Annotated in this window: 98 protein-coding genes and 3 pseudogenes (2 of these 101 only partly in view); 62 read left to right on the top strand and 39 right to left on the bottom strand. The window is 61.8% G+C overall.

Going from position 1 to position 114,287, the window contains the following annotated elements:
• A protein-coding gene (locus AC1DYQ_RS07375; protein WP_477686234.1) for a glycoside hydrolase family 19 protein crosses the window boundary here: on the top strand, window positions 1–1,630 show its 3' portion. Its footprint begins 527 nt before the window's first position; only the last 1,630 of its 2,157 coding nucleotides appear in the window; its start codon lies beyond the left edge, outside the window; its stop codon occupies window positions 1,628–1,630.
• A 50-nt stretch (window positions 1,631–1,680) separates the two neighbouring features.
• Here AC1DYQ_RS07375 and AC1DYQ_RS07370 read toward each other — a convergent pair whose 3' ends face one another.
• The gene (locus tag AC1DYQ_RS07370; protein WP_477686233.1) at window positions 1,681–1,845 is read right to left on the bottom strand and encodes a hypothetical protein; all 165 of its coding nucleotides are present in this window, start codon (window positions 1,843–1,845) and stop codon (window positions 1,681–1,683) included.
• Between the two features lie 645 nt (window positions 1,846–2,490).
• Between AC1DYQ_RS07370 and AC1DYQ_RS07365 the strand changes: the two genes are divergently transcribed.
• Entirely contained in the window at window positions 2,491–2,676 is a 186-nt protein-coding gene (locus AC1DYQ_RS07365; RefSeq protein WP_477686232.1) for a hypothetical protein, read from the top strand.
• Window positions 2,677–2,685: 9 nt separating this feature from the next.
• On the opposite strand, the gene AC1DYQ_RS07360 is transcribed toward AC1DYQ_RS07365, so the two are convergent.
• Together AC1DYQ_RS07360 and AC1DYQ_RS07355 are read right to left on the bottom strand one after the other, a co-directional pair.
• Window positions 2,686–3,630, bottom strand: coding sequence for a LysR substrate-binding domain-containing protein (locus AC1DYQ_RS07360; RefSeq protein ID WP_477686231.1), 945 nt, complete (start codon window positions 3,628–3,630; stop codon window positions 2,686–2,688).
• Window positions 3,631–3,704: 74 nt separating this feature from the next.
• Entirely contained in the window at window positions 3,705–4,946 is a 1,242-nt protein-coding gene (locus AC1DYQ_RS07355; RefSeq protein WP_477686230.1) for an MFS transporter, read from the bottom strand.
• Between the two features lie 55 nt (window positions 4,947–5,001).
• Between AC1DYQ_RS07355 and AC1DYQ_RS07350 the strand changes: the two are divergent.
• Window positions 5,002–5,251 (top strand): annotated as a pseudogene (locus tag AC1DYQ_RS07350) (hypothetical protein); the annotation flags it as partial.
• A gap of 25 nt (window positions 5,252–5,276) precedes the next feature.
• Here AC1DYQ_RS07350 and AC1DYQ_RS07345 read toward each other — a convergent pair.
• The 3 genes from AC1DYQ_RS07345 to AC1DYQ_RS07335 form a co-directional block, all read right to left on the bottom strand.
• A complete protein-coding gene (locus AC1DYQ_RS07345; protein WP_477686281.1) occupies window positions 5,277–6,371 on the bottom strand; it encodes an ABC transporter substrate-binding protein in 1,095 nt (364 codons plus the stop codon).
• Window positions 6,372–6,685: 314 nt separating this feature from the next.
• On the bottom strand, window positions 6,686–7,669 hold the full coding sequence (locus AC1DYQ_RS07340) for a Bug family tripartite tricarboxylate transporter substrate binding protein (protein ID WP_477686229.1): 984 nt from the start codon (window positions 7,667–7,669) through the stop codon (window positions 6,686–6,688).
• Between the two features lie 50 nt (window positions 7,670–7,719).
• On the bottom strand, window positions 7,720–8,607 hold the full coding sequence (locus AC1DYQ_RS07335) for an alpha/beta hydrolase (RefSeq protein WP_477686228.1): 888 nt from the start codon (window positions 8,605–8,607) through the stop codon (window positions 7,720–7,722).
• Between the two features lie 118 nt (window positions 8,608–8,725).
• On the opposite strand from AC1DYQ_RS07335, the gene AC1DYQ_RS07330 reads away from it, so the two are divergent.
• Window positions 8,726–9,649: a LysR family transcriptional regulator gene (locus AC1DYQ_RS07330; protein WP_477686227.1), complete on the top strand. Its 924-nt coding sequence runs from the start codon at window positions 8,726–8,728 to the stop codon at window positions 9,647–9,649.
• Window positions 9,650–9,704: 55 nt separating this feature from the next.
• On the opposite strand, the gene AC1DYQ_RS07325 is transcribed toward AC1DYQ_RS07330, so the two are convergent.
• The 3 genes from AC1DYQ_RS07325 to AC1DYQ_RS07315 form a co-directional block, all read right to left on the bottom strand.
• Window positions 9,705–10,250 carry a hypothetical protein gene (locus AC1DYQ_RS07325; RefSeq protein WP_477686226.1) on the bottom strand — a complete coding sequence of 182 codons (546 nt, stop codon included), beginning with the start codon at window positions 10,248–10,250 and terminating at the stop codon, window positions 9,705–9,707.
• A 34-nt stretch (window positions 10,251–10,284) separates the two neighbouring features.
• Window positions 10,285–11,955 (bottom strand): amidohydrolase, encoded by a 1,671-nt coding sequence (locus AC1DYQ_RS07320; RefSeq protein ID WP_477686225.1) that lies wholly within the window; start codon window positions 11,953–11,955, stop codon window positions 10,285–10,287.
• 99 nt (window positions 11,956–12,054) lie between these two features.
• Window positions 12,055–12,975 carry a LysR family transcriptional regulator gene (locus tag AC1DYQ_RS07315; RefSeq protein ID WP_477686224.1) on the bottom strand — a complete coding sequence of 307 codons (921 nt, stop codon included), beginning with the start codon at window positions 12,973–12,975 and terminating at the stop codon, window positions 12,055–12,057.
• 101 nt (window positions 12,976–13,076) lie between these two features.
• Here AC1DYQ_RS07315 and AC1DYQ_RS07310 point away from each other — a divergent pair, with 101 nt between their 5' ends.
• The 15 genes from AC1DYQ_RS07310 to AC1DYQ_RS07240 all read left to right on the top strand — a co-directional run bounded on the left by AC1DYQ_RS07310 (window position 13,077) and on the right by AC1DYQ_RS07240 (window position 28,346).
• Window positions 13,077–13,958, top strand: coding sequence for an intradiol ring-cleavage dioxygenase (locus AC1DYQ_RS07310; RefSeq protein WP_477686223.1), 882 nt, complete (start codon window positions 13,077–13,079; stop codon window positions 13,956–13,958).
• On the top strand, window positions 13,955–14,275 hold the full coding sequence (locus AC1DYQ_RS07305; RefSeq protein WP_477686222.1) for a Dabb family protein: 321 nt from the start codon (window positions 13,955–13,957) through the stop codon (window positions 14,273–14,275). The genes AC1DYQ_RS07310 and AC1DYQ_RS07305 overlap by 4 nt, the downstream gene beginning before the upstream one ends.
• Window positions 14,268–15,329 carry a maleylacetate reductase gene (locus AC1DYQ_RS07300; RefSeq protein ID WP_477686221.1) on the top strand — a complete coding sequence of 354 codons (1,062 nt, stop codon included), beginning with the start codon at window positions 14,268–14,270 and terminating at the stop codon, window positions 15,327–15,329. The genes AC1DYQ_RS07305 and AC1DYQ_RS07300 overlap by 8 nt, the downstream gene beginning before the upstream one ends.
• Window positions 15,330–15,387: 58 nt before the next feature.
• The gene (locus AC1DYQ_RS07295; protein WP_477686220.1) at window positions 15,388–16,557 is read left to right on the top strand and encodes an ABC transporter substrate-binding protein; all 1,170 of its coding nucleotides are present in this window, start codon (window positions 15,388–15,390) and stop codon (window positions 16,555–16,557) included.
• A 9-nt stretch (window positions 16,558–16,566) separates the two neighbouring features.
• A complete protein-coding gene (locus AC1DYQ_RS07290) occupies window positions 16,567–17,553 on the top strand; it encodes a branched-chain amino acid ABC transporter permease (protein WP_477686219.1) in 987 nt (328 codons plus the stop codon).
• A complete protein-coding gene (locus AC1DYQ_RS07285) occupies window positions 17,550–18,500 on the top strand; it encodes a branched-chain amino acid ABC transporter permease (RefSeq protein WP_477686218.1) in 951 nt (316 codons plus the stop codon). The genes AC1DYQ_RS07290 and AC1DYQ_RS07285 overlap by 4 nt, the downstream gene beginning before the upstream one ends.
• Window positions 18,493–19,248 (top strand): ABC transporter ATP-binding protein, encoded by a 756-nt coding sequence (locus tag AC1DYQ_RS07280; RefSeq protein ID WP_477686217.1) that lies wholly within the window; start codon window positions 18,493–18,495, stop codon window positions 19,246–19,248. Before AC1DYQ_RS07285 ends, AC1DYQ_RS07280 begins: the two co-directional genes overlap by 8 nt.
• Window positions 19,245–19,952: an ABC transporter ATP-binding protein gene (locus AC1DYQ_RS07275; RefSeq protein WP_477686216.1), complete on the top strand. Its 708-nt coding sequence runs from the start codon at window positions 19,245–19,247 to the stop codon at window positions 19,950–19,952. The genes AC1DYQ_RS07280 and AC1DYQ_RS07275 overlap by 4 nt, the downstream gene beginning before the upstream one ends.
• A gap of 30 nt (window positions 19,953–19,982) precedes the next feature.
• On the top strand, window positions 19,983–21,302 hold the full coding sequence (locus tag AC1DYQ_RS07270; RefSeq protein ID WP_477686215.1) for a Rieske 2Fe-2S domain-containing protein: 1,320 nt from the start codon (window positions 19,983–19,985) through the stop codon (window positions 21,300–21,302).
• Window positions 21,302–21,778, top strand: a complete 477-nt coding sequence (locus tag AC1DYQ_RS07265) for an aromatic-ring-hydroxylating dioxygenase subunit beta (protein ID WP_477686214.1) — start codon at window positions 21,302–21,304, stop codon at window positions 21,776–21,778. Before AC1DYQ_RS07270 ends, AC1DYQ_RS07265 begins: the two co-directional genes overlap by 1 nt.
• Window positions 21,779–21,797: 19 nt before the next feature.
• Window positions 21,798–23,051: an NAD(P)/FAD-dependent oxidoreductase gene (locus AC1DYQ_RS07260; RefSeq protein WP_477686213.1), complete on the top strand. Its 1,254-nt coding sequence runs from the start codon at window positions 21,798–21,800 to the stop codon at window positions 23,049–23,051.
• A gap of 10 nt (window positions 23,052–23,061) precedes the next feature.
• A complete protein-coding gene (locus AC1DYQ_RS07255; RefSeq protein ID WP_477686212.1) occupies window positions 23,062–23,406 on the top strand; it encodes a 2Fe-2S iron-sulfur cluster-binding protein in 345 nt (114 codons plus the stop codon).
• A gap of 643 nt (window positions 23,407–24,049) precedes the next feature.
• Window positions 24,050–25,729 carry a carboxylesterase/lipase family protein gene (locus AC1DYQ_RS07250; RefSeq protein WP_477686211.1) on the top strand — a complete coding sequence of 560 codons (1,680 nt, stop codon included), beginning with the start codon at window positions 24,050–24,052 and terminating at the stop codon, window positions 25,727–25,729.
• A gap of 27 nt (window positions 25,730–25,756) precedes the next feature.
• The gene (locus tag AC1DYQ_RS07245) at window positions 25,757–26,869 is read left to right on the top strand and encodes a porin (protein ID WP_477686210.1); all 1,113 of its coding nucleotides are present in this window, start codon (window positions 25,757–25,759) and stop codon (window positions 26,867–26,869) included.
• Window positions 26,870–27,194: 325 nt separating this feature from the next.
• Window positions 27,195–28,346, top strand: coding sequence for an ABC transporter substrate-binding protein (locus AC1DYQ_RS07240; protein WP_477686209.1), 1,152 nt, complete (start codon window positions 27,195–27,197; stop codon window positions 28,344–28,346).
• Window positions 28,347–28,753: 407 nt separating this feature from the next.
• Here the strand turns inward: AC1DYQ_RS07240 and AC1DYQ_RS07235 are convergent, their stop codons facing one another.
• Window positions 28,754–29,293 carry an RBBP9/YdeN family alpha/beta hydrolase gene (locus AC1DYQ_RS07235; protein ID WP_477686208.1) on the bottom strand — a complete coding sequence of 180 codons (540 nt, stop codon included), beginning with the start codon at window positions 29,291–29,293 and terminating at the stop codon, window positions 28,754–28,756.
• Between the two features lie 120 nt (window positions 29,294–29,413).
• Between AC1DYQ_RS07235 and AC1DYQ_RS07230 the strand changes: the two genes are divergently transcribed.
• Together AC1DYQ_RS07230 and AC1DYQ_RS07225 are read left to right on the top strand one after the other, a co-directional pair.
• Window positions 29,414–29,872 (top strand): Lrp/AsnC family transcriptional regulator, encoded by a 459-nt coding sequence (locus AC1DYQ_RS07230; protein ID WP_477655386.1) that lies wholly within the window; start codon window positions 29,414–29,416, stop codon window positions 29,870–29,872.
• A gap of 578 nt (window positions 29,873–30,450) precedes the next feature.
• Window positions 30,451–30,693: pseudogene (locus AC1DYQ_RS07225) on the top strand (IS21 family transposase); the annotation flags it as partial.
• A gap of 143 nt (window positions 30,694–30,836) precedes the next feature.
• On the opposite strand, the gene AC1DYQ_RS07220 reads toward AC1DYQ_RS07225, so the two are convergent.
• Window positions 30,837–31,499 carry a TetR/AcrR family transcriptional regulator gene (locus tag AC1DYQ_RS07220; protein WP_477686207.1) on the bottom strand — a complete coding sequence of 221 codons (663 nt, stop codon included), beginning with the start codon at window positions 31,497–31,499 and terminating at the stop codon, window positions 30,837–30,839.
• Between the two features lie 126 nt (window positions 31,500–31,625).
• Between AC1DYQ_RS07220 and AC1DYQ_RS07215 the strand changes: the two genes are divergently transcribed.
• Together AC1DYQ_RS07215 and AC1DYQ_RS07210 are read left to right on the top strand one after the other, a co-directional pair.
• Window positions 31,626–32,285 (top strand): O-methyltransferase, encoded by a 660-nt coding sequence (locus tag AC1DYQ_RS07215; RefSeq protein WP_477686206.1) that lies wholly within the window; start codon window positions 31,626–31,628, stop codon window positions 32,283–32,285.
• 136 nt (window positions 32,286–32,421) lie between these two features.
• Window positions 32,422–32,535, top strand: a pseudogene (locus tag AC1DYQ_RS07210) (XRE family transcriptional regulator); the annotation flags it as partial.
• 3 nt (window positions 32,536–32,538) lie between these two features.
• Here AC1DYQ_RS07210 and AC1DYQ_RS07205 read toward each other — a convergent pair.
• The 6 genes from AC1DYQ_RS07205 to AC1DYQ_RS07180 form a co-directional block, all read right to left on the bottom strand.
• Window positions 32,539–32,958, bottom strand: coding sequence for an ester cyclase (locus AC1DYQ_RS07205; RefSeq protein ID WP_477686205.1), 420 nt, complete (start codon window positions 32,956–32,958; stop codon window positions 32,539–32,541).
• A gap of 109 nt (window positions 32,959–33,067) precedes the next feature.
• The gene (fahA, locus tag AC1DYQ_RS07200; RefSeq protein ID WP_477686204.1) at window positions 33,068–34,390 is read right to left on the bottom strand and encodes a fumarylacetoacetase; all 1,323 of its coding nucleotides are present in this window, start codon (window positions 34,388–34,390) and stop codon (window positions 33,068–33,070) included.
• A 9-nt stretch (window positions 34,391–34,399) separates the two neighbouring features.
• Window positions 34,400–35,206: a cyclase family protein gene (locus tag AC1DYQ_RS07195; RefSeq protein WP_477686203.1), complete on the bottom strand. Its 807-nt coding sequence runs from the start codon at window positions 35,204–35,206 to the stop codon at window positions 34,400–34,402.
• A gap of 48 nt (window positions 35,207–35,254) precedes the next feature.
• Window positions 35,255–36,238 carry a tripartite tricarboxylate transporter substrate-binding protein gene (locus AC1DYQ_RS07190; protein WP_477686202.1) on the bottom strand — a complete coding sequence of 328 codons (984 nt, stop codon included), beginning with the start codon at window positions 36,236–36,238 and terminating at the stop codon, window positions 35,255–35,257.
• Between the two features lie 22 nt (window positions 36,239–36,260).
• Complete coding sequence (locus tag AC1DYQ_RS07185) at window positions 36,261–37,349, bottom strand: porin (RefSeq protein ID WP_477686201.1); 1,089 nt, start codon at window positions 37,347–37,349, stop codon at window positions 36,261–36,263.
• A gap of 188 nt (window positions 37,350–37,537) precedes the next feature.
• Window positions 37,538–38,233, bottom strand: coding sequence for a TetR/AcrR family transcriptional regulator (locus tag AC1DYQ_RS07180; protein WP_477686200.1), 696 nt, complete (start codon window positions 38,231–38,233; stop codon window positions 37,538–37,540).
• Between the two features lie 541 nt (window positions 38,234–38,774).
• Here AC1DYQ_RS07180 and AC1DYQ_RS07175 point away from each other — a divergent pair.
• Entirely contained in the window at window positions 38,775–39,485 is a 711-nt protein-coding gene (locus tag AC1DYQ_RS07175) for an enoyl-CoA hydratase/isomerase family protein (protein ID WP_477686199.1), read from the top strand.
• A 100-nt stretch (window positions 39,486–39,585) separates the two neighbouring features.
• On the opposite strand, the gene AC1DYQ_RS07170 is transcribed toward AC1DYQ_RS07175, so the two are convergent.
• Entirely contained in the window at window positions 39,586–41,292 is a 1,707-nt protein-coding gene (locus AC1DYQ_RS07170; protein WP_477686198.1) for an acyl-CoA dehydrogenase family protein, read from the bottom strand.
• Between the two features lie 272 nt (window positions 41,293–41,564).
• On the bottom strand, window positions 41,565–42,467 hold the full coding sequence (locus AC1DYQ_RS07165) for a LysR substrate-binding domain-containing protein (RefSeq protein WP_477670003.1): 903 nt from the start codon (window positions 42,465–42,467) through the stop codon (window positions 41,565–41,567).
• An 86-nt stretch (window positions 42,468–42,553) separates the two neighbouring features.
• Between AC1DYQ_RS07165 and AC1DYQ_RS07160 the strand changes: the two genes are divergently transcribed.
• Genes AC1DYQ_RS07160 through AC1DYQ_RS07140 form a run of 5 tightly spaced genes read left to right on the top strand, consistent with a single transcriptional unit; the run spans window position 42,554 to window position 47,873 of the window.
• The gene (locus AC1DYQ_RS07160; RefSeq protein WP_477686197.1) at window positions 42,554–43,549 is read left to right on the top strand and encodes a Bug family tripartite tricarboxylate transporter substrate binding protein; all 996 of its coding nucleotides are present in this window, start codon (window positions 42,554–42,556) and stop codon (window positions 43,547–43,549) included.
• Window positions 43,550–43,583: 34 nt separating this feature from the next.
• Window positions 43,584–44,432, top strand: a complete 849-nt coding sequence (locus AC1DYQ_RS07155) for an HTD2 family dehydratase (RefSeq protein WP_477686196.1) — start codon at window positions 43,584–43,586, stop codon at window positions 44,430–44,432.
• Between the two features lie 9 nt (window positions 44,433–44,441).
• On the top strand, window positions 44,442–45,623 hold the full coding sequence (locus AC1DYQ_RS07150; RefSeq protein WP_477686195.1) for a CaiB/BaiF CoA transferase family protein: 1,182 nt from the start codon (window positions 44,442–44,444) through the stop codon (window positions 45,621–45,623).
• Window positions 45,620–46,453, top strand: a complete 834-nt coding sequence (locus AC1DYQ_RS07145) for an HpcH/HpaI aldolase/citrate lyase family protein (protein WP_477686194.1) — start codon at window positions 45,620–45,622, stop codon at window positions 46,451–46,453. Before AC1DYQ_RS07150 ends, AC1DYQ_RS07145 begins: the two co-directional genes overlap by 4 nt.
• Before the next feature lie 43 nt (window positions 46,454–46,496).
• Window positions 46,497–47,873 carry a class-II fumarase/aspartase family protein gene (locus AC1DYQ_RS07140; protein ID WP_477686193.1) on the top strand — a complete coding sequence of 459 codons (1,377 nt, stop codon included), beginning with the start codon at window positions 46,497–46,499 and terminating at the stop codon, window positions 47,871–47,873.
• 59 nt (window positions 47,874–47,932) lie between these two features.
• Here AC1DYQ_RS07140 and AC1DYQ_RS07135 read toward each other — a convergent pair whose 3' ends face one another.
• Both AC1DYQ_RS07135 and AC1DYQ_RS07130 read right to left on the bottom strand, forming a co-directional pair.
• Complete coding sequence (locus AC1DYQ_RS07135; protein WP_477686192.1) at window positions 47,933–49,798, bottom strand: sensor histidine kinase; 1,866 nt, start codon at window positions 49,796–49,798, stop codon at window positions 47,933–47,935.
• Window positions 49,799–50,443, bottom strand: a complete 645-nt coding sequence (locus AC1DYQ_RS07130; protein ID WP_477686191.1) for a response regulator — start codon at window positions 50,441–50,443, stop codon at window positions 49,799–49,801.
• 145 nt (window positions 50,444–50,588) lie between these two features.
• Between AC1DYQ_RS07130 and AC1DYQ_RS07125 the strand changes: the two genes are divergently transcribed.
• A complete protein-coding gene (locus AC1DYQ_RS07125) occupies window positions 50,589–52,334 on the top strand; it encodes a ShlB/FhaC/HecB family hemolysin secretion/activation protein (RefSeq protein ID WP_477686190.1) in 1,746 nt (581 codons plus the stop codon).
• Between the two features lie 105 nt (window positions 52,335–52,439).
• Window positions 52,440–58,484, top strand: a complete 6,045-nt coding sequence (locus AC1DYQ_RS07120; protein ID WP_477686189.1) for a YDG domain-containing protein — start codon at window positions 52,440–52,442, stop codon at window positions 58,482–58,484.
• A gap of 220 nt (window positions 58,485–58,704) precedes the next feature.
• Here the strand turns inward: AC1DYQ_RS07120 and AC1DYQ_RS07115 are convergent, their stop codons facing one another.
• Entirely contained in the window at window positions 58,705–59,625 is a 921-nt protein-coding gene (locus AC1DYQ_RS07115) for a LysR family transcriptional regulator (protein ID WP_477686188.1), read from the bottom strand.
• A gap of 109 nt (window positions 59,626–59,734) precedes the next feature.
• Here AC1DYQ_RS07115 and AC1DYQ_RS07110 point away from each other — a divergent pair, with 109 nt between their 5' ends.
• Window positions 59,735–60,133: a tautomerase family protein gene (locus AC1DYQ_RS07110; protein ID WP_477686187.1), complete on the top strand. Its 399-nt coding sequence runs from the start codon at window positions 59,735–59,737 to the stop codon at window positions 60,131–60,133.
• An 11-nt stretch (window positions 60,134–60,144) separates the two neighbouring features.
• Window positions 60,145–60,597: a cupin domain-containing protein gene (locus AC1DYQ_RS07105; protein ID WP_477686186.1), complete on the top strand. Its 453-nt coding sequence runs from the start codon at window positions 60,145–60,147 to the stop codon at window positions 60,595–60,597.
• Window positions 60,598–60,743: 146 nt separating this feature from the next.
• Here AC1DYQ_RS07105 and AC1DYQ_RS07100 read toward each other — a convergent pair whose 3' ends face one another.
• Window positions 60,744–61,745 carry an AraC family transcriptional regulator gene (locus AC1DYQ_RS07100; RefSeq protein ID WP_477686185.1) on the bottom strand — a complete coding sequence of 334 codons (1,002 nt, stop codon included), beginning with the start codon at window positions 61,743–61,745 and terminating at the stop codon, window positions 60,744–60,746.
• Window positions 61,746–61,823: 78 nt separating this feature from the next.
• Between AC1DYQ_RS07100 and AC1DYQ_RS07095 the strand changes: the two genes are divergently transcribed.
• Both AC1DYQ_RS07095 and AC1DYQ_RS07090 read left to right on the top strand, forming a co-directional pair.
• Window positions 61,824–63,071 carry an MFS transporter gene (locus AC1DYQ_RS07095; RefSeq protein WP_477686184.1) on the top strand — a complete coding sequence of 416 codons (1,248 nt, stop codon included), beginning with the start codon at window positions 61,824–61,826 and terminating at the stop codon, window positions 63,069–63,071.
• Complete coding sequence (locus tag AC1DYQ_RS07090) at window positions 63,068–64,108, top strand: NADP-dependent oxidoreductase (protein ID WP_477686183.1); 1,041 nt, start codon at window positions 63,068–63,070, stop codon at window positions 64,106–64,108. Before AC1DYQ_RS07095 ends, AC1DYQ_RS07090 begins: the two co-directional genes overlap by 4 nt.
• Before the next feature lie 51 nt (window positions 64,109–64,159).
• On the opposite strand, the gene nirK is transcribed toward AC1DYQ_RS07090, so the two are convergent.
• The 3 genes from nirK to AC1DYQ_RS07075 all read right to left on the bottom strand — a co-directional run bounded on the left by nirK (window position 64,160) and on the right by AC1DYQ_RS07075 (window position 66,931).
• Window positions 64,160–65,632: a copper-containing nitrite reductase gene (gene nirK, locus AC1DYQ_RS07085; protein WP_477686182.1), complete on the bottom strand. Its 1,473-nt coding sequence runs from the start codon at window positions 65,630–65,632 to the stop codon at window positions 64,160–64,162.
• Window positions 65,633–65,847: 215 nt separating this feature from the next.
• A complete protein-coding gene (locus AC1DYQ_RS07080; protein WP_477686181.1) occupies window positions 65,848–66,663 on the bottom strand; it encodes a sugar phosphate isomerase/epimerase family protein in 816 nt (271 codons plus the stop codon).
• Between the two features lie 16 nt (window positions 66,664–66,679).
• Window positions 66,680–66,931, bottom strand: coding sequence for a hypothetical protein (locus AC1DYQ_RS07075; protein ID WP_477686180.1), 252 nt, complete (start codon window positions 66,929–66,931; stop codon window positions 66,680–66,682).
• 223 nt (window positions 66,932–67,154) lie between these two features.
• On the opposite strand from AC1DYQ_RS07075, the gene tssC reads away from it, so the two are divergent.
• From tssC to AC1DYQ_RS06970, 21 genes are all read left to right on the top strand, one after another.
• Window positions 67,155–70,148, top strand: coding sequence for a type VI secretion system contractile sheath large subunit (gene tssC, locus AC1DYQ_RS07070; protein WP_477686179.1), 2,994 nt, complete (start codon window positions 67,155–67,157; stop codon window positions 70,146–70,148).
• A gap of 43 nt (window positions 70,149–70,191) precedes the next feature.
• Complete coding sequence (locus AC1DYQ_RS07065; protein ID WP_348049164.1) at window positions 70,192–70,764, top strand: Hcp family type VI secretion system effector; 573 nt, start codon at window positions 70,192–70,194, stop codon at window positions 70,762–70,764.
• Window positions 70,765–70,853: 89 nt separating this feature from the next.
• The gene (locus AC1DYQ_RS07060) at window positions 70,854–71,237 is read left to right on the top strand and encodes a GPW/gp25 family protein (protein ID WP_477686178.1); all 384 of its coding nucleotides are present in this window, start codon (window positions 70,854–70,856) and stop codon (window positions 71,235–71,237) included.
• A gap of 13 nt (window positions 71,238–71,250) precedes the next feature.
• Complete coding sequence (gene tssF / locus AC1DYQ_RS07055; RefSeq protein WP_477686177.1) at window positions 71,251–73,062, top strand: type VI secretion system baseplate subunit TssF; 1,812 nt, start codon at window positions 71,251–71,253, stop codon at window positions 73,060–73,062.
• Window positions 73,026–74,222 (top strand): type VI secretion system baseplate subunit TssG, encoded by a 1,197-nt coding sequence (tssG, locus tag AC1DYQ_RS07050; RefSeq protein ID WP_477686176.1) that lies wholly within the window; start codon window positions 73,026–73,028, stop codon window positions 74,220–74,222. The genes tssF and tssG overlap by 37 nt, the downstream gene beginning before the upstream one ends.
• A complete protein-coding gene (locus AC1DYQ_RS07045) occupies window positions 74,219–76,861 on the top strand; it encodes a contractile injection system protein, VgrG/Pvc8 family (protein WP_477686175.1) in 2,643 nt (880 codons plus the stop codon). The genes tssG and AC1DYQ_RS07045 overlap by 4 nt, the downstream gene beginning before the upstream one ends.
• Before the next feature lie 6 nt (window positions 76,862–76,867).
• Entirely contained in the window at window positions 76,868–79,489 is a 2,622-nt protein-coding gene (locus AC1DYQ_RS07040; RefSeq protein WP_477686174.1) for a DUF2169 family type VI secretion system accessory protein, read from the top strand.
• Window positions 79,490–79,572: 83 nt separating this feature from the next.
• Window positions 79,573–80,580: a pentapeptide repeat-containing protein gene (locus AC1DYQ_RS07035; RefSeq protein ID WP_477686173.1), complete on the top strand. Its 1,008-nt coding sequence runs from the start codon at window positions 79,573–79,575 to the stop codon at window positions 80,578–80,580.
• Entirely contained in the window at window positions 80,577–81,155 is a 579-nt protein-coding gene (locus AC1DYQ_RS07030; protein ID WP_457282542.1) for a DUF3540 domain-containing protein, read from the top strand. The genes AC1DYQ_RS07035 and AC1DYQ_RS07030 overlap by 4 nt, the downstream gene beginning before the upstream one ends.
• Before the next feature lie 3 nt (window positions 81,156–81,158).
• On the top strand, window positions 81,159–81,557 hold the full coding sequence (locus tag AC1DYQ_RS07025) for a DUF4150 domain-containing protein (RefSeq protein WP_348049148.1): 399 nt from the start codon (window positions 81,159–81,161) through the stop codon (window positions 81,555–81,557).
• 2 nt (window positions 81,558–81,559) lie between these two features.
• Window positions 81,560–82,030 (top strand): hypothetical protein, encoded by a 471-nt coding sequence (locus tag AC1DYQ_RS07020; protein WP_477686172.1) that lies wholly within the window; start codon window positions 81,560–81,562, stop codon window positions 82,028–82,030.
• 11 nt (window positions 82,031–82,041) lie between these two features.
• Window positions 82,042–83,514, top strand: a complete 1,473-nt coding sequence (gene tssK, locus AC1DYQ_RS07015) for a type VI secretion system baseplate subunit TssK (protein WP_477686171.1) — start codon at window positions 82,042–82,044, stop codon at window positions 83,512–83,514.
• Window positions 83,515–83,525: 11 nt separating this feature from the next.
• On the top strand, window positions 83,526–84,278 hold the full coding sequence (locus tag AC1DYQ_RS07010) for a DotU family type IV/VI secretion system protein (RefSeq protein WP_477686170.1): 753 nt from the start codon (window positions 83,526–83,528) through the stop codon (window positions 84,276–84,278).
• A 10-nt stretch (window positions 84,279–84,288) separates the two neighbouring features.
• Window positions 84,289–88,257, top strand: a complete 3,969-nt coding sequence (locus AC1DYQ_RS07005; RefSeq protein ID WP_477686169.1) for a type VI secretion system protein — start codon at window positions 84,289–84,291, stop codon at window positions 88,255–88,257.
• Complete coding sequence (gene tssA, locus AC1DYQ_RS07000; protein WP_477686168.1) at window positions 88,254–89,384, top strand: type VI secretion system protein TssA; 1,131 nt, start codon at window positions 88,254–88,256, stop codon at window positions 89,382–89,384. The genes AC1DYQ_RS07005 and tssA overlap by 4 nt, the downstream gene beginning before the upstream one ends.
• Window positions 89,381–91,576 (top strand): GNAT family N-acetyltransferase, encoded by a 2,196-nt coding sequence (locus tag AC1DYQ_RS06995; protein WP_477686167.1) that lies wholly within the window; start codon window positions 89,381–89,383, stop codon window positions 91,574–91,576. Before tssA ends, AC1DYQ_RS06995 begins: the two co-directional genes overlap by 4 nt.
• A gap of 115 nt (window positions 91,577–91,691) precedes the next feature.
• Entirely contained in the window at window positions 91,692–92,498 is an 807-nt protein-coding gene (locus AC1DYQ_RS06990) for a hypothetical protein (protein WP_477686166.1), read from the top strand.
• Window positions 92,499–92,608: 110 nt separating this feature from the next.
• On the top strand, window positions 92,609–92,992 hold the full coding sequence (locus tag AC1DYQ_RS06985) for a hypothetical protein (protein WP_477686165.1): 384 nt from the start codon (window positions 92,609–92,611) through the stop codon (window positions 92,990–92,992).
• A 66-nt stretch (window positions 92,993–93,058) separates the two neighbouring features.
• Window positions 93,059–94,192 carry a hypothetical protein gene (locus tag AC1DYQ_RS06980; RefSeq protein ID WP_477686164.1) on the top strand — a complete coding sequence of 378 codons (1,134 nt, stop codon included), beginning with the start codon at window positions 93,059–93,061 and terminating at the stop codon, window positions 94,190–94,192.
• A gap of 80 nt (window positions 94,193–94,272) precedes the next feature.
• Window positions 94,273–95,106: a hypothetical protein gene (locus AC1DYQ_RS06975; RefSeq protein ID WP_477686163.1), complete on the top strand. Its 834-nt coding sequence runs from the start codon at window positions 94,273–94,275 to the stop codon at window positions 95,104–95,106.
• Window positions 95,107–95,166: 60 nt separating this feature from the next.
• Window positions 95,167–95,451 (top strand): 7(1) septoil knot domain-containing protein, encoded by a 285-nt coding sequence (locus tag AC1DYQ_RS06970; RefSeq protein WP_477686162.1) that lies wholly within the window; start codon window positions 95,167–95,169, stop codon window positions 95,449–95,451.
• Window positions 95,452–95,455: 4 nt separating this feature from the next.
• Here AC1DYQ_RS06970 and AC1DYQ_RS06965 read toward each other — a convergent pair whose 3' ends face one another.
• Entirely contained in the window at window positions 95,456–95,995 is a 540-nt protein-coding gene (locus AC1DYQ_RS06965) for an SPOR domain-containing protein (RefSeq protein ID WP_477686161.1), read from the bottom strand.
• Window positions 95,996–96,030: 35 nt separating this feature from the next.
• Window positions 96,031–97,032, bottom strand: coding sequence for a sigma 54-interacting transcriptional regulator (locus AC1DYQ_RS06960; protein WP_477686160.1), 1,002 nt, complete (start codon window positions 97,030–97,032; stop codon window positions 96,031–96,033).
• 651 nt (window positions 97,033–97,683) lie between these two features.
• Between AC1DYQ_RS06960 and AC1DYQ_RS06955 the strand changes: the two genes are divergently transcribed.
• On the top strand, window positions 97,684–98,079 hold the full coding sequence (locus tag AC1DYQ_RS06955) for a YkvA family protein (protein WP_477686280.1): 396 nt from the start codon (window positions 97,684–97,686) through the stop codon (window positions 98,077–98,079).
• 74 nt (window positions 98,080–98,153) lie between these two features.
• Here AC1DYQ_RS06955 and AC1DYQ_RS06950 read toward each other — a convergent pair whose 3' ends face one another.
• Window positions 98,154–98,600 carry a type II 3-dehydroquinate dehydratase gene (locus AC1DYQ_RS06950; protein ID WP_477686159.1) on the bottom strand — a complete coding sequence of 149 codons (447 nt, stop codon included), beginning with the start codon at window positions 98,598–98,600 and terminating at the stop codon, window positions 98,154–98,156.
• Window positions 98,601–98,615: 15 nt separating this feature from the next.
• On the bottom strand, window positions 98,616–99,626 hold the full coding sequence (locus AC1DYQ_RS06945) for a TRAP transporter substrate-binding protein (protein ID WP_477686158.1): 1,011 nt from the start codon (window positions 99,624–99,626) through the stop codon (window positions 98,616–98,618).
• Window positions 99,627–99,839: 213 nt separating this feature from the next.
• Between AC1DYQ_RS06945 and AC1DYQ_RS06940 the strand changes: the two genes are divergently transcribed.
• From AC1DYQ_RS06940 to AC1DYQ_RS06930, 3 genes are all read left to right on the top strand, one after another.
• The gene (locus AC1DYQ_RS06940; protein WP_477686157.1) at window positions 99,840–100,619 is read left to right on the top strand and encodes an IclR family transcriptional regulator; all 780 of its coding nucleotides are present in this window, start codon (window positions 99,840–99,842) and stop codon (window positions 100,617–100,619) included.
• 375 nt (window positions 100,620–100,994) lie between these two features.
• The gene (locus AC1DYQ_RS06935) at window positions 100,995–102,938 is read left to right on the top strand and encodes a hypothetical protein (RefSeq protein ID WP_477686156.1); all 1,944 of its coding nucleotides are present in this window, start codon (window positions 100,995–100,997) and stop codon (window positions 102,936–102,938) included.
• 59 nt (window positions 102,939–102,997) lie between these two features.
• The gene (locus tag AC1DYQ_RS06930; RefSeq protein ID WP_477686155.1) at window positions 102,998–104,233 is read left to right on the top strand and encodes an ABC transporter substrate-binding protein; all 1,236 of its coding nucleotides are present in this window, start codon (window positions 102,998–103,000) and stop codon (window positions 104,231–104,233) included.
• 219 nt (window positions 104,234–104,452) lie between these two features.
• Here AC1DYQ_RS06930 and AC1DYQ_RS06925 read toward each other — a convergent pair whose 3' ends face one another.
• Both AC1DYQ_RS06925 and AC1DYQ_RS06920 read right to left on the bottom strand, forming a co-directional pair.
• The gene (locus tag AC1DYQ_RS06925; RefSeq protein ID WP_477686154.1) at window positions 104,453–104,698 is read right to left on the bottom strand and encodes a hypothetical protein; all 246 of its coding nucleotides are present in this window, start codon (window positions 104,696–104,698) and stop codon (window positions 104,453–104,455) included.
• Between the two features lie 2 nt (window positions 104,699–104,700).
• Window positions 104,701–105,753, bottom strand: a complete 1,053-nt coding sequence (locus AC1DYQ_RS06920; protein WP_477686153.1) for a 1-aminocyclopropane-1-carboxylate deaminase — start codon at window positions 105,751–105,753, stop codon at window positions 104,701–104,703.
• 229 nt (window positions 105,754–105,982) lie between these two features.
• Between AC1DYQ_RS06920 and AC1DYQ_RS06915 the strand changes: the two genes are divergently transcribed.
• Window positions 105,983–106,447, top strand: coding sequence for an Lrp/AsnC family transcriptional regulator (locus tag AC1DYQ_RS06915; protein WP_477686152.1), 465 nt, complete (start codon window positions 105,983–105,985; stop codon window positions 106,445–106,447).
• A 33-nt stretch (window positions 106,448–106,480) separates the two neighbouring features.
• Here the strand turns inward: AC1DYQ_RS06915 and AC1DYQ_RS06910 are convergent, their stop codons facing one another.
• The 5 genes from AC1DYQ_RS06910 to paoA all read right to left on the bottom strand — a co-directional run bounded on the left by AC1DYQ_RS06910 (window position 106,481) and on the right by paoA (window position 111,788).
• Complete coding sequence (locus tag AC1DYQ_RS06910; RefSeq protein ID WP_477686151.1) at window positions 106,481–106,876, bottom strand: hypothetical protein; 396 nt, start codon at window positions 106,874–106,876, stop codon at window positions 106,481–106,483.
• Entirely contained in the window at window positions 106,876–107,706 is an 831-nt protein-coding gene (locus AC1DYQ_RS06905) for a hypothetical protein (RefSeq protein ID WP_477686150.1), read from the bottom strand. Before AC1DYQ_RS06905 ends, AC1DYQ_RS06910 begins: the two co-directional genes overlap by 1 nt.
• A gap of 271 nt (window positions 107,707–107,977) precedes the next feature.
• Window positions 107,978–110,188, bottom strand: coding sequence for an aldehyde oxidoreductase molybdenum-binding subunit PaoC (gene paoC / locus AC1DYQ_RS06900; protein WP_477686149.1), 2,211 nt, complete (start codon window positions 110,186–110,188; stop codon window positions 107,978–107,980).
• On the bottom strand, window positions 110,185–111,141 hold the full coding sequence (locus AC1DYQ_RS06895) for an FAD binding domain-containing protein (protein WP_477686148.1): 957 nt from the start codon (window positions 111,139–111,141) through the stop codon (window positions 110,185–110,187). The genes paoC and AC1DYQ_RS06895 overlap by 4 nt, the downstream gene beginning before the upstream one ends.
• Window positions 111,138–111,788, bottom strand: a complete 651-nt coding sequence (paoA, locus tag AC1DYQ_RS06890) for an aldehyde dehydrogenase iron-sulfur subunit PaoA (protein ID WP_477686147.1) — start codon at window positions 111,786–111,788, stop codon at window positions 111,138–111,140. Before paoA ends, AC1DYQ_RS06895 begins: the two co-directional genes overlap by 4 nt.
• A gap of 285 nt (window positions 111,789–112,073) precedes the next feature.
• Here paoA and AC1DYQ_RS06885 point away from each other — a divergent pair, with 285 nt between their 5' ends.
• Window positions 112,074–112,478, top strand: a complete 405-nt coding sequence (locus tag AC1DYQ_RS06885) for a DoxX family protein (RefSeq protein ID WP_457282574.1) — start codon at window positions 112,074–112,076, stop codon at window positions 112,476–112,478.
• A gap of 71 nt (window positions 112,479–112,549) precedes the next feature.
• On the opposite strand, the gene AC1DYQ_RS06880 is transcribed toward AC1DYQ_RS06885, so the two are convergent.
• Both AC1DYQ_RS06880 and AC1DYQ_RS06875 read right to left on the bottom strand, forming a co-directional pair.
• Window positions 112,550–114,010 carry an MFS transporter gene (locus AC1DYQ_RS06880; protein ID WP_477686146.1) on the bottom strand — a complete coding sequence of 487 codons (1,461 nt, stop codon included), beginning with the start codon at window positions 114,008–114,010 and terminating at the stop codon, window positions 112,550–112,552.
• Window positions 114,007–114,287, bottom strand: the 3' portion of a protein-coding gene (locus AC1DYQ_RS06875) for a sigma-70 family RNA polymerase sigma factor (protein ID WP_477686145.1). Its footprint extends 616 nt past the window's final position; the window shows 281 of its 897 coding nt (coding positions 617–897); its start codon lies off the right edge, out of view; the stop codon is at window positions 114,007–114,009. Before AC1DYQ_RS06875 ends, AC1DYQ_RS06880 begins: the two co-directional genes overlap by 4 nt.

The raw sequence follows: 114,287 nt of genomic DNA, 5'->3' as shown, positions 1-114,287 counted from the left end.
ATGCATTGACCCGGATGCTGTGTCCGAGATTACAGATGCAGAAACTACTGCCAATGCAAGCAATACGATTGGCACCACCACCTTGAATGTGAGCACCGAAACGTCATCAATCACAGAACCGACCGAGCTGGCCAACCATGAGGAAGACCTGATAGCAGAGGCATCGGCGCCGCTGCCCACCACAACGTTTGCAAGCTTTGCACTTGTCGAGCTGACTGGCAGCGTCAGCAATGTCATCGACATGCTGGGCAGCACCACGGCGACGGCCAGCCTTCTGGCAAGCCTGGCGCCCGTCGGCTACACCGGGACTGCAGCCGTGCGGCCGCTGGAACTGGAGTCGGTACTCTGGGTGGGGGTGATGAGCCCGGGCCGGTACAACTTTCTTCACCGCCATCAGTACACCTATCCGGCCAAACTCCAGCCCGTCGCGTGCGCTGATACACAAGTTGAATTCGCAAGTGTGCCTATGTCCACCTCGCCGACGTGGCACCTGTGCCGCGAAAAAAATGACCTCGACGAGCCGCAGAACGCGATGGGCACGACCTGGCTCGGCACACCCGTCGTCCTGTCCGACCACAACCGGCCGCTGCTGCTTGGCCTGGCCGGCAACGCGGCATCGTTGATGGACGTGATACCTGGTACGTCCATCACCATCGCGCAATCCATCGATGCCCTCAAGGCCAGCAAAGACGGCAAAAGTAACTGGTGGTTTAACCTTGCAGGGCTTCCCCCGCCCCCGCCGGCGCCAAAGCCGGTCATCAATCCACCCATCGCAGTGCCTGGACAGGAATGCCGAAAGATCCAGCCAGATTTGCCCGGCGACCCCGCACCGTTGAGCGAAGCAACCAATGCTGCAGAAAGTAGTGCCCCCACCGCGAATCCAGCTGGCACGCCAACCCTGCCCAATGTAACGGCCGCGCCTGTTGCGTCCACCGCCAGGCAGACAGCGCCGCAAACACCGGAGCCGACGGCGTCACGTTTAGGCCGCACACAGTTCTTTGCAAGCTGCTACGGAGCAACCGACGATCTGGCCGCAAGAGCTGCTGCTGCCCGCCTGCGACTCAAACTACTGACGCCCGAGTCCAAAGCCACCATCGAGAAAATCTTTGCACGCTATGAAAGTCTGAACAAGCAGATTGACCTGCGTCAGGTCGCCTATTTGCTAGGCACCGCCTACCGTGAAACACGCGGCCGCATGGTGCCCGTACGCGAAGGCAAAAATTGCAGCACCGACGAATGTATAGAAAGGCAGATACAGGCATTGGTCGACGAAGGCCGCGTGAAAAGCAACTACGCCCTACCCGACGCGAAGGGCCGCCGCTATTACGGCCGAGGCCTGGCCCAGCTAACCAAGGCCGGCAAATACGAAAGCGTAGGCAAAGCCTTGGGACTGCAAAACACGCTGCTGAAGGATCCAGACAAGGCGCTAGATCCCGATATAGCCGTGCAGATTCTGGTGGACGGCATGGTGCGAGGGCTGCTGGGCAAAGGCAAGCTGGCGGATTATTTCAATGATGTCGATGAAGACTGGATTGGGGCGAGGGCGATGGTGAATCCTGGGTCACGGCGGCCGGAGGTTACTGCGGGGTATGGGAAGGTTTTTTATGGGTGTCTTGGGGGCAGCCGATAATAAAACTGCTTCCAACGAGTGCAGAGCCTGGGTTGTTCAGCCCGGCAAGGTCAGACAGAAACCGTCATAAAAAGACTAAAAATTCCGACATGATTTTTTTGCGCTTTGCTCCATTCTTCCACCCCAAAGGAGAGCAAAAAAATGCCATACGGAATTCGCACCATAGTCAAAGGCGCCAATTCTTTTTTCGCTCCGGCACGGTCTGTTGGATTCACCCGATAGCTCAGGTAACCACGATGCGCACGTGCAGGTGATCGGCCTGAGTGCTGGAAGGAAAATGGTGAGTTTTTGGATTGAGCTGTCCGAACTTGAACACCTTGCGCCTGCGCCCCTAAGCAAAGACGCTCATCGCCGAATGACCTTCATCGATGGAGCGTAGGCCAGGAAATTCACACTATTGCTCAACGACAGACGGCGAACTGTTGAATTGCGCTGAAGCCTGACCCCACTTGGTCAGCTTTCGACGGAATTCAACAATGTGTTCGACGTACTTCATTTTGTTGTCGAGAATTCTTGTGCTGCGCTAAAATTCTCGACGTACTTTGCCGCGTTAAAAGTCGACGAAAAATTAGCTAGAAGTTACTAGTTCTTGGAACGGTTCCTGACGAACTTTATTCATTGCAATCAGCTTGTTTGTAAAAAGAAAGACTGTAAAACGCTAAGAAAACCTGTAAAAAAGGCGTTCAGGCTGTTTGGCGCAGCGTCTCTGCTGCCCACTAGACTAGGCTCGCCTACCGGACCGGGAACAGTCCACCAACCGCATAGGGAGCGAGCAGGTCAAAAAGCGCAAGGCCAATAAGGCAAGAACGGCTGCAACACTCACATTGCAGCCGGCCTCGGTCCTGCAAAGCAGGGTGTCCATGCCTCACCTCACCTGGATAGACCATCCCAGCCTGCGCATTGAGCGAACCGTCATATGCGTATGGCTGTGTGACCGGGAGTTGTCCCCGGCCGCTGCGGAATTGAAGGAGGTCATCTTGGCTTCCGCCAGGAAAATACGCCGGCCGGAGCTTTCCTGGAAACTGGTGCCGTTCACGGCGGCCTAGACGATTGCTCTATGGCTCACCCCAGTTCTCCGTGATCATTGCCTGGCTCAAAGTGTCAATGAAGGCTTTCCCAGCCAGGCTGAGTTGGCGGCGCGAAGAGTACAGCACATAAATGGACATTGGCGCCGGCGCCCAACCTGCGGTGACGATGCGTAGATCTTCAGCCTCGACATGCGGCCGGCACATGAGCCAGGGTAGCCGCGCAATACCCAGACCCGCCAGTGCAGCCTTGAGCACGGCGATCAGACTGTCACCGCCGAATTGCACCGGCAAATGCACTTTCACCGATTCCCCGTCCGGGCCGTTGAGTTGCCAGCTTGCCCAGGCGTCGCGGGAGTTCCAGCCAATGGCGGGCTTGCGCGTTAGCTCCTGCGGCGTCATGGGCCAGGCGCTGGCTTCCATCAGCGAGGGTGCGGCGACTAATACATACGAAAGCTGAACCAAGCGCCGAGCGATGAGGTCGGAATCGGGCAAGCTTTGGTTGCTTGGATGTATCACCAAATCGTAAGGGTCGCAGCGGGGGGAATCTGTTCCATGGGTAGTCGTCAAATGCACTTGCACGCGCGGATGTGCACGTGCAAATGCTACCGCTACATCGGCCACCAAGACGGACGATAAGGCGATGGGGCAAGCCACGCGCAAGGGGCCGGAAGGCATAGTGGCGCTGTCTAGTGCGGCCGTTATCGCGGTTTGGGTTTCGGCCCGAATTTGCAGGCCGTGCTGCAGCAAACGGCTGCCGATTTCAGTGACAGCGAAAGTGCGTGAATTGCGCGTCAGCAAACAAACGCCCAACAGCTCTTCCAGTGAAGCAATGCGTCGGCTTAGCCTCGATTTGGGAATGCCGCTACGCTTGCTCGCGGCTGTGAACCCTCCGGCTTCGATAACTTCAACAAGAAGAAGGAGGTCGTCAGCAAAGACGCTCAGCTCTTGAATGTGTTCAATTTTGCCAGGCACAGAGGAATTTCCTTTGAGAATTGGCGGTTAAGGGCGACGCAAAACCGTGCATCGCTGTCCACGGTCGCGCTCGATCACTGATGGGGAACATTGATATCTCGGCTGACAAAATTCATCGCCAGAACAACGAGCGCAGCGAGCAGCATCGGCACGAAGGCGCTCAGCACGATGTCGCGCGGCATTGCTCCGAGAGACATGAGCATGCCGCCTATCGCCGGTCCTATAACGGCGCCAACGCGGCCGAAGGCGGCGGCCCAGCCGATGCCGGTGACTCGCGAGGCCGGGGGATACAGTGAAACGGCCAAGGCGCTTTGACCGATGGTTCCACAGTTCAAGCCTGCGCCAATGCCGCCAAGGACCAACAACAGCGCTACCCTGTCGAAATCAAGCTTGCTGACGCAGGTGATTAACACCACCGTAAGCAGTGCAGTCACGACCAGTACACGTTGAGTACTGAAGCAGGCCGACAACGGCACCAGCAACAATGTGCCGAAAATTCCCCCAATGCCGAGGGCGACGGCGCCTAGTGGCGCTTCCCTAGGGCTGAAGCCAAAACTGCCCAGGAGCGTAGGTACCCAGAAAATAAGGGCATAGAAGGTCGTGAAATTCAATAGCGCAAAACACCAAAGCAGAACGGTACGCACGGCCATGCCGCCTTCCATGAGGCTGCTAACGCTAGCGCCGCGCGGCGCATCAACGATGCTTTTTTCCACCTTATCCTCAGTAGGCAGGCCCCACCACAGCACCGGGAGAAGCAGAAAAGGCAACAGTGAACCAGCCAGGAAGATGGCGCTCCAGCCGAACTGTGCGATCAATCGCCCAGCCATTGCGCCACCTGCGGTGCTGCCTATCACCAAGCCGGCTGCAACGCCAATCGTGACAGCCTCTCTCCGATGTTGCGGGCCGTACTGCACCGCCAGCGATATGGCTGCCGGCAGGGCGGATCCCAGTCCAATGCCAGTGAGGAGGCGCAGCCAGGACATGGCGTGTATCGAGGTTGCAAACGCCGTGAGCAGTGAGCCAAGCGCGAATAGCATGACGCTGTTGATCATGACGCCGCGTCGGCTGTAGCGGGCCGCAAACCAGCCACTGCACACATAGCCGACCACAGCGCCCAAGCTGGTGCCCATGAAGGTTAGGGTAAAGGCCGATGGCGGAAGGTTCCATTCACGCGCCATAGTCGGCACGACCAATCCGATCGAAATGGTATCGAAACCATCGAGCAGAACAGTCAGGAAACAAAGAACTACACCCCACCAGGATACGGTGCCGGTAGCGGATCCGGTAATAGAGGGAGTGGCGATGGTAGTGCTCATAACCCAGTTCCTTCTTGTGAGAACGACCTCATACAACGGCTACAACGGCGCTGACTTGATTGGAAAACATGCAGGATGGCCGTTGTTGTGTGAATGCAGGTCCGTCGGAAGACGCTTGCGGCCAACCATCCGACAGTTGGGTTACCCCCCCAAGAACGCCTTGACGGGCTGGTACCGTGAATATGAGCAACGGCTCGGTTTTCCCGCGGGCTATGCCGGGCCCAGAACCCAAGCACTCGCAGGTGTGGAAGGCGGCAGCTGTTGAGCACTACCTCACTCACGGTCAATACATTGCCGCCACCATGCCTCCGACCGCCACTCGATTTTCAATTATTGACGGATCTTTCCTACGCTTGTGACGATAGACAGCTCGACGAAGCTCGAACCAGTTCGCTGTCCTGGTTTAAAACTTATCAAGTACCCTCCAAGGTCAAAAGCGCTCATGCTGTTCAGGGCCAGAATGATTCCTTCACGGCTTGGCTTGGCACCTTGGCGACGTACCGCCTCCGCAATGACGTGGGCAGTGATGTAGCCTTCCATCATGGCGTAGCTCACCGGAACTTCCAAGTTCGGCGTTTTGGCTGCAGTGTCAATAAATTCCTTGACCAGTCGGCTGGAGAGTTTGTAAGGACTGGGCGTTACTTGAGCAATTGCTACGCCTTGCATTTGATCTTCTGCCAGCCGCTTTGACAACTGCTCAATATCCACTCCTGAGTGTGCCAACAGCTGCGCGGTACCGCCGTCCGCGCGATACTTTTCAATGAAAGCGGCGGCCGCGGCACTGCTGGATATCAACATGACTGCTTGCGGCGGTTGCGCGACAAAGCTAGCAACCGCGCTTGTGACATTGACTGAGTTAGCGGCGTATGACGCACGTACTGTGATTCTTACATTGAACCTTTTTGCTGTTTCTTCGCTCGCCGCGATCAATGCGTCAGAGCCCGGTCCGGCCTCAAAAAAAACGCCTACGCGCGTGATGCCGACCGTTGCCAGATGATTGATCATCCTGGAAATTTCGTCGCGAAGGCTTGCGCGGACGCGATAGAGATTCGGAGCTTCTGGCCGAATTTCGGAAATGCGGTAGCCTACAAGTGCGATCTTGTCCGCCTCCAGGATGCCCGCGCTAACCAGGTCGGCGATATTTTTGTTTCCAAAGAATCCAGCCAACACCAGCGGCTTTTCCTCGGCAATCAACTGCCTGGTTAAGGCAACTGTATCTTCCGGCCTTCCCCCATCATCCCGCCGCGAGAGCGTGAAGGTGTGGCCGTTGACCCCACCCGTCTTATTCAACGCGTTGAAATGCAACTGCATGCCGACGGAATAGGCGCGACCTTGACTGGCCTCGAGCCCAGACATGGGCCCAACTTGGCCCACGACAACTTGTTCGGCAAGAGACGGCATGGTGATCGCTGCGCACAGACCCATTAGTGTATTGATCACAGCTTTTGCAAATGCCTTCAGGAAATTCCGATGACCACGGCAGGCATTGTTATGTCGGCCGGCAAGAATCGAAAGACGGCAGCAGATTCTTCGGCAGTAATCAACTCTTACTGCTCGGCCAATAGAGATGTTGCCGACCGKCCACAAAGCATTTGGTTTCATCATTAGCAGCTTTCTTTGGGTGTCGGTTCACTGTTGAGAGTCGATAGCTGGCATAAATAGGCTGGGGCCAATGAGGGCAGTGCAACGGCGCAAAGTACGCTGGAAAAGCGTCAACAGGGGTTGCGCAATCGGTGCGTTTAGTCGACCTTGGCGCCGGAGATTTTGATAGCTCTCGCCGTGGGGGCACGCTCGAGCTCGATCGCACGGGCAAACTCCGCTGGGGAGCTAAAGATAGGCTCAAATCCGCGCGCTTGCACGTCACGCTGCTGGAAGTCGGGGTTTAGGGAAATTGCACGGATGTCCTGCGCTATCTTTCGCACAATTTCCGGCGGGGTACCTGCGGGAGCGAACATCCCAAACCACGCTTGCGCCGGGACTTCCCCGAAGCCCAACTCCGCAAACGTGGGAACCATGGGAAGCAAAGCTGACCGGGTCTTTCCACCAATGGCCAGTGGCTTTAATTTCCCGGACTGTATGTGAGGCATGGAGGAGGCTGCGCCGCTCAATGTGAACTCGACTTCGCCGCCTACCAATGCACCGAGCGCCAGGGGAACACCGCGATAAGGCACGTGCAAAATGAAAAGGCCGGCCTTGTTTTTGAGCATTTCCATGGCCAGATGGGGCTCGCTACCGCTGCCATAAGACGCATAGTTATAGCGGCCCGGCTTGGTTTTAACCTCCTTGATCATGTCGCCGAGGTTGGACATCGGAACGTCTGCACGAGTAAGAAGAATCTGATTGAGCTGAACCAGCTGCGTCACAGGCGTGAAGTCTTTCACGGCGTTATAGGGCAGCTTCGCGTAAAGCAAGGGGTTGGTGGTCACCGTGGTCTGCGACGTCAGCAAAAGTGTATAGCCGTCCGGCGGCGACTTTGCCACTGTATCGGCTCCCGCAATCGTGGCAGAGCCTGATTTATTGTCGATAACGACAGGCTTGCCCCATTTGGTGCTTAGTTGCTGCGCAAGCGATCTCGCGAGAACATCTATGCCACCCCCAGCAGGGTATGGCACAACGATTTTGACCGGTCGGGCAGGATAGGGCTGCGCATATGAGGCGGGGGCGAACGAAATCATGGACGCCAGCGTGAAAGCGGCCAGGCGGAGTAACGTTGAAATGGACATACAGAGACCTCAATGTAAAGAGAACTTGGACAGTGATCGACCGGAAGTAATCAACCTCGTGCGGGAAACGCAAGCGACAGCACGCTACGGTAAAGCTGGGTTTCTGGATTTGCCAAGTCCAGCATGATGTCGAAATGATTTTTCTTCTTCACGGTGTAGGTGTCCCGTAAAAGAGCGTGAGCCTTGAGGTAGCGAGCCATTTCTTCCCCCTGTCTTCGGAATTCGGAGGTGTCATGTTCTGCGACGACCACGTCAACTGGGCAGGAAACACGTACCGCCTGGTGTTTAAGTGAAAAATCGAGAACCTGCTCCTGCGATAGTGCGAGGCGCTTATTGCGATAGGACAACCGTACGGGCTCCAGGTCGCACAAGCCGCTGATCAACACGGCACCTGTAAAGGGGTTTGAGCGGACCCCAAGGTAGCCCCAATCCTGCGTAAGGCACTGGCTGACAAGGTGCGTTCCCGACGAGTGGCCTACAAGGACGATTCGCTCTGGATCGCCACCAAAGTGATGAATATGCTTGACAAGCCACCCAATGCCGTGACGTACCCTCGCAACCATATGGGGAAAACTAACGGTTGCCGCGGTGTGGAAACCTAGGGCAATGAAAAGTGCTCCCGCTTTAGTGAACGCAGGCGCGGCAAATGCGCTGGCTTCTTTGTCAAGGCTCACCCATGCACCACCGTGAACGAAAACTACTACGGGTCTTGAAGTCGCATGAACATCGCCGTAGATGTCCAGGCATTCACGGCCGTCATCTCCCCAGCGTAAATCCGGCACCGCCACATCCGCGCGGGCTCGCATGCTAAGCACCCTTACCTCTCCCATGATGTCCTCGTGCGACGGACAGGCCCTCGGGTTGTCGTACTGCGCATCAAGATCTGCCTGTGTATAGCCGCCATAAACCAGACTTCGCACCGCTACTCCTTCGTTCATTCATTTGCACTCTAGGCGGATTGATAGTTGATGTAAAACGATAAATAGACACCAATAATCAATCAAATGTGCATAATGGGTTGTAATGAATTTGAGTCGGTAACGGGGTTCCAGGGCCATGCTTCCTACCTTGCGTCAACTCGAGGCCTTTATTGCCGTGTGCAACGAGGGCAGTTTCCACGCAGCGGCGCAGCGCATCAACGCCTCGCCTTCAAGTTTGAGTGCCTTGATCCGGGAGCTGGAGGCAAACCTCGATGCGAGCCTATTTGACAGAACTACCCGCCGCGTATCGTTGACCCAAGCGGGGGATGCATTGCGTGAGCCTGCCCTGCGCGCACTTAAAGACGTCGAACGCGGCGCCGCCCAGGTCAGAGCTGTTTTGGCTCGGAAGATTGGCCGGGTAACAATCGCCGCCCCTCCGTTGCTGACGGCGGAGCTTGTCGTTCCTGTTGCACGGCGGTTGAGAAGCAAGTATCCCGGCGTCGAGATCCGGATCATGGACCAGCCGTCGTTAAGCATCCCCGAACTGGTGCGTTCCGGTGTCGTCGATATCGCTTTCGGGGCGTTCTCGAAATCGGAACCAGAATGTGCGGCGCTACCCCTGCTCAAGGGGCCGCTGTATGCACTTCTGCCCAAAAACAGTCCCTTGGCCGCCCTGCGCTCAATTCCTATTGCTCAACTCGCACAGCAAGGACTTATTTTGCAGGACCGCGGCAGTCCTTTCCGGCAGGAACTCGACAGGATATTTCTCCAGCACAACCTCGAGCCAGACGTAGCGTTTGAAGTCACCCATTTCACAACGATTTTTAGCATGGTTGAAAACGGTTTTGGCCTGAGCATCGTGCCACCCTACATTCAGTTGGCTATGAGAGGGCGCAGCACTGTGGTGCGCCCGGTGCGCGCCGCTGTCGCTACCTCGGAGATTTTGATGATCCACGATGCCAGGAGAGCCCTGCCGTCTTCAGCGAAGGCCTTCTTCGACATAGCGAAGGAATACCTTTCCGAACTGCAAGAAAGCGCGGGCGCTGTTCGGCGTCGCTAGATATGAAGGCTGCCCCAAAGGCATCGAAAAATTGAAGGACATATCGAGACACAGTTCAAGATTGTGAGCGTGTCTTCGTGGTCTTCGTCCGCGGCAGGACAGTCGCCTTGTTGATCCGGTAGACGAGTCCGTTGGGATTATCTTCAACGATTTCCAACGTGCCTTGAACCATCAGTGGTTCATCCGTCTGTTTTTGTGGCTTTAGCGTGTTGATCTCCGCGGTGGCCGTCGGTGACGCCGCAACATGGCACTCGTCGCAGATCAAAGGCTGTGCACTTAGTAAAAACCGCAGGTGACGTTCACCCTTGTCAATTGCGGTCATATAGCCTACCAAGGTAATTTGTTTGCCGTGGAGTCCACGAATCTTCCCGGGCATATACGTCAACTTGTATTGGCCATGTTTTCTGGTCAAGCCCGCGCGAGCGAGGTCACCCCACAAAACCAGGTCTCGCGGAGCGCCTTTGAAATCGGACGGCTTCAATTCTTTTGTGGCGCTGTCCTGAGCATGTTCATCCACGCCATGAGCGTGCTGGGCCAAAGAGGAGTTGGCCAGCAACGACAGCGTCACCGCGAGCAGCGCACCTGGGGCGGCTACTCGCATGAGTCGTGATTGGGTCATCAAGGTATGACGAAAATCAAAGAGGTGTCGTGGCGTCCTTGTAGACGCGCTTGCCCCCAACGTACGTTTCAAGGGCTTTGAGATCCTCGACGTCCCCGAGCGGGATTGTCAGGATGTCGCCCGATATCACAACGAAGTCCGCGAGTTTCTTCGGTTCGATGGATCCCTTGATGTCAGCTTCGTCCGTGAGTTTGGCGTTGTTGAGCGTGACAACCCGCAACGCCTCGCCTCGGCTGATCGCCTGGTTCGAGCCGATGACGCCGCCTGTAATCGTGTCGCGCGACATGAGATTGTAGAGCCCCCAGAACGGATTCAGTGGAATGACGGGTGAGTCCGTCCCACCGGCGACCAGGAGTCCTGCGTCAAGGAAGGCCTTCACTGGCGAGTATTGCGAAGCGCGGTCAACGCCAATGTAGTTCTTCAGAACCGGCGCCACGAGATACACGTGGTCCTGCACCGACATGCGCAAATTCAACGCCTTCATCTTTGGCAACTGATCCGAGCGCGTGATCGCCGCGTGTTCGATCGTCCATCCAGACTGGCGAATGTCCTTGACTGCGCTGGCCTTCTCGTAGCCCTCAAGGACCTGGTCGATGGCGGCATCGCCAACGGCGTGCGTTGCCACGCGCCAACCGGCCTTGTTGTAGGCCGTGACGGAATCATTGAACGTTACCTGCGGCACAGTCCTCAAGCCGAAGTAGGTCCCGCCTTGTCCCATCGGCTCGGCGTACGCCTTGGTCAGCAGAGCACCTTCAAAACCTCCGTCAACGGCCATCTTGATGCCCCAAACGTTCAGCAGGCTGTCGCCCTCACCCCGCTTGATCCCCGCTGCCGCCAGGGCCTCCAGGCCAACGCCGCGAAAGAGGACGCTGTAGCGCACGGTCGATCGTCCCGAATTCCTCATTTGTTGCAGCAACTGGTACGCTGCCACGTTGATTCCCGGGACGCGAACGCTGGTCAGGCCGTAGGAGTTGAGCACGGCCTGCTCCTTCTCGATGCTTGCCAGGGTCGCAGGCGGGGCGGGCGGTAGCTGAACGGGGCTGCGCGCGGTATCGACCAGTTCGCCCGTGAGGTTGCCATTCGCGTCCTTTGGAATTGCCCCACCTGCCGGCACAGGCGAGCTGCTTGTAATGTTCCACTTCGCCAGTGCAGTCTTGTTCAGGAAATAGCTGTGCCCCCCGCGGACCAGCACTACTGGTATTCCGGGCGCCGCGGCTTCAAGCTCGGTCGCTGTGGGCGTGCGCTGTTCGGAAAGCTGGGCTTCGTGCCAATCCCCATTCGAAACGAGAATCTGGCCAGGCGTGGCGATTTTGGCCGCGGCGCTAACCTTGGCAAACAAATCCGCAAGTGACCGCGCCTTCGAAAGGTCAATGCCAGGGCCCCCACCAGCGCTATGGAAGTGGCCATCGGCCAATCCGGGAATCACCGTGCGGCCCTTGAGGTCTACTACCTGCGTGCTCGCACCTGCATGCCTTTGGATCTCCGCAGTTGACCCAACACTCAAGAATTTTCCATCCCTGATGGCGAAGGCTTGCGCGACACGCGAATCATCATCCACGGTAACGACTTTCCCGTTAATGAAGATCGCATCCGCTGGTACGACGTCGAAACCACCGCAGCCGGCAACAAGGATTGAGCAGGCGCCCGCGACAGCAAGAAAGCAAAGTGAAGATGGGATGTTTTTCATGTGGGCTTCTCGTTTAAGGACTCGTTGAATCCTATTGACGGCCCAAATGCAAATAAATGCCGGGATTGAAAATAATACTTTCAGCCGGCGGAACAATTCTCACGGGACCATCGATTCCCAGCGCCTCTGGTAATCCTGTTTCTGGAAATCCGCAATGAGAAAGTCGATGAAGGCACGAGTCTTCGCCGGCACAAGACGACGGTGCTGGTAAACGATGTTGATCGACATCGGAGGCAGCTGCCAGTCAACCAGTAGCGGAACCAGTCGACCAGAAACAAGGTCGTCGTAAATCACGTACATCGGTTGCGCCACGATACCAAGCCCTTGCACGGCAGCGACACGCAGGAGCTGGCCGTCGTTGGCTTCCAGTATCGACTTGGTCCGAATCGTGACCTCTTCGTCGCCGCGCCGGAACGCCAGTTCGTCGGGGTTGTGGTAGGTATACAGCAGCAGCTGGTGCTGAGCCAATGACTGAGGATCGCCAGGCGTGCCGTGTCGATTCAGGTAGCCAGGCGAGGCCGCGAGCACGCGCCGCGTATTTGCCAGGCTCCGGATCACAAGACTCGAATCCGGTTCGAATTCGCGGGTCCGGATGGCCACGTCGATGTTGTTGTCGATGATGTCGTAGTACCGATTGGCCGCGACCAATTCCACGCGGACATTGGGGCAAACCTGTGCGAACTCCGGTAGCAGTGGCGCGATGTGCTGCAGCGACAAAGACAAAGATGCAGTCACGCGCAGTGTGCCAACCGGGTTGGACGTCGTTGCGTTGACCGCCTCGACAGCTTCATTCATGTCGTCCAGGGCGGCCTTGCAGCGGCCATAGAAGTCCTGGCCGACGTCAGTCACGAACAATCGCCGTGTACTCCGCTCGATCAGCCGTGCCCCGAGGCGGCGCTCCAACGCAGCAAGCATGCGGCTTGCCGAGGGATTGGATAAGCCCATCACTTCCGCAGCCTTGCTCAGGCCGCCTAGTTCGACGACGCGCACAAAGAACTCGTACTCGGCCCAATGATTCACGGGATTCTTTCATTTGATGGAAATATTGTTTTCAATTCTGGCATTTATTTCTATTTAAGTCATCAATAGCATCCGTCCCAGGCATCAGGAAACCAGGGACCATGCGAAACCTCGACGAGAACACGATCACCCAGGCGGTCATTGCGCGCCACGCGAATACCACCGACGAACGGCTACAGACGGTCATCACCAGTCTCGTTCAGCATCTGCATGAATTTGCACGGGAGGTCCACCTCACCGAGGCCGAATGGGCTGCGGGCATTGAGTTCCTCACGGCCGTGGGTCATACCTGCAGCCCGACGCGGCAAGAGTTCATCCTGCTGTCCGACACGCTGGGCTTGTCGACACTGGTCGCCGCCCAGAACCATCGCAAGCCCATCGGTTGCACCGAGGCCACCGTCTTCGGCCCGTTTCATGTCGAGGGCGCCCCGGAAAGACCGCTCGGCGCCGACGTCGCGAACGGTGCGGAGGGAGAGCCTTGTTTTGTGCGCGGCTGCATCAGGGGATTTGCCGGCGAGCCGGTCGCAGGCGCGGTGATCGAGGTGTGGCAGGCCGACGCAAAGGGCCTGTACGACATTCAGTACGAAGCACTTGACGAGCACCGCGCGCGCGCCACGCTGCGATCAGCGCAAGACGGCGCTTATCACTTCCGCAGCATCGTTGCAACGCCTTACCCGATTCCCCACGATGGGCCGGTGGGACAGCTACTGGAAGCGCTGAACCGCCACCCATGGCGGCCCGCGCATCTGCACTTTCGAATCACCGCCCCAGGCTATGAAACATTGGTGACCCATGTGTTCCGCGACGGGGACCCGTACCTGGACTCGGATGCCGTGTTTGGTGTGCGTTCGTCGCTGGTGGCGGATTGGCTGCGTCACCCTGCGGGGCCAATGCCCGATGGCGACGTGCTTGAGATCCCGTTCTACACCCTCGACTTTGATTTCGTGCTGAACCCGGCGCACGGGAAAGACGGACGCCAATGATCAAGCACATTGTCATGTGGAGGGTCCGCGGCGATACGTCCGACGCGCGGCGGGCGGCCGGTGAGCAGGTCAAACAACTTTTTGAGCAGTTGCGCTCGCTGATACCGGGTCTTCTTAAGTTAGAGGTCGGTATCGACGTCAGTGGTGTCGATTACGCGTGCGACGTGGTTCTCTACACCGAGTTCGACTCGGTCCAGGCACTAGCGGCCTATGCAGAGCATCCCGAGCATTTGCGCGTGAGGCGCGAACTCGGTGACTTGCGGGTGGCCCGTTTCCAGGTTGACTATGTTCCTGGCGAGGATTCTGGCCATGCTTGATTTCGTCTACAGCGCAGCGGCCGTTCGGGTGGTTTTCGCTCCAGGCGGCCTTGGCCGTATCGCGGATGAAGTGGCGGCGCTGAAAATTGAACGCGCGCTTGTGCTGTGCACAAGCGATCAACGTGCTCTGGGCGAAGCGGCCGCGGCGCTGTTGGGAAAGCGCTGCGCAGGTCTCTTCGACGGTGCGCGCATGCATGTACCTGTCGAGGTGGCACGCAAGGCCTGCGAATACGCAACTTCAGTCGGCGCGGATGGTGTCCTGGCGATAGGCGGTGGCTCGACCATCGGACTGGCCAAAGCGATCGCGCTCGACATGGGGCTACCGATCGTCGCCGTTCCGACCACCTACGCCGGTTCGGAAATGACGCCTATCTATGGGCTGACCGAAGGCGGCGCCAAGCGAACCGGGCGTGATACGCGCGTACTGCCGCGCACCGTGGTTTATGACACCGAACTGACGTTTGGGCTACCTGTGGCCCTGTCGGTCACCAGTGGCCTGAACGCCATTGCGCACGCCGCGGAGGGACTGTACGCGCGCGACAGCAACCCCGTGCTGAATCTGATGGCCGAGGAGGGTATTCGGGCGCTGGCCGCTGGTCTGCCACACCTGGCCCACGCACCGCGCGAACTTGCGGCGCGCAGCGATTGCCTGTACGGCGCCTGGCTGTGCGGCACGGTGCTTGGGCAGGCAGGCATGGCGCTGCATCACAAGCTGTGCCATGTGCTCGGCGGCAGCCTGGATCTGCCGCACGCAGATACCCATGCTGTGATGTTGCCGCACACCTTGGCCTACAACGCACCAGCCGCGCCCGAGGCAATGCGGCGCATCTCGCGAGCGATCGGAAGGCCCGAAGCTTGTGTCGGCCTGCATGAACTTGCGAACGAACTTTGCGCGCCAACCGCACTGCGCGACTTGGGCGTGGCAGCTGCCGATCTGGAGCGCATCGCCGACCTTGCGCTTGCCAACCCGTACTGGAATCCGCGCCCCCTTGACCGTGAAGCCATCACCGGGCTGCTGCGGCGCGCCTGGGCCGGTGACCCGCCCGAATCATGAACAGCCACGCCGCAGATTAACTACCGAGCCACCCATTCACCACTACAGGAGAAAAACGATGAACCGAGTTACCCGTTGGAGCTTTTCAATTCTGGCCTGCATGGGCATGGCTGCTGCCGGCGCAGCCGAACTTCGCATTGGCGTGATGACGACACTGAGCGGCGCGCAGGCAGTGCCTGGCGTCGACATGCGAGACGGCATTGAACTCGCCGTCAAGCAGCTCTCGGGCAAGGTTGGCGGGCAACAGACCCAGCTGATCGTGGCAGACGACCAGTTCAACCCCGGCGCTGCCAAACAAATCGCTGAGCGGCTGGTCAAGAAGGACAAGGTGCAGGTGCTGACCGGCATCATTTACTCCAACATCCTGCTTGCGGCTGCTCCAGTCTCCCTGGAGAACGGCGGCATCTACCTCAGCTCCAATGCTGGCCCGTCGCAATATGCAGGGGAGCAATGCGACAGCGGCTTCTTCAGCGTCAGCTGGCAGAACGACGCTGTCCACGAGGCGGCTGGAAAATATGCAAACGACAAGGGCTACAAGCGCGTGGTGCTTGTCGCGCCGAACTACCCGGCTGGGCGTGACGCAACCACCGGCTTCAGGCGCTTTTTCAAGGGCGAGGTGATCGACGAGCTCTATCCCAAACTCGGGCAACTTGACTTCGCCGTGGAGATCGCCCGTCTGCGCGAGCAGAAACCGGACGCTGTGTACTTCTTCCTGCCAGGCGGCATGGGAATCAACTTCGCCAAGCAGTACCGGGCCGCCGGGATGCCAGAGAAGTCAATCCTGTTAACCAGCCAGTTCTCGGCCGATCAGGATACCTTTGCCGCCAGTGGCGATGCGATGCTGGGCATCTACAACACCGGTCACTGGTCCACGGACACCGACACCGCACAAAGCCGCGAGTTCGTCGCAGCCTTCGAGAAGGCTTATGGCCGCTTGCCGAGTTTTTACGCCTCGCAAGGCTATGACGCCATCATGATGGTCGACGCGGCGGTTCGTTCGATCGGCGGCAATGTGGACGATCCGAAGGCGCTGCGCAAGGCTTTAAACGAAAGCAAATTTAAGTCGGTTCGCGGCAAGTTCAGTCTCGGCGCCAACCGCTTTCCGGTACAAGATTTCTTCGTTCGTGTAGTCTCGCGCGACACAAAGGGCCGTCTCTACAACAAGACCGAGTCACTCGTCCTGAGTAATCACGCCGACGCCTACGCTGCTGCCTGCAAGCAAAGGTGAGTGAAAGCCATGCTGTGGATCGAACAACTTCTCAATGGGTTGCAATACAGCCTCATGCTGTTCCTGTTTGCGGCCGGCCTGACGTTGGTGTTCGGGATCATGAATCTGGTCAACCTCGCGCACGGATCGCTGTACATGCTGGGTGCCTACAGTGCAGCGACGCTGACCGCGTTCAGTGGTTCGTACGCCATCGGCTTGCTGGGCGCCATGCTGTTCATGGGGCTATTCGGTGCGGTGCTGGAAATGGTGCTGATCCGGCGCCTGTACCGCCAGGATCACCTGACCCAGGTGCTCGCCACCTTCTCGCTGATCCTGATCTTCAACGAGTCCGTCCGCATTCTGTGGGGGGTACAGCCACTGCCCTACGACGTACCTGCAGCGTTGTCGGGTTCAGTTCCCGTCGTCGGCGATCTGCGCTACTCGGCCTACCGGCTGGCCACGATCGCCGCAGGTGTCGTCGTGGCCCTGCTGTTGTACTGGATGGTCTCGCGTACCCGGGTCGGCATGTGGGTGCGTGCGGGTGCCTCGAATCGCGAGATGGTGCAGATGATGGGCGTGAACGTGCGGCGGCTGTTTACCGCGATCTTTGCGCTCGGCGCGGCTTTATCGGGACTGGCGGGCGCCGCACTTGCGCCGCTGATGTCGGTCCAGGTCGGGATGGGGGATGAAGTGCTCATTCTTGCCTTCGTAGTGGTGGTCGTCGGCGGCGTCGGATCGATCCGCGGCGCGTTCATCGCGGCGCTGCTCGTCGGTATGGTTGACTCAATGGGCCGCGCCTGGCTGCCCGGCCTTCTGGGCAAGGTCCTGCCGGCCCATATCGCCTCTGATCTCGGTCCCGCATTGGCGTCGATGTCGGTGTACCTGTTGATGGCCATCGTGCTGATGATTCGGCCCATGGGGCTGTTCTTTCCCGGCGCACCCAGCCTGTTGCCAAAGTGGCTGCGCCGACGTCCACCAATGCTTGCAAGCGCCGCCCCGGGGAGGGCATCGGCATGAACCGCGGAATCATTGCATTCGCTGCGGCCGGCCTGGGGTTACTGGTATTGCCGATTGTGCTCGTCTCAGTGGGCCAGGAGTTCTATCTGGGCCTGTTGACGCGCGTCATGATTTACGCCCTGGCCGCGACCAGCCTGAACCTGATCCTCGGCTACGGCGGCATGGTCAGCTTCGGCCACGCCGCTTTTCTTGGAATCGGCGGCTACGCAGTAGCCATCGCCGCCCAGCACGGCATTGGAAATGCGTGGGTGGCATGGCCAATAGCGCTTGGCGCCGTCGCGCTGTTCGCAACGGTCATCGGCGCGGTCAGTCTGCGCACCCAAGGCGTTCACTTCCTGATGATCACTCTGGCCCTGGCGCAGATGGTCTATTACGTCTTCGTCTCACTGCGTGGCTACGGCGGCGACGACGGGCTCTCGATGAGCCGGCGCTCGACTTTCGGATGGGAAGCCTGGTGGCCGACGCGGGGTGACGCAGGCTTCTACTACCTGGTCCTGGCATTGCTGGCACTCGCGTTACTGTTCGTGCACCGGTTGATTCAGTCGCGCTTCGGCCGCGTTTTGGTAGGCGTGCGTGAGAACGAGGCTCGCATGAGCACGATTGGGTTTCCGGTCTACCGCTACAAGCTGGTGGCCTTCGTAATCGCCGCCATGCTGTGCGGCCTGGCAGGCGTGCTCAACGTTGAACTCAACCGCTTCGTCAGTCCGTCAGTGATGCACTGGTCTCAATCTGGCATGTTGATGGTGATGGTAATCGTCGGCGGCCTCGGGCGTCCGTGGGCCGGCGTTGTCGGCGCAGCCGTTTTCCTGGGTCTTGAGGAGGTCCTGTCCCACTACACCGAGCGTTGGCAGTTGCCGATGGGGCTCCTGTTGCTCGCGCTTGTGCTGGCACGCGTGGCCGGCTGGCGTCTCCCCGGCGACGCGCCCAAGGAGTTGCAGAATGTCTGAATCATCGCTGGAAATCCGTGGCATGTGCAAGCAGTTCGGTGGTCTGCGCGTGACCGACGACCTCCACTTGCAGGTTCGGCCCCGCGAAGTGCACGCCCTGATCGGTCCGAACGGCGCCGGCAAGACAACGCTGATCCACCAGATCGCCGGCACGCTAAAGCCCGACGCCGGCACGATCACCCTGGATACACAAGACATAACGACCCTGCCGGTCGACGAGCGCGTGCGGCTCGGCATTGCCCGTTCTTACCAGATCACGAATGTATTCCGTTGCCTCAGTGTGATAGACAACGTTGCGCTCGCCGTGCAGGCCCGACGCGGCCATAGCTTTTCATTCTGGCGTCCGATTCGTCGCGACACCGCCTTGCGCGACGAAGCAGCGGCTGTTCTTGATCGGCTTGCGTTGACCGAGCATGCACTGCGTCCGGCGACCAGCCTGTCATACGGTGATCAACGACTGTTGGAGGTCGGCATTGCGTTGGCAACCTCGCCGCGCATGTTGCTGCTGGACGAGCCGATGGCCGGCATGGGTCCACAGGAATCAAGCCGGATGGTCGAGATGATCGAAGGCCTGCGCGGGCAGATGACCGTGCTGCTCGTCGAGCATGACATGGACGCTGTGTTTCGCCTGGCGGACCGCATCTCCGTGCTCGTTTACGGAAGCATCATCGCGACGGGAACCCCCCAGGAGATTCGTAGCAATCCAGAAGTCGTCCGGGCCTATCTGGGTGAGGAGGACACCGCATGACCGCTCTGCTTGACATTGTCAACATCGACACGGCCTATGGGCAAAGCCAAGTGCTGTCCGGGGTCAGTCTCCAGATCCAGGCGGGCAGTGCGCACGCCTTGCTCGGGAGAAACGGGATGGGTAGGACCACACTCGTGCGCTCGATTCTCGGCCTGACCCCACCGCACCGCGGCGAGATCTACTTCCTCGGTAAGCGCATCAACGGCTTGTCAACGAGCGAGATCGCGCAGCTGGGCATCGCGGTCGTTCCTGAGGGCCGACAGATTTTCCCGAACCTGAGCGTGCACGAGAACCTGACGGCCTTTGCCGCCAATCGATCGGGCGACGGTCGCTGGACGCTCCCCTGCGTTCTTGAGTTGTTTCCGCGTTTGAGCGAGCGGGCCAGCAATATGGGGAATCAGCTCTCGGGCGGTGAGCAGCAGATGCTTGCCATCGGAAGAGCCCTGATGACCAACCCGCGGCTGTTGATCCTCGACGAGGCCACCGAGGGACTTGCACCTCTGGTGCGTGCCGAGATCTGGCGTTGTCTGGCGTTGTTGCGCAGCACCGGGCTCAGCATCCTGGTCATCGACAAGTACGTCGAGCGACTCATCCAATTGGTCGATCGCCACACCATTCTCGAACGAGGTCGCGTGGCCTGGGAAGGGGATTCAAGCGCATTGGCCAAAGATCGCGACCTCTGGCACCGGTATCTCGGTGTCTGAAAACCACTTGAATTCAAAGGAAAGTATCGTATGAGCAATAGCACTTCAGCATCAACGCCACCGAGGCCCGGAAAGCCTCTGGAATGGCCGTCCGCGGACTTCTCGCGCGTGCCCTATGACGTCTTCACCGACCCTGATATCTATCGCCTGGAAATGGAACGCCTGTTCCGCGGCGCGCTCTGGAACTACTTGGGAATGGAATGCGAAATCCCGGAGTGGGGAGACTTTCAGACTACCTGGATCGGCGACACCCAGGTCGTGGTGACACGCGCCAAGGACGGATCAGTCCATGCGTTCGAGAACAGCTGCGCGCATCGCGGTTCGCGCATCGTCGACAAGGTGCGCGGCAATGCCAAGCGACACACCTGCCCGTACCATCTGTGGACATACAACCTCGCGGGCGACCTCACCGGCGTCCCGCTGGAGAAGGGCCACAACGGCAAAGGCGGTATGCCGCCCTGCTTTGAAAAGAAGGATCATGGGCTGCGCACGCTTCGCGTGGCAACTCGTGGCGGGTTGATCTTCGGCACTTATAGCGACGCCACCGAGGCGCTCGACGACTTCATCGGCCCGCATAGCCTGGCGCAGATTGACCGTCTTCTCGTTCAGCGTAAGCCGAAGGTCATCGGTTACCTACGCCAGAAAATCGCAGGCAACTGGAAGCTTTACAACGAGAACGTCCGCGACCCTTACCACGCTTCGCTACTGCATCTTTTCCAGGTTTCGTTTGGCATCCAGACACCGGCGATGCAGGGTGGCATCAAGCTCGACAAGGACGGCAAGAACACCTGGAATCATTCGATCATGAGTGCCGACGACAACGCGGATCTCGGCAAACTGGAAGGTGCCTACGCTGACACAGGAAAGCTCATGCCCGACTTGAAAATGCATGACCCGTCGTTGCTGCAGGTTCCGCTCGACCTCGGAGACAACTACAAGACGACGATCCTGTCCATGTTCCCGACGCTGATTGTGGCCCAGGTCGACAACACCTACGCCATTCGTCACCTTCGCCCCAAGGGGCCAAACGCGGTCGAATTGCACATCACCTACCTGGGCTTCGAAGGCGACACACCGGAGCAATTGCACAACCGCCTGCTTTCGGTCAACCTCATCGGTCCAGCGGGCTACATCTCTATGGAAGACGGCGAAGCACTGCGTCTGGTGCAAGAAGGTGCGAAGGCACGCCTTGGCGACCACTCTGTGCTCGAAATGGGGGGCGTCGGTGAGATTCAAGACACGGACTACCTGTCGCAAGAGATCTCGATCCGCGGCTTCTGGAAGCACTATCACCGCTTGATGGGCTTTCCCCCAGCCGGCAAATCGAACCTCGAAACGGAGTCCGCTTAATGTCTGTCTCTCTGCAAGAACGCGTAAAGCGCTTCAACTTCAACTACGCAGACGCCTTGAATCAGCGTCGGTTCGCCGAGTGGCCCGGGTATTTCACCCCAGACAACTGCGACTACCGCGTGGTCTCGCGTGAGAATCACGATGCGGGCCTGCCCGCTCCGCTGCTGGGTTGCTACACGCACGGTATGGTCAAAGACCGTGTGGAAATGCTCATTCAGGACTCGCTGACCTACCGGCAGATGTATATGCGCCACTACATCACCAACGTGCGAACCGACAAGGCTGCCGACGGCACCATCCTCGCCAGCGCCAACCTGCTGGTCATGCAGAGCGATCTGGAGGGCAACTCGTCCATCTATATGGTCGGACGCTACGAAGACGTGCTGGCGGAGATCAACGGGGAGCTTAAGCTGCGCAAGCGGCTGGTGATCGTTGACTCGTTCAGCATCGACAACATGCTGGCTGTGCCGCTGTGAGGACAGAGGTTCGAAGGCTATGACATCCGACTCCAGCATCGTCATCGTGGGCGCCGGCCTGGCCGGCGCCGAAGCCGCGTTCGCGCTACGCGAGCACGGGCATGCGGGGCGCATCGTGGTGATCGGCAAGGAAACCTGGCCACCGTACGAGCGTCCGCCGCTGTCAAAGTCTTACCTGAAGGGCGATCTGGCGCGCGACAGGCTCTGGCTTCGCCCTGCTCAGCTGTACGCCGAGCAAAACATTGAGCTGTGCCTGGGTACCGAGGTCACTGCCATCGATCGCGCCCAACGCTGCGTGCATCTGGACAAAGGCGCAGTGCTTGCCTATGACAAGCTGTTGCTGGCGACGGGGGGCGAGGCACGCCGGTTGACCATCCCCGGTTCAGAGCTTGACGGGGTTTGCGAACTCAAGACGCTCGACGATGCCGATCGCTTGCGGGCTCATTTGGTGGCGGGACGATCGATCGTCATCATCGGCGGCGGTTATGTCGGCATGGAGTTCGCGGCGACGGCGCGCCAGGCCGGTTGTGAAGTCACCGTCCTGGAAGCCCAGGCCATGGTGCTCTCACGCTCACTCTCCGGGGTGATCGCCCGGCACCTGCAAACCGAGCATGAAAAACGGGGCGTGCGTGTGCTGACGCGGTCGGGCGTGACGCGTATCGAGGGCGATGGACGCGTCAGCGCCGTTGTCCTGGCGGATGGCCTGCGGCTTCCCGCCGACATGGTGCTTGTGAGCGTTGGCAACCTGGCCAGTGACGGGCTGGCACGCAACGATGGCGTGCAGGTCGATCGCGGGATCGTGGTGGATCGCGAGGGACGCACCAGCGACCCCCATGTGTTTGCAGCCGGCGATTGCACGGTAACCTGCTGCGAGGGATTTGACACGCCTTTGCGACTGGAGTCGGTACAGCACGCCACCTTGCAAGCCAAGCGGGCCGCGGCGGCGATGCTGGGCCAGCCCCCAGGACGCGACGAAGTGCCATGGTTCTGGTCGGATCAGTTCGATATCAAGCTACAGATGGCGGGGTTGCCCTTGCCGGGGGACACCGAACTGGTGCGGGGTGACCCGGAAAGTGGTCGCTTCAGCGTCATCTACCAGAACGCTGATCGCATGACGGCGATTCAATGCGTCAACGCCCCGGGTGACTTCGTCGTAGCCAAGAAGATGATCGCTGAAAGGCGTGTGTTCCCGGTTGAATTGTTGGGCAACCCGCTTGTCACTCTGCGCGACATTCGATTGGGTCGGCTAACAGAAGAAGCACCGACCCAGTAAATTCCGTTCCATGTTTAAAGAAGCACCTATGTCCGATATACAAATCGAAGTCACTGATCGGAAAGGCCGTATCAGCCAACTTACCGTGACCAGCGACCAGGGCTTGACGCTCATGGAGGCTCTTAAAGCGCGGGGGCTTCCCGTAGCCGCCATCTGTGGCGGAACGAAATCGTGTGCGACCTGCCACGTCTACGTAGGGGAGAGTTCTGCGAAAGTCAGCCCACCCGACGAGGATGAAGTCGATCTGCTGTCAGAGTCGGAACACTATCGAGAGGGCACGTCGCGCCTGAGTTGCCAGATCGTGCTGTTGCCAACGTTAACCGGCTTGAGCGTTGAACTGGCTCCTCAGGACTGACTGCATCCAATGCCCAACGCCGCTCGCACCTGAGAGTGGCGCGTCCTGAAGGGCTCGATCACTTCCGCCGCGAACGTCCTCGATCTTCCCCCTGCTGAACGATGGGGTCGTCGGCCTTGATTGCCTTCGCCCGCCAATATGCAAGCGTTTCGGTGACCCTGGAGTCGACGGACGGTTGGATGACGCCTTCAGCGATCCGGTAGACCTCCTGATCCAATCCAGCACTGAGCCGCTGCGCGATTCGGCCTCGGTGCGCGCAAGCGCCTGCAAGCAGGCGATCAGCTGGTGACATCCTGCTGCTGATACGCAGGCGGCGCTGACCGGCTGCGACGTGGCGCTGCTGCCGTCCGTGATGGCGCCGCCGATATCAAGACCGCCGCCTTTGCTTGATTGCACTCGGCTGGACACCATCGCCCCTATCGATCTACACACTTGTTCGTCGCGCCGGACGCTGGCCTGGCTGGCCGCTTGTTCCTCGATGACCTGGGCGCGGCGTTCGCCCCGTTCGAAAGCTCTGGCCGCTAACGCGAGCATCCCGTTCTTGGAACACTGCGTTGCGCCGGACTCCCTTACGCGCCGCACTTCGCGTTCCTAGAATTCGCCCTGCCGCAGCCACGTCGAGCTGCGCAACAGGAGCCCATGCATGACCAGCGACAGAAGTTTTTTATTCAAAAGCAAGGCCGCCAGTCGGCGCGGCTTTCTTCTTTCGGCGGCCTCGGTGGCGGCTGCTTCATTGGCTGGCTGCGCCGCCGGTGGCGACAAGGCTCCGATGGTTGTCTCCACATCGTCGGGGGTGTTCCGCGGACAAACGACCGAAGGCATCACCTCTTACCTGGGCATTCCCTATGCGCAGCCGCCGGTGGGCGCCTTGCGCTTTCGTGCGCCGCAACCGTTCGTGCCCCGCAGCGATGTGGTCGCTGCGAATAGTTTTGGTGCGGCGAGCATCCAGACCGTAGGCCGCTCCGTGTCATGGATTTATCCGCCCCCGCCCGACCAGAGCGAGGATTGCCTCACGCTCAATGTATGGGCGCCCCGGAACACGCAGAAGTTGCCCGTGATCGTCTGGTTGCATGGCGGCGCATTCCGCACGGGCGCCACGTCCATGCCTCTCATGAACGGTCGGCACCTGGCCGCGCGCGGCCAGGTGATGGTGACGGTGAATCACCGACTGGGCGCGCTGGGCCTGCTTTCCCACCCAGACCTCACGGACCCCGGCAACGGCACCTCCGCCAACTGGCAGTTGCAGGACATCGTCGCTGCCCTGCAATGGGTCAAGCGGAACATTGCCGCGTTCGGCGGCGATCCGGACAATATCTGCCTGATGGGCCAGTCGGCCGGCGCCATGGACGCTGCCATCCTGGCGCAGAACCCGGCCTACCGCGGGCTGTTTCACAAGGTCGTGTTGCTGAGCGCACCTGCTGTGACGGCCCCAGCCTCCATGAGTTCCCCCGACGCGGCGGCATATACAGAGCTGTTGGCGGCTCGCCTGGGCACGACGGTACGCGGCTTGCGCGATGTGCCCGCACAAACGCTGCACGCCGCTGAGATCGCGCTCAACGCCCTGCCGCTACCGGCGAGCATCACGACAGGCAAGGGCATCAAGCTGACGCCACTCGTCGACGGCAAGGTCTATCTCGGCGACTGGACGCGCGGAGCCTGGCCTGCCGACGTCCCCGTACTCATCACTTACACCCTGGATGAGGGCGCGTTCTTTGTTGACCTGTACGACCCCGTCTCCAAGACCATGCTGACGCCGCCCTTGCCATCGACCGCCGCGGCCTTGAGCGGTGCGGTGCTTTCCCAGGTAGGTGGCTCGCCGTCCGCCGCATCCGCAATCATCGACCTCTATGCGCGTAGCGCTCAGGCCGAAGGCCGCTCCACTGCGCCTGGCGCTTTGTGGGTGGAGATTTTCGGAGACGGGGTTTTGCGCAACTTCGGCACGCGCTATGCCGCCACCATTGCCAGGGCAGGGGCCAAGGTGCGCTACGGCACATTCATGCACCCGGTGCCGGCGCCCGGGCGCGGCGTGCCGCATTGCGCCGAGTTGCCCATGGTGTTCGGCACCTACGCGCTGGACTACTACCAGGGCAAGGTGGGCACGAACGAAGCGCAGGGCAAGCTTTTCAACGAGATGGCCAGCGCATTGACGTCCTTCGCGAAGGACGGAAATGCCCGGTTTGCCTCGGGCCAGGCCTGGCCGCTGTACCAGCCGGGTACGCCCACGTCGGCGCGCATCGGCGAGGGCGGCTCCTCAGCCATCACGCTGGGCCCCATTCCGAAACTGGCGCAGATGGCGGCGTGGGACGCGCTGCTGGGCTACTAGTCCTTTCGTCACTTACCGAGAAAAACCATGAAAAAAGTCAACAAAAAAACCAGCCTTCTTGCCACCGCAGCGGTGCTTGCCGTCTCCCAGGCCCTGTTCGCCGGCCAGGCGCTGGCGCAGTCCAGCGTCACCATCAGCGGCATTGTCGATAGCTACGCTGGCAGCACACAATTGAGCGGTGCCCCGCGCCAGACTCGCGTTGAAAGCGGCGGGCTGTCGGCTTCGCAAGTGACCTTCAGCGGTGTGGAAGACCTGGGAAGCGGCCTGAAGGCCGAGTTCGGCCTGGGCATGTTCTTGCGCGCCGACACGGGTGCCAACGGCCGCTCTGATACTGACCCGCTGTTTGCGCGTCTGGCGTTTGTCGGCCTGAGCAGCGAGCTGGGCACTCTGCGGCTGGGGCGCCAGACGTCCAGCAGCTTTTTGACCATGCTGCGCACCAATTCGCTGGGCGACTCCGCAGCATTCAGCCCCATATTCCTGCACACCTTCCGCAGCGCGGTGGGCCAGGGTACACAGTTTCACAGCCCCGGCGCACCGCCCGTCAGCCGCGCGCTGACCGGCGCGCTCGGCACCACTGACAGTACTTGGAACAACGCCGTGGGTTATGTCTCACCTATCGTCGGCGGCTTTACCATTTCGGCGCTGTATGCGCCAGGCGAGGTGGACGGCGTCGGCGATCGCAAAGAGCTCGGTGCTTTTTATGCCAATGGCCCTTTGAACCTGGCGCTCGTGGTGGACAAGTTCGCTGCCGGTTCTGTGCCCGCTTCAGGCCCGGCAGCCGCCGCCGTCCAAAGCCAGACCAGTGTGCAGCTGGCCGGTGCTTATGCCTTCGGTTTTGGCCGCGTGAGTGCGGGCTACTTCAACCACAAACGTGACTACACCACGGTCACGGATGACCGGATCAGGACCTTCCATGTCGGCGCCAGCATTCCCGTAGGCGCAGGGGCCGTACTGCTGCAGACCGCCCAAAGCCGCCAGTCGCCCGACGCGGGCGCCAGCACCAAACGCACCACCACAACTGTGGGTTATGACTACAACCTTTCCAAACGGACCGATCTCTATGCGCTGTACATGAACGACAGGTTCACCAGCCTGGCCGCTGGCAACTCCGTAGTGATTGGCATTCGGCATCGCTTCTAGTAGACAGTCAATTTGATTCGTTAGCCAGGCTCAGTCTCATCTGAACGCAGGTACTTCTTCACTGTGTGCGAGCCAGGCGTGTACGTCTTGAGCTCTCGGGGATGGCCCTGAGGCTCCCGAAGGGAATCTGGCCGGTCCCTCCTGTATATGGTCACGATGGTTGCTGGCACTTGCACCGGGCCTGTGGTGCAGGCACAGGCCAGCAGCTCATCCTTACGGCTTCTTAATGCGACTTCGGGCTGCGTAAATGCGGTACCTCGGGGTTTAACCCATTTGAATTACTTTGTTTTGGTGATGTACTGGATGAAGTAATAAAGGAGACAGCATGGCTCTCAATTTCACGCACCTCAAGACCACTTTGGCTGCACTGGTGATCGTGGCATTGCCGATGTCCAGCCACGCCATCGACCTGGTCTTCGGCCAGGTCGCTTCGCAGACCAATCCGACCTCGGTCGCGAACGCCAAAGGCATGGCGGCGGGCATCCAGGTCTACTTCGACAAAGTCAATGCGGGCAACACCCTGCAGGGCAACAAGCTCAAGTTGGTCACGCTTGATGACAGCCTGCAGGCCCCAAAGATGATTGAGCTGACCCAGCAACTCATCGGTGATCCGGCGGTGGTAGGGCTGTTGGGCTTTCTCAACAGCGGCGGACTCGCCGAAATCGCCAAGCAGGACTTGCTGGGCAAGAACGGCATCGCGCTGATCGCGCCGCTGCAGGGCGATAAAAATGTGATTTCCGCCAGCAATGTGTTTCCCCTGCGCAGCGGCTACGCCGATGAAGTCGGCAGCCTGCTCAAGGAAGCCAAAGCCTGGGGCAAGGACTCGCTGGCCATCGTCAACATGAACGTCGCCTTCGGCCCACCCCTGGCGCAGTTGACGACCCAGCTCAGCGGCCCACAGGGCGTCAAGATCGTGACGCAGCAGGTGCTTGATGCCTCGCCCGACAAGCTCGACGCGAGCGTTCGCGCGGCCGTCGCGGCTATCTCCGAGACCCGGCCCAAGGGTATTATTTTGCTGGCTGCGGGAAAGCCCGCGTTTGAATTCGTCAAGGCTGTCCGCGAGGTCCCTGGCGGGTCGGTGCAGATCTACGGTCTGTCGGTGCTGCTGCACGACGGCTTGGTCAATGCCACCGGCAAGGACAAGGCTCGCGGCATCGTGTTGAGTCAGGCGGTGCCTTTCCCCTTCGTTCCTTCCAAACCGGTCATCACCGAATACCAAGCCGACATGAAGAAGTACGCACCGAGCGAGGCCTTGTCGTTCTCAAGCCTCGAAGGCTACATGGGCGCCAAGATCGCCGCGGAAGCTGTCCGGCGTGCGGGCAAGACGCCGACCCGCGCCGGCGTGCTGCAAGCCTTGTCCAATCTGGGCGAATACAACCTTGGAGGTGTCTTTGTCAACTACACGGCCAACCAGCGGACCGGCTGGGGCGGTGTAGATCTGTCCATCATCAATTCCAGCGGCAATCTTCAAAAGTAGACTACGCAATCTCCTTCCTAAGAAACTTCCCCGCTGCTCACCATGTTTCCACAAGCAATGACTGATCGCTGCAGATCGTCGGCCGACTGCAAAGGCGCATCAATGTGATGCGTTCGACGTACTTTGTGGATTTTCGTCTTTGTTTGATCCATTTTTTCATCGAGCGCTGAGCCACCGGTGATGCCTTTTTCGCAGGACTGGTCGATCCAAATTTCGGGTTTGACGGGGTCAAGCGACTGCGAAAAGGGTGGGTCACACCGATGCGAAACTTAACACGTTCCCGGACAGATGGCGCATTTCCCAGCTTGTCTTCAAGCTCAAGTTCATCGAGGGCAACCTGGAACTTGAGAAGTCGGCGCCGCTGTAAGAACAACGCCCAACCCTTCCATCGAGCGGACGGTCAGACTTCAGCGCAATTCAACAGCGAACCGCTCAAGCAACTTGCTTCCGACAGGCCAGTCGCCAAGACCGCTTTCGGAATTCAAGTGCCCGCCCGATTCAACTTCGAAATAGTTGCTTCCCCAGGCCTTCGAACAGGCGTTTGCGTACGACGTTCTTCCATAAGGATCATTCGTGCTTGCAACAACCGTACTGGGGAAAGGCAACTTCTTCAATGGCACGGGTGAGAAGCCGACCGCTGATACAGGGAAAACTTGTGAGGTGGGATCAGGCACGGCTACCAGTAGCGCACCCCTGATCTTTTTTCCTTCTCGTGCAGCCCAGTGAATGACTGCCAGGCAGCCCAGACTATGGGCCACGACGAGGGTGTCGGGCCCAAGGGACGCAACCTGCCGGCTGATGGCCGCAACCCAGTCATCGCAAACAACGTGATCCCAGTCTTTGACTTGTAGTCGATGCCACTCAGGTCCCTTTTCCTGCCAGAGACTCTGCCAGTGTGAGGGGCCGGAATTCCCAATCCCGGGAACGATCAGAACAGGAGACGTCATTTTTCAAGCACCTCTATAAAAGCACTCAGTTTAAAAATGAATGAGATATGTCGCCATAGATAATCCAAGGAAATGAATACCTCAATTGTTCAAACCATTTGAATTTTTACCCTCATGCCAATGAAACCAAAGCAGGCAGATCTCGACAAGCTGGACTGGAAGATCCTTGAGGCGTTGCAGCTCAATGCGCGCATCACGAACACCGAACTCGGCATGCAGGTCGGACTGTCGCAGCCGGCCGTCACTGCTCGCATTCGGCGTCTTGAGGAGGCTGGAGTGATTGAAGGATATTCCGCGAGGATCAACCTGCGCCTGTCGGGATATCCGACCTCCGCCGTAATCCGCATACGTACCACGCACGCTCAAATACCGGTCTGCTTGAAGGCTTTTGCGGCCATGCCGGAGGTGATTGATGCGCACCGCATTACGGGGGAAGACTGTTTCGTCGTGCGGGTGGTGGCCTCGGAAATGCAGGAACTGGAACAAACGATTGACGCACTCGCGGCCCTTGGCGCCGTGTCCACGGCCGTCGTGCTTGCGAGCTATCCAATGAAGATAGTTCGGGCTCCCAAGGTTTGATTCGAATAAAAATAGGAGGGGAAAGCGCGTGATACCCCTCGATCCGAACGTTAGCGATCTGCCCTCTTAACTGGGCGCACTGTCCGGGCGCCAACGGCATTGAGCAGGTGTAACGTCAAAGGCTAACGTCTCAGAGCACTTCTGCGCAAAACGCCCAGTGCATTCGTTGCAGCGACGCAGGTAGCCGATCCCTGAATCGCGGAATCGAAGATTTCCGTTAGCTTGGCTTCAGCACCAGGGTTGTGTGATCGACCGAGTGCGGCCACAGCCGCCAGGGCCATGGCACTGCCGGGAATCGAACCGTTGTAGATGCGCAGAAGCTTCACCATGAGTACACCATACCCTTATCCACGCCGAACATCACTCTATGTTCAAGCCCGTTGGCGTAGGACAGGACAGACAAAGTGAGCGTTCGAAGCCGTTTGATGCAATTCCATCACATGTCTCCACACTAGCGTGACTTAAATGACGATGTTGAATTCCGTCGAAATCTGACCCACTTAGCGCAGTAATTTCCATCCAAAACTGACCCACGTAGGCACTACTCTGCTTGTTTTAAAAGCAGAGGGAAATTAGGAGTGATAGACGTGGCGACATTGAATGTCATCAGGCGTTGGGCATTGAGGGGTCAGATGTCCATCCGCGAGATCTCAAGGCGTACAGGCCTGGCTCGCAACACAATTAAAAAGCACCTGCGATCGGAAGAGAGCGAGCCCAAGTACCCAAGGCGGGTCAGCTCAAGCAAGCGCTATCCCTACGCCGAGAAGCTGGCCACCTGGCTGGATATCGAGGCAACAAAATCGCGGAAACAGCGGCTCACTTGAGGCAGATCCACACAAGCTATCGGTTCAAAAACAGCTCTGCAAAGACTCAGCCAAAAAAGGAGAAAACCAAGAACTTATCCACATCGTGAGCACCTTCTGCTCACAAAGGGTGTGGGTCAAAATTCGATGGAAAACTCGGGTCAGACTTCAGTGCAATTCAACAGTTTCGACCCAGCGGCACGCAAATGCTTGAGGTAGGCGCAGAACATATCGGCCATTGCGTCCGCGTAGACTTTGATCTCTGCGTTTGTGCGACTGCTTTCCGAAAAATCCTTTCCGGCAGCGCTGAGAGTGGCGGTAATCAGGTCGCCGGCCAGTACACGAGTTACCTGCGGCGCCTTGGGCAGCGCTTCCCGCATGAAGGCTTGAATAATTCGGTCTCCCGACGCCTTCGCCGCGTGTGCTTCAGGTGCCTCGCGGTAGAGCGGTGCAGCGTCATTGAGCGCCACCCGCATTCCAGCCTCGTCACACTCCGATCGAATGAAGGCGTGAACCAGTGCCCGCAGCCTTTCAAGCGGCGCCTTCTGAACATCCTTCAGGATGCTGCGCAGCATATCTGTCGTCTGCTGCCACTCGTCGCTTTGCAGCCGGAATAGGATCGCCGCCTTATTTGGGAAGTACTGGTACACCGAGCCGACACTAACTCCGGCTTTTTCCGCGACGCGCGCTGTCGTGAATCGATGTGCTCCTTCCTTGGCCAGAACCTGAGTGGCCGCCTCCAGAATTGCAGCGACGAGTTCAGTCGAGCGGGCCTGCTTGGGCTGTTTTCTCGAGGAAATCTGAGGAATCTGGCGGTCAGTCATGGCGGCGTGGCGTGTCCAAAATAATGCGAATAGCGAATGCGAGGAATTAATCGTATTCTATGGATGCGACGAATTGATCGCATTTTATCGCGCGTTAAGTAACGCTTACCCAGATTGGACACTTCAATGATTGCAACACTTATCTCCCCTCCGCTCGCCCCGTTGTTGGACACGTTATTCGCGCAGGCCAATGCCGCCACCAGCCCGACAATGGCAGGCGTTTCGCGTGAAGAGCGAGAACGCCTGATGCAAAGCAAGACGGAATACTTGAGTTTGTATGGTCTTCTAAAAGATTTATGGCTTCCGGTCTCGCGCGAAACCGGCGCACTGCTTTATATGCTGGCGCGCAATGCCAATGCTGCAAACATCGTCGAATTCGGCACCTCATTCGGCATTTCAACTCTGCACCTGGCTGCGGCACTGCGTGACAACGGCGGCGGCAATCTGATCAGCACTGAATTCGAGCCCTCCAAAGTGGCGCGGGCGCGGGAACATCTTGCCGAGGGCGGCTTGGCCGACCTGGTGGAAATCCGCGAGGGCGATGCACTGAATACCCTCGCGACCGATCTGCCCGAAAACATTGATCTGCTGCTGCTCGACGGAGCCAAGGCGCTTTACGGCGACATTCTGGATCTGGTGGAGAGCCGCCTTTTGCCAGGTGCGCTGATCGTGGCCGACAACGCCGACCAGAGCCCGGACTACCTAACCCGAATGCGTTCGCCCGGCAGTGGCTACCTGTCCGTGGCGTTCGGCGAGGACGTGGAGTTGTCAATGCGGCTTGGCTAAGTCAACGTTCGCAGGGCCTCAGGAACCGGGTATTGAATTTCGTCGAAATCTGATCCACTTATCGCAGTAATTTCCATCCAAAACTGACCCACGTAGGCACTACTCTGCTTGTTTTAAAAGAAGGGGGAATTTAGGAGTGATAAACGTGGCGACATTGAATGTCATCAGGCGTTGGGCATTGAGGGATCAGATGTCCATCCGCGAGATCTCAAGGCGTACAGGCCGAAACTCGCTCCGGCAGCACTTGAGACGCTCAGTGCGACGGTACAGCACCGATTTGCTGTAACAAGCCAAGCATATCGGGCTGGCCGCGTTCTTCGACGAACTTACTATTGGAGAGCCGGTAGATGTTCATGGCCTGCACCACGATTTTCTTCCCTGTAGGTGAAACACCGAAGAACGTTCCTTGATGTGTGCCGCGCATAATGAACCGGGCGGCCACTTTGTCACCCTCGGCCACCATTTCTTCCAGGGTCCACTGGATGTCGGGGAACCCCCCACGCATCATTCCAATGATTGCGAGATAACCGGCCGGGCCTCGCATTGGCTCCGGACTTCCCGGCACATGAAAGATCGCGTTTGGCGAGATGAGTTCTTCAGCCAATGTTTCACTGGCGGTGTTGATGAACTCAACAAATCGCTGCATGGTGAGTTTGTTCGCTTCTGATGTCACGGTAATGCTCCTCTATCGACGCTACTGGTGGTTCAAAGTCGTAAGCGCTTGTGCCGCCCAACGTACTGTATACCGCAAGGTTGAATTCCGTCGCACTTTGATCTATGACCTAATTGAGCAACGCGGGAAGCACCTCGCCGCGGCACTCACCAAAGCCAATGCTTGCAGCGCCAGGTTTCTCGCACCAACCGCGCAGGGTGACGACATCGCCATCGTGCAGAAAGGCGCGTTGCTCTCCGTTGCCGAGGGTCAGGGGGGCCAGTCCGCCCTTGGTCATCTCGATGATGGCGCCTTCCTCGCCATGTGCCGGGCCCGAGATGGTGCCGCTGCCCAGAAGGTCACCGCTTTGGAGGTTGCAGCCGCCCATGCTGTGTTGCGCGACCATCTGGGCGAAAGTCCAGTACTGGTGCTTGAAACTGGTGCGGGACACACGGGTGGGAGCCTGAGCCGCGGCGCGGTGCGGGCTGCTTTCGATCAGCACATCAAGTTGAATGTCGAGCACGCCGCCCGCGAGATTGGCAGGGCTGTTCAGATAAGCCAGAGGCTGAGGGTCACCTGCAGGACGGGAAAATGGCAACCTGAAAGGCGCCAGTGCCTCCATGCTCACAATCCATGGTGAGATGCTGGTGCAAAAATTCTTTCCCAGAAACGGGCCGAGCGGCGCCATTTCCCAGAACTGAATATCACGGGCAGACCAGTCGTTGAGCAGGCAGACGCCGAAGATGTGTTCTTCGGCCTGCGCGATCGGGATAGGCTCGCCCATGGCGTTGCCCGGGCCGATAAAGATTCCAAGTTCCAGTTCGTAATCGAGCCTGCCGCAAGGAGCGTATATCGGCTCGGTTGCGCCCGGCGGCATCATCTGCCCCATGGGGCGGCGAAACGGCGTACCACTGATGACCACGCTTGAGGCGCGTCCGTGATACGCGATTGGCAGCCATTGGAAGTTGGGCGTGAGCGGATCACTGTCCGGCCGGGCAATGCGACCCACATTGCGCGCATGGTGAATGGATGTGTAGAAGTCCGTGTAATCTGCAATACGCGATGGCACCCGGTACTCCACCATAGCCTGGGACACGAGGCAGGCGCGTATGGCCTCCTGCTGCGGGGCGGTCGCATTTTCGCGCAGCAAGGCAAACAAGGCGTGGCGCAAACTGCGCCATGCGCCTGGGCCGAGTGCCATGAAATCGTTGAGCACGGGCAAGGTACAAGCCTGGCATCCCTGCAGGGCCAAACCGTGCAGCACACCGCTGCGGCTCAACGCCGCGAGATCCACGACTTGCCCGCCGATGGCCACTCCGCCGCGATAGGCTTCTGCGCTGCCCTGTCGGCGAAAAACCGCATAGGGCAGGTTTTGGATAGGAAAATCCGTGTGGCCGTTGGCCTCTTCAAGCCAGCTTTGGGTAGTTAGTGCGTGGGTGTGGTTCAGGTCCATGGCAATGCCTCAGACGGTAGCCATCAAGGCATCGTCAAAAATTGCCACCGCGCGGGTCCACCCTGCCGAGGCGCCACGAATTTTGTGTGGAAAGCAGCTGATAAAGAATCCATCTGAAGGCAGGACTTCCAGGTTGTGCAGCTTCTCCAGATGGCAATAGCCGATATCCCGGCCAGCCTTGTGGCCCTCCCAAATCAGTGACGCATCTTTGGTCTCGCCGTACTTCTTTGCCGTGTGCACAAAGGGCGCGTCCCAACTCCACGCGTCGGTGCCGGTCAGGCGGATGCCGCGCTCGAGCAGATACATGGTGGCTTCATAACCCATTCCAACGCCCGCGGCGACGTAGTCCTGTTGGCCGTAGCGGGATCCGGCCCGGGTGTTCACCACGACAATCTCCAGCGGCTTGAGCGTGTGCCGAATGCGTGCGAGCTCTGATTCAACATCGTTTGCCGTCACCACATACCCATCAGGCCTGTCGCGAAAGTCGAGTTTCACGCCGGGTTGAAAGCACCACTCCAGTGGCACGTCGTGAATGGCAATCGCGGGTTTTTTCCCATCCAGCGCCTGGTCCATGGTGGAGTGGAAGTGGTAGGGCGCATCCAGGTGAGTACCGTTGTGCGTGGAAAGCTGCACCAGTTCAACGGCCCAGCCTTCCCCTTCCGGCAGGTCCTCTTTTTTCAGGCCCGGGAAGAAAGGCGCGATCTGCTCATAGGTGTTGTTATGCGTGAAATAGGTGATCCGCGGCTCCAGGCCGGGCGGATCAGAGGCGACATCGTTTTCGAGGTAAATGGACAGGTCAACAAACTTTCTTGGCATGGGAAGCTCCGTGGGGTATCAGGGGCACGCCGTGCGGCGCTGCGAGGGTCAGGACTCGGCGGTGAAGCCTGTTTGCTTGATCAATCGCCGCCATTCCTGGGTGTCCGCGTGGAGCAGTTCGGCCAATGCAGGTGCGGTGGAGGATTCAACTTCCAGCCCGAATTGCCTGCCGTAAGCCACCAGGTCGGCTTGCGCCAATACAGGTTGCAGATAAGCGGCGGCACGGCGCGCGACATCAGGACTGGCTTTGCCGGGAAGGAAGAAGCCGTACCATTCGCGCACCGTCAAGGGGTGGCCGAGTTCACGCAGCGAGGGTATCTCGGGCAGAAAGGGTGAGCGCGTTTTTCCCGAGATCGCCAGTACACGCAGCTTGCCGGTTTTGATGTAGGGGAGGTAGTCGCCGATCGGGCCCACGAATGATGAAATTTGCCCACCCAGCAAATCCTGCACACCCGGTACCGAGCCGCGGTAGGGAATGTGCCGGAGATCCACGCCGGCGACTTTCCCCAGCAGGATACCGATCAAGTGCGGCATGGAGCCGGCACCGGGACTTCCGAAATTCGCCTTGATATCGTTGGCCTTGGCCCAGGCAATGAAATCCTTGAGTGTCTTGACGCTGTCGGGCACGGCCGGCCCCACCGCAAGCCCGTGGTTGATATAGGCTCCTACCGAGACGGGGGATACGTCCTCAACGGTGTATTGCAGCTTGGGATAAGTGAATGGATAGATCGAAAGCATGGACGAAGGCGTAAGCAGCAGCGTGCTGCCGTCGGGGTTGGCTTCCTTGAGTGTGAGAACGCCGATCTGTCCGGCGGCGCCTGGCTTGTTTTCCACCAACACGGTGGCAGCGTAGTTGCCTCTCAGTTTGTCGGCCACTCGCCGGGCCAGCACGTCCAGCGTGCCGCCCGGAGGAAAGCCGGTAATGATTTTGGCCAGGTTCAGTGAGGAGGCCTGGGCGCGGCCAATTTGTGGAAAGGCGGCGGCGCTTATGGCGCCTGCGGCGAGTTGGGTGAAGTCGCGTCGGGTGAACATGATGTGGCTCCTGTGTCGATGCCTAGAAACGGTGGCGAATGCCGACGCCGTACGAGTTGCCTGAAGCATTTCCGGTGAACCTGTCGTTCATCACAATGGCATAAACGTCGGTGCGCTTGGAGAGGTTGTAGTCGTAACCCACGCTGGTGGTGGTGCGCGTCACGGCCGCTCCGGTGTCAGGTGTTTGCTTGCTGTGGGCCGTTTGAAACAGCACGCTGCCTGCACCGACGGGAATGTTTGCTCCAAGATGCCAGGTTCGGATGCTGTCGTCCACGATGGCAGCATAGTCCCGTTTGGTGTCGAGATAGCCGGCACTGATGCGTCCGAAGGGGAAAGCATAGGCGCCCGACGCATGCCAGGTGCGTTGCTTGGCCAGAACCGCGGCGGCAGGGCCCGACGGCGGGACGGAGGCATTGCCTATCTGTTCCGTGGCCAGGCCAAGAGTCAAGGGGCCGTTGGCATAAAACGCACTGAGGCCCGCGCGGTTGCCGACGCCTGCGACTTCACTGGGGGCCCATTGCGCCATCACAGTGACGCCTCCAAGATTGGGACTGATGTAGCCGATGGCGTTGTTCCAGGTGCTGTCGGTGGTGCCCAGGGCGCCGGTCAAGGAACGGCTTGTCGGCGGTGCGCCGGGCGTCATGAACTGGCTTCCTTGCGCGACTGCCGCAACCCATGTCTGAACAAAAGTCGGACCAAACGTGGAGGAGTCACCGAAAGAGTTGGTTCGTATGAAGTTGAGGAAATTACCCGTGGTTTGCCGCCCCAGGCGCAAAGTGCCGAAGCCGCCGCTCAGGCCGACATAGCTGTTGCGCGCAAATAGCGGGTCACCTGTGGCGCGACCTGATTCCCCGGTATCCACCCGCAGGAACATACCTAGGACGAACTCGGCCTTCAAGCCTCCGCCCAGATCTTCGACGCCTTGAAAAGTAAGTTGTGATGTCGTCAAGCCACCGCTATCGACCCGCGTCGATCGCGGACTTCCGCTGAGTTGGCGACTGCCCGCGTAAGAGTCCAGCACGCCTGTCACCGTGACGTTGCTTTGTGCCCGGGCAATCTGCGTTCCCAGTAGCACGGTCGCCGTGGCGGCGAAAAGAAAAATTGTCTTCATGTTGTCTCGCTCCATTTTTTTAGGGTGTGTTGATCCACCGGTCGTCAAAGCCAGCTTTGGCCGTCCGGAGGAATGTGTGGGAAAGGGAAGGACGCTGCGCTGCGCGGCGCAGGCCGGAAAACTCAGGGGGGACGCTTCAAATCAAGGCGAAACATGGCCAGAGATTCGTGAAGAGTGAAGGCGGCGATTTAATGGATCGGGGTGGCAAGCACGCCACGGATACCGCTGCTAATGAAGCGCACGATCAAAGGCTCCGCTTCGGGTGCGCAGGCCGCGAACTCACCGCGGGACAGGCCTTCGATGCGCCTGTCGTTGACGTGATGCAGCAAAGAGCCCAGCGCAAACTGGTAGCAGCATGCCGCTGCGCCTCGCGTGGCACCCGGCATGGCGGCGGTAAACGCGTCAATGAAGGCATGAGCCAGCGGATCAAACATGTCCCGGATCAGGGCCTCGTCCTCCTTGAGCTGCTCGACCATGCCGCGCTGGATGAGTCGCATGAAATTTCGCCCCTCGGGTTGCCGGGCCACCTGCAGCACAGGCAGCACGAATGCCTTGACGACTTCTTCCAGCAATTGCTCGCCCGGCGTGGTTTTCTGCGCCTGGGCCAGGGAGTCGAGCCGCTGCTGGATATACCCCGCCCGCTGGCGAAAGATCTCGTGATAGAGGTCCATCTTTGGACCGTAGTAGTAGCCCACCAGAGCGAACTGCACGCCGGCTTCATCGGCAATCTCGCGAATCGACACGCCATGAAAACCACGCTCTGCGAACAGGCGTTCAGCGGCCAACAAGATGTTGCGCTTGCGATCCGGCGTCAGCACGGCGGCGTCGGCTGAGTCTTCGCTGGAGCTGCGGGTGGGGCGATTGCTTGCACGGGGCTTGGTCATGTTGCTCGATCCAGAGATTTGGTAGGATGAAATATACATCCGTATAAATTACTTATACACTCGTATAAACCCTAGCAATCCCGCGGACGGCATCAGATATCGCGGTGCCCAACGCACGGTGACATTCAATGCCGCCGTGTTGTTGACTCCGTCGACATTCGACCCAGTTATGGAGTGAGCCCTCGGACTGGACCAGAGGGGTCATCAAAACTAAGCCGCGAGCCGAGCGAGTTGCGATTCGATCGTTTTGGGGAGTAACAATGAAGTGCCAGCTTGAAGTACAACTCGACTAACTGCTTGTGAAGGTGTTTACGACTTCAGCTTTACCGGTTGTTTTTTTAACGCCGCAAAACCGCATGAATCCTAGGTCCGTGTTTACGACTTTAATTGCGCGGAATAGCACTGCGAGGCTTGGTGGACGCTCACTTCAGGCAGCGAAGCCGCCGCTCCCTCGGGCTGATATGCGTACGGTCTGGCCAAAAAAACATTGGATCGGAAATTTATACGTTCGCTGATGGCTTCCCGGTTCAGAATCACACCCATGACAACTCCCAAGCTGCTGATCGAGTCCGTGGACGGCATCATGACCGTGTCCCTGAACCGCCCCGACAAGCTCAATGCCATTGACAACGAGCTTGCGCGTGCGCTTCTTGCCGCTATTGAGCTGGCCTCGCGCGACGATACCGTCCGGGTGCTCCTTCTGCGCGGCAACGGCCGGGCATTCTGCGCGGGGAGGGACGTCAGCAGTCCACCCACGGAAGACGATCTGGTATTGGTGCAGGGTGTGGCCAAAGCGCTCGTGTCTCTGTCCAAGCCGGTGGTTGCTTCGGTTCATGGCTGGACAGTCGGCGCCGGCTTCGAGTGGATGCTCAATGCGGACATTGTGGTCGCGGGAGAAAGCACCCGCTTCAAGCTGCCGGAGTCCTCCCTCGGGGTTTTTGTGACGGGTGGATTGACCGTCACCTTATCTGCCTATGCAGGCGTGGCGCGCGCCAAGGCGCTGATGCTACTGGGCGAGGAGTTCTCACCCGCGCAGGCGATGGCCTGGGGTCTTGTCTGGAAAGTGGTCCCCGACCAGGAACTCGAATCGGCTTCCCGACAAATTGGCGCCAGGCTGGCGTTGCTTCAGCCGGCGGTGGCAGCCAGCTTCAAACGGGTTCTCAACGACATCGGCCTTCGCCATTTCGACGAGGCCATCGCGCTCGAAAACGATGCGCAGCGCACCTTGGGTGGTCGCGGGGTTCAGAACTAGCAGGCTGCCCAAGGCGTGCGGAAGATCTGATCTCTCAACGCCCAGGGCATGCTGGGGTTGACCGTCGATCCGGTGTCGCCCCGTCCACATGAAAGGCCGGTCAATCCCGGCGCCTGATTTCATCTTCGATGATGCCCAGCCGCATATCGAACTCAGGCATCACCCAGCGCCGTAACGCTTCACCCGGGCCTTGCCAGCGCTCATGGCCCTGCGCGTCAGGCGTGTTGCAGATTCGCACCCAAGCCCAACCGAGCAGCGCCAGCGCCACCGCGCGCAGGTAGTCGCCAGCGACCCAATAGGGCAACTGGGGCGCCGCACCCGCGGCCTTGATCAATGCTGCGGTCGTCACCTCCAGGCGGACGAAACAGCTCAATACAGCCTTCTCGTTCGCGCGCCCGTCGTCCAGGCCCTCCTGCAGGACCTGGAACATCTGCCGCAACGTCTTGCCGCCGTCCGGTATCACCTTGCGGACCAGCAAGTCGATGGCCTGGATCTCGTTGGTGCCCTCATAGATCATGGTCACGCGTGAGTCGCGCACAGTCTGCTCGATTCCCCATTCGCGGATGTAGCCATGGCCACCGAAAACCTGCAGGCATTCGCTGGCGCCGTGGAAAGCCTGATCGGTGAAGGCAGCTTTCAACACGGGTGTGAGCAGGCTGCACCATTGCTGTGCCCTTTCACGACGGGCGGGGTCAGGGTGGTGCCTGGCGATGTCGAGCTCGAGTCCTGTCTGGTAAGCCAGCACGCGCCCTCCGTCGATCCAGGCCCGCTGCGTGTCCAGCAGGCGGCGCATCGCCGGGTGGCCGATGATGAAGTCGGCGGGCTCGGTGCTGGTGCGTGGTCCGGGCACGCGCATCTGCCTGCGCTCACGCGCATAGGCATCGGCCTTTTGCCATGCGGCGTCGAGCAGGCCGATGCCCTGCAGCGCCACGTGCAAACGCGCCGCGTTCATCATCACGAACATTGCGTTCAGGCCCTCGCCCGGCTGGCCAATCAGCCAGGCTGTCGCATCATCGAAGCGCATGGCGCAGGTGGGGTTGCCGTGCAGGCCCATCTTTTCTTCGATGCGATCGCAGTAGACATGGTTGCGGCTGCCGTCCGCCAGCAGCTTGGGGGCGAGCAACAGCGACAGGCCTTTGGGGCCGGCAGGTGCATCCGGCAGGCGCGCGAGGACGAGATGCAGGATGTTGCTGGTGAGATCGTGATCACCACCGGAAATGAAGATCTTGCTGCCGTTAACACGGTAGCTGCCGTCCGGCTTCGGCGTCGCGCGGGTGCGCACCAGTCCGAGATCGCTGCCGGCATGCGCTTCGGTAAGGCACATTGTGGCCAGCCATTCGCCGGAGGCCAGTTTCCCCAGGTAGGCCGCTTTCAGTTCGTCGCTGCCGTGATAGGCCAGGCACTCGTAAGCTCCGTGCAGGAGGCCGGGCGCCATGGTCCAGCCATGGTTGGCGGCACTCAGCCATTCGTACAGCGCGCCTTCCAGCACCCAGGGCAGGCCTTGCCCGCCGTGTTCGGGTGCGCAGGAAAGCGCGGGCCAACCGGCCTGCCAGAAGGCCTTGTAGGCCGATGCGAATCCCGGAGGCGTTGTGACCACGCCCGCATCGAAGCGGCAGCCGGGGTTGTCACCCGCCGCATTCAGCGGCGCCACAACCTCGGCGACGAACTTTGCCGCTTCCTCCAGAACCTGCCGCTGCAGGTCGTTGTCGGCATCGGCGAAGCACTCGATCGGTCGCAATTGGCCACCCGCGTCCAGCACGTCGAAAAGAATGAATTGCGTATCTTGCACAGCGGGTTTATAGGTCATACGCCCTTTCTACTGGTTGCTACGGAGCTGCAATAATAGTTATTCATAATAACCAAATTGGCAGACGAATGGCAACAGGCGCAGCCGATCCTTTCGGCTCGCGCCGCCGTGCTGGCTGCTCCTCGTTCGGGTGGAAGGCAGAGGTGGGCGCGGGAGTTGCTCCACTACCCATCGCTCGTGGCGCTCGAGTTTCATCACAACCTGTATAGAGCGGCAAATGCTGCCCCGCATTGGCGCCTGGCTTGCACCAGTGCCGGCCTCTGGCACCTGCCTTAGCGACGCTCTTTCAGCGCCGTGTGCAGGTAGTCGTAGAACATCTTTGCCGGTGCGCGCAGCGTCGTGCCACGCAAGGTGGTGAGGCCGAGGACACGCGACACCGCCGGGGCGACGAGCGCAACGCCGATGATCGACGGATGCCGTTTCGGCAAGGCCAGGCGCGGTACCGCCGCAAGCCCGAGCCCCGCTTCGACCATGCCGAGCAGCGTCGCGATGTGGCTCACCTCGAGACGGTATGAAGGGTTGATGCCCGCCTTGGCCAGCGCGTCGTCCAGCAGTTGCCGATTCCCGCTGGTACGCGATACCGCGATCAGGCGCTCGGTTTCCAGGTTCTTCCAGGACAGCGTCTTGCGGCCGGCGAGTGCATGGCGGCGCGGCATGGCCACCACGAAGGGGTCGGTGTGGATCGGCTCGAAGTCCACCCCGGGCACCTGGTTGCCCATGAAGCTGATGCCGAAGTCCGACTCGCCCGACACTACGCTGGCCATCACCGCGCCGGCGGCTTCGTCAATCACACGGACGCGGATCAGCGGGTAGCGTTCGGAGAAAGAGCTCACGACCGTGGGCAGGAAATGGATGGCCGCGGAAGGCACGCAGGCCACCGTGACCCGGCCGGTCCGGCTGCCGGCGATGTCGGTGATGCCGAGCATGGCGGACTCGAGGTCGTCCAGCGCGGCGCGTGCGCGATCAAGAAAAACGTGACCGAGGGCCGTCAGTTCGACCTCTCGCGTGGTGCGGTTGAAAAGCCGCGCGCCCAGGATGGTCTCGAGCTTGTCGATGCGCCGGCTTAAAGCGGGTGGGGAAAGATGGATATGGTCGGCTGCTGCGCGAAAGCTCCCGCGCTCGGCCACCGCCACGAAGGCTTCGAGTTGCTGTAAATCGAAATTGATGCGTGCCATGCACCAATACTAGCAAAAGTTGCACTTCACGGATTCCCTTCATTCGCCGAAGATCCGGCAACCAGAACATCCACAGGAGACAAACCATGCTGCCGAAACACCACGTCCGGACTTTGCTGATGCTGAGCTTGCTGCCACTGGCAGCCGGCTTCTCCATGGCGGCGACCAGTCCGGCGACGCCAAAAAATTGGCCCGAAAAAGCGATCACCATCGTGGTGCCGACCTCCGCCGGCGGCGCCAACGACGCGATGGCGCGCGTCCTGGCCCAGGGACTCAGCGCCCGGCTCGGCAAACCGGTCATCGTCGACAACCGGGCCGGGGCGAACGGCGCGATTGCCAGCGAGTTCGTGGCCCGCGCCGCGCCGGACGGCTACACCTTGATGTTCGGCTACATCGCTACCCACGGCATCAACCCGGCCTTGCAAAAGCTGCGCTACGACCCGGTCACCGATTTTGAACCCATCGGCATGGTGGCGGCATCTCCGACGGTGCTGGTCGCCAGCCCGGAAGTGCCGGCCAGGACCGCCAAAGAACTGGTGCAGCTCATCAAGGCCAAACCCGACAGCTTCAGCTTCGCGACGGCGGGGAACGGCACCGCACCGCATATCGCAGGCGAGCTGTTCAAGCTGTCCGCAGGGGTGGACGTGATCGGAATTCCCCACAAAGGCTCAGCGCCCGCCGTGATGAGCACTATCTCCGGCATCACGCAATACATGTTTCCCAGCTTGTTTACCGCGTACCCGCAAATCAAGGGCGGCAAGCTCAAGGCGCTCGGCATCGCCGGTGACAAGCGATCTCCCGTCTTGCCCGACGTTCCGACGCTGGCCGAGCAGGGAATTCCCAACGTCAGCATGTCGCAGTGGTACGCCATGTTCGCCCCCGCTAAAACTCCCAAGGTGGTGGTTGACCGGCTGAACCAGGAGATCAATCGCGTACTGGCCGAAAAAACCGTACAGAAATTCATTGAAGACCAGGGAGCCGAGGTTGAAACCAGCACGCCTGCGCAACTCAAAACCCTGGTGCAAAAGGAAGTCACGCGCTGGAAGGGCGTTGTGGCGACCGCAAAAATCAAGCTCGACTGAGTCGCGCAAGTTTCACTGAAAGGAGGGTACGCGCATGAACTTGCAAGACTGGACAGGCCGCAGCGAAACAGTGGAAGACACCGCCACCGCCACGCCGTACGCAGCGCTGTCGGCCACGCTCGACCGCGCCGACACCTCGCGCCCCGCGCCCGGCACGCCGTTGCCCTACCTCTGGCACTGGCTGTATTTCCTGCCGATCCACGCGCAATCGGAGATCGGCCCGGACGGCCATGCGCGGCGAGGCGGCTTCCTGCCGCCCGTTCCGCTGCCGCGCCGCATGTGGGCCGGCAGCGATTTCGAGTTCCACGAGCCGCTGTGTGTCGGCGACGCGCTCGCGCGCACCTCAACCATCGTTGATGTGACGGAAAAGAGCGGCCGCACCGGCAGCCTGGTTTTCGTGAAGGTGCGCCATGAACTTCGCCGCAACGGTTCTGCAGGCGTGGCGTTGACCGAGCACCACAACATCGTCTATCGCGCGGCGCCGACGCCGGCCGACGTGGCTCCGCCGCCGCAGGCAGCGCCCGCCGAATTCGCGTGGGTGCGCCGCATCGTCGCCGACGACGTGCTGCTGTTCCGCTATTCGGCCCTCACGTTCAACGGGCACCGCATTCACTACGACCGCAAGTACGTCACGGAGGTCGAGGGCTACCCGGGCCTCATCGTGCACGGCCCCTTGATCGCCACGCTGCTCATGGACTTGTTGCGCCGGCACATGCCCGACGCCACGGTGCGCAAATTTGAGTTCAAGGCGGTCCGGCCCACGTTCGACGTCAACCCGTTCTCGATCCACGGGCAGCCTTCAGCCGACGGCAAGAGCGTGCGGCTGTGGGGGCGTGACCACGAAGGCTGGCTCACGATGGATGCCACCGCCACGCTGGGCTGAGGAGACGCCATGCAACCACTCAAGGGAATCACCGTCGTCACGCTCGAACACGCCATCGCGGCGCCTTTCGCCACACGGCAGCTGGCCGACATGGGCGCGCGGGTCATCAAGGTTGAGCGCCCCGGTGTGGGCGATTTCGCGCGGGCCTACGACAGTCGCGTGCGGGGCCTTGCATCGCATTTCGTCTGGACCAACCGCTCCAAGGAAAGCCTGACGCTGGACGTCAAGCACGAGGAGGCGCAGAAGATCCTCATGCGCCTGATCATTGAAGAAGCCGACGTCGTGGTGCAAAACCTCGCGCCGGGCGCTGCAGCACGGCTCGGCCTGTCGTACGAAGCGTTGGCCAAGCGCAAGCCCGGCATCATCGTGTGCGACATCTCGGGGTACGGCGATGACGGCCCTTACCGCGACAAAAAAGCCTATGACCTGCTGATCCAGAGCGAGGCTGGCTTCGTCTCGGTAACCGGTACGCCCGACACACCGTCCAAGGCCGGTCCATCCATCGCCGACATCGCTGCCGGCATGTATGCGTACACCAACATCCTGGGCGCGCTCATGCACCGTCGGCAGACCGGTGAGGGTCAGCGCATCGACATCTCGATGCTCGAGTCGCTGTCGGAGTGGATGAGCTACCCGCTCTATTACGCCTTTGAAGGCGCGGCGCCGCCCCCGCGAACGGGTGCTAGCCACGCGACCATTTACCCCTATGGCCCGTTTCTGGCCGGTGACGGCAAGACCGTGATGATGGGCTTGCAGAACGAACGCGAGTGGAAGGTGTTTTGCGAAAAAGTGCTGCTGCGGCCCGCGCTTGCCAGTGACCCGCGTTTCGCCGGCAATGCACAGCGCAGCGCCGCCCGGAGCGAACTCTCGTCAATCATCGTTGAAGCCTTCAGCACCCTGACCGCCGCGCAAGTTGTCGAGCGGCTGGAAACCGCCGGTATCGCTAACGCGCAAGTCAACACCATGAGCGAGCTGTGGAAACATCCGCAACTCCAAGCTCGCGCGCGCTGGCGTGAAATCGATACCCCGGCCGGCGCCGTGCCCGCCATGCTGCCGCCCGGTTCCTGGCAACATGGCGCCCCGCGCATGGACGCCGTGCCCGCGCTGGGCCAACACACCGACGCGATCCTGAGCCACTTCGGCTACGGCACCGAACAGATTGCCCAGTTGCGCAAGGAAGGCGCGGTATGAGCATGTCACCCGTCGTGCCGCTGAGCTACCTGTTCGTGCCGGGCAACGTGCCGGAGCGATTCGCGAAGGCGCTGGCTTCGGGTGCGGACCGCGTCATCATCGACCTGGAAGACGCAGTCTCGCCCTCTGACAAGGCTGCCGCGCGCGAAGCCATCGCAGCGTGGATGCCCTCCGCCAACGAGGAGATTCGCGGCAAGCTGTTGATCCGCATCAACGACGCGAGCACGGGCTGGTACGTGGACGATCTGCAGCTCCTGCGGAAGGTTCGGGCAGTCTGCGTCATGCTTCCGAAATGCGAAAGCAGGCGGCAGGTGGCTGACGTTCTTGGTTCGCTCGATGCGGGTACCACCGTGTTGCCGCTGGTCGAAACAGCGCGTGGCCTGCTTGCCGCCTTCGACCTTGCCACCGCACCGGGCATCGCACGCCTGGCCTTCGGCTCGCTCGACTACATGGCTGACCTTGACATTCCCGCCGACAGCCCGGCGTTGCAGCACGCCGCGATCCAGCTTGCCATTGCCTCACGTGCCGCGGGTTTGCCCTCGCCCGTGGCTGGCGTCACGCCAGACATTGATGCGGACCGGGTTGCCGCCGACACGGCGCAGGCACGCTGCCTTGGCTTTGGCGCCAAGATGTGCATTCATCCCGCGCAGGTCGCCGCGGTGCATCGTGCGCTGCGGCCTGACGCCGAAGTGCTGGCTTGGGCGCAACGCATCCTGAGCGCCTCGCGCGCAGCCGGCGGCGGCGCCATCCAGCTCGACGGGAAGATGGTCGATCGCCCGGTTGTCCTCAAAGCCGAGCGCATCGTGGCCCTGGCTGCACGCACCCCCTGATTTTCACAAGATAAATAACCCAACATAACCCAACGGAGAACCTATGTCCGCAACCATCATCGACTCAAAAATTTTCGGCGACATGTTCAGCGATGCCGCCATGCGGCATGTCTGGTCGGACGAGAACCGCACCGCCAAATACCTGGACATCGAGCGCGCGCTCGCCAAGGTCCAGGGCGCCCTCGGCATCATTCCAAAAGAGGCGGCTGAAGAGATCGTGAAGAACTGCGAGACCAGCCAGATCGACTGGGTCAAGCTCAAGGCCAAGACCGAGCAGATCGGCTACCCGATCATCGCCGTGGTCAACCAGATCAACGCGCATTGCAAGGATGGCCTGGGCGAATACTGCCACTGGGGCGCCACCACGCAGGACATCACCGACACGGCCGCCGTGCTGCAGATACGCGAGGGCCTCGCGCTGGTCGAGGCCGACCTCGCGGACATCTCGGCCTCGCTCGCCAAACTGGCGCGCGCCCACCGCGACACGCCGATCATCGGCCGCAGCAACCTGCAGCAGGCGACGCCCATCACCTTCGGCTACAAGATGGCCAGCATCCTTGCAGGCATCGAACGCCACCGCGAGCGCCTCACGCAGCTCAAGCCGCGGGTGCTGGTCGGCGAGTTCGGCGGCGCGTCGGGCACGCTGTCCTCGCTTGAAAAAGGCGCGATGGAAACCCAGGCCGGCCTCATGAAGGAACTCGGCCTCGGGCAGCCATTGATTTCGTGGCACACCGTGCGCGACAACTTCGCCGAAGTCGGCGCCTTCCTCGGCATCGTCGGTGGATCGCTCGGAAAGATCGCGATGGATGTGAAGCTGTTGATGCAGACCGAGGTCGCCGAAGTGTTTGAGCCTTTCGCGCCAGGGCGCGGCTCCTCGTCAACCATGCCGCAAAAGCGCAACCCGATCTCCTGCCTCTACATCCATGCCAACATCTCCGTGGTACGCCAGCTGGCCGCGTCGCTGATGGACGCGATGGTCGCCGACCATGAACGCTCCACCGGCCCGTGGGAAATCGAATGGGTGGCGATGCCCGAGATTTTCTGCCTGATCTCGGGCGCGCTCAAGCAGACGAAGTTCATCCTCGCGGGTCTGGAAGTCGATGCCGCGCAGATGCGCCGCAACATCGACATGACCCACGGCCTCGTGATGTCGGAGGCCGTGATGATGGGCCTGGGCCCCTACATCGGGCGTGAATACGCTCATGACCTTGTCTACGACATCTGCCGCGACGCGCTCCAGCAAAAGCGGCCGCTGATCGATTTGCTGGCGGAGCATCCCGAAATCAAGAAGCACGTGACACGGGAGCAGCTGGCCTCGTTCTGCGATCCGATGAATAACCTGGGCCAGGCAGGCGTGATGGTCGACCGCGTGCTCGCGTCGGTCAAGGTGCCGGACTCGCAGCCCACAAGAGTGTCGTAAAAAGAGGGTGGCTCAAGCTTCGTACCAAAGTTTTGTGTATGCGGTTGAAGGGTGCCGTCTCAACGTCTTAACGGAAGCTCCAGCGTCACGCAGGTTCCATGTGTGCCACTGGAAATGCGGACCTGGCCCGCCAGTTTTTGTGCGCGCATTCGCATCGCGGCCAGGCCGCGTTGGGTCTTGCCGGGTGCGGGAACGGCGTGCGTGTCGAAGCCGCAGCCGTCATCTGTGACGGACAGCTCCAGGGTGCTGGCGGTGTCACGTGCGCGAACGGTGATGGTCCTGGCCGCGCCATGGCGCACTGCATTGTTGATGGCCTCCTGGAGCGTGCGCAGGATGGAAAGGCCTGTCTCGGGTGTCAGGTAGTCCATCTCCGGCAACGGCCCCACTTGCCACTGCAAACCAACCCCGATGGCGTTGAGCCGCGGCTCCAGACGATAACGCAAGTTGGCCAGCAGGGGCAGCAGGTCGCTTTCCTCAAGGTCCAGCGAATCGATGATGAGCCGCATGTCTTCCAGGGAGTCTTCGATCACGCGCGCGACCTCCTCTCGCGGCACTTCGTCGCGGCGGGTCATCCGCAGCGCGGTGATCAGCTGGCTGCCCATGCCGTCGTGCAGGTCGTGCAGCAGCCGGGTACGCTCGGCGGCGATCACGGCCTGGCGCTCCTCGGCCTTGCGGCGGTCGAATTCCGCGCGCATTTCTTCCAGGGCCTGCCCGTGCGCTGTGCTGACGCCGGCGACCGCAAGGTTGATCTCTTCTTCGGCGCTGGCCCTGTGCAGCGCCAGGCCCTCGAGCGTGCGTGCGACCAGGGTAGCCAGCACCAGTAGTGCGGCCACTGGGGCCATGAAGAAGCTGTCGAAGGCGTTCAGGTCGGCGGGAATGGCCAGGTCCTGCAGCACCGCGGCCCACCAGAGGACCAGCGTCAGGGCCAGGAACACCTCGTTGCGCCGGCGTGTGCGCCAGGCCCTGTGAACCTGGGCCAGCACCACGGCGATGGTCAGGGCGAAATAAGGCCAGTGCAGTACGGCCGCGACGTTGGGCCGCATGTCGCCCTTCAGGTAGGCGGCGACGCCCGCTGCGAAAGACAGCGCGATGACCCCGTAGAGCACTTTGAGGTAGCGCTTCCAGGGCGGGCTGGTCCAGTGGCTGTACTCCAGCAGCAGCATGATCATGAGCGTGTTGGACACCAGGGTGCTGGCCAGCGCGAACAGCAGGGATTCGGGGCCGGGCGGCCCGGCTTCAGGCGCCAGCATCACCAGTGCCCGCGGCATCCAGCTCAGGCACAGCAGCACGAACAGCAGGTGGATGTAGCGGCGCGTCTTGAACCACAGCGGGATGGCGCCGAACAGGCAGATCGGCACCGCGAACATCAGCATTGTGGGGGCAATGCTTTGCAGGAAACGGCGCACCTGGAAGGCCGGCCCCACGGCCGCAGTGGTTCCCAGGCTCATGCGCGAAAGTCCGCCGCGGGTGTCGGCGCTGCCGCTGACGCGTACCTGCAGCAGGTTGCCTGAGGGTTTGAGTACGTGGCCTCCGAGGGGCACCCACAGCGCGCGGTTGCGGGTAAATCCGTTGCCCGTGCCAAGGTCCAGCCGTTCGCCGTTGAGCCAGAACTCGCCCAGGTCAGCCACACGCGGCACGACGAGCACAAGTTCATGCTCCGGGCCGGTAGCGCCGGCGGCCTTCAGAGGGGCGTCGAGCGCGATCGAATACCAGGCGACGCCGTCAAAACCAGGGCGGCTGCGGCGCCAGTTGTCGGGCAGCGTGACGGGCGAAGCCTTGCTGAAATCGACTTCGGCGGGGCGCCCTGCGTCTACAGTTACGACCACCGCCCGTTCCAGGGTGGCCGCCGTGGCGCTCCAGGACGGCGCCGCCAGCATCAGCGTGGTGCAGGCGCATAGCGCGGCCCATATGCCCTGCAATCGCATTCAGATCAGTCCCCGGGCACGCGCCTGGTTCACGGCTTCGACGCGCGAGTGCACGGCCAGCTTGCCGTAAATGCTCTTGATATGGGCGGCTACGGTAGACGGCGCGACGTCGAGGTGCCGCGCTGTTTCGGGTACCGAAAGACCCTGCGAGATGGCTGTCAGCACATCTTTTTCGCGAGGCGTCAGCGGCTCCATCAGCCAGCGCTGTGCCCCTGTCCGCGGCGCGGCGAAGCTGCGCAGGAGATAGCGCGCCACCTGCGGCGAAAGCGGGGCAGCGCCTTCGCTCACGGCGCGGATCGCACGGCCGAATTCCGCGGTCGGCGTGTCTTTGAGCAGGTAGCCGTGGGCGCCCGCCTGCAGGGCGCGCACCACATGGGCCTCGTCACCGAAGATGGTCACCACCAGGATGCTGGTGTGGCGCGAGCGGCGGGCCAGGTCGGCGATCAGTTCGGTGCCGTCGCCGTCGGGCAGGCCCAAATCAATCAGCGCAACGTCCGGCTGGGCAAATGAAAAGCTGCGCCGTGCCTCAGCGCAGGAACCCACCGCCTCCAGCAGCCTGAGGCCAACATCTTCACGCACCATGCGCGCGAATTCCTCACGAATTGGTGTGTCGTCTTCCACCAGGGTCACGGTCAGGATGGACATGGATGCGCTTGATTCCTTCGGTTGTTGGGTCGGCGGAGCCCGCCGTGAATCTTAGTGGGTGTGCCTATTTGACCGCAAAAAAATTCAGTCCGTCTCCCCGAATCAGGGGAGGCGATTGCCTACCCGGCCCGACACCATACGCGGCATGCAAACCACTACGCGATCCACGACAGGCACTTCGCTGCCGCTGCGTCAGGGCTTTTACGCCTCTTCATGGCCCGTGCGCCGCGCCGCGGCGCTGTTGTGCGGAGCCGTGTGCCTGACCGGGCTGGAGCCGGCAGCGGCGGCCAGCCCTCCCGATGCCGGCAATGTGTTGCAGCAACTCAGGCCTGCGGCTCCCGTGCCTCGCGAAGATGCACCGGCTGCTCTGCCTGCAGCACCGGCCGCGGCATCCCCGATGCCACAGGCATCACCGGGGGATGCTGCACTCCAGGTGCGGGTGGCGCAGATAAAAATTTCGGGTGCCACCGCTTTTTCTGAAGCAGACCTGCTCACGGTGGTGCAGGACGCCATCGGCCGTGAGCTTGACTTCGCCGGGCTCGAGGAACTGGCGGTGCGCCTGAGCCGCTTTTATCGCCAGCACGGCTATACGGTGGCGCGCGCCTACCTGCCCCAGCAGGACATCCAGGATGGTGTGGTGAAAATCGCCATTGTGGAGGGCCGTTACGGCGCCATCACCGTGAAGCCGCAGGGCGAATTGCCCGCGCCGCTGCCGCTGGCCGCACTGGTGCCGGGTGAGCTGGTAAGCGACGCAGCGCTGGAGCGTTCGCTGCTGCTGGCAGCCGACGTGCCCGGCATCGCGGTGCGCTCGACCCTGCAGCCCGGCGCGTCGGTGGGCACCAGCGAACTGGTGGTGGACGTTGAGCGGGGGCCGGCTGTCACTGGCTTGCTGGAGGCCGACAATTTCGGCAGCCGCGCCACCGGCCGCGAACGGGTAGGCGCCAGCCTGTACTTCAACAACCCGGCCGGCCTGGGCGACCTGGTGTCCCTGCGCGCATTGACCGCCGGGAGCGATATGAACTACGCACGCCTGGGGTGGCAGTTACCGGTGGGCGGTAACGGCACGCGCGCGGGCGCTGCCGTCTCGGTGATGAGGTACCGCCTGGGCGGGGAGTTTGCAAACCTGGACGCAAACGGCGACGCCTCCATAGCCACCCTGTTTGCCGCCCACCCAGTGCTGCGCTCACGCCTGCACAACCTGTACGCACAAGTCAGTGCCGAGCACAAGCGCCTGCGCGACCGCATCGACCTCGTCGGTTCGGCCGATGACAAGCATCTGAACCTGCTCAATCTTGGCCTTTCCGGTGACGCACGCGACGGCTGGGGTGGCGGCGGCGCCTGGGGGTTTTCGGCCACGTATACGCGCGGCCAACTGGCCATTAACAGTGCCGACGCATTGGCCATCGACGAGGCCACCGTGCGCAGCGCCGGCAGCTTCGGCAAGCTGGGCCTGCTGGCCATGCGCCAGCAAAGCGTCGGCAAGGCCAATTTGCTGGTCTCCTATACCGGCCAGTGGCCCAGCAAGAACCTGGACTCGTCCGAAAAGCTGCCGCTTGGCGGCGCCGGCGCCGTGCGCGCCTACCCGCAGGGCGAAGCGCCGTCAGACCGCGCCAGCCTGCTGACGCTGGAACTGCAATACCCGCTGGGCGCCGGCTGGCAGCTGGTCGGCTTTTACGACGCGGCCGTTGGCTACGGCAATGAGCAGCCGTTGTCCGGCGTTGGCGCGTCAAACCGGCGAAGCCTGTCGGGTGCCGGTCTGGGCCTGAACTGGGCGCATGCCGACGGCTGGAGCGCACGCTTCTTTTACGCACGCAAGCTGCACGGCGGCCCGGCCACCGCCGAGCCGGATCGCAGCAGCCGGCTGTGGCTGCAGGTGTCCAGGAGTTTTTGAGTGGCCAACGCACCGCCTATTTCGCGCTACATATTTGATAGCTGCTTGCGCACGTCCTGAAAGGGCTGCAGCCCGATTTGATTCACAACCGAAGGAAAAACCGCCATGAACCACACCTACCGCGTCATCTGGAACGAAGCCGGTGCCTGCTTTGAAGCCGTGGCCGAAACAGCCAGCGGCAAGGGCAAACGCAGCCTGGGCAAGCGTGAACGCAAGCTCCGCGCGTTGGCCCTTGCCGCCGGCTTGGCAGCGGCGCAGGCGCTGGCCGCTCCCATGGGTGGCCAGGTCAGCGCGGGCCAGGGTGGCATCACGCAAAGCGGCACCACCACCACCATCACTCAGGCCACACCCAAGCTGGCCATCAACTGGCAGGGCTTCGGCGTTGCCGGCAACGAGACCGTCAATTTCGTGCAGCCCGGATCGAATGCCGTTGCACTCAATCGCGTGCTGGGCACTGAGGCCAGCCAGATCCTGGGCCGGCTCAATGCCAACGGCCAGGTCTTCCTGCTCAACCCCAACGGCGTGTTGTTCGGCCAGAGCGCGCAGGTCAGCGTGGGCGGGCTGGTGGCCTCGACCCTGGGCATGAGCGATACCGACTTCATGGCCGGGCGTTATGTGTTGCGCGCCAGCGGCAGTGGTGGCGGCAGCGTGCGCAACGAGGGCTCGATACGCGCGGCCGACGGCGGCAGCATCGCGCTGATTGGCGCTCAGGTCAGCAACACCGGCACGCTGGTGGCCAACCTGGGCACGGTGGCGCTGGCCGCCGGCAAGCAGGTCACGCTCGACTTCGCAGGCGACGGGCTGCTCAAGCTTGCAGTGGACGAAGGCGCGGTCAACGCACTGGTGCACAACGGCGGGCTGATGCAGGCCGACGGCGGCACCGCCCTGCTCACCGCCAAAGCCGCCGACGCCCTGGCCGGCACCGTGGTCAACAACACCGGCGTCATCCAGGCGCGCACGCTGGAAAACCGCGGCGGTGTCATCAAGCTGCTGGGCGGCTTCAACGGCGGCACGGTACAGGTGGGCGGCACGCTGGACGCTTCCGCGCCCACCGGCGGCGACGGAGGCTTTGTCGACACCTCGGGCGCGCATGTCAAGGTGGCTGAAGGCACACGCGTCAGCACGCGCGCCGCGCAGGGCAAAACCGGCACCTGGTTGATAGACCCCGCGGACTTCACCATCGCCGCCAGCGGCGGCGACATCAGCGGCGCCACGCTCTCCGCCAACCTGGCCAACAGCGACGTCACCATCCTGTCCAGCAGCGGCAGCAACGCGGCGGGCAACGGCGACATCCACGTCAACGACAACGTGAGCTGGGCCGCCAACACGCTGACGCTGACCGCTGCGCGCGACATCAACATCCGCGCCGTGATGGACGCCACCGGCACTTCGGCCCTGGTCATGAACACCGGTACCGCCAACGGCACCGATGCGGGCGTTGCCGGCGGCAAGGTAAAGGTGCCGGTGGACCCGGTGACAGGCTTCGCCGGCCGCGTGAATTTCGACCGGGCGGGCACGGGCTTCCTCACCATCAACGGCGAGGGCTACGTCGTCATCAACACCCTTGGTACGGAGGGCTCCACCGACGGCCTGCAGTCCATCAACCTCGACGGCGGCCTGCGCTACGCGCTGGGGGCCGACATCGACGCCAGCGCGACCGCGGGCTGGAACGGCAACAAGGGTGCCTCGCCGCTGACTGGGCTGGGCGGCGTGATGGACGGCCTGGGCCACGCCATCAGCAACCTGACGCTCTGGGTGCCGACGGGCATGACGGGCCTGTTCTCGGTGATCGGCGGAACGGTCAGGAACCTGGACCTCGTCAACGTGACGGGCAATGCTTTTACGGGTGCAGGCGCACTGGCCAGCGACGCCAACAATGCCACGCTGCACAACCTGCGTGCCTCAGGCACGCTGGCAGGTCCCGGGTCGAGCGTCGGTGGACTGGTGGGCTACATGAATGGCGGAACCTTGCAGGATGCGCACGCCCAGGTGGCCATCAACATGACCAGCAGCGGTGACATGGTGATTGGCGGCCTGGTGGGCGAGGCCATCAACGGGGCCACGCTGCGTGACGTGTCGGCCTCCGGCGCGGTCAACGGGGGCAACAACTACGACTATGTGGGCGGGCTGGTGGGCCGCCTCAGCGGCGGCGCCACCGTGCAGAATGCGCGGGCTTCGGGCGCGGTCACGGGCCGCGCCCACGTGGGCGGGCTGCTGGGCGCGAACGGCAACGCCGACGCGCTCACCGCGGGCACCACCCTGACCAACGTCAGCGCCAGCGGCACCGTCAACGGCATCGGCAGGCTCGGCGGCCAGGGTGTGAACGGAGCGGCCCGCAACGTGGGTGGCCTCGTGGGCTGGAATTTCGGCAACATCTCCCAGGCGAGCGCGACCGGAGCGGTGGTGGCCGACGGCGGCGCGACCACCACCTATACCGGGGTTGGCGGCCTCGTCGGCCAGAACTACTCGGGGGATATCGGAAATTCACATGCCACAGGCTCCGTCACGGCCACGGGACTCACCGGCGTCACGCAGTACGTCGGCGGGCTGGTCGGGCACAGCACCGGCGCGCTGTCGAATGTCTATGCGACCGGCAACGTGAGCGCCACCGGCGACTACACGGGCGGCCTGGTGGGACGCAACACCGGTGCGGTGACGGACGCGCGCTCCGACGCCGTGACCGTGCAGGGACCCGGCAATTACACCGGCGGACTGATCGGCGACCACAGCGGCGGCGCCATCCAGAACGCCCGCGCCACCGCGAACGTCACCAGCCAGCGGCAGTACAGCGGCGGGCTGATCGGCAGATCGACGGGAGCCGACCTCAGCAACGTCACAGCCACCGGCTCCGTCACCAACACAGGCAACGCCGTGGGCAATGCCGGCGCGAACGTCGGCGGCCTGGTGGGGCGGGTCGCCGGCGGGACGATCGACCAGGGGGAAGCGACGGGTGACGTGAGCGGCTATTCATTTGTTGGCGGCCTGGTCGGCAACTTCGAGGGGACCTCGCTGACGCGGTCGAGGTCGACCGGGGCGGTCGCGGGCGACAGCCTCGTCTCCGGCGCGAACGTCGGCGGCCTGGCGGGGTACGCCGGCGGCACGATCTCCGACGTCCGGGCCACCGGCAACGTCACGGGCCGCAGGTCGGTCGGGGGCCTGATCGGCAACGCCGACGCACAGCTTTCCAACGCGGTGGCGACCGGCAACGTGCAAGGCCTCACGAACGTCGGCGGACTGCTCGGGCAAACCATGGGCGTCATCAGCAACGTGCACGCCGAAGGCACCGTGCGGGCGACCGACACGGGCAACAGCGATGCCGGCGGCCTGATCGGCTCGGCTGAGGCGGCGCTCAGCAATGCCTACGCCACCGGCCGGGTGGAGGGTGCCGGCAGCCGGGTGGGCGGCCTGATCGGGCATAGCGTCGGCACCGGGGGTGTTCCCACCTCGAACGTCTATGCCACGGGAGAGGTGGTCGGCGCCGGCGGCGTGGGCGGCCTGGTCGGGGTCACCGACGCTGCCAGCGTGATTCGCGGCGCCTACGCGTCGGGGGCCGTCACCGGCACCGGCACCGCGGTGGGCGGCCTGATCGGCAGCAACAGCGGCGCGCTCAGCGACGCCTATGCGAGCGGCAGCGTGAGCGGTGGCAGCCAGGTCGGCGGCTTGATCGGCGATGTGGTGGCCGGCACGGTGGACAAGACCTACGCCACCGGCGCCGTCAGCGGCACCAGCGCCCTGGGCGGGCTGGCCGGCTCGGCCTCCGGCACGGTCACCAACAGCTACTGGGACACCGTCACGAGCGGGCAGGCCGCCAGCGCTGCCGGCACCGGCCGCACGACCGCGCAGATGCGCCAGCAGGCCACCTTTGCCGGATGGGACGTGGGTGCCACAGGCGGCACGTCCACCGTTTGGCGCATCTACGAAGGCATGACCGGCCCGCTGCTGCGCAACTTTTTGGTGGCGCAAAACGTGGCCAATGTGAACACGGTGTACAACGCGGCGACGCAGGCCGGCAGCGTGGTGGCGCCCTCGGGCACGCGCACCGGCACCGCCGCCAGCGGCCGCAACGTCGGCAGCTACACCGCGTTTTCTGACCAGCAGGGCCTGGACATTGTGGGCGGGCTGCTGACCATCACGCCGGCGGCGCTCACCGTGAGCGGCGTGACGGCCAGCGACAAGGTCTACGACGGCAACACTATCGCCGCGTTGAATACCGGGGCGGCAACGTTGTCTGGCGTGCTGGGCAGCGATAACGTTGCCGTCAATTTGAGCAGCGCTACCGGCAACTTTGCCGATAAAAATGTAGGCAATGCCAAAGCAGTAACAGTAAGCGGCGTGGGCTTGTTGTCTGGCACTGATGCGGGCAACTACAGCGTGAGCAGCCCGACTGCGGTGGTCGCCACCATCACGCCTAAAGCCTTGACGGTCAGCGGCCTCAGCGCCGACAACAAGGTGTACGACGGCAATGCCACCGCTACGCTGAACACCGGTGTGGCGGCGCTGTCAGGCGTGATCGGCCTTGAGGACGTAACGCTGAACCTGAGTGGTGTCACCGGCAGTTTCGTCGACAAGATGGTGGGCAATGCAAAGGCGGTGACCTTGAACGGTACCGGCCTGTTAGGGGGCGCCGATGCCGGCAACTACAGCGTCAGCAATCCGGCTGGGCTGGTGGCCGACATCACGCCCAAGGCACTGACGGTCAGCGGCGTCACGGCCAGTGACAAGGTCTATGACGGCAACACGACCGCTGCCGTCAACATCAGCGGTGCAAGCTTCAACGGATTGGTGAGCGGCGATGTATTGGCATTCGGCGCCACAGGCAGCTTCGGCAACAAAAACGTAGCCAACGGCAAAACCGTGACTCTGGCCAGCAGCTACACCGGCGCCGACGTTGGCAACTACACCATCACGGACCAGGCCACCACCACCGCCAACATCACACCCAAGGCCTTGACGGTCAGCGGCATCACGGCCAGCGACAAGGTCTATGACGGCAACAACACCGCCACCGTCAACGTGGCTGGCGCAAGCTACGCCGGCCTGATCACCAACGACGATCTCGCGGTCACTGCCACGGGCGCTTTCGCCGACAAACATGTGGGCAGCGGCAAGACCGTGACGCTGGCCGGGAGCTACACAGGCGCCGATGTCGGCAACTACACCATCACCGGCCAGGCCACGGCGACGGCGAACATCACACCGAAAGCATTGACCGTCAGCGGCATCACGGCTGCCGACAAGGTCTACGACGGCAGCACGACCGCCACCGTCAACGTGGCTGGCGCAAGCTACGCTGGCCTGATTACCAACGACGATCTCGCGGTCGCTGTCACTGGCGCTTTCGCAGACAAGCATGTGGGCAGCGGGAAAGCCATCGCCCTCAGCAGCAGCTACACCGGCGCCGACGTGGGTAACTACACCATCACCGGTCAGGCGGCGGCCACGGCCAGCATCACCCCGGCCGCGCTGACTGTGACCGCGCAGGCCGACAACCGTGTTTACGACGGCACCACCGCGTCGGCAGCAGCGCCCGTGGTCACCGGCGCGCTGTACGACACAGTTGCCAGCGCAGCCACGCAGACCTTCGACAACAAAAATGCCGGCAGCGGCAAGACGCTGACTGCCGCCGGACTGGTCATGAACGACGGTAATGGCGGCAACAACTACAGCGTCAGCTATGCCGCGAACAACAGCGGTGTCATTACGCCAGCGTCACTTTCGGTGATCGCCGATAACCAGGCCAAACAGGTCTATACGCCCGACCCTTTGCTGACTTACCGCACCGGGCCGTTTGCGGCCGGCGACAGCGCGGCCTCTGTACTGAGCGGTGCGTTGCAGCGCGTGGCGGGCGAGCAGCCTGGCAATTACGCGATCAACCAGGGTTTGCTGGCAGCCAATGGCAACTACACGATCAACTACACGCCCGGCACCTTGTTGATCACGGCCGGACTACTGCCTGGTCAGGCTGCAGGGTCGACCGGCGGCACACCCTACCAGCAGGCAAAAGCGCAAACGCCGCTGCCAGCGCCTGAGTTCAGGCAGCTGTCTGCGTGTACCCCGCTGGCGGGTCGCGGCAACTGTGGCGGTGAACTGCCGCTAACGATTGTGGATGAGGGCATGCGCATGCCGGCGCTCGCTCAAAGCACCAACTGAAGGACTTTATTCATGCAACCCAGCTGACGGATGATTGGCCTCACGCGTTTTCCGAACTTGATGTAGAGCTCAACCGCTCGAATCCTGTCTTGGAACGAATACGTGAACTACCTCCTGATAGTCCAAATTTTGTCTGCATCCCCTCTTGGGCAGGTTATGGGGAATCAAAACAAACCTTAAGCGCAGCATTCCAGGTGCTGGAATTCAAGGCCGGTCCCCGCTAGGTGCAAGTCATGGTCCACTGCCGGCGGGCGGCCGCCTGAAGGAAGTCGATCACAGCCCGTACGCGCGCGGCGTTGCGCAGGTTGGGCAGGGACACTGCGAACATCGTGTGGGTAACACCGGAAGCGTAAGGTGATAAAACCTCCTTCAAAAGGCCTTTGGCCACGTCCCCCGCCGCCAATGGAACCGACAGCATGCCGATGCCCGCCCCGGCCACCAGGGCGTGATGCACCAGGGCCGTGGTATTCATGGCGAGCTGTGACCTGACAGTGGCTTCGACCTTCCGTCCGGCCTTGCGGAACGCCCATGTCACAACGGGCCCCTGCGCGGTATGGGTTACCGTCTGATGCCTGCCCAGCTCCTCCGGGCTGGCAGGTTCTCCATGTTGGCGCAAATATTCAGGCGAGGCGTACAGGCGGCGTTCAAAGGAGCCAAGGGCACGGGCGACCACAGCCTCGCTATTGCCCACTGTGGTGCGCAGGGCCACATCGATCCCGTCCGTCACGAGATCGGCAACCCGGTCATCGGCCACCATCTCGATGCGCAACTCCGGGTATCGCGCGCGCAGCGGGCCCAGCTGCGGCACAACCAGTTCCTCGCAAATCTCCTGGCTTGATGCCAGCCGCAGCGCGCCGGCCACGCGATTTCGCTGTTTCGACACCGCGGCAGAGATGTCCTCCATCCGCGCTAGCAGTTCACGCGCTTCCTGCGCCAGCTCAAGGCCTTCGGCGGTTGCTGACAGCCCATGCGTGGACCGGCGCAACAAAGTGACCCCGTACCCCGTTTCAAGGCGGTTGACTCCCCGGGTAACGACAGAGACTGCCACGTCCAACTCTCGGGCGGCCGCAGAGAACGAATTGAGGTCGAGTGAGCGAACCAGCCACCGCAAGTCCGCAGGGTCCGGCAGGAAGTGTTTCATCAGGGTTGCCTTTGCGTTTCGAGCAAAACCGATTATGCGGGATGGTGGTTTCCGGCTGTATTGGCTCGCCCTAAAGTGGCGACACCAACCCAAAAAAAAGGAAACAACCATGCCCATTCTCAATGTCAAGATCTCGGCGAACCGTACGCCAGAACTCTCGCAACTCGTCACCGACACGCTGCTGGACCTTTCCAGCCGCTTGCTCGGAAAGCGACGTGACCTCACCGCAGTGGTGATCGACTATGTCGATCCGCGCGACTGGTTTGTCGCCGGAAAATCGCTGGCCGACCTGAAGATGACCAGCTTCTACTTCGACATCAAGGTGGTGGACGAAACCAACACCAAGGCCGAAAAGGCCCGGTTTGTCGCTGAATCATTTGAAGCGTTCGGGCGCATCCTGGGAGACCTGCACCCAGAAAGCTACGTGTACGTGCAAGACGTGCGCGGCAGCGCGTACGGCTATGGCGGGCGCACCCAGGAATATCGCCATCAACATCCAGACCAGTAAGAGGCAGAGCCATGGAACTAGCAAACACTATCGTCGCCACGGCCATGCGCCGGGCCGGACTTGACTCCTGGATTCCGGAAGGGGAAGGGAAGTGGTCACTTCCGATCCAGTTCCTGCCAGACGGCTCGGGCTGGGTCGAGTTGATGCGGCTCAAGCCGGGCACGCGGCTGGGTTTACACCGGCACACTGGCGAGGTTCACGCCCTGACCCTGGTTGGCGAGCGTCGCCTGAACGACGGTCGCATGGTGGGCGTCGGGGACTACATTCACGAGCCTGCCGGCAATGTGGACTGGTGGGAAGCTGTAGGGGACGAGGATCTGCTGGTGCACGTCGTCGTCAAGGGCAGTGTCGAATACCTCGGAGCGCACCACAGCGTACTGCAGCGGATAACTGCCGCCGACCGGATCTCGGACTACCACCGGCATTGCGCAGTAGTCGGGGTGCAGCCTCGCGTGCTGGACTAGCTGGGCGATTCACGAATTGCCGATAGCCATGTCCTGCTTCACCCGGGCCTTGCCGGCGCTCATTGCTCTGTGCGCCGGGCGTATTGCAAATGCGCACCAAAGCCCAACTGAGCAGTCCAGCGCCACAGCACCACAACACGCCCTGGTCACATGGAACTGCGCGCCTTGCTCGGCGGATGTCCAATCACACGCTTGAACGCCCGGCTGAACGAGGCCTCGGAGTCGAAGCCCAGCCGGTCGGCGGCGGTGGTGACACGCATGCCGTCCTGCGCGATCCAGCTGCGGGCCTGGAACATGCGAATGCGGGCCACGTATCTCGCCGGGCTCTCGCCCACCGAATCCTTGAATGCCTGGGCAAAACGTGATCGCGATGCGCCCATGATGTTCGCCATCTCCGGCACACTCCAGTCTTGCTCCGGCGTCGCGTGAATGGCGGCAAGCACCTTGCCCACGCCGGGCGAGCGCAGCGCTGCGATCCAGCCTGTCGAGTTGCTGCAAGCGCATTCCACCCAGGCGCGGATGATGCTCGCGGCGAGCACGTCGGCCATGCGGGCCAGGATGCCGCAGGCGCCGATGCGGTTGAGCGATGCTTCACGTTCCATCGCGTCAAGCAGCATGGGCACGCCCGGGTCGCGTTGGGCCAGGTCGCCGGCGCGTATCACCTCCGGCATCATGGCCAGCAAGGGGTGCAGCGGGTCGAGGTTGAAGGTCATGCTGCCGCAGAACATGACGTGGGAGGGTGCTTGCGCCATAGAAGCTCCGTCCCGCAGCAGGTAGATGTCGTCCGCGACCCGCTCGCGATCAAAGGTCGCGAGGTCTACCGGCGGCACTTCGGGTGAACTGGCCAAGGTGTGGGTCGTGCCGCGCGGCAGCAGCACCGCGTCACCGGCCTTCAGTTCCATCCACCCGGACTGCTGCGTATGCATCCAGCAATCTCCGCTGGCGACGAAGTGAAAACGTGCGGCCGGTTGCGCGGCAAAGGAAATCGCCCACGGCGCATGCATGAGGCAGCGGCCGTACTCAACGCCTTCCAGGCGCAGGCCCAGCAGGACTTTGGTGAGGGGATCGGGCCCGGCGGCAGGCAGGCCCCCGTCTTCTTGAGGAGGCTGAACGACGGGCGTGAAAGTTCTGGAGGAATCGTCAAGCATTTCGGCTCTTTCGCCATGGAAAGGTGTCGATGCTAGGCCTAAGCTGGCAACCCTGTCCTCAACAAGGCTTCATATTTCATGTCATCAACTTCCTGTTCTGCCTGTCTCGATCCGCTGGCCGCTGGTGTAACTCCTGTCAATGATCCGCCCGGTGAGGCCGCCGCGCTCTGGGCGGCGGTCGCTTCACTGTCCCTGGGCGTGTTCGGCCTGGTCACGGCGGAATTCCTGCCGGCCAGCCTGCTGACCGCCATGGCGGCCGACCTGCACGTCACGGCAGGCGCTGCGGGTCAGGCCGTCACGGCCACCGCGCTTGTCGGCGCGGTGGCCGCGCCGACCATTCCCTTGCTGACGGCGCGCTTCGATCGCAAGCGGGTGTTGCTGACGCTCACAGCCCTTTTGTTCGTATCCAACCTGTTGGCGGCGACAGCCGCCTCGCTCGCGGTGCTGCTGGTCGCGCGCGTGGTGCTTGGCATCGCGCTCGGTGGCTTTTGGTCGATGGCGGCGGCACTGGCCATGCGCCTGGTGCCGGAACGGCTTTTTCCGCGCGCAATGTCGCTCGTGTTGACGGGCGTGTCCATTGCCACCGTCTGCGCGGCGCCCGTCGGCGCTTGGATGGGCAATCTTTGGGGATGGCGTAGTGCTTTTGTCGCGGCAGGTGCCGTCGGCCTGCTGGCTTTCGTTGTGCAGCTGGTCGCGTTGCCGCCCCTGCCGCCACGCGATCAGGCCAGTCTGAAGGGCCTGCGCGATCTGCTCACGCGGGGGCCGGTACGCATTGCGCTGCTGGCCGTGTTGCTCGTGATATCCGGCCATTTTGCGGGCTTCACTTACATCCGGCCCGTGCTTGAAGACGTGACGAAGCTGCCAGTGGCGGCGATTTCCGCTGTGCTGCTGGGCTACGGCATCGGCGGCTTCTTCGGGAACTTTGCCGGGGGCTGGCTGGCGGGGCGCAGTGAGCGATACGCGATCGTCGCAGGCAGCGCAATGATCGCCGTGCTTGCGGCTGCGCTGCTCGTTGGCGGCAGCTCCACCGTGGTCACCGCTGTCGCGGTGACGCTGTGGGGGTTCGCATTCGGCGCGTTTCCGGTCGGCTTTCAGACCTGGATCGTGCGCGCCGCACCAGACCAGGCAGAGGCCGCGGGCGGCTTGCTGGTGGCAGCGTTCCAGATCGCCATTGCCACGGGGGCCATCGCGGGAGGCCTCATCGTTGACTGGACTGGAGCGCTCGGGGCTCCTGCGTTCGCCATGGTGGCCGTGGCCCTGGGTGGCCTGCTGGCTTGGCAGCGCGGACCGGGCCCCGCGGCGACCGATGCACGGAGGCAGTCATGACAAAGTCAAAACCAGACCCCAGCATCAATCGGCGCATCACCTTGGCGGCGCACCCGCGCAGCCTGCCCGTTGCGTCTGACTTCAATCTCGTAACCGAGCCTGTGCCGCAAGCGGGCGAAGGCCAGGTACTTCTGCGAACGCATTTTCTTTCGCTGGACCCATACATGCGCAACCTGATGGACAAAATCGGGCCTGGATACGCACCACCCGTTCCATTGGGCGGCACCATGCCGGGTGGCACAGTCAGCAGCATCGTCGACTCCAGGCATCCCAAATATCGCGTTGGTGATCTCGTGCTAGCCAACGCTGGCTGGCAGGACTACGCTCTGAGCGATGGGAGCGACCTGCTGTTGATTGGTGATATGGCCCGACCATCCCTTGCGCTTGGCGCGCTCGGAATGCCGGGCTTTACAGCGCATGTCGGTCTGTTGGACATCGGCCAGCCAAAAGTTGGTGAAACTGTTGTGGTTGCAGCGGCGACCGGTGCGGTGGGCGCCATGGTCGGCCAGATCGCGAAACTCAAGGGCGCCCGCGTGGTAGGCATCGCCGGCGGTGCTGAAAAGTGCCGCCAGGCCGTCGACGATCTGGGCTTTGATGCCTGCGTCGACAGGCACGGCCCATTGTTGGGGGAACAGCTTGCTGCCGCATGCCCGGCGGGCATCGACGTGTACTTTGAAAACGTCGGAGGCGACGTATTGGCGGCAGTCCTTCCGCTCCTCAATCTTGGCGCCCGTATGCCTGTGTGCGGCTTTGTCGCACATTACAACGACTCGGCAGGTTTGCCCGGCATCAGTCAGCTGCCGCAGTTCCTGGCCGCCATCTTGCAGAAACGGTTACGGGTGCAGGGCTTCATTATTCTTGACCACTACGGTGCGCGCTTTGACGTGTTCCGCAGTGACATGGAAGAATGGATCAACGGTGGACAGGTCAAGGCGTTGGAGCACGTTGTGGATGGTCTTCTGCAAGCACCCGCCGCCCTGTCAGACCTGCTGCAGGGCCGGCACTCCGGCAAAGTCGTCGTACGCCTGGAGGCATAGTTGCAGAGGGGCAGATTTACGCTGCCTCGCGTGGCGCGGCCCTGTCCAGGGTTACAACACACCGGCCTTGTAGACGCCGGGTACCGGTTCGCCGGTGACTTCGAGCACGCCGACCGCGCCCTTGCCTGCGCGTGACAAGGCGTGGTCCACCAGTAAATACCTTCCGGGGTGTTGGACCTTGATTTCGACGATGGTCGCGCCGCCGGGTGCCACCAGCGTTGTCTGTACGTCGTGCTTGAGACCCGTGAAGGAGCCTTCGCTGTACACGGTATCGAAGATCTCACCGATAACGTGGAAAGACGAGATTTTGTTGGGGCCACCGACGCCGAAGTAGATGCGCACGGTTTCGCCTACCTTGGCCTGAAGTTTATGGGTCTTGCTCAGTGCACCGACTTCGCCGTTGAAGACGTAGTAGTCGGGCAGTTCATTGGCCATCTTCTCGAGGTCGGCCTCCTGGTGTCCCTTGGCGCCGTGTGGACGGCCGGTGTACATCTCTCCCTGCATCACGTAGTACTCGCGGTCCACCTTAGGCAAACCGCCTGCGGACTCGACCAGGATCATTCCGTACATACCGGCCGCGATGTGCTGCGGCACCAGGGGCGTGGCACAGTGGTACACATACAGGCCCGGGTTGAGCGTCTTGAAGGTGATGGTCTTTTCCTGGCCCGGAGCAACCTGCGTGTGTTCGCCGCCGCCATGGCCGCCTGTCACCGCATGCAGGTCGATCGAATGGATCATCTTGCTGTCACGGGCATTGGCCAGCGTCAGCTCAATGGTGTCGCCTACGCGGGCGCGAAGCATCGGACCGGGCACCTGGCGGTTGAAAGTCCAGTAGGTAAAGCTCGTGCCGTCGTCGAGCTTTCCGGGCAACTCGACTGTCTCCATGCGGTACTTCAGGGTCTTGGGAGCCCGGCCCCCTACGGCAGCCGGCACCGTGGCCGGGTTGGCAGCCACGCTGACTGCGGACGGGTCGGCCGCGCGCTGTGGCACGGGAGCTGGGGTGTAGAGTGCAAGTGCGGCCTGGCTGGAGTCGCTGCCAGCGGGCGCAGTCGCTTGGGCCGCGGCGGGGCCGGTGACTTGCAGCCGGCCTTCCATGCCGATCTGCCGGTGGCCGGGGATTGAGCAGTAGTAGGTAAACGTACCAGAGCGCGGAACCTTGAACCGCAGAGTGGTCTTGCCGGTGCCGGGGCTGAACTTGGACGATGCGACGTTGAGTTCGGGAATCACCAGGTCGTGCTCCGCGCCTTCGCCGCTCTCCAGCACGATCTCGATTGTGTCGTCCACGTTGGCAGCAAGGGTCGGATTCACCTGTCCTTTGTCGTCGACGAATACCATTTTCCCGTCGACGATGTTGGTGTGGAGTTCGTAGCGCTTGATCCGGGCGGGTGCCGCTGCGATTGAAGTGCTGCCGGACGCTGCAGTGGTATGCGCCGGGTGCGCGGCGGGCTGCGCCTGCACGGACAAAGCCGTGGCGAGGATACCGATGGCGGCGGCGATGGCGCCGAGGGAGAGAGTCCGTTTCATGTGGCGTTTCCTTGGTCTTTGTGCCGATTCGGCAGTTCTGACTATGCGAGTGGTGTGCCACGAGAAGCTTGTTTTAGATCAATGCCTTGCCAGATAGACGGCTTGTTCGACCTGAATAAAAATGGTTCAGAACGTTCGGATTGCAGTGTCGGGTAACACCTGCCTTCATCCCGCTTCTTTTCATTCCTGGTACGAGCCCAGTTGTCAGCGTCCGTTCATGTGTCGAGTTGCGCCAGCACGCGCCGTGTGGCGGCAAGGGTTCGGCGTGCGCGCTCGGTGGCGCCGACAGTGAGTGCCAGCGTGTGCGTTGGCACTTCGAGGCTGAGCGGGATGTTGCGCGGCGCAGCACGCAGAAGACCGAGCAGGTCCACTTCGCCATCGCCAGGAAACAGGCGCTCGGAGCGGGCCTCGGCGAGGATCGCGTCCGTCGTCGGCGGAATGGCTGCGGGCACGTCACAAAACTGCATGAAGCGCATGCGCGACGGCGGGATTTCGGCAATGTCCTTGATGCGGCTACGCGAGCGGCTCAAATGGAAGGGGTCGATCAGGACACCGGCGTTGCTGCGGCCGGTGCGCTCAACGATACGCGCAGCCTGGGTCAAATCCTTCGCGTCGGTCCAGGGCATGAATTCCAGGGCGGCTGCCAGCCCGTAGCTGTTGGCGAGATCGCAGAATGCGGCGAAGGTATCGGTGAGCCGGGCCTCGTCGGGATCGTTTCCGGCCACAAGCAACTCGCTCGCACCGAGCCGGGCGGCGGTGGCAATTGCGGCCTCGTAGCCGGCGACCAGGGTATCAGGCTTGATGCGAAAGATTTCGACATCAAGCACCTTGATGCCGGTGTCCGCCAGGCGATGTTCGACTTCGCGCAGCATCTGCGTGTCTCCCACGATGTCGTACTGCGGCTCGGTCGGCGTTGCCGGCAGCAAGCGGATGCCGACATGGCTGAAACCGGCATCAAAGGCGCAGGTCACCATTTCAGGCGGCGTCAATTCCAGCACGGTCAGGGCGGCGAGTGAAATGGGTCGGGTCATATTCCTGGCTCCGGGCTCACGTCGATGAGGGCAACTGAGACTCCTTCTTCATCATCCAGAGTTCCTGTGTGTCCAGCGCGACACGTTCTACCACTCCGTCGCTCTCGAGTCTTTCCAGCGCCTCCAGTGTTGTAGCTTCCGGAGGGACGGGCTCTTCCCAATCGATCCAGAACGAGTGGATTCCTATGGCCGTATCGACTGAATGCGGGGCACTCTCGAGCTTTCTGCGGATACAGAGGACGGCGAAATCGACCAGTTGTTTGTTCATCAAGCAAGCTTGTTTTTTGGGGATGCCGCTGCGTGTCATTAAGCGTGTGCATGCCAGGCACTACTGCATGCCGCAATGTGTTCGAAGCGCTTGTTCTGCAGTTTCTTCGCAATAGATAACTTCATTATTGTCCCGGTCAGCTCAAAACCAATCATTTTCTTTGGAAACTAACCATTCGCAATAGTGGCATTCCATTCTTTGGAAAATTTCCGCGAGTTTCAAAGTGACGGGACATATCTGCACCAAGGCATGGATATTTTTGTCCTGCTGGTTGCACAAGCACGGACAGATGTCGAGGGCCTTCGACCGGCACGCTTTTTCGGTATGCGATGCCTTCGCTCAACTGAAAAAAGAGCAGTGCAAATTAGTCCCCCTCACCTTCAGAGGTGAAAAAAATACTCATACGAATCAATGCGTTAAGAGATTTTTAAGGTTGGCATGCCGCTTGCGAAAACAGTGCGGGAGAAATTCCGCCCGCGGCCCTCGTGGCTTGGCGAGCGTTTCTGCAAGTGCGTGCGGTATTGACTATGAGAGGCTAAAAATGGCTGAAAGTGTTCAAAAATGGCTGGAGCGTAATCGTCCGCCCCGGGTGAAGATCACCTACGAGGTGGAGACTGGCGGCGCCATCGAAAAGCAGGAGCTCCCCTTCATCGTTGGAGTGTTCGCCGACCTGGCCGGCGATCGCGATCCCGACGTGGAATTTCCGCCGTACAAGCAGCGGCAGATGGTGCCTATTGACCGAGACCTCTTCAACGACGTCATGAAGACGCAGTTGCCGCGTGTGGCTCTGGGCCGCGTTCCGCGTATCCCGTCACCACCTGGTGCAATGCAGATCGGAGCCGTCGAATCGGCCAATCTGTCCGGCGACATTACTTTCAGTTCGCTGGATGCGTTCGACCCGATCGCCATCGTGCGCGCCATTCCTGACCTCAACAAGCTCTATCGGGTACGCAGCAACATCCGCATGCTGCAGTCGCGGGCGGAGTCGAGCGACCGGCTCAACGACCAGCTGAATCTGTTGATTGCCAAAACGCCGGACGGCCAGGCCGGGCGAGCACAACTTCAGGTGCTGGCCGGGCCGGACTACCGCAACAGCGTCGTCAAAGCAGATATGGACAAGGCGCCTGGCGAACTCAAAAAGGCCACATCTTCTTTGTACGACCTGGCCATGGTGATGGGCAAGGCCGATCAGGCGGCCAAGCTCAAGGCTGCCACCGACTGGGGATACGACACAGTCAGCAACGTGGGTACGGACGGCAAGTCGGTGGTTGACCCCGATGCAACCCTGGCGCCGCTGCGCAGGCTGCTGGGGGTGTTTGCGACCCCCGACACGCCGGAGAACCTGCAGACAGTGTCAGCCCAGCTGCAGCAACTTACGCAGTGGGATGCCGGCCTGTCTTCCAAAATCCAGCTGGAACGCAATGCGATTGCCAGCAATCTCGGCGCCGACCCCACTGTGACCGCGACGCAGACCAAGCTCGCTGCAGACGCCACAGCGCTATTGGCAGCGCTCGCACCCAAAGACGGCCAGATCGATGCCGACGCGAAAAGGGCTGCGCTGTCTGTGCTCGGTATGCAGCAGACCGATGACAGCGATTCGATTGCGATGCCGGCCGACGCCGCACAAGTGCGCACAGTGGCCGAGCAGAAGCATGACGCGGTCAATCGCAGGGTGGCCAACAATATGCTGCTGGTTCTCAGCGGCGCTACCGACACGCCTGACCCGAAAGCAAAGCCGGTGCCTCCGACAAAAAAACAAGCCAGGCAGAACATTGATGCGGTCTTCGCTCTCACGGATGCGGCTGGCCTGAAAACCGACGAGGACAGGCAGAAATTCCTCGGCCCGATCGGTTTCTTTGCGACGGATGTGCTGGCGCGGCTAGATGCTCCAGGTTCCACCTATGCGCCGGTGGCCGCGATAACTGCGATTGACTCGCACATTTCCGACATCGACGGCTGGTTGAGCAGGCAATTGAGCGTGATCATGCATGCGCCGAAGTTCCAGGAGGTCGAAGCGACCTGGCGCGGCTTGCACTATTTCGTGTCAAACACCGAAACCGGCAAGATGCTCAAGCTCAGTGTCTTCAACGCCACCAGGGACGAGCTGCTGGACGACATGGAGAAGGCGGTCGACAAGGACCAAAGCAAACTCTTCAAAATGATCTACGAAGACCAGTACGGCACCTTCGGTGGCTTGCCCTACAGTCTTCTGATTGGCGGCTACGAGGTGGGGCGCGGCGCCAAGGATATCGAATTCCTGCGCAAGATCGCGGAAGTTGCGGCCTCCGCCCATGCGCCATACATCACCGCGGCCTCGGCGTCGCTGTTCGGACTCGACAGCTTTCGCGACCTCGCCAAGCCCCGTGACCTGGAAAAAATCTTTGAAAGCATTGAGCTGGCCGGCTGGCAGGAATTCCGCGAAAGCGAGGACTCCCGCTATGTGACGCTGGTGATGCCGCATGTGCTGCTGCGCCTGCCTTACGGCAAGAACAGCTGGCCGGTTGACGGCATGGATTTCGAGGAAACTGTCGGGCCTTCCAGCAGTTCACCCGATAGCGGCAGCTTCCTGTGGGGCAATGCGGCCTACATGCTGGCGCAGCGCGTGACCAACGCTTTCTCCAAGTACAACTGGACGGCAGCGATACGCGGGGTTGAAGGTGGTGGACTGGTTGAGGACCTGCCGACCTACAGCTACCGCACCGATTCCGGGGCCGAGGAGTTGTTTTGTCCAACTGAAGTGTCCATCACCGACCGGCGAGAAAAGGAGCTTAACGATCTGGGCTTCATCTCGCTGTGCCATTGCAAGGGCAAGGGGCAAGCTGCATTCTTTGGCGGGCAGACCAGCAACCAGCCGAAGAAGTATTTTTCCGACAGTGCCAATGCCAACGCACAGATTTCCGCGCTGCTGCCTTACATGCTCGCGGCCTCGCGCTTCGCGCATTACATCAAGGTCATCATGCGCGCCAAGATAGGCAGCTTCCTGACGCGGGGCAACGTGGAGGCCTACCTGAACACCTGGATATCGAACTATGTGCTGCTCGATGAGAACGCCTCCCAAGACGCAAAAGCGAGCTTTCCCTTGAGCCAGGCGAACGTGATCGTGAAGGATGTTCCGGGCGCCGTGGGTTCCTACAACGCGGTCGTCTTCCTCAGGCCGCACTTCCAGCTTGAGGAATTGACAACCTCGATCCGCCTTGTGGCGAATCTGCCGAAGTGACACATTCACTTCCCACCCAACATAGACCAACGAAAGACAAGCCATGGATCTGATACTGCTACAACCCGGCGACACTTCTGTGTTCCCCACAACCAGCAATGACTGGGCCACGGGCGGCAGCCTGATTTCGACCGGCGCCGACTGGACCGCCAACGAGGAACTCAAGCTCGGCCAATGCATCGAACTGGTGTCGGTGCACCAGGGTATGAAGCAGCAGGTGACGACGGACGTCAGCAATTCGGCGCGCACCTCTGGCAGGCCGGTGATCACGGAGTTCACCTGCGTCAAATATGTCGACAAGACTTCGGTCAAGCTCTACGACTTCTGTTTGCGCGCGAAGTCGCTGGGCGACAAGGCCAAGCCCTCGTACATCTACATCCTGCGCAACTCGGGCGACAAGGTCGGCAACATCATTACCTTCATGCTGCGCGACGCGCTTATCAGCGAAATTCAATTCCAGTCACATCCTGACGACATGCCGACCGAGCAGTTCAAGCTCAACTTCACAGAGATCGTCTGGACCTACGCTGTACAGACGCCGGACATGCAGGTCAAGGGGAACGTCACTGCCGGCTGGAGCCTGGCGCAGAACAGGCCTTTGACGGCGTTCACTTGAGCCTTGTTGCGGCCCTGCGGGCGCCGTAGTTTTTCGTTGTTTTGAGATGGCGTGCCGTTGTTGTGGCGCGCCGGCCCAAGGGGATAAACATGCAGTTCTTGCTTGAGCGCCTGGAGTTTGCGGGTGCGGCGCCGGCGCAAAGCGGCCAGAGCTTCAATCTGCGCGATGCCGTGCGGCTGCAGATTCAGCGTCTGGTTAGTTCGCACGTCTGGGCTGGTTCGACCGGTCTGGAGCTCATGCGCGTCGGCCTGCCTTCCCTGACCGGCGCCGGTTATGCCCAAAAAGATGACATACAGCGCTATTCGCTGGGCATCCGCGACATGATCGTGCGTCACGAACCACGGCTGACGGGCGTACGTGTGACTGTTGAGGAAACGCGCAGTTCCGTCATGCCTTTCCAGGTAGTCGTCACCGGCAAGCTTGCCGACCAGCCGCTGACAGAGACCTTCAGCTTCGGGTTGCCGCGCCGCTAGGCGCTTCCAGGCCATGCAAGTCTACGGAACTCAACTCAAGGACTACTACCAGCGCGAACTGGCAGGGCTGCGCAACGACGCCGCCGCATTTGCGCAGGCCTATCCGACAGAGGCGCAGGCGCTCAAACTCGATCGCACCGGCTCGCACGATCCTCACGTGGAAATGCTGCTGCAGTCCTTTGCTTTCCTGACCGGCCGTGTGCAATATGAGTCCGAAGTCAGCAAGGCGCTGATCCCGAACGTACTCCTCGGTTACCTTTATCCGCACCTGGCGGCACCCGTGCCGTCCATGTTGATTGCACAGGTTCGCGTCAAGCCGGACGACGCGGCCGGCGCGGTTCTGGAGCGCGGGCGGCAGGCCAGTGTGACGGCTGAGGACGCCCGGGGCCGGAAAAGCGTCTGCCGCTTTACGACAACCTGCGACTTGCCTTTGGTGCCGCTGGGCATTGTCGAGATTGAAATGCTGCAGGCGGGAGATTTTCCGGTCGGGCTGAGCGACGAACGTTGCCTGTCGGTGCTGCGTGTGCGGGTGCGCAGCCTGGGTATCGACCCGGTGAAGGCGCTCAAGAAATCCCGGATGCGTTTTTACATCGACACCAGCCAAAAAGACGCCTGGTATTTGCAGGAGATGCTGGGCCTGCACCTGCATGCCGTTGACATCGCACAGATTGGTGGTGAGCCGCTGCCAGGCGCAAACCAGAGCGCCGTCCACTGGCTCGGGTTTGAGGACGAAGAGGCCGCTCTCCCGGTCCGAAGCAACATGCATCCCGGACACAGGCTTCTTCAGGAATATTTTTCCTTTCCGGAAAAATTCATGTTTTTCGAAACCGGCGAGTTTGACCTCGCTCCGTTTGAGAATGGTTTTGACTTGTTGTTCCAGTTTGACGTGGCTTCCCATAAGGATCGCCAGCTCTCGTCACGTTCGCTCAAGCTCAACTGCGTCCCGATGGTGAATCTCTATCGTCAGCGCATGGAACCCCTGGCGCTAGACCACACGCAGTACGAATATCAGCTAACCGCAGACGTGCAGAACCGCCAAAACTGCGAGATTTACAGCATTGAGGAGCTGGTTTCCATTAGCGCCGACGGCAGTCAACGCAAGCTGGCGCCGTACTTCGAACTTGGAAACGCGCAGACGCGTGGCACCGACGACTATTTTTATGTCATGCGGCGCGAGGAAAACCAGCTTGGCGGTATTGCCGGTACTGAGGTGTTCATATCTTTTCTGGACGTCCGGCAGCAGATGGCACTGCCGCCGGCAGAAGTTGTTGGCGGGCGGGCGCTTTGCACCAATCGCAAGCTGGCAGAACAGCTGCTGGTCAAGCAACCCCTGCAGCTCGAAGGGGCGGGACCGATCACGGTACTCGAAGTGATAAGCCGGCCTTCGCGTCACATCACTCCCGCACTGATAGGGCGACGTCCCTGGTCGCTGGTGTCCCAGCTCGGCATGAGCCACTTGTCGATGGCAGAGGGACCGCAGGCGCTCGCTGCATTCAAAAGCATGCTGCGCGACCACATCGATCCTCTGCAGACACAGGCTTTCCGCAGCATTGAAGGAATTCAGGCGCTGCAATGTCGGCCCGGCATGCGCTACACGATACGCGATGGAGTGCGAGGCTATGTGCAATGTCTCTATATCACCCTTACGCTGAATCGAAAACAATTCGAGTCGACCAGCATGCTGCTATTTGCGTCGGTGCTGCGCTATTTTCTTGCGCTCTACTCAACAGTCAACAACATGGTCTGCGTAAGCCTGGAAACCACTGACGAGAAAGGAGTACTCAAAAGATGGCCGCCAATGGTTGGGGCCCAGATCGTTCTTTGAGCCGTCGGCTCGAGCAGCGTTTTGGGGAGTTCAATTTCCTGCAGATGATCCGTCTGTGGCTGCGCCAGCCGGATGATCGTGCCGGCGGGTCAGGCCAGACCGTGCGTTTCGAGGCTGACCTTGACGCGGGCTTTCCCGCGCGCGCGGCGAGCGCCGTGCGTGTGCAGGCCATTGCATCCGGGTCGTCTGCGGTTCCGGTGCTGATTGAAGCTGAAGGCGATCTGCATGACCGGCCCCAAATGCTGGCGATCACCACCCCGGACTTCTGTGTTGGCAGTGCGCTCGGTCCCTTGCCCGAACCTTTTCTCGAGTGGATGCGCGAGCTGGATCGCGCAGGAAAATCCGCGACGCGCGCATTTCTCGACATTTTCAATAACCGGCTAAATCTGCTGCGTTATGAAACCCGCGCCGGCTTTGAGCCTGGGCTGAACAACGAGCTGCCTGAGCGCAGCCAGCTCGCCGAATACCTTGGCGCGCTGATGGGGGTGGACAACGCCGAGCAGGCCGGGCAAATCCCGATGCCCCAGCGCCAGTGGCTCGGCATCGGGGACTTGCTGGCGAACGGCCGGCGGTCGGCAGCCGGGCTGGTTCAGGTGCTCTCGGCGCAGCTTGGATTTCCTGTCAAGCTGCAGCCCCTGGTGGGCGCATGGCGTGCAATCGATCCGGACGATCAGCACCGCCTGGGCCGCAGTGGTCACCGGCTTGGCGTTGACATGCTGCTTGGTCGCAGCACTTGGGATCAGCAGTCGCGCATCCGGCTGACCGCAGGCCCTGTTTCTTATTCCCAACTGGAGGCGCTGTTGCCGCCGCTGAAAAAAGACACAGAACCAATGCGTTCGCTGCGTCAATGGCAACGGCTGCAGCGCCAGGTCGATATCGGCAGCGAAGCGCCTGCCGTGCGCAGCTCGTATGAGGAACTGCAAGGCTTGCTACGGTTGATGCTTGACCGTCGCCACGATGCCGAAATCGAACTTTCGGTGCTTGCAGAAGAGGTGCCGCTGGCGCGGCTGGTATCGACTCAGGCCTCCGGCTTCTCCGGTATGCGCCTGGGCTTTAACGCATGGCTGAAGTCGCGGCCGACGGATGGCGCCGCTGGCGTTTCGGGCGTTTGCGTTGCGCGCTTTCTGGTCCCTGCCTATGAGTCGGGAGCCATGACGTGAACGACCGCGTCACTGGCATGACGACCGCGCTGGCTCTGCTGTCGCCGGCGCCGGTCGTCTACCTGCATGTCGCGCTGTTCCTGGAGACGGGCGTCATCCTGGGTGATGGCAGCTTCCGGCTGGTCAGTTTTAAAGGGCAGGAAAGCATTTCTGATCATTTTGAGTACGAACTGGAGTTGCACGGAAACTCGGACCCCGAGAGCGGCCTTGAGCTGGCCTTTGATGACCTGCTCGGGCGACCGGTCACTGTGGGGGTTCACTACCCGGTGTTGGATGGCCAGCAGCAGCCGACGCGCGAGGAAGCCAACGAGTGGTTTGACCAGGCCGTACACGGCCAGGACGAAGGCGTGCGGTTGTCCCTGTTCAATGGCATCGTCGCATCCTTCTCAATGGAGCAGCCAGGCGTCTATCGCGCGACCATGCGGCCGGCACTTTGGAAGCTTACGCTCACGAACAACTACTGCATCCATCGCCAGCTGAATGTGCGTGATGCTATTGCGGGCGTCCTGCGCAAGCACAACATTGACTTTTCGGTCGCGGCGCTGGTTGGCTCAGGCAATCTGGCAGTCGCGAGGCAGCAGGACTGGCTGCAGGCCGGCGAAACCGACTATGAGTTCGTGCGGCGGCTCATGTCGAAAGCGCACATTTATTATTTCTATGTGACCACCGGCACCAGTCACACAGCGGTTTTCGCCAACCGGCCTGTTTACCCGGAAGCCCTGCCCGATGGCAGGCCGCTACGCTATTGCGGCACCCAGGAAGACGCTCTCGGCCTGGCTCAGCCTGACATGATCAGCGACTATAGCTTTCAGCAGAGCCTGGCCAGCAGCGCGGTGAACTCGGTATTCACACGCGAAGAGGCGGCTTGGGAGTCGGATGCGGTGGCCGGGTTTCAGAGCTTTCATGCTCAGACCAAGCCAGCGCCTGGTACCTTGCCATTCAACCAATACCAGATCTATCAATACGGCTGCAGCGACGTTGAGGTCGATCACTATGCCCATGCAACGCAGGACACCCTGGATACGGGTAGCCAGCAATTCAGTGGTTCGAGTTATTGCCCCTACCTGCATTGCGGGCACCGCTTCTCGGTGACGCAGGAAGTGCGCTCAGGACAATGGCCATTGCAGGTCAGACCTCAGCTGGAGGGCAGGAGCTTTGTCGCAACACAGGTTCAGCATGAAGCCACGCTCGACGGCAGCTACAGCAACAAGTTCCAGGCGGCGGACGCGCAGGGACTGGTCACGCCGTTCTCCATCCAGGAGACCCAGCAGGGCAGTGTGCTCGCCAGTGTCGTCTCGGGTGGGAGCCAGGGTGTTGCGCCGGTGGGCTGGCGCTATATGCAGAAAGACAACTTTGACCCGGAGACCAGCCGCATTGTCGACAGCGAGGGTATTTCGCCGGTGCTTGAAGCGCAGGGCGTCTATGTGCGGTTCTCGACAGGCCAGGACATCTTTTCACCGGACGGCGCCGACCCGGCGGAGCCGGTCTGGGTCAAGCTGGCGCCACACATGCAGACCGTGCCGGAGATCGGTACGACCGTCATCATCACGCGGGCGCAGGATCAGTCCGAGCTGCCTGAAATTCAGAGCATCATCCAGGCTAATGGCACCAAGGTCATCATGCCATCAGGCTGGACGGCCAATACCAACGTTGGCAGCAGCTATTCGACGGCCTATGGCGACGGCAAGAGCATCCGTTTCGGCTTGCACTCCGATGCTGACCTGGACAACGCGGTTGCCATCGTTAGCCAGCAATACGACAGTGGAAAGTTCCGCGAATCATCGTATTCGCAGGGCGCGAGTTATGGCTATTCGACCTCCGAAGACGGCGCGAGCGGCCTGCTGAGCCAGTCAGACTCCTTCGGTTCGACCTACAGCACGCATAAGGGAGCGGAAAGCTGGAGCAGCACCGAGTTTGGTACGACCACCAACCACTCGATTGTGACCGGCGACGCCACCAACACCAGTACGAATCAGGGAACGATCAGTAACACGACGTCGCAAAACGTCGTGTTCAATACAACCACGACCGCGAGCCAAACCAGCGAGTCGTTCACGGTCAGCAGCGTCAACCTCGACGTAACCGGCCAGCACATCTCGACCTCGGCGGTCGGTATGGCTGTCAGCGCAAGCGCGACCGGGGTGCGGCTGTCGGGCTCGATGGAGGGAATGAGCAGCAGCAGCAGCATGGTTGGCCTCAGCGACAGTGACTCGGTTGTTGGCATGAGCATGCAGACCAGCGCAACCGGTTCAAGCAACAACGTTGCGGTGACGCTTGCTTCGGATCATGTCTCGATGACGTTGGTCGATACGGGCACCAATCTGGTTGGCGTCAGCAACAGCACCTCTCTGACCGGTGCCAGTACGGCGATGAACCTGGTTGGCGCTCACAACGAGGTCAGCCTGACCGGCCTGTCCAGCCGGGTCAGCCTCACGGGCCAGAGCAACAGTGTTTCAGTTCTGGGGTCGAGTACTGACATCTCGCTGTCGGGCGACACCACGGCGATCTCGATGAAAGGCGCATCAACCTCGATTGAAATGACCGGGGCCGGCATCCTGGTGCAACTCACCGCGTTGCAGGCGACGATGCAGATCACGGGCCTGAGCCTGACGATCACCGAGCTGAAGATCTATCTCTAGGCCGCCATGAAGATCATCAAGCCCTTGAGCCTAGGCCTGCTCTACAAGACATACCGGCAATCCGGCATAAACCGCGTGGTGGTGACGGCGCTGGGTTTTTTCCCGCTGGGTGAAGTCAGGCCGCAGCGCTTTCTCATGGAGGGCCCGCAATGGGCACGGGTACTGGCCGCATTGCCGGCGGGACAGGCGCTGGACGAGGCGATGCCCAAGACCGGGGCCGAAGCCCTGGTGCTGGGTCGCGCTTGCGCGCCGGGAAATCGTCCGGTGAGTCGCATGGAAGCGCGGCTGCAAGTCGGTCCCATCGACAAGCGTCTGACGGTTTTCGGCGACAGGCAATGGCGCTATGGCGTCTTGCCGCTCTTTGGCATCTCGCAGCCTGCGGAATTTGTACACATGCCGCTTGATTTCGCACATGCCTTCGGTGGTCCAGGTTACGAAGATAATCCGGTTGGCTGTGGCCATGACGGTAACCGGTTCGCCGCTATAGCCGGTGCGAACGAAGGGGTTATGCCGAACGTCGAGTACGCCGCCCAGCCCGTTGCCTGCCATGGGCGTCGCTATCCCCCTGCCGGCCTTGGTCCCATGCCTATCGATTGGGTGCCTCGCAAGCGCTATGCCGGTACTTACGATGAACGCTGGCTGCGCGAGGATTATCCTGGCTTGCCGCGAGATCTTGACTGGCGGCTTTATAACCAGGCAGCGGCCGACCAGCGCATCACGAATCCTTTCGCGGGCGGCGAAGCCTACCTGTTACAGGGGATGCATCCACAGATTGAGACCATTCGGGGCGCACTGCCTGAGCAGCGCGTCAAGGCTTTCGCACTTAAAAAGGACTCTCCCCCCGCTTCACTGACTGAAATCGGGCTGCGCATGGACACGGTCTGGTTCCTCCCCGAGCAGCAGCTCGGTATTGCGGCCTGGCGGGGCGAGATTCAGGTCACCGACAGCGATGCACTGGACATTGGGGTATTGATGCTGGCCTACGAAGGTGCAGGCGAAGCACCGCGTGCCTTGAACCATTACGCGGAGGTGCTCACGCTGCGCCTAGACCCCAAGACTGCACCGTTGCATGCGCTCAACGAGTCGCAGCTCGCGCCGTCGCTCGATCCAGTCGATCCCGCGCTGGCTGCCGCCGAAGCCGAAGCGGCGCTGAAAAAACGCCAGGACGTGCTTGACGAAGTTACGCGCGAATTTTGGCAGCAAAGCGGCATGAAGCCGCCCGCGGGCTACGAGCCGCCAAAAGCCGGGCCGCCCCTGCTCCAGACACCGTCGGCGAAGGCTCTGGCCGATGGCGACATGGACTTGACCAGCCTGATGCACAGCGTCGAAAAGCTGGTGGCCAGTACCCGCGAAAACGCGGCTGCTCAGCAGGCAGCACTTACTCACCAGCTAGCAGAGCTACAGGTGCTGACGGGGCAGACGGATGTTCCCGCTGGGGAGCACGGAAATGCTCCGGAGTCCGGACCGCTCTGGACGGAGGTGTTGCAGCGCGCCGATGGTACGGCGACACGAGAGGCATTGGCGCCGCTCGCGCTGGCCGCGACGCCATCCCAACATGCCGACCTCATGACAGCCGCGCAACTCAAAAGCAAAGCCCGCCATGCGTCTCCAATCCCGCTATCGCCCGCGCAGGCGCTGCCGCCCGCTGTCGCGTCGCTATTGGGGGCACAGGTGCTGGCCTGGGCGAAGGCCGGAGAAAAGCTTGCCGGCCGCGACCTTGCCGGCGCGGACCTGCGCGGTGCTGTACTTGCGGGCCTTGACCTCGGCGGATGCATGCTGGAGTACGCCGACCTCAGCGGTGCCGACCTGCGCGGCTGTAACCTGCGTCGCGCTGTACTGACGCAGGCGCGACTCAATGGCGCACTACTTGATGAGGCCAACCTTGATGAGGCCAATCTCTGCAGCAGCCACGCATGCGAAGCGAGTTTTCGCGGGGCGAGTCTTTGTTCGGCCCGTGCTTCCAAGGCGACCTGGACACAAGCTTGCGGCTCCGATTGCGACCTGTCAGCCGCTCAACTCGACGATGCAGATCTTTGCGGCGCAAACTTCGATCGCGCGACGCTGGATACAACAATTTTCAACCAGGCCAAACTGGCTGGAAGCAGCTGGTGCGGTGCCTCGTTCAACAAATGTGTTGCCTGGAAGCTGCAGGCTCAGGGGGCCAATTTTTCGGGTTCGAGATGGCAGAGAAGTGCACTGATCGGTTCCGACCTGTCGGCCAGTCAATGGAGGGAGGCCCGACTGGTCCAGGTCCAGGGGAATGACAGCGACTGGCGTGGCGCCGACCTGTCCGGATTGCGCGCTGAACGCGGAAGCTGGACGCAAAGCCAGTTGCAGGGTGCGCGGCTCGACGGCGCTTTCATCATGGCGTGCGATATGAGTCGGGCTGACCTTAGTGCCGCCAGCCTTGACGGTGCCTGCCTGCCGCGCACGCTCATGATGAAGGCACAACTGCCCGGTGCGAGTGCCGTGGGCACCGACTTCTACCAGGCGTTGTTGCGAAAGGCTGACTTTGGAAAAGCCGATCTGCGCGACGCCAGCCTGTATGAAGCCGAACTCACTGAGGTCTGCCTGGTTGATGCGGACACACGCGGTGTACGTCTGGATGCGCGCAGGAGGCTCGCGTGAGCAGAATTTACAGCCAGGCCTCCGCCCAGGATTGGGCCGAGATCCAGCGCCTGGTGCGGCTTGGCCGTCCGGTGCGTGGCCAGATGCTGGCCGGACTTGACGCAAGCGGCCACGATTTCACAGGTGCGGTTTTCAGCGGCTGCCAGCTGGCGGGTTCGCATTGGGCCGGTGCCCAGCTGGAGGGAGCGTCCTTTATTGATTGCGAACTCGGCGCGGCCGACTTTTGCGATGCCGGGTTGCGCCGCACCGCTTTTTGCCAGAGCCGCCTGGCTGGTAGCGATTGGCGTGGTACGGCCGGCACAATGCTGGCCTTCAGTCAGTGTGACCTCCGCCAAAGTCGTTGGGACGGTGCGAGCCTTGAGAAATCCATGTTGACGAAGTGCGACATCGGCGGCTCTTTCTGGATTGAGGCGCGCTTGCTGCGCAGCGCATTTGCGGATTGCCAGTGGGGCGGCAGCGACTGGCAGGGTGCCGAATTGCAGCAGGTAAGCCTGAACGAAGCACAACTGCAGGAAGCCAGGCTCGCTGGCATGCGTGCCAGCACCAGCCTGTTTATCAAAGCCAACTTCGCCGGGCAGAAACTGGCCGGTGCCAGCTTGTTGCGTTGCACTTTGCAGGGTGCCGATTTTTCAGGTGCTGATCTGAGCCGCGCCAGCATCCGTGAATCGAATTGTGCCGAAGCCCGCTTCAGTGCGACGCTGATGAACGGCATTGACGCTACGCGCTGCCAGTTCGTAAAAGCGAAGTTTGACCGGGTAAATCTTGACGGCGCCCAACTCGAGGGTGCGGTATTGCAAAAAGCCCAACTCAACGGAGTTTCGCTGCGCGGAGCCGGGTTGGTGAAAACGATCTGGGATCACAGCAGGCTTGACAGTGTCGTTTTCGCGGGATCGGACTTGCAGTTTGCCCAGTTCGCGCATGCGAATGGCCGGGCAATGGATTTCCGGTACTGCAAGCTCGACCGTACGAGTTTTCACTGTGCAGTCTGGACCGGTGCCGATTTCACCGGTGCCAACGTAGCCGCCGCACTGGGCACCCAGGAGGCGCGCGCTGCCGCCGAAAAACGTTCACTTGAAATGGAAGCAGCATGAAACAGGCAACACAACAGCTTGACCTTCCCGTGCGCGCCGCAACCGTGCACGGCTGGGGAGAGGCGAGCATAGGCCGGTCGCTCGGACAAGCGCAATGGCGGCTGGCGGACGGCCGGCTTGCGTTGCAAGCGGTTTCCTGCCTGCTCACGCCCCTGCCTGGTGACACGGTGGCCGTGCTGCAAAGTGCTTCAGGCTTGTTCGTGACCCATATTTTGCTGCGCCCGCAGCCGGCAGCGGACACGCCGGGCGCAGGCCGCGCCGAGCTTTCCGTGCCGGGCGCGGAGCTTATGGCGATCACCCAGCCAGCGTTTGAGCTGGCCTGCACACGTCAAATCGCACTGCGTTGCCTTGGTGACGTCGAGCTGACGTCGGCCAGTGGCTCTGTCAGCGTCAACGCAAGGGATTTCCTGGCATCCGTCAGTGAGACCATGGTGCAGTCGGCACGGCATCTTGTAACGCGTGTCGAGCACGGGATCATGCAGGCCTCGGCGCTGCTGCGGCTCCATGGGCGGCAGGCGTTGGTCACGGCCGAAGAAGATATCAAGCTCGATGCTGAACGCATCAGCCTGGGATGAGTCATGTTCGCCAACACGAACCTCTGCGTCATCAATTTCGCGTTTCCCGACGTCTGTCTGGTGCCTACGCCGGTGGGGCCGGTGCCCATTCCGTTTCCCAATATCGTCATCACGATCTCGCACATTCCTTCGCAGGCCTGCGTGATCATCGGCGGCGGACTCGCTGAAAACCTGGTGACGCAGGGTACGTTGAGCAACGGCGACGAGCCCGGCGTCAACCTGGGTGTGGTTTCGGGCATGGAAATTGGGCCGGACCGATACCTCATGGGTAGCTTCAAGGTCGCGATGGGCGGTGTGTTTGCGACACGGCTGACCAGTGTGGTCGGGCAGAACGGCATGATAGGCAACGCGATCGGCATGTCGATCACACCTTCGCAGGTATGCGTGATGGTGCTGGGATGATCATGCGCATCGTCAACGCTTTTCTCGGCACAGCGGCATTGCTGGCTGTTTCCGGCTGCGGTTTTATCAGCTACGCGCTGGGCTACAGCCCTACTACGCCGCTAAAGACGCTGAACATCGTCGCCGAACTCGATGCCAATCAGAATATGGGAACCGAGGTCGACCTGGTGTTTGTCTTCGACAAGAACGCGGCCGCCGTCTTGCCGAAGACTTCACCCGACTGGTTTGCCAATCGCGACGCGCTGCAAGCCGGTCTGGCCAGCGGCATCGCAGTGCTTGGCGTGCAGGTTGTGCCTGGCAGCACGGTCACCAACCAGCCCCTGCCCAGCGGTTACGGCAAGGCCGTCTATGTCTACAGCTACGCAAGCTATGTGAGCGCCGGCGGTCAGGCGGTCGCCGACATCACTGCCTACAAATGCGCATTGATCACCCTGCGTAGCACGCAGATCAGCTATACGAGCTGCCTTTCATGATTGGAGAACCCATGCCCGAAACCATTTCAGCGCCTAAAGCCGCCCAGCCCGCAGCGAAGCTGTTCTCAGCTGCGGCCGGTCCGGCCTTGCCCGACAGTGTTCAGTGGATCGAAGGGATGTTGCTATCACCCCAGCATTTTCAGCAAAGCGATGTTTACTGGCAGGAGCAGTTGAGGTACCGGCTATCGTGCGTCGCGCCGGATTTCTGGGGGTTGAGCCTGCTGCAGCTGGATATGGTGAAGCTCAAGGCCGGTATCGTCGCAATCAAACGGCTTGAATGCATCATGCCCGACGGCACGCCGGTTGTGTTTCCCGGCTCGTACACCGGAAAATCGCTCGAACTTGATGTCACCGGGCAGTTGCAGCGCACGCCGGATGGGGTGCGGTTGTCGCTGATCATGCCCGTGCGGGGTAACGCCTCCAATCACTGGAATACGACACCGGCACGCAATGAGGTTGTGCACGGCCTGGTATCGCTTGACGAGAACACTCTGACCGGATCGGTGCCGGTCGACCGCCTGCGGCCGGCGATCTCGCTGTCGGCCGAAGTTGCAGCCCCGACCGGCTACGAGGTCTGCCCCTTGTTCGAGCTGTTCCGGCGCGAAGAAAACAGGCATGTCGAATTCAAGCCCTACCACCCGCCCATGCTGTGCTGGCAGGCCGGCGATTTTCTCAAGGCAACCGGCTTGCGGCACCGGCTCCAGCTGCTCAATGAAGCGCTGTGGCTCAAGCTGCGCGAATTGGGCGCTAACCGGGAAAGCGACGGTCCCGAGGACGATGAATTGCAGGGTGCCCATTTCCGCAAGCACCTGGAGATGGCCCGGCGGCTGGCTGCCGTGCTGCCGCAGTTCAGCCTCATCGTGCAGCGCCCCGAGTCGAGTCCGCGCGCGGTCTACGATAGCCTGGCGCTCCTGCTTGGCGCGATGGCATCGTTCGGCGCCAATCCCATCCCGCCGGTGCTGGACGCTTATCAGCACGATGACTGTTCGCCGCAGTTCCGGCGTGCGCTGGACTATGTGGTGCGCAAGCTCAGCTATATCAATACCAGTTTCGAGCTGCAGCCGTTTGAGCGCCATGCCGACGGCACTTTTACACATGTGTTGCCTCCTGACGCGGGTGAACAACTGCTTGTCGAACTCAGGCCGCAGGGTGGCCAGGGCCTGGGGGCCGATGGACGCGCGTCAATGGAACGCTGGTTGCTTGACGCCTGCATCGCGAGCGAGGCGTTGCTGCCTGCCGCAGCCCGGCTGCGCGTGACCGCGAGGCCGCACCTCTTGACCGCTGAGGAGTTGGCGAAACGCAACCTGCGTTCGGGAGCGGCGTTGTTCGCGATCGACAACCAGGTCCTGCAGCTCAAGGAAGGCGATACCAGGCTGTTCGGCCCAGGGCAAAACCTCGTCATTAGCGGTGACAAGAAGTCGCCGGGAACCCCGCCCGCAATGATTCTGCTTTATCGTGCGCGCGCCGCAGGCACGCGGACCTGAAAGACGCAGCCATGCAGCCGGTCGCTTTGCCCGAAATGCCGCTCCTGAGCTGCTTTGCGCAGTTCTATGAGGAGGTTGCGCGCGTGCGGCAGGAAAGCGAACGCGGGTCGCTGCAAGCCTACCTGGGGGTCTCCGGTGCGGCACCGGCCGAGCCGGCCGAACTCGCGGGCCGTGTGAGCCTGCGCCTGGCCGACCTTCTGGCCGGCCAGGCACGCGATATGCGAGCTACAGCGAGTGAAGCGCAGCAACGCGCCTATACGGCAGCCAGCTATGTGATGGTGGTGCTGGCTGACGAGATTTTCATCCTTGAACTCTCGTGGCCGGCGCAGGATGCCTGGCTCGAGGTTTTGCTTGAGCACCGTCAGTTCGGTTCGCGCCAGGCTGGGCGACGCTTCTTCGACATGGCGGAGCAGGTGCTGGCTGTGGTGTCCCGATCCAATTTGCATCGCGATCTTGCTGCCTGCTTTCTGCTCGCGTTGCAGCTTGGGTTCAAGGGAATGCACCGGGGGGCGCAGGGCCAGCTGTTCCTGGACACGCTGCGCCAGCGACTGTACCGTTTTGTCAACGGCCGACCGGCAGAGCCTGACGGCAGGCTGTTTGTGCAAGCCTATGAACACACGGTCAAGTCGACTGCCGATGCGCGGGTCGCGCCCCTGCGCCCGTGGTTGCGTCTGGCAATGGGTTATGCACTTGGCTTTGTGCTGATGTCGTCGGCGCTCTGGCTATGGCTGATCCAGCCGCTGGTCAAGGTAGCGGGTGTCTGAGATGAGCAGCATGAACAGCAGTACCTGGTTTGGCGTGCTTGCTGCGGTCGCGGCAGTATTCGGCATTCTGGTGTTGTGGCTGATCGTGCGCTCGCGCCAGGCCAAACTGATCGTGGCCACCGGCGCCATCAAGCCGGTTTTGGCGGCGAGTTTCTGGCGAACGCGCTGGCAGTCGTTCCTGGCCTGGTTGCGCGGGCTGCGTACCGTGCTGTCCAGAACCGCACGGGAGCGTTACCGGCAAACCTGGATCATCCTGATCGGGCAGGCCGGCGCTGGTAAAAGCAGCTTGATCGCCTCATTGCGACAGGTCCGGCAACGGCCGGACGCCCAGGCGGCGACGATCGCCGGCGTGCCCCACACAGCCTGGCACAGCCTGGCACAGGGTGAACTCATTGACCCGCAAGGCAAGCTCAGCGCTGCCGGTCAAACCGGGCCCGACGCGGCAGACTGGCAAACCGTGCTGCGCGGACTCGTCCACCTGCGCCCCGAACGTGCACTTGACGGGGCGCTGTTGGTGGTTTCCTCCCGCAACTTGCTGGGCACGGGCCGTGAGAGTGTGCTTCAACTCGCGCTTGATGCCCGGCGACAGATCGACGACCTGCGTGCCGCCACCAGCCTGGCCTTGCCGGTCTACGTGATCGTCAGTCAGTGCGACGCGGTCGATGGATTTGCTCCGTATTGGCGTCTGCAGGGGCGTTCGCAGAGGGAAGGCATGTTTGGCTGGTCGGCGCGCGACGGCCTGTTGCAGTCCGGCCCGGTCCAGTGGATTGACGAGGCATTTGTTGACATCGGTGAACGACTCAAGGAAATCCAGGTAGAGGCCGCTGCGGCCCAGGAGCAGATTGCCGACGCTGATGCGTTTTTTCTGTTTCCGAGGCATTTCGAGCGTTTGCATGCGCCCTTGCGCGACTACCTGGCCGAGGTCTTTCACGACACGGCGACGACGCAGCCTGCACTGTGCCGAGGTGTCTATTTCACGGGCTGCACCGAAGACACCGGTGCGTCAGCAGGCATGCCGCGTGCCGATGTCTCGTTTGCCGAAGACGTCCTGACGCAGAAGGCAATGGGGGAATGCGGGCTGGCGCGCGCCACGCTGGCGTCATTCTGGTCGCGTGAGCCGGGGCTGCTGCGGCTTCAGCAAGCCTGCATCGTGCTGGCCGGGTTGCTGCTGTTGGCACTGGTGTTATCGGGCTGGCGGCTGCAGCGCCAGGTTGATGGTCTGGGTCGCAGCATCGCCGCGCTCTACCAGTCGCAGGCGCTGGCAGGTGCACAGGAGAGCTGCGCCGGCCGCCCATTGATTGACGATGCGCTGTCCCGGGCCTCGGCCCTCGATATCGACCTGGTGTTCGCGACGATGCCGCTGTCCTGGGTCGATCGGCGTGCCAGCAACAACGCGGTGCAGGCTGTCTCCAGTACCGTGATGGCGCGCACGGTGTTTCCGGCACTGGCTTGCGGCCTGCAGGCGCGGGTCGCGCGGCTCGACGCTGGTCTGGTCGCGGCGTCCGAGCCAACGCTTGCCGGTATCACAGTCAACAACTCGGCGTATGCCAAAACCCGCGCCAACCTGAAGGTGCTTGCGCTGGAGGTGAACAACCTGGAAGACAAGCTCCAGCGTTTCGCACGCTTGACTGCCATACCCGCCGAATCCACCGTCCGCAAGCTGGATGATCTCAACCTGATTTATCTCTACGTCTACGGAGCGGGCTTGCCCCTTGCTGCGGCGCGGCCCGGCGGCGTGGTTGCCGCTTCGCTCGAGCAAGTGCCTTACAGCGGCGTGGTGAATGTGCCGGAGCGTTCGCGCGGCAACTGGGCGCGCCAGTTGGCGAATACCAGCCGGCAACTGCATGTCGATTTGCTTGCCGAGGCCTCGATGGGCCCCAGCCTCCTGGCCAGGGTTGATCCGGCAAAAGGGCCGCTTGTTGACAACACCAGGCGGTTCACCTCATGGCTGGTCTGGGTCGCCAAATCATGGGTGCCATCGGACCCGAACAACAACCCCTGCGCCGATGACGCGAAGGAACTGCGGCAACTGCTGTCGCCCCTCGTGACGCAGTACAGCTATCCGAAAGACCTGTTGGCAGGTGACGGCGGTTTTGATGAAGCAAGGTGCTACAACCCGGCCATGCAGGTGCTGCGCGGCATGCAGCTTTCGCCCTACGGGCCTCTGCTCATCGCACAGGGCCAGAGTCTCGTCATGAATCCGGCACTGTCGGCAGAGGTACGCGGCCTCGAAAGCCTGCTACAGCAGACTTTCATGCAGGTCCGGAACCCGCAGGCCTTCGCCTGCGTGAGTTCAGCGCCGGGCTGGCGTCTGGCAGACCTCGGCCGGTCCATGAATTACGCTGCTGATTACCAGCGATTCGCAGCTGGCCAGGGACTGCCGCCTCTCGGTGCGCCGGCAACCAGCAAGCCGCTGTTCGACCGGCTTGCGAGGGCGCAGCTTGAGCAGGTCATGAATGACGCGATGCGCTCGGCGCAGTCGGCGGCAACTGAGTCGTTCGTGCTTCAGGGACTTGACGCGGTCTCGGCGGCAGACCAGCAGCTTTTGCAGCAGAGTGGTGATTTTTCGCGCGCACTGGATCCGCTGATCGGCAACCTGCGGCTCTATACCCAGTTCGGCTTTACCGCGAGCGCTGGACGCGTTTCACAGTGCGCGCGGGACTTTTCGTCGGATGCTCTGGGCCGCGTCTCGGGCCTTGTGAGTGGCAGCCGGCTTTATGACCCCGAGGCCGGTCCTGCCGACGGCCTGCTCGTGAACCTGGGCACCACACCGGTGATACGCGACTACCTCGCACGGCAGGTTGCGCGCGCGCAGGTGCTCGCTGGCTACGCTGATCCTTTCGTGAATCTGTTGCGCAACACTGACGGCGTCAACGATGCGCAGCGCGACAACGCGCAAACCTTGCCGTACTGGAGTAATACGATCAATGAGGTCACCAGTTACGTGCAGTTCAAGGACCCGGGCAAGCAAGTCGGCGCTCTCGACACGCTTTTCCTCAAGACCATTGCCGATCTCACCTATGCGAACTGCGGCAAGGTGCTGGGGGCCTACCAGCCGGCCGACTACGGCAACGACATGTTCTCGGAGAGGCGGCGCGACCTGATTGCGCAACTGAACCTGCGCTGTGTCGACCGTCGTACCGAACAGGCAACCAGTGCCTACGATGCCCTGGCCAAACGCTTCAACAGCCGGCTCAAGGGGCGGTTCCCGTTCGGCGAGACCAGCAGTCCGGACGCCTCGCTGGCGGAGGTGCAGACCTTCTTCAGTGACTACGCCGCGCAACGCGAATCGCTGCAACAGTCGCTGTCCGGCCTGAGCACCCCTGGCTGGGTCGTTTCGGCACGCGGGTTCCTCAGTGAACTCGATGCAGCCGATCAGTTTCTGCGGCCAGGCTTGGGTATAGGCGCAGCACCGCAGCCTCTAAAGCTCGACATCACTTTTCGTGCGCTACCCCAGGAGTCGCCTGGCAGTGAACAGGTCGTGAGCTGGGTGGTGAGCTCAGGTTCTCGGGTGGCGAGCTATCCGGGTGGAAAGCCGCCGACCGTGGACTGGAGCTACGGCCAGGTGCTCGCGCTTGATCTGAATTGGGCCGAGCTGTCTGTTTGGCGACCGGCCGCTTACCCGGTGCAAAGCGGCTACCGGGTCGAAGGCAGCACAGCTTCGTTTACTGAAAGCGGAAACTGGGCGTTGCTGCGCATGCTGCAGCGCTACCAGCCTGCGCCGGCACGACCGGCCGATCCCCTCAAGCCGGGCAAGGCATTGCTCGAATTCAGCGTGCCGATACAGCGCACGACCCAGGCGACACCCACAACAGCCCCGGCAGTCACGACGGGCCAGGCCACGTTCTACCTCGGCTTGACCCTTTCCGGCACCGATCCGAAGTCCCAGGCCAGTACCAGCCTGGCCTGGCCGGGACCTTTTCCCAGGTCTGCACCGCAGCGGCAAGATGTTTCCACGCAAAAGCGAGCAAAACCATGAACACTGAATTGATGACCCGATCACAGCGTTACTTCGGCGAACGGCTTGGATGTTCGCTCGAGACCCTGCTCGACCCGATCGATGCGGGCAATCCCGCCGGCTATTCGGTCAAAGGCAATGGTGTCTACAACACCATCCAGAACGCCAGACGCGAGGACGATGCGAGCTTGCCGTTGGGTCCGTGGGAGCACAAGCTCAAGCGAGCGGACTGGCCAGTAGTGAGCCGTGTCGCCACCGAGGCCCTTTGTTCCAAATCCAAGGACCTGCAGGTCGCTGCCTGGCTGCTTGAGGCCGAAGTGAACCAGCATGGGTTTTCCGCGATAGCTCCCAGCCTTTTGCTGCTTGATGGCTTGTTGCGTGATTACTGGGACGATCTCTACCCCCAGGACGCTGACTCCGGCGGCGAACACCGAGCCAACATCCTGCGTTCGCTCAACAACCGTTTGCCGTTTGTGCTCAAGCAGCTCGCCATGACTTCAACGGGCATGCATCGCAATTACAACCTCGCCGATTGGGAAGTTGCCATGCACCGAGAACGATTGGCCCCGGCCGCCGCGGCCGCAGCCAACAGCGCTGATGAGGAGGAGCATGCCAGCACGGAAACGATCACTGCAGCGATGGCCGCGACGCCCCTGGCCTGGTATCAGGCGCTGCACCAGCAGTTGAATGATGCGCTGGGAGCGATGCAACTGCTCAGGGACAGCATCGACCGCCACTTCGCGGTGGACGGACCGAGTCTGTCGGCGCTGGCCGGCTTGCTGGCTCAACTGCACGCGTTGGCCGAATCCGAGCTGCAGCGGCGCGGGATAAAGCTGGCGACGGTGAGCGGGGAATCCGATCCGGGGCCTGGCACCGTTGCGGGGGCCGATGAGACGGCCATGATGGGTGACCAGACGTGGGCCATCGATGACCGGCGCCAGGTCTATGCAATGTTGGAGCAACTGGTGGAGGCGCTGCTGAAGATGGATCCGCACAGTCCGGCGCCGTACCTGATACGCCGTGCGATCGAATGGGGACGGCTCAACACCGCAGAGCTCTACAAGGAAGTGTTTATCCGTCTTGGCGGCCAACTCAATATCTTCGAATTGGTAGGGCTTGAAACACCCCCAGCGCGGGAGGAAACATGATCGCATCATCTGAACCCCAGGGGATTTTCGTACCGGTTTCCCTGGGGACTGATCCGTCGACCCCGTCAGTGGCGGTGGATATTGCCGCTTCGGCCTGGAAAAACCTTTGCGAACTGCCGCCCCTTCTATTTAAGGAGCGTTCGGGCATTGCTGCCGCCCTGACCGGCCCGCGCCTGGGGCGGGCCTGGGCGCGTGCCGTAGTTATGTACTGGAGCAGGCTTGAACGCCTGGGTGGCCTGGACTTGTCCCAACCACTCTACATCCTGAACATGGGTCCGGATGACGGCGCCCTGGCTGCGGTGGTGTTGACCACTTTGCGCGATGAGATGCATGCCTGTGGCATGCTCGGCTGGCCCGTCCGGTATGTGCTGTGCCCGCTGGCCGGTGAAGAACCGGCACTGGCGCTGCTCAAACAGCCGGCACTTCAGCCTTTTGTCGTGCGCGGCTGGCTTGACCAGGCAAGCTGGCAGGCTCGGCGCGGCCACCCGCTTTTGCTCGGTGCGAACCGCTTTGCCCTGTTCGGATCACGCAACCCGGTGGTCGCGATGACGGCAGGCGGGTTCTCCGCATTGCCGGCAGAACTGTACGGTGTGCACTACGGCGAACTATTGCAGGCGCGGATTCAGGCGCAGCCAGGCAGCGAAGGCCGTTTTACGCTGGCTTCTGAATGGCAGGCTCTGGCGGCGGATGAGCTTGCCTCAGCCGCTTCCGCGCTGCTGGGCCATTACCGCGCCAGCCTGATCAGTGCCACTGTTCTACTTTCGGACTCCGCGCTATCCCTGCTGGATGCGCTTGCCGATTTTTCTGCCGGGCGCTATTTGCTGCTGGCGGCGGACCAGGGAATTGCCGATGAACGGCAAATCAGGCTTAACTGCATGGCGCTTCCGGAACAACTCGCTCCTGGTGAACTGGGACTGCCGGTCAATTTCCATGCGCTTGGCATGCATCAGGAAAGCGCCGGTGCACATGTTGCGCATCTGGAGTGGGGCGCATCGGGATGCATTCAGCATATGGCCTGCCGCGACGATGCCATCGGCATGGATGCTGCAAGCTGGAGCAGTCTGGTCGAGACGGTAGATGAAGACCATCCAGCGGAGCGCTGGTGGCACGGGGCTCCCCACAGTCCCGTGGAGAGCGTTGACGAAATCAATTTTCGCCTTCGCTGCTCGGGTCATGATCCCTGGGCTCTCCAATCCATCCTCGACAGCCTTGATCTTCGCCTGCTGGACGCTGCGGACGAAGGTGCACTGCAAACACTGCATCGCAGCCTGGCACGCACGTGGCAGCAGATGACGCAGCGTCAGCGTTGTGATGCCGGCACAGGCCTGGCGGGCCTGCTTGTGCATGTGGGTCAGTGGGCGCTGGCGCGTGATGTGCTCGCCGAAACTCCCGACAGCGATTCGCCGACGGCTTCCCGCACCGACCGGCTACTGCTGCGTGCGCGGCTGGAGGCGGAAACCGGGCGCAGCGCCACCGCGTTGCGCGTCGTACGGGAATGTCTGCGCCTGGATGCCGATCATCCTGAGGCGCAAGGAATACATGAGCTGCTGGAGCGCCGGCTGGCCAATTGGCAGGCCAGCAACTGGTATGAAGCTGATGCGATGCGTGACGATGAGCTCTCGCTCGAGCCACTTGATGTCCTGCATATCCCGGCATGGCTGCATCAATACCGGGACCCGAACATCGCCGTGGTGGCCGGATTGCCGCCAATCACCTGTGAAGCGGAGGCGCAAACCTATCTTGCCTATGTAGCCGGCCGCGAGGGGACCGAATATGCAGTGGTTCACCGGAATTTCGGTTTTGTCGGTGCCGTCGGTTTGCGCCGCGAGGCTGATATGGCGCATATTCATTTCTGGATAGGTGTCGAACATCAAGGCACTGGCTTTGGTGCGCGTGCGGTGCGGCTGCTGACGGCAAGCCTCGCCGGCGGTCCGGTGCGGCACCTGTTCACGTCGGTACACGAGGGCAACACGCGATCGCACCGGCTGCTCGAGAGAGCCGGTTTTGACACGTTCGGGCATGAGGCGCACGGCGACGACGTGGGTTACCAGTTCATGCACCTGGCGCTGCCTGGTGCGCTTGCCTGCACCAATGACGAACTCGAATTGCGCCTTGCGGCGATCTGCGATTGCATCGGAGAGCCGCTGGTGACCGGTCCGATTCTCACAAGGGGAGATGTTCATGCTGGCTAGATTGCGAGCTCGCGCGTTGGCTGCGGCGCGCACAGCGCCAACTACAGCGAGGCGCGCAGGCCTCACCAACGCGGCGCGTGCGGCTCCGCCTGCTGCAGCAGCGGGTGCGGGAAAAATGGCTGCAACAGCGTCCAGCCTGTCTGCGATGGCGCTCCGCGCCGCGAAGTTGGCGCGCAACGCAGCGGCCAGTGCGTCTGGCGGCGGGGCCGCCGCAGCACCGGCTACGATATCCCGGCGCCAACCCGCCGACCTTGCCGCCAAGAAGCAGCTAGGCCCGGTGCCCGGCCAGTTTCCGCCGGTCAAACGTGTCAAGCAGGTGCTCGGAACCCACGCGCAACAATCAACCTATAAAAGAACACCGTCTGGCGCATCGGTCGAGGTCGACCACATGACTCCAGATTCACTGCATCAGCCTGTGGGCAGTTCGAGAAAGAGCGGTGGTGGGGCGGCACTGAGCAAGCGGCTGCCTGCAGCGGCGATGAATGAAACCCAGCACCGCCGCAAGCTCACCACCGGCAGTAGCAAAGCTGCCCAGCACTTTCGCGCATATCTGCTGCAAGCGCACCACGGAATGGTGCCATTCGCGGGCAGGATGCAAACAACGCAGGATCACTATGCGGCAGCGATCCAAGCCGAGCTCGGTGCGACGACGACGGAATCGACTCTCTTCGGAAAACCGACACTCCATGATCCGCGGCCCTTCGACAAGCCATCGCAGAAGGGCGTGGTGCCGAGACCGGACGCGGAGTGGGGCATGGACAGACAGCTCGACATGCTAAAGCGTCTCAAGAACACCGGTCATATCGATTCGACGCATGAAAGCCATCTTGTGGGCGTTGTCACCGAGCGGCGCGCGGCACTTGCCGACATGTACAAAAAAATGAGCACTAAAGCTGAAGGTAAGGGGCCAAAAAAATCCTGATGGCAGCGTATCCGCCTGAAGTGTCATGAGCCTCATGAGGATGGGTGTAAGCGGGCTTTGGGTCTCGGTCAGTCATCAGCGAATGGTTTAATTTTTTTAAGGAGTGCAACATGGCAAAACAAAGATTGCTTAAAGAGGGTTTGGGCTTCGTGGGTTTGACGGGTTGCGACAGGATCCGGGCAATGGTCAACGCGTTGACCAAGCATATGACTCCGGTGGGAGGGCCCGGCGGGGTGATGAATGCCTTGCAGCTGACGCAGAGGCGGCTGGCAGCAGGCAACAAAATTCCGGCCAATACATCGGGTGTTTCAACCAAAGATTCGCTTCATAAGTCCTTCATCGAGAACGATGTGCTCCACGAGTACACCGATCAGGTGCATCACACGACAGTGAGCCAGGGCAAGATCACGGGCAGCCAGCAGATTGGGGGCCCGTCACTTATGAAGTTTGATCTCAGGAAGAAGGGCCATTACACGGGCTTCAAGCCGTTGTGATCGCCGGCAGCTCGACAGCTGGGCCTGCGGTGTCAGGTCCGCTGCCCTGACCGCGGGGAGTGCCTGATGCCTAAGCCGACCAAACTGACGAAGTCCAGAAAGACCTTGCCCGATCTGCCGGGCCCGCCTTCCCCCCAAAAGGCAAAGGCTGCAAAGGTGGCGAAACTGGCGGCGATCCAGAGGGTCGGCAAGGCAAAACCCCGCAAGCTTGGCGACCTGGCGCTCATGGGTATGCCCACTAAAAAGAGCTGGCGTCAGGGCACCGACCAATGGCTTGGCAATGTTATGGCCTATAAGGCCTCGCAAGATCGCACGCTGACACCAATGCAGGCCAAGGGGGGCTTTCGTCCCCAGGTGGTAGATATGGTCGTCGGATCGAAGGCGTTTCCCAAAGGAGCCTTCCGTTACGCTTCCAACCCGACGAGCCACGGGATCAGCAGCGGCTATCACGAGGCGTTCGTCGTGACTGACATGACTCCCAAGTTGCAAAAGCGGGTGAAACATGCCAAGGGCATGTCAGCCATGCCGGCCATGGAAGAAGCCTCCTGGAAAGATTTTTCTCAAGTTACCTTCCCGGAAAGCAATGTAAGACCAATGATGGAGGCGGGTGACGGTGCGAGAACAGATACCGCTCGTACTATTTTGAGTGGACCGGGCGGTTCCGTTGCCGGGCACAGCGGTTCCGGGGTCCGCAGCACCGGTCAGGCTGCCGCGCATGATGTGTTGCGGGCGGCCTCAATGGCCGCGTTGCAGGACACGGAGATGACGCCCGCCGCCATGGCGGTGACTGCCGCGGCCGCCGCGGTTTTGACAATGGCTCCCGGCGCGCTGGCCAGCCGGGCAGAGGGAGCAGAAAAACTCAAGGATAAGCGCGCGCTTGGAACCTGGGAAGATGATCGTAACCAGGCCAAGGAGCGCCTCGCCCAGGTCCACGGTGCACTCAAACCGGCAGAAAAAGCCGTCGTGCGGCGACACCTCCAGGCGCTGGCAATCAGCGTCGGCGGGACGCGCACGCTTGATCCTGCTCAGCCCAGCTCGCCGCGCAGGAGTACCGCGCTGGAAGCCGGAAATGCGGTTGCCGGCGGCGGCTATGACGGTTCACAGATTGGCGGGAAAGCCTCCAAAGCTCCCCCCGCCAGCGGGAGCGCGCGCGACATCACTCAATACGTATCAGAGCCGTTCCGCGTGGATCGCTCATGAAATACGCGCATTCGCCGGGCTGTCAATGCTGTTTCAGCGTTCTGGCACCTGCCATCCCCAGGCTTTCAAAGGAGTAAACCATGGCATCCAAACGACAACCCGCGCCTCAGGCGCTTTCCAAGCCGGTCGCAGCGCAATCGGGCCCGAAGGCGACGCGCGCCGTGCCGTCGGCTACCGCAACCCCACCGCGAGACCTCGTGCATGCGACGATGACGGTCACAGCGCCTGGCGGAGGGCGCCTGACGGGCGGTGATGCTTCGCTGTCTGTGACTGGAAAAAACACCGCCTGGGCCAAAACACCGGTCCCGCATGGAGGCGCCGGCGTACCGAAATACCAGGCCCGCGTGGCCTATATGAAGGCCAACCACGCGGCCCATCCGCTTGCACAAAAACTCATGGACCGGCATGTCCAGCAGACTCCGGCTGAGGACAAACGCGGGCTTTCCTGCGCCGAAGGGCACAGCCTTATCGCCGCACACCAGGAGCTGAACCAGCGCGGCAACACTCATGCGGCGGCACACCTCGACGCGTTCACGGCCGGGCTGGTACCAGCCGTACCGGCTTACGTGCCGGCAGCTGCACCGACCTTCGGCGCCAACACCAAAAATGCGCGCAAGAACCTGCTCATGAGCAAGTACCAGGCGGCCGAGGCAACCCGCATTGCGGAACACGGCACGCTCATGCAGCAACGCCAGGCTACGCTCGACGGCCTTGCCAAAAGCATGACCGGCATGGACAGCTGGCACGAGTACGCGGCGAAGGAGTCGTCGTTCATGGCCTGGAACGACATCGAGCAGCACGGCGCGCTGACCAATGTGCACCACCACGCCACCAGCGAGGTCAGTGCGGGTCACGCGATGGAGTATTGTGTGAAGTGCCGTGCCGAAGTCGCCGGCGGTCTGAAAAACAAATGACCCCGATCCGGCAGACCGCTCGCCGGCGGCGGCAGGAAAACCCCGACCACAAAGAAATACATGCCGCGCATCTATGAATCCCCCACGATGGGTGACGCCGACATCCGTGTCGCGCTCGTCAGTGACCTCGGTCAAGCCGACCTGCTCGTGCACCGGGTTAGCAGTTGGGGCCTGGCCACCCGTCCCTGGCTTTGGTACATGGCCCCGAAGCAGGATGCGAATCTGTATGTCTACTTTTGCTCGTTGGGCATGGCGCAGCTCGCGGTCTGCTATGTCGACACCTACGGCCAGGCCGGTTGGGTTAACAAACAGCAGCGGCACCCGCAAGCGCACTTGCTGCGCTGAGTTGTTATTTGGGTGGGGGCGGCAATGCGATGGTGCCCATATTGGGTGGCAGCCCGAGCTTGAGCGATAGGTAGTTGCGTTGCGACAGCGCCTCGTCCGCGCTGCCAAAACGCCCGACGGTGACCACTGACCATGAACCGCCCTCGGGCTCGCCCATCAGCACGACCGTGCTGGTGACACCTTGTGCCTGTATTGACGAAGCCAACTGGCTGGCGGGCTGCGCCGTCGAAAACTGCGCCGCCTGCAGCGCGAAGCTGGGAGAAGCCGTGGCCACTGTCGGCAATATCAGGCTGGCCGCTGGCAGGGGTGACGATGCCGCAACGGCCGGCGCGCTTGCCGGGGCCGCAGCGGCTGCAGAAGCGGCACCGGCGCCCGGTGTGCTGCCAGATGTTGCGGCGGGTGCAGAAGCCGCCGGTGTACCGGGATCGGCGCGGCCCGGGATTTTTGCTCCGATTTGTTGCGCTATTTTTGCCACACCTTCCTTGAATGAGGAAGGCGCAAGCAACCCGGCGGCGAAGGCCACCATGCCGAATACCAGGGTCAACAGGACAAGTCCGTACTTCGCAAGCACGCTCGGACTCAGGCTTCACCGGTGTGGGCAGCGATGGGGGCCTGGGCCCGGCTGGGGCTCAGGCTGTGTTTGCGCACCAGCCGTCCGAAAGCGCTGCGATCCTGTCCCGCGATCAGTGCCGCCTGAGTCAGGTTGCCGTTGGTTTGCATCAGCAAGCGGCTCACATACAGCCGCTCGAACTCCTTGACGGCCTGCTGCTTGGCTGTGCGAAAGACCGCCGGTTCGGCGGCAGCGGAACGCTCGCCGCGGGGCTGGGACATTGCCTGGCTGATATCGACTTCGTTGCTGTCGCAGAGCAAGAAAGCCCGCTGGACAACATTTTCGAGCTCACGCACATTACCGGGCCACGTGTAGCTCTGGATGAATGCGATAGATGCGGGCGTCAGGCGGACCTGCGGCCTTCCGTGATGGTGGCCGAGCCGCGTCAGGAAAATCCTGGCGAGTTCGATCCCGTCATCGCCGCGCTCGCGCAACGTTGGCAGATAGACTGATAACACGTTGATGCGATACAACAAGTCCTTGCGAAAACGGCGTGCTTCGGCAAGCTCGTTGAGGTTGGCGTTGCTGGCCACGACGATACGAACGTCAGACTGTTTGGTCGAACTCCCGCCGACGCGGCGGTAACTGCCGTCTTGCAGAAAGCGCAGCAATGCGGCTTGGGCCTTGAGGCTGAGCGCGTCGACCTCGTCAAGGAAAAGTGTGCCGCCGCCGGCTTCGCTGACAAGGCCGAGCGAGGCAACTTTTGCGTCAGTGAAAGCCCCACGCTCGTGGCCGAAGAGCTCACTTTCAACCAGGGTTTCGGCCAGCGCCCCGCAATTGACCGGAACAAAAGCGCGGTCGGCCCTCTTGCTGCCGTAGTGAATGGCCCGTGCCACCATTTCCTTTCCGGTGCCTGTCTCACCCTCGACGAGAACCGCCGCATCAACTCTGGCGACACGCTCGATCTGCGTGCGCACTTTCGCCAGGGATTCCGAAGATCCCAGCAACTGGAAGCCGAATCTTGCACTCATCAACATCCCCCGTTTTATTGCGGCTACTTCAGGGGCTTCTGCCTGCTTTCGCGAGGAAGCAAGAAGAAACCGAGTGCCTGGAAGCGCAAACATAAGAGAATTGCCACCCCCTCACATCCTCCAATTGCAGGAGCAATTAGTACCGAAAATTCTTGATTGACCTGGCTGCTGAACTGCACTGAAGGCTGACGCAACTATTCACTGAATTCCAGCTTCAAACTTCTGTAAGCAGAATGTGTGAATTGCATTCGAGGTGCGGTGATTCCCCCAGGAATTGTTTGCCTCTTCTCACGGGCCAGCCGGACAGCCTTTCGCCAATACGGCTGGCGTTTGCCAGTGCTGACCAGTTCTGACAAACCTTGTGTGGCGATGACTGCTCTTGTCTGGTCGTCGATACCTATTACGCCTTACAAACTCGCGAATGAGCATCGGGTTTTTTGGAAATTCCCAAAGCCTGTGACTTTTCAAATCGCTCCGTTCACAACCCTCATCCCCCTGTCAGAACTGACAGGTAGGGCATACACGGACCGGCTCGCAAAACTCAACATTTCTTCACAGACACTCGACGTACCCTGGTAAACGACAGTCAGCAAACCGACGGATCGTTGCAATCGATGTGATCATTCCAATCGCTGTGGCATGCTTGTGCGCATGACAGTGCGCGGCAAACTCGACAATTGGGCCAGGCGGATCAAGCGCGATGGATTGACGCTCTGGTTCGCCGGCAAGCACCCGGCAACACCCTGGTATGCCAAGGCGCTTGGGCTCTTCGTCGTGGGCTATGCGCTGAGCCCCATCGACCTTATCCCCGATTTCATCCCGGTGCTTGGATATCTGGACGATGCCTTGCTGCTCCCGGGGCTGATTTGGTTGACCATCAGGCTCTTGCCCCCAGAGGTGCTCGCCGATTGCCGTAAACGGGCCGATGAGTGGGTGAAGACGCAGGGCTCAAAGCCGCGCAGCCGGGTTGCTGCGGTCGTGATCGTGCTGGTCTGGATCGGATTCGCCGTGGCCTTGTGGATCTGGCTTGTCCAGCCGCGGTTGTAGCCTCTGCGCAAACTACTCACCGCGGACCTCGACCCAGCACCACTGCTGCGATCGGCAACCGCCCCGCTTGCCAGTCAGCCCGCCTTCACATCCTTCAGCGTTTCAACCAGTGCCCGCAAGCCGGCGGTATAAGACCGCCAGCCAAGGCCCTGGATGATCGCCTTTACCGCGGGCGAAATGATGGAGTGGCTGCGCCACGCTTCGCGCGCGGCGATGTTGCTCATATGAATCTCCAGCACCGGGAAGGGCATGGCCTTGATCGCGTCATGCAGCGGTACGCCGTGCTGTGTCAGGCCTGCAGGGTTCAGCAGGGCGCCCTGCGCGCTGTCGATGTTCTCGTGAAATTTATCGATCAGCGCACCTTCGTGGTTGGACTGGAATATCTCCAGTTCAACCCCAAGCTCGGCGGCCAGCGATTGCAGGCTGGCGTTGATTTCCGCCAGGGTGGTCGTTCCGTAAATATGCGGTTCACGGCGCCCGAAAAGGTTGAGGTTGGGCCCGTGCAGGACAAGAATTTTCATGATGGGCTGCCTGGCTTATTTGCGGATGCGCGCGAGTTCGGTGGTGTAGAGCTTCACGAGAGCCGGGTCGTAAGCGCTCATGAACCGTTCAACGACTGGTTTGGCCACTTGCCGCATGCGGCCCTGCTCGGCCGGGCTCAGCTCGTTGTATTGCATGCCCCTGGCCTGCAGCTCGCCCACGGCCTTTTGCGCCGCGGCGCGGCTGACCTGGCGCTGGTAGTCGCGCGTTTCGGCGGCCGCATCGTTCATGATCTTTTTCTCGACCGGTGAGAGCTTGTCCCAAAAGCGTTTGCTCACCAGCACGATATTGGCTGCATACACATGGTTGGTGGCGCTGACGTACTTCTGGATTTCGTAGAACTTGTTGGACTGGATCACGGCAAAAGGATTTTCCTGGCCGTCGACGGCTTTGGATTCCAGGGCGCCGTAGAGCTCGGCGAACGGCATGGGCACCGGGTTGGCCTTGAAGGCCTTGAAGGTCTCCAGGAACACCGGGTTGGGAATCACACGGATCTTCAGGCCGTCCAGGTCTTCCGGCCTGGTGATGGGGCGTTTGCTGTTGGTGACATTGCGAAAGCCCAGGTCCCAATAACCCAGTGCGATCAGTCCCTTCTCCGGAAGTTTTGCGATGAGCGCCTGGCCCAGCGGGCCGTCAAGAAGCGCGTCGGCCTGGGCAAAGTTTGCGACCGAAAAAGGAAAATCGACCAGCCCGAATTCCTTGACGATGCCCGCCAGAGAGGTGGTGGCCGGTGCCGACATCTCCTGCACACCGCCTTGCAGGGCCGACTGTTGCTGCAGCTCATTGCCCAGCGTTGAAGCCGGAAATTCCTGCACCTTCATCTTGCCGCCGCTCTTGGCTGCCAGCAGTTCACTGAAACGCTTGACGCCAAAACTTACCGGGTGGTCGGCATTGTTGAGGTGGCCGAACTTGATGGTGCGCTCCTGGATGTCCTGGGCCAACGCCGGCGCGGATGAAAGCGCCAGCAGCGCGGCTGCCAGGGTCAGTGACCTGCGATTGAACTGCATCTGGATGTCCTTTTATTGCGGAGAAAGAGGGGGAGGGCAAAGGGGCGGGGGCAAGGCTGTTCGGCCAGATCACACCCCAGACCGGCGAATCATGCGATAAAGTGGAAAGTCTTTCCATAATGGAAAACCATTATCATTTGGCCTGCAAACCGGTTTCAAAGCCATGGCTAAATGTCGGCAGATCGGCAAACGGCAAACCAGAGAATCAACCGCATGAGCACCCTTCTCGAAAGAAGCTTCAACACCCTGGAGCAACTGGCCGCGCACCCCGAAGGCCAAACCGTGTCCATGATTGCAGCCAGCCTGGACATGCCGCTCAGCGCTACCCACCGCCTGCTGGCAGAGCTGTGCCGCTGCGGTTATGTGCGCCAGGTGCGCGAGCAGGGCGAATACGTGCTCACCATCAAGCTGGTCTCGCTGGGCCTGGGGTTTTTGAGCGCTTCAGGCATCGTCGATGTCGCCCAGCCCCTGCTCGACCATCTGGCCGAAGAATCCGGCGAACTGGTGCGCCTGGCCGTTGTTGATGGCGACGACCTGACCTTCGTCGCCAAAGCGCAGGGTGCGCGCCGTGGCCTGCGCTACGACCCCGACATGGGCCTGTCGGTTCGCCTGTCTTGCAGCGCGGCGGGGCATGCCTGGCTTTCCACCATGAGCGATGAAGAAGCATTGCGCCTTGTGGCCAAACAGGGCTTTGGCCCACCCAAAGATTTCGGGCCCAAGGCCCCCACGACCGTGAAGGCGCTGCTCGGTTTTGTGCACGCGGCACGCAAGCGCGGCTTCAGCACCATCAGCGAAGTGTTCGCACCCTCCATGTCTGCGATGGCAGCGCCCGTGCTGTCGCCCTCGGGCGCGATCGGTGTGGTCACGATTGCGGGGCCGCTGGTGCGATTGACGGAAGGCAGGATGGAGGAGTTGTCCGAGGCATTGCGGGCAACGGCCGATGAGATCCGGGCAGCCAGCGGGGCTTCGGCGCTGTTCAAGAAGCGGGCGTAGGCTTTCCGCGCCCCCACTGAGGGCAGCTGAGCGCACAGGCCTCTCGATACAGTGCAATACAAAGCAAAAGCGGCAATCGACAAATCGGCAAGGCGGCCGCTTGCATGTAGCGCTTCCGTTATAGCCCGGGGTATGTACTCCAGCAGTACATGTCGCAAACAGGCCGCGCCGATGTCACCATCTGTGTCCATACGGGCGCCCAAAAATTTGCATTTCTGATGACGCTCCCTCTGTCGGTCGTCACACGGAAAATCCTGACAAACGTCACAAAATGTGGAAGGCGAAAAGATACCTCGCAGGGCAGTAGCAACCGCCTTGTCAAAGGTATTACTGCAGCGTATCTTGCGGTCAAACAAGCACAGCAGGGGGACACGCTTGAAAAAGTTGAAGTTGCTGACTTTTCACGCCAGGTCGATTCGCTCCCACCTGTTCTGGACCTACGCCGCGCTGGGCACGGTGCTTGTTGTGGCGCTCATGGTACTGGCCGAGCTGGCCGCAAGCCGCATCGTGCTGGACGGCGCGCAGCGCGAGCTGGAGCAACTGGGCCGCCGCACGCAGGAGCAGCTGCTGCGCTTTCAGGAACCGGCCCGCGCCTGGCTGGAAGCCACCACCAATGACCCGCACGCCGGCCTCGAAGGCGAGAACGACATTTCAGTGCAGCGCATGCAGATGTCGATGCAAAACCGCTATCCCCAGATCGCCTCGCTGGTGTTCGGTTACCCGGACGGCAGTTACCTGCAAAGCATGGTGCTGCGCACCGAACGCGACCGGGCCTGGGCCAAATCGCTGCCGGAAGCCCGCTACGCCGAGCAGATCATCCGGGTCGACGAACACGAAAAGCGGGTGGAGGAATGGGTTTTTTACGACCAGCAGATGACAGCCATCGCCAGCGAACGGCGTCCCTGGGGCAACCGCTACGACCCCCGCAGCAGACCCTGGTACGAGGGGGTGAGCGAGTTGAACCTGGGCACCTTCCAGGCCACCGATCCTTTTATGCTGCAGCTTCCGGCGGAGTTCGGTATGGCGTTGTCGCGGCCGCTCAGCGGGCCGAAGGGTGGCGTCGCGGCGGTAACGTTCACGGTCGCGGGCCTCTCGGATTTTCTGCGTGCGCGCAGCCAGGAGAGCCATGCCGAGCTGATCCTTTTTGATGAGCAGGGCCGCGTCTGGGGCTGGTCCGATGCGGACCGCCTTCGCCGTTTGCTGGCGTCCGGCCGGCCCGTGAGCCTTGCCGCGCTGGATGACCCCCTGTATGCCGCGTTACCGCCGCTGATGACGCAGGCCTCTCTGAAAGATACGCCGATTCATTCGGTCGACGGCGCCGACGGCCAGCGTTTTGCCGCAGTGGTGGTGCCGATCGAAGGCGTATTCAGCCGCAAGGCCTATGTGGCCCTCGTGTCTGACCAGAACCTGCTGCTGGCGCAGGTGCGGCGTATGCGGTGGATGCTGCTGGGGGTGGGCGTGGCCGGGCTGGTGCTGCTGATGCCCATGCTGTTCTGGATGGCCAACCGGCTGGCCAGGCCCCTGAAAAACCTGGTGCGCTCGGCCAGGCACATCCGGCAATTTGAATTCGACAGCGACATTCCCCAGGACAGCGACATCGCCGAGGTGCGCCGCCTGCAGGAATCGCTGGCGCTGGCACGCATCGCGTTGCAGGGATTTTCGCGTTACGTGCCGCGGCCGCTGGTGCAGCATTTCATTGCCAACCGCCTGACGCCGCAGGCCGGCGTCGAGCAACGCGAGCTGGCCGTGCTGTGCGCCGCGCTGGACGACGACCACGCCACGGCCATGACCTGGTCGCCGCATGCCGACCATTACCTGCAGATCCTGGCGGTGGAAGTGGCGCAGGGCAAGGGCATGATGGACCGCTATGAAAGCTGCACCGCCGTCGCGCTGTGGAACACACCGCTCAATGTGTCCAACCCGGCGGGCTACGCCTGCGAGGCGGCCCTGCGCGCGGTGGACTCCATGCGGGCGCTGGCCGAAGGCCTGGACGTGCCGGTGAAGCCGCCGCGCTTCGGCCTGGATTTTGGCAATGCCACAGTCGGCAACTTCGGTACCTGGGACCACCTGACCTTTACCGCAGTGGGCGCACCGCTGGACCGGGCCCGGGCGCTGGCACGGCAGGCCAATGCGCTGGGCGTGAACATCGCCGCCAGCCGCGCGGTGGCGCTTGCGGCCGCGCGGTTTTTCCGTTTCAGGCTGGTGGCCACAGTGCCGCTGGGCCCGAAGGATGAGCCCTGCGAGGTGTATGAGCTCCTGGAAAGAATAGACCACGAACACCATGCGAAACCTGAGGGGGTGAGCCTGCCGGCCGCATGAGCTGCAGGTTTGCGCCGTCGGGTCCGCGTGGCTGTTCTTCATGTGAAAGAGGGGTCTTTATGGCCGGCAGATCAATGTTGACGCGCAGGCACTGGCTGCGCCAGGGCGCCGGCCTGGCCGGCGCAGCGACGGTGGGCGTTGCGCAGCTTGCCCGCGCGCAGGCTGGCAAGCCGTTCACCATGTCCTATGGCTGGGTTCCGTGGGCAGCGGGCAACTCGCCGATCACGCAGCACATGATCAATAAAAGGCTGATCGAAAAACACGCGGCGGAATTTGGCTACGACCTCACCATGGATTACCGCGCCTACCCCGCAGCGGCCCCGCAGGTCGAGGCCCTGGCCGCCGGCCAGCTCGACATGGCAATGTGGGGCAACACGCCGACGCTGCGCGCCATTGTCGCGAAGCTTCCGTTCAGCCTGGTGTCGGTGGCGGAAGGGCGGCTGCGCTTTTTGCTGTGCACGCGCAAGGACTCGCCCATCCGCAACGTGCAGGACCTCAAGGGAAAGACGGTCGGCACGCTGGTGGGCGCAGACCCGTACAACGCGTTCACGCAAATCCTGCGCTATGAGCTGGGCAACCCCGATCCGGCCGCGCACGGCATCCGCATGGTGCACCTGCCCACCTTGCCCGAAGCGGCGCAGGTGCCCAGCGGCGTGGACGCCACGCTCGCCGTGTACCCGGCCTTCCTGAAAGCGCAGTCCACGGGCACGGTCGCCGTGATGAACTCCTACGGCTATACCGAAGCCCAGTACGACGGCCCCGCCGGCAAGGGCGCCGGAATTTTGCTGCCCTCGGTGAAGAACTCACCCTTTTACCCCGACGGCTATTACCTGCACCGGTCCTTCCGCATCGTGCACCACGACCTCGTTGAAAAGCATCCCAACCTGGTGCTGGCCTTTCTGCTGGCGCAGCAGGAAGCCGTGAGCGCGCTCAGCCAGGCCGACCCCGAGGCCGTCTCGCAACTGGTCAAGTCCTACTGGGGGCTGTCGCCGGCGGATGGCGCCAGGGTGGTTCGCGATGAAGTCGTGTTCCGCCGCGGCTGGGCCTGGTCCACCGAAGGCGACGCGCTGGCCTTGTTTGCCACCTCCAAAATGATTGCCGGCGCAAAAATCATCCCGCAGCCGTTGAGCTGGGCACAGGTCAAAAGCGTGTTTGTGCAAACCGCGCCGCTGGCCAAGCAGGCTTACGAGCGGCTGGGCGCCAAACCCGCCATCGGGGAGTTCCAGAGCGCGAAGGTCGGCGACCTTCGCGGCCTGCCGTCATGGGAGATGACGCGCTGGAAGGACCGAATCTAGCGGTTTGCTGGCTGCAGTTTGCTATTAAAAATATAGCTGCTTGCGCCCGTATTCATTGAGCTGCAACTGATTTTCATGCATAAAAAACGGGCTTTTCGAGGCGATTTTGGGTGTGCGAAGGCCCCGGAGCCCACTTTTCAGGCATAAAAAAGGCCAGTAACCCAATAACGTCGGGCGCTGGCAGCTATTTAATTGATAGCAAAACTCCGATACTCACGCTCAGATGCAGGCCAGCTCCACCCATTGATGCAGCGTGTCCGGCTGCCGTATCACCTGCACCAGGCTGGCAACCGGCCCGTTTTTGCTGATGGCCAGCACCACGGTGTGCACGGCTCGGTCATTCAGTGCCGCGCGCAGCAGGGGCATGCCGGCGCTCTCGGGTGCTTCAGCATCAAGGGGCACCGCGCGCAAGGCTTCCACCAGCCGCGTTGCCAGCGCCACGGTCAGTGCTGCAGGCCGTTCCATGTTCAACCGTTGCGGAACAGGAAGCTGTAGGCATTGAGCGCCGGCACGCCGCCCAGGTGTGCATACAGCACGCGGGAGCCGGCCGGAAACTCGCCGCGCCGCACCATGTCGATCATGCCCTGCATCGATTTGCCTTCGTACACCGGGTCGGTCAGCATGCCCTCCTGGCGGGCGCACAGGCGTATCGCTTCCAGCGTGCCTTCGGACGGCAGGCCGTATTCGGGGCCGCCGTAGCGGGTGTCGAGCACGACGTCCTTTTCGGTGATGGGGCGGCCCAGCTCTACCAGCTTGGCGGTGTTCTGCGCAATGCGCACAATCTGCGCGTGGGTTTGGGCGGGCTTGGCCGACGCATCGATGCCGATCACGCGGTCGGCGCGGCCGTCTGCCGCAAAGCCCACCACCATGCCGGCCTGCGTGCTGCCGGTGACGGAGCACACCACGATGTAATCAAACTTGAAGCCCAGCTCGGCCTCCTGCGCGCGCACTTCTTCGGCAAAGCCGACAAAACCCAGGCCGCCATACGGGTGCTCTGAACAGCCCGCCGGAATCGGGAAGGGCTTGCCGCCCTTCTTGCGCACGTCTTCCATCGCCTGCTCCCAGCTCGGGCGGATGCCGATGTCAAAACCGGCCGCGTCCAGGCGCACGTCGGCGCCCATGATGCGCGACATCTCGATATTGCCCACGCGGTCATACACCGCGTCGGAGTAGTTGACCCAGTTCTCCTGCACCAGCACGCACTTCATGCCCAGGTGCGCCGCCACCGCCGCGACCTGGCGCGTCTGGTTGGACTGGATCCCACCGATCGACACCAGCGTGTCGCAGCCCTGCTCTAGCGCCTCGGGGATCAGGTATTCCATCTTGCGCGTCTTGTTGCCGCCGAACGCCAGGCCGCTGTTGCAGTCTTCGCGCTTGGCAAACAGCTCGACCTTGCCGCCCAGGTGGGCGCTCAGGCGCTTGAGCGGCTGTATCGGGCTGGGCCCGAAGGTCAGGGAGTGTTTTGCAAATTTCTGGAGCTGGAGCGGATATTGAAGCGCAGATTGGAGTGGGAGAGGCATGGAAGTTTTTCTCGGTTGAAGCCCTGGTGCGTAGACTGAAATGGCCGCAAAGAAGGAGGGCATGTGGGTAAAGGGATTGGGTGCAGTCCTGGGTCAAATCGTATCGCCAGGCCTGTGGAATGAATTGCATACTTCAGCGAATAAAGCGACCCAGAAATCTTTGAACTGGATAAATGCACAATTTATTTTGTTGAATTGCCATTTTGTGCAAGATTTGTACAATCCTCCAATGGAAAAAGAACTCGACCGGGTAGACCGCAAGCTCCTGAAGCTGCTGCAGCAGGACGCCTCATTGCCCAACATGCAGCTGGCCGAAAAAACCAACCTCAGCGCACCAGCCTGCTCCAGGCGGGTGGCCAGGCTCAAGGAACTGGGGCTGATTCGCAAGACCGTGGCGCTGGTCAACCCGCGTGCGCTGGGCTACAACGGCCTGGTCATCATCGGTGTCGTGCTCGACCGCTCCACCACCGACTCATTCGCCGCGTTTGAAAAAGCCGCCGCCGGTTTGACGGGGTGCCTTGAGGTGCAATTGGTGACCGGTGAGTTTGATTATTTTGTGAAGCTGCGCATCAAAAGCATCGACTCGTTCAACGAGATGCACACCGCCCAGCTCGTGGCCCTGCCCGGCGTGCGGCAGGTGCGCACCTTTGTGTGCCTCAAGGAGGTGTTTGAGACGACCGTCATTCCGGTCTGAAGTGGCGGACTGGTTCGGGGATAAGTGACGCCGTCAGTCCTTGCGCTCTTCATAAGCCGAGTCAGCTGAATACGCCGGGCGAATCCGCGTCTTTTTAACAATGCCGGCAGGCGTGAACAGAATCACCAGCTCCGGGTTGGTCACCGTGGCTTGCGATGTCTTTTTCCGGTAGACCCACACCTCGAATCCGCTGTCGAACTTCACCGACGTGGCGGCGTCACCCAGCGCGGCCGCCACCTCGGCTTTGGTGGACTGGCCGGCCACGATGGCGCCCTGCGCGCTTTCCATCGTCATGGCCGGGTCGCGAAAAGGCGGGGGCGCCTCTTGCGAGCCGAACAATCCCCCCGGGCCCGCGCAGCCGGCAAGCCACAGGCAGGCAAGCAGCATCGCACCGGCATGCCGCAACGTTTGACGGGGCAAGGTTTTCATCACGGCCCGTCCATGTACTCAAACTCCACCAGCGTGTCGTCCGGCCAGCTCCGGTCACCCAGCGGCAGCACGTAAGTGCGGTCCACCAGCACCTCGCAATCGCAATACGGCAGGTCGCTGTTCAGGTTCGGGTCGTCGCTGGCGGCGGCGTACAGCTTGTCGATGGAAAGAATCTCCCGCCGCGGGCCATCGACCATGGCCACGCTGAACAAAGGTCGGTCGGCAAAGAAAAGATAAAGCGGCGCCTTCCTGTCGCAATAAGCCGGCGTATCCAGAATCACCCGCGCCAGCCGGCCGATCACGTTGGTGGTGTTCGACACCAGCCCCGCCTCCATGCCCACCTGGCACTCCAGCCGCAAGTCCCCCAGCCGCCGCGTGTTGGGCGGCAGGCCCGGCGTGCGTATCTCCGTGCGCCACGTCATGGTCTGCGCCTTCCGGTTCGGGATCACCTGCGCGTTTTCGTCAAACGCCTTGGGGTTGCGCTCCAGCGTAAAGGTATGGTCCGGCGCCACCGCCACGCCAAATGCCACCGTCGTCCCGATGACCTCCATCTCGATGCGGTCCATCTCCGTCTCGCGCTTGCGCGGCAAGAGTTTGAAGCGAAGCGACGCATTGGGCGCCATGGCGGCGCGCTGCTTCTCGAAAAGGTCCATGCCGCGGACCATCTTGCGGTAGGACTTTTCGACGGGGTCCCGGTTCGCCTTCGCCGCGATCGTGACCTGCGGCAGCGTGCCTGCGGCCTTGTCCTGCGCAGCGGTGCCCAGGCACGCAGCGGCCAGGGCTGATGCCAGGATCAGCCGTGTGGCGAGGCGAAAAGAGCGGGTTGACATGGCACCGTCGGTACGGAACGGATTCACAGGTAAAACCGATCCTAGTGCGCGCGAACACGCAGCTGTGTAGGACTTGTTCCACCGGTGCGGCGGGCCGCCGTTCCGCTCGCCGGTGGGCCTGCGCAAGGGGGTTCAGGGTTGAACAGAGGTGCTATCAAATCAGGAGCAGCTTGCGCCCGTCCTGATTGGATTTCAGGCACTTTTTATGCTTGAAACAGGCGTTTTTAAGGTGTTTTCCACACCCACCGGCGGCGTAATGAAGCGCCAGCGCTCACACCAGCGCCGGCAGGCTGTCCAGCACTTTGTCCAGTGTGATTGGGTAGTGGCGCACCCGCGCGCCGGTGGCGTTGTAGACCGCATTGGCCACTGCCGCGCCCACGCCGCAGATACCGAGTTCACCCACGCCCTTGGCCTTCATCGGCGATGAGGTCGGGTCGGTCTCTTCCAGGAAGATCACGTCCTGGTGCGGAATGTCGGCGTGCACCGGCACCTCGTAGCCCGCCAGGTCGTGGTTCACGAAAAAGCCGTGACGCTTGTCGACGGCGAGTTCTTCCATCAGCGCCGCGCCCACGCCCATGGTCATCGCGCCTATCACCTGGCTGCGCGCGCTCTTGGGGTTGAGGATGCGGCCCGCGGCGCAGACGGCCAGCATGCGCCGCACGCGAATCTCGCCGGTGTAGATGTCAACGGCCACTTCCACAAAGTGCGCGCCGAAGGTCGACTGCTGGACTTTCTTGCCCAGGTCGCCGAACTCGATGGTGTCTTCAGCGACGAGGCCCTGGGCGCTGGCAGCTTCAGCCAGCGGCACAGAGCGGCCACCCGCGCTGACCATGCCGTCGGCAAACGTGATGTCGCCCTGGGACATTCCCAGTTTTTGGGCAACGGCTTCGCGCAGCTTCATGCAGGCGGCGTACACGCCCGACGTGGAGCTGTTCGCGCCCCACTGCCCGCCGGAGCCGGCCGACACGGGAAAGGCGGAGTCACCCAGCCGCACAAACACCTTTTGCAGCGGCACGCCCATGACTTCAGCGGCGGTCTGCGCAATGACGGTGTAGGTGCCGGTGCCGATATCGGTCATGTCGGTTTCCACCGTGACGAGGCCGGTGTTGTCCAGCCGCACGCGCGCACCAGACGTCATCGTCAGGTTGTTGCGAAAAGCCGAGGCGACACCCAGGCCCACCAGCCAGCGCCCTTCACGCAGCTGGCCCGGTTTGGCTACGCGCCGGCTCCAGCCGAAGGTTTGCGCGCCGGTTTTCAGGCATTGAATCAACTGGCGCTGGGAGTAAGCACGGTCGGGTTTTTCAGGGTCTACCTGCGTGTCGTTGAGGACGCGGAACTCCACCGGGTCGATGCCCAGCTTTTCGGCCATTTCATCCATCGCGATCTCGAGCGCCATCAGGCCGGGCGCCTCGCCCGGTGCGCGCATCGCATTGCCCTCGGGCAGGTCCAGCACGGCCAGCCGTGTGGCGGTCATGCGGTTGGCGCCGGCGTAGAGCAGGCGCGTCTGGTTCACCGCGGTCTCGGGCCCGCCGCCGGGCAGGTCGCCTGACCAGCCCTCATGGCCGATGGAAGTGAGCTTGCCGTCGCGCCCCGCGCCCAGGCGTATGCGCTGGATGGTGGCCGGCCGGTGGGTGGTGTTGTTCATCATCAGTGGCCGCTGCAGCGCGACCTTGACCGGCCGCCCCGCCGCGCGCGCGCCCAGCGCGGCCAGCAACACATCGGCACGCAGGAAAAGCTTGCCGCCGAAGCCCCCGCCGATAAAGGGCGACACCAGCCTGACGTTGGCTTTGGGGATACCCAGCGTCTTGGCCAGATCGCCCACGCCCCAGTCGATCATCTGGTTGGCTGTCCATACTGTGAGCTTGTCGCCCGTCCACGCTGCGATGGTGGCGTGCGGCTCCATCATCGCGTGGGACTGGTCGGGTGTGGTGTAGGTGGCGTCCAGCTGCACAGGCGCCGCGGCAAAGGCGCCCGCGAAATCGCCCATCTTCGTTTCAGGCTCTCCCGAAAAATCAGACGCCTTGGCCAGCGGCGCGCCGTCTTTTTCAGACGCCAGGTTGAACTTGCCCGGCGTGCTCTCATAGACGATGCGCACGAGTTGCGCGGCGGCGCGTGCCTGCTCAAACGTGTTGGCCACCACCAGCGCCACGGCCTGGTGGTAGTGCTCAATCTCCGGCCCGCCCAGCAGTTTGGCCGTGTTGAAGCTGCCCTTGATGAGCTTGCCGGCATTCTCTGCCGTGACGATGGCCAGCACACCCGGCGCGGTGCGGGCCGCGCGCAAATCCATCGACGCGATGCGGCCCTTGGCGATGCCGGCGCCTACGACGTAGCCGTAAGCCGCGTCCGGTGCGGCGTCGTGGCGCTCGTAGGCGTAGGGCGCGGTGCCGGTGGTTTTGAGCGGGCCGTCTATGCGGTCGGTGGGCTTGCCGATGACCTTGAGCTGGTCAATGGGGTTGGTGGTGGCGGGGGTGTCGAATTTCACGATGCGCTCCTCGCCTGGGCCAGCACGGCGGCGATGGTTCGCTCTGCCAGTGGCAATTTGAAGGCGTTGTCATGTGTCGGCGTTGCGCCGGCCAGCACGCCGGCCGCAAGAGCCCGCGCACCTTGCGGCATGGCGGCCTCTGCGGCTTCAACGCGCCAGGGCTTGTGCGCCACGCCGCCCAGGGCCACCTTGCCGGAGCCATCACGCTGCACGATGGCAGCCACGGAAACGAGCGCGAAGGCGTAGGAGGCACGGTCACGCACCTTGCGGTAGATGTGCACGCCGCCGGCCGGGCGCGGCAGCGTCACAGCGGTGATCAGCTCACCGGGCTCCAGTGTGGTTTCGATGTGCGGCGTTTCGCCTGGCAGCCGGTGAAAGTCGGCAATCGGAATGACGCGTGCACGCCCGTCGGCCCGCACGGTTTCTACCGATGCGTCGAGCACCCGCATGGCAACAGCCATATCACTCGGGTGGGTGGCGATGCAGGCCTGGCTGGTGCCGATGATGCCGTGCTGGCGGTTCACGCCCCCGATGGCGCTGCAGCCGCTGCCCGGCTGGCGCTTGTTGCAGGGCTGGTCGGTGTCATAAAAGTAGGGGCAGCGCGTGCGCTGCAGCAGGTTGCCGGCGGTGGTCGCCTTGTTGCGCAACTGTCCGGATGCGCCCGCAAGCAGGGCCCGCGACAGCACGCCGTAGTCGCGCCGCACGCGCTCGTCTGAGGCGAGCGCGGTGTTGCGAACCATCGCGCCTACACGCAGGCCGCCCTCGGGCGTCGCTTCAATCTTGTCCAGCGCCAGCCCGTTCACGTCGACAAGATGCGCAGGCGCTTCGATCTGCAGCTTCATCAAATCCAGCAGGTTGGTGCCGCCTGCGATGAATTTTGCCGCCGGGTTGCGGGCCACCGCCGCGGCGGCTTGTGCCGGCGAGCTGGCGCGTTCGTAAGTGAAGGGTTTCATGCCTGCACCCCCGCCACTTCAGTGATGGCTTCAACGATGTTGGAGTAGGCGCCGCAGCGGCAGATGTTGCCGCTCATGCGCTCCCGAAGCTCGTCAGGCGAGAGCAGCGGCCGCGCCGTGATGTCCGCGCTGACGTGGCTGGGGACGCCCCGGCGGAGCTCGTCGAGTGCGCCGACGGCAGAGCAGATCTGGCCCGGTGTGCAGTAACCGCACTGGTAGCCGTCATGCTTGACGAAGGCTGTCTGCAGCGGATGCATGCGTTGCAAGGTTCCCAGCCCTTCGATGGTGGTCACCTTGCTGCCCTCATGCATCACGGCCAGCGTCAGGCAGGAATTGATGCGCTGCCCGTCGAGCAGCACGGTGCAGGCGCCGCATTGGCCGTGGTCGCAGCCCTTTTTGGTGCCGGTGAGGTGCAGATGCTCGCGCAAGGCATCAAGCAGCGTGGTGCGCGTGTCCAGGTTCAGGGTGTGTGCCGTGCCGTTGACCTCGATGGTTACGCGCCCCTGAGGGACGGAGCCGGGTGCGGCGAGCGGTGAAGAGGGGGCTGCGGTGGCGTCTGATGGCATAGTGGTCACAGCCGCTGAGGCGGCGCTAGCGATCAGGATACCTCGCCGCGAGATGGTGAGTGCATCGGTGGGGCTTTCCATGGCTTCTGCCTTTGTGTGGGGGAGTGGCGAGGTAAACCGCCAGCATCCCGGAGCAGGGCCGATTGCACTGTAGGAGACAGGCTTGGCGGGGAGTCGGTGGCCGCCACCACACCGCTGCCATCACTACCGTGGCCGCGTCGAGGGTTCAACTGCTGGCCGAGAAGAGTTCGGCGAGCGTCGCTAGCCTCGCATCGAGTGGGCCCAAGTCCCGGCAGAAACTTGCGCCGCCGCGCTGAACTTTTTCGCTACGGGCCTGTCAGACACCTTTTTAACGGAGGGAACCTCATGGCTTTTGCCCAAAACGACCAGCTGACTTCACGCGCCTTGTCGGTGCTTCGCATTGTTTCTGCTTATTTGCTTATTCAGCACGGCACGGCCAAGCTGCTGGGCTTTCCCCACGTGGCTTATTTCGACGGGCTGCAGGTGTTGTCGCTGATCGGCTTTGCCGGCATTCTTGAGCTCTTTGGTGGTGCGCTGCTGCTTGTGGGCTTGTTCACGCGCCCTGTGGCGTTTGTGCTGTCGGGCCTGCTGGCATTTGCCTATTTCATGGGCCATGCGACCAAGGGCTTTGTGTTGTCGCCCATGCTGAATGGTGGCGAGTCGGCCGTGTTGTTCTGCTTTGTGTTTTTGTTCTTTGCTGCTGCCGGCGGTGGTGCATGGAGCGTTGACGCGCTGCGTTCGCGGAAGTAAGCAAGACGCCAACCTCGGTGTAAAGCCGGTGCATCCTTTGCGGGTGCGCCGGCTTTTTCACGCCTCACACCTTATGCGGCGCTGTCGGCTGTCTGTCTGAGGGCGGGTGGGTCTGACTTCGCCGTTTGCCGTGAAGTCAGCAGGCACAGCGCGGGTGCCAGGGCGAACATGGCGAAGAGCCATTGCGCTGCGCCCGCCGTTCCGGGTACACCACCGGGGTTGGCCAGGCCCCCGAGGTTGGCGACCATGCCGGCCAGGGCCGCGCCCATGGCGGTGGCAAACAGCTCCACCGTCATGATGGAAGAGGCTGCCAGGTCTTCTTCGCCGGGCGGCGCAATCTGCAGCACACGCGTGCTCAGGTGCGGCCAGGCGATGCCGACGGCAAAGCCCACGGCCACCATGGCGGCGCAGATGGGTGCCAGCACTTGCCAGCCGCCGTTGCTGGGTGCGGGCATCAGCACTGCCATGCCAACCAGGCCAGCCAGTGCCAGCACTGGTGCAACGCGGATGGCCAGACTTGCCCGGGTGCCGGTCGCGCTGGAGCTGATGAGTGAGCCCAGCGTCCAGCCTGCCGACATGATGGCGGCGAGGTAGCCTGAGACCAGCGGTGTCTGGGCATGCAGGACCTGGAAGAAAAGCGGCGAAAAAATCTCCGTGCTGGTGACCGTCATGCCCAGCAGCCCCATCGCGAGGTAAAGGGCGCCCAGCGCCCCCGGGCGAAACGCATCCTGCGGCAACAGGCGGTTGGCGGCGCGCTTGTCGACGATGACCAGCAACGCGCTGAGCGCAATGGACGTGCCGACGCCGGCCGCATTCCACGCCACCCGGGTGCTGACGCTGCCGGCAGAAACGGCAAACACCGCACCGGCCAGCAGGAACAGCTGCGCCCACGGCACTGAGGTGGCGGGGCTGCTAGCCGTGTTGTGCCGGGGAATCACGCAGACGGCGAGCACAGTGAACAGTGCCGCTGCGGGAATAAGCGCGCCAAAGGCCCAGCGCCAGGCATCCATCCGCGCAAACACGCCCCCTATGGCGGGCCCGACCAGCGTGGCCACGCCCCACATACCCGACAGCAGGCCGATGGCACGGGACCACAAGGCCTCGTCATACAGCAGGCGGATCATCGCGTAGGGCAGGGCCAGCAACAGCCCGCCGCCAAAGCCCTGCACCACGCGCCCGGCCAGCATGACGGGCATCGAAGGCGCCAGCGCGCAGGCGAGCGAGCCCACGGCAAAGATCGCGGCGCCGAGCACATACGCAAAGCGCGGCCCGAGCTTGCCCAGCACCTGCGTCGCCATGGCGGCGCTGATGATGGAGGCCACCACAAAGAGGGCGGTGTTCCAGGCGTAGAACTCCAGCCCGCCAATGTCGCGCACGACGGACGGCAGGATGGTGGTGCCGATGTAGAGGTTGATGGCATGCAGCGCGACGCCGCCGACCAGCGCCAGCGTGCGGATGGCGTTGACGCCGGTCAGCAGGGCCATCCAGCCTGTGGGAGCGGTGCCTGATGTGTTGCTTGAGGTGTTGTTCATTCCAGCGCCTCGGGTCCGAAGGCCAGTCCGTCAAGCTTGTCCGGGTTGCGCATGATGAAGATGTTGTTGGCCTTGCCTTCGTCGTTGTAGGCAAAGGTGATGGCGGCGGCGATTTCGCCGGTGCTCGTCCGCAGCTGGATGGCACGGCCACCGTTGATTTCGCAGGGCACCCATTCGTAGTGGGCCCAGTAGCGGGCCAGCTGCGTCGTCAGCAGGGTGAGCACGCTGCCCTTGCCCTGGAAGATGCCTTCAACCGAGCTGACCTTGCCGCCGCTGT

This window comes from Polaromonas sp. P1_F4 (genome assembly GCF_056405675.1).
Note: the sequence above shows the minus strand (reverse complement) of the source record. Positions and strands in the feature narration are given on the sequence as shown.

Excerpts from the sequence above, each read along its gene's own strand:
- AC1DYQ_RS07150 (WP_477686195.1), top strand. The coding sequence starts at position 44,442 with ATGCAACCACTCAAGGGAATCACCGTCGTCACGCTCGAACACGCCATC.
- AC1DYQ_RS07035 (WP_477686173.1), top strand. The coding sequence starts at position 79,573 with ATGCTGGCCGGACTTGACGCAAGCGGCCACGATTTCACAGGTGCGGTT.
- AC1DYQ_RS07220 (WP_477686207.1), bottom strand. The coding sequence starts at position 31,499 with ATGACTGACCGCCAGATTCCTCAGATTTCCTCGAGAAAACAGCCCAAG.
- AC1DYQ_RS07170 (WP_477686198.1), bottom strand. The coding sequence starts at position 41,292 with ATGACCTATAAACCCGCTGTGCAAGATACGCAATTCATTCTTTTCGAC.
- AC1DYQ_RS07115 (WP_477686188.1), bottom strand. The coding sequence starts at position 59,625 with ATGAAACACTTCCTGCCGGACCCTGCGGACTTGCGGTGGCTGGTTCGC.
- AC1DYQ_RS07300 (WP_477686221.1), top strand. The coding sequence starts at position 14,268 with ATGCTTGATTTCGTCTACAGCGCAGCGGCCGTTCGGGTGGTTTTCGCT.
- AC1DYQ_RS07345 (WP_477686281.1), bottom strand. The coding sequence starts at position 6,371 with ATGGGTCTGTGCGCAGCGATCACCATGCCGTCTCTTGCCGAACAAGTT.
- AC1DYQ_RS06885 (WP_457282574.1), top strand. The coding sequence starts at position 112,074 with ATGGCTTTTGCCCAAAACGACCAGCTGACTTCACGCGCCTTGTCGGTG.
- AC1DYQ_RS07080 (WP_477686181.1), bottom strand. The coding sequence starts at position 66,663 with ATGACCCGACCCATTTCACTCGCCGCCCTGACCGTGCTGGAATTGACG.
- AC1DYQ_RS06920 (WP_477686153.1), bottom strand. The coding sequence starts at position 105,753 with ATGCCTCTCCCACTCCAATCTGCGCTTCAATATCCGCTCCAGCTCCAG.
- AC1DYQ_RS06930 (WP_477686155.1), top strand. The coding sequence starts at position 102,998 with ATGGCCGGCAGATCAATGTTGACGCGCAGGCACTGGCTGCGCCAGGGC.
- AC1DYQ_RS07190 (WP_477686202.1), bottom strand. The coding sequence starts at position 36,238 with ATGTTCACCCGACGCGACTTCACCCAACTCGCCGCAGGCGCCATAAGC.
- AC1DYQ_RS07355 (WP_477686230.1), bottom strand. The coding sequence starts at position 4,946 with ATGAGCACTACCATCGCCACTCCCTCTATTACCGGATCCGCTACCGGC.
- AC1DYQ_RS07175 (WP_477686199.1), top strand. The coding sequence starts at position 38,775 with ATGACAACTCCCAAGCTGCTGATCGAGTCCGTGGACGGCATCATGACC.
- AC1DYQ_RS06995 (WP_477686167.1), top strand. The coding sequence starts at position 89,381 with ATGATCGCATCATCTGAACCCCAGGGGATTTTCGTACCGGTTTCCCTG.
- AC1DYQ_RS07135 (WP_477686192.1), bottom strand. The coding sequence starts at position 49,798 with ATGCGATTGCAGGGCATATGGGCCGCGCTATGCGCCTGCACCACGCTG.
- AC1DYQ_RS07090 (WP_477686183.1), top strand. The coding sequence starts at position 63,068 with ATGACAAAGTCAAAACCAGACCCCAGCATCAATCGGCGCATCACCTTG.
- tssA (WP_477686168.1), top strand. The coding sequence starts at position 88,254 with ATGAACACTGAATTGATGACCCGATCACAGCGTTACTTCGGCGAACGG.
- AC1DYQ_RS07010 (WP_477686170.1), top strand. The coding sequence starts at position 83,526 with ATGCAGCCGGTCGCTTTGCCCGAAATGCCGCTCCTGAGCTGCTTTGCG.
- AC1DYQ_RS07065 (WP_348049164.1), top strand. The coding sequence starts at position 70,192 with ATGGATCTGATACTGCTACAACCCGGCGACACTTCTGTGTTCCCCACA.
- AC1DYQ_RS06940 (WP_477686157.1), top strand. The coding sequence starts at position 99,840 with ATGAGCACCCTTCTCGAAAGAAGCTTCAACACCCTGGAGCAACTGGCC.
- AC1DYQ_RS07140 (WP_477686193.1), top strand. The coding sequence starts at position 46,497 with ATGTCCGCAACCATCATCGACTCAAAAATTTTCGGCGACATGTTCAGC.
- AC1DYQ_RS07265 (WP_477686214.1), top strand. The coding sequence starts at position 21,302 with ATGTCTGTCTCTCTGCAAGAACGCGTAAAGCGCTTCAACTTCAACTAC.
- AC1DYQ_RS07310 (WP_477686223.1), top strand. The coding sequence starts at position 13,077 with ATGCGAAACCTCGACGAGAACACGATCACCCAGGCGGTCATTGCGCGC.
- AC1DYQ_RS07330 (WP_477686227.1), top strand. The coding sequence starts at position 8,726 with ATGCTTCCTACCTTGCGTCAACTCGAGGCCTTTATTGCCGTGTGCAAC.
- AC1DYQ_RS07250 (WP_477686211.1), top strand. The coding sequence starts at position 24,050 with ATGACCAGCGACAGAAGTTTTTTATTCAAAAGCAAGGCCGCCAGTCGG.
- AC1DYQ_RS07185 (WP_477686201.1), bottom strand. The coding sequence starts at position 37,349 with ATGAAGACAATTTTTCTTTTCGCCGCCACGGCGACCGTGCTACTGGGA.
- nirK (WP_477686182.1), bottom strand. The coding sequence starts at position 65,632 with ATGAAACGGACTCTCTCCCTCGGCGCCATCGCCGCCGCCATCGGTATC.
- AC1DYQ_RS07105 (WP_477686186.1), top strand. The coding sequence starts at position 60,145 with ATGGAACTAGCAAACACTATCGTCGCCACGGCCATGCGCCGGGCCGGA.
- AC1DYQ_RS07095 (WP_477686184.1), top strand. The coding sequence starts at position 61,824 with ATGTCATCAACTTCCTGTTCTGCCTGTCTCGATCCGCTGGCCGCTGGT.
- AC1DYQ_RS07060 (WP_477686178.1), top strand. The coding sequence starts at position 70,854 with ATGCAGTTCTTGCTTGAGCGCCTGGAGTTTGCGGGTGCGGCGCCGGCG.
- AC1DYQ_RS06955 (WP_477686280.1), top strand. The coding sequence starts at position 97,684 with ATGACAGTGCGCGGCAAACTCGACAATTGGGCCAGGCGGATCAAGCGC.
- AC1DYQ_RS07320 (WP_477686225.1), bottom strand. The coding sequence starts at position 11,955 with ATGAAAAACATCCCATCTTCACTTTGCTTTCTTGCTGTCGCGGGCGCC.
- AC1DYQ_RS06960 (WP_477686160.1), bottom strand. The coding sequence starts at position 97,032 with ATGAGTGCAAGATTCGGCTTCCAGTTGCTGGGATCTTCGGAATCCCTG.
- AC1DYQ_RS07145 (WP_477686194.1), top strand. The coding sequence starts at position 45,620 with ATGAGCATGTCACCCGTCGTGCCGCTGAGCTACCTGTTCGTGCCGGGC.
- tssF (WP_477686177.1), top strand. The coding sequence starts at position 71,251 with ATGCAAGTCTACGGAACTCAACTCAAGGACTACTACCAGCGCGAACTG.
- AC1DYQ_RS07245 (WP_477686210.1), top strand. The coding sequence starts at position 25,757 with ATGAAAAAAGTCAACAAAAAAACCAGCCTTCTTGCCACCGCAGCGGTG.
- AC1DYQ_RS07075 (WP_477686180.1), bottom strand. The coding sequence starts at position 66,931 with ATGAACAAACAACTGGTCGATTTCGCCGTCCTCTGTATCCGCAGAAAG.
- AC1DYQ_RS06910 (WP_477686151.1), bottom strand. The coding sequence starts at position 106,876 with ATGAAAACCTTGCCCCGTCAAACGTTGCGGCATGCCGGTGCGATGCTG.
- AC1DYQ_RS06950 (WP_477686159.1), bottom strand. The coding sequence starts at position 98,600 with ATGAAAATTCTTGTCCTGCACGGGCCCAACCTCAACCTTTTCGGGCGC.
- AC1DYQ_RS07130 (WP_477686191.1), bottom strand. The coding sequence starts at position 50,443 with ATGTCCATCCTGACCGTGACCCTGGTGGAAGACGACACACCAATTCGT.
- AC1DYQ_RS06970 (WP_477686162.1), top strand. The coding sequence starts at position 95,167 with ATGCCGCGCATCTATGAATCCCCCACGATGGGTGACGCCGACATCCGT.
- AC1DYQ_RS07255 (WP_477686212.1), top strand. The coding sequence starts at position 23,062 with ATGTTTAAAGAAGCACCTATGTCCGATATACAAATCGAAGTCACTGAT.
- AC1DYQ_RS06975 (WP_477686163.1), top strand. The coding sequence starts at position 94,273 with ATGGCATCCAAACGACAACCCGCGCCTCAGGCGCTTTCCAAGCCGGTC.
- AC1DYQ_RS07270 (WP_477686215.1), top strand. The coding sequence starts at position 19,983 with ATGAGCAATAGCACTTCAGCATCAACGCCACCGAGGCCCGGAAAGCCT.
- tssG (WP_477686176.1), top strand. The coding sequence starts at position 73,026 with ATGGCCGCCAATGGTTGGGGCCCAGATCGTTCTTTGAGCCGTCGGCTC.
- AC1DYQ_RS07180 (WP_477686200.1), bottom strand. The coding sequence starts at position 38,233 with ATGACCAAGCCCCGTGCAAGCAATCGCCCCACCCGCAGCTCCAGCGAA.
- AC1DYQ_RS06985 (WP_477686165.1), top strand. The coding sequence starts at position 92,609 with ATGGCAAAACAAAGATTGCTTAAAGAGGGTTTGGGCTTCGTGGGTTTG.
- AC1DYQ_RS07030 (WP_457282542.1), top strand. The coding sequence starts at position 80,577 with ATGAAACAGGCAACACAACAGCTTGACCTTCCCGTGCGCGCCGCAACC.
- AC1DYQ_RS07040 (WP_477686174.1), top strand. The coding sequence starts at position 76,868 with ATGAAGATCATCAAGCCCTTGAGCCTAGGCCTGCTCTACAAGACATAC.
- AC1DYQ_RS07215 (WP_477686206.1), top strand. The coding sequence starts at position 31,626 with ATGATTGCAACACTTATCTCCCCTCCGCTCGCCCCGTTGTTGGACACG.
- AC1DYQ_RS06945 (WP_477686158.1), bottom strand. The coding sequence starts at position 99,626 with ATGCAGTTCAATCGCAGGTCACTGACCCTGGCAGCCGCGCTGCTGGCG.
- AC1DYQ_RS07335 (WP_477686228.1), bottom strand. The coding sequence starts at position 8,607 with ATGAACGAAGGAGTAGCGGTGCGAAGTCTGGTTTATGGCGGCTATACA.
- AC1DYQ_RS07165 (WP_477670003.1), bottom strand. The coding sequence starts at position 42,467 with ATGGCACGCATCAATTTCGATTTACAGCAACTCGAAGCCTTCGTGGCG.
- fahA (WP_477686204.1), bottom strand. The coding sequence starts at position 34,390 with ATGGACCTGAACCACACCCACGCACTAACTACCCAAAGCTGGCTTGAA.
- AC1DYQ_RS06990 (WP_477686166.1), top strand. The coding sequence starts at position 91,692 with ATGGCTGCAACAGCGTCCAGCCTGTCTGCGATGGCGCTCCGCGCCGCG.
- AC1DYQ_RS06980 (WP_477686164.1), top strand. The coding sequence starts at position 93,059 with ATGCCTAAGCCGACCAAACTGACGAAGTCCAGAAAGACCTTGCCCGAT.
- AC1DYQ_RS07110 (WP_477686187.1), top strand. The coding sequence starts at position 59,735 with ATGCCCATTCTCAATGTCAAGATCTCGGCGAACCGTACGCCAGAACTC.
- AC1DYQ_RS07195 (WP_477686203.1), bottom strand. The coding sequence starts at position 35,206 with ATGCCAAGAAAGTTTGTTGACCTGTCCATTTACCTCGAAAACGATGTC.
- AC1DYQ_RS07155 (WP_477686196.1), top strand. The coding sequence starts at position 43,584 with ATGAACTTGCAAGACTGGACAGGCCGCAGCGAAACAGTGGAAGACACC.
- AC1DYQ_RS07290 (WP_477686219.1), top strand. The coding sequence starts at position 16,567 with ATGCTGTGGATCGAACAACTTCTCAATGGGTTGCAATACAGCCTCATG.
- AC1DYQ_RS07125 (WP_477686190.1), top strand. The coding sequence starts at position 50,589 with ATGCAAACCACTACGCGATCCACGACAGGCACTTCGCTGCCGCTGCGT.
- AC1DYQ_RS07325 (WP_477686226.1), bottom strand. The coding sequence starts at position 10,250 with ATGCGAGTAGCCGCCCCAGGTGCGCTGCTCGCGGTGACGCTGTCGTTG.
- AC1DYQ_RS06925 (WP_477686154.1), bottom strand. The coding sequence starts at position 104,698 with ATGGAACGGCCTGCAGCACTGACCGTGGCGCTGGCAACGCGGCTGGTG.
- paoA (WP_477686147.1), bottom strand. The coding sequence starts at position 111,788 with ATGGAAAGCCCCACCGATGCACTCACCATCTCGCGGCGAGGTATCCTG.
- AC1DYQ_RS07295 (WP_477686220.1), top strand. The coding sequence starts at position 15,388 with ATGAACCGAGTTACCCGTTGGAGCTTTTCAATTCTGGCCTGCATGGGC.
- AC1DYQ_RS07275 (WP_477686216.1), top strand. The coding sequence starts at position 19,245 with ATGACCGCTCTGCTTGACATTGTCAACATCGACACGGCCTATGGGCAA.
- AC1DYQ_RS07235 (WP_477686208.1), bottom strand. The coding sequence starts at position 29,293 with ATGACGTCTCCTGTTCTGATCGTTCCCGGGATTGGGAATTCCGGCCCC.
- AC1DYQ_RS06895 (WP_477686148.1), bottom strand. The coding sequence starts at position 111,141 with ATGAAACCCTTCACTTACGAACGCGCCAGCTCGCCGGCACAAGCCGCC.
- AC1DYQ_RS07160 (WP_477686197.1), top strand. The coding sequence starts at position 42,554 with ATGCTGCCGAAACACCACGTCCGGACTTTGCTGATGCTGAGCTTGCTG.
- AC1DYQ_RS07340 (WP_477686229.1), bottom strand. The coding sequence starts at position 7,669 with ATGTCCATTTCAACGTTACTCCGCCTGGCCGCTTTCACGCTGGCGTCC.
- AC1DYQ_RS07260 (WP_477686213.1), top strand. The coding sequence starts at position 21,798 with ATGACATCCGACTCCAGCATCGTCATCGTGGGCGCCGGCCTGGCCGGC.
- AC1DYQ_RS07280 (WP_477686217.1), top strand. The coding sequence starts at position 18,493 with ATGTCTGAATCATCGCTGGAAATCCGTGGCATGTGCAAGCAGTTCGGT.
- AC1DYQ_RS06905 (WP_477686150.1), bottom strand. The coding sequence starts at position 107,706 with ATGTCAACCCGCTCTTTTCGCCTCGCCACACGGCTGATCCTGGCATCA.
- AC1DYQ_RS07120 (WP_477686189.1), top strand. The coding sequence starts at position 52,440 with ATGAACCACACCTACCGCGTCATCTGGAACGAAGCCGGTGCCTGCTTT.
- AC1DYQ_RS07005 (WP_477686169.1), top strand. The coding sequence starts at position 84,289 with ATGAACAGCAGTACCTGGTTTGGCGTGCTTGCTGCGGTCGCGGCAGTA.
- AC1DYQ_RS07365 (WP_477686232.1), top strand. The coding sequence starts at position 2,491 with ATGCCTCACCTCACCTGGATAGACCATCCCAGCCTGCGCATTGAGCGA.
- AC1DYQ_RS07020 (WP_477686172.1), top strand. The coding sequence starts at position 81,560 with ATGCGCATCGTCAACGCTTTTCTCGGCACAGCGGCATTGCTGGCTGTT.
- AC1DYQ_RS07100 (WP_477686185.1), bottom strand. The coding sequence starts at position 61,745 with ATGCTTGACGATTCCTCCAGAACTTTCACGCCCGTCGTTCAGCCTCCT.
- AC1DYQ_RS07230 (WP_477655386.1), top strand. The coding sequence starts at position 29,414 with ATGAAACCAAAGCAGGCAGATCTCGACAAGCTGGACTGGAAGATCCTT.
- AC1DYQ_RS06915 (WP_477686152.1), top strand. The coding sequence starts at position 105,983 with ATGGAAAAAGAACTCGACCGGGTAGACCGCAAGCTCCTGAAGCTGCTG.
- AC1DYQ_RS07240 (WP_477686209.1), top strand. The coding sequence starts at position 27,195 with ATGGCTCTCAATTTCACGCACCTCAAGACCACTTTGGCTGCACTGGTG.
- AC1DYQ_RS07285 (WP_477686218.1), top strand. The coding sequence starts at position 17,550 with ATGAACCGCGGAATCATTGCATTCGCTGCGGCCGGCCTGGGGTTACTG.
- AC1DYQ_RS07025 (WP_348049148.1), top strand. The coding sequence starts at position 81,159 with ATGTTCGCCAACACGAACCTCTGCGTCATCAATTTCGCGTTTCCCGAC.
- AC1DYQ_RS06880 (WP_477686146.1), bottom strand. The coding sequence starts at position 114,010 with ATGAACAACACCTCAAGCAACACATCAGGCACCGCTCCCACAGGCTGG.
- AC1DYQ_RS07305 (WP_477686222.1), top strand. The coding sequence starts at position 13,955 with ATGATCAAGCACATTGTCATGTGGAGGGTCCGCGGCGATACGTCCGAC.
- tssK (WP_477686171.1), top strand. The coding sequence starts at position 82,042 with ATGCCCGAAACCATTTCAGCGCCTAAAGCCGCCCAGCCCGCAGCGAAG.